Origin of the sequence: Pseudomonas cedrina subsp. cedrina (assembly GCF_001983175.1) — a bacterium.
GTDB lineage: Bacteria > Pseudomonadota > Gammaproteobacteria > Pseudomonadales > Pseudomonadaceae > Aquipseudomonas > Aquipseudomonas cedrina.
In genome coordinates, this window is record NZ_MNPW01000005.1 from 288357 (window position 1) to 403699 (window position 115343).

Sequence of the window (115343 nt, forward strand, 5' to 3'; positions counted from 1 at the left end):
GCCTGGCGGGCGCCTTGTACTACGCCACGTCGATGATGTCCTACGAATGGCGCTGGAACCGCGTCCCGCAGTATTTCGCCTATCAGGCTGAAGAAGCCCAGCGGGCGGCGGATATCTCGACCGTGATCGAGCTGGTGCGCAAAGGTGACGTGGCCGAAGTCACCCTGCGCAACGACGCGGGCGCCGAGCAAAAGGTGACGGTCGCCGACAACAGCCTGCAAGTGGCGCGCGGCGATGACGTGGCCGAAGGCGATGTGATCGGCGTCAACCGGCACTGGGCGCTGGGCCCGCTGATGTGGGGCTTGTGGACCACGCTGTGGCTGTCGGTGGTGTCCGGCATCCTTGGCCTGGCGATCGGCTTGGCGACCGGCCTGTGCCGTTTGTCGAGCAACCCGACCCTGCGCGATCTGTCGACGATCTACGTCGAACTGGTGCGGGGCACGCCGCTATTGGTGCAGATCTTCATTTTCTATTTCTTCATCGGCACGGTGCTCAACCTGTCCCGGGAGTTCGCCGGGATCGCCGCGCTGTCGCTGTTCACCGGCGCGTATGTGGCGGAGATCGTGCGCGCTGGGGTGCAATCCATCACCCGTGGCCAGGACGAGGCCGCCCGTTCCCTGGGCTTGAGCGCCAGCCAATCGATGCGCCATGTGGTGCTGCCGCAGGCGTTCAAGCGCGTGCTGCCGCCGCTGGCCGGGCAATTCATCAGCCTGGTGAAAGACACCTCGCTGGTCTCGGTGATTGCGATCACCGAACTGCTCAAAAGCGGACGCGAAGTGATCACCACCTCGTTTTCGCCGTTTGAGATCCTGTTCTGTGTGGCAGGCCTGTACCTGCTGATCAACCTGCCGCTGTCGAAAATGGCCAGCCGGCTTGAGCGGAGGCTCGCGCAAAGTGATTGAAGTCCGCGATCTGGTAAAAGTCTTCGATACCCGTGGCCATGTGGTCCGCGCGGTCGACCACGTCAGCACCAGGGTGGCGAAGGGCGAAGTGCTGGTAGTGATCGGCCCGTCCGGCTCCGGCAAATCTACGTTCCTGCGTTGCCTCAATGGGCTGGAGGAATTCGACTCAGGGTCGGTGAGCATCGACGGTCTGCAACTGGCTGACCCTAAGACCGACGTCAACGCTTATCGCCGTGAAGTCGGCATGGTGTTCCAGCATTTCAACCTGTTCCCCCACATGACCGTGCTGGAAAACCTGTGCCTGGCGCAAAAGGTCGTGCGCAAGCGCGGCAAGCAAGAGCGCGAAGCCAAGGCCCTGGCGCTGCTGGAGAAGGTCGGCATTGCGCAGAAGGCCAACGAATTTCCTTCACGCCTGTCCGGCGGCCAGCAGCAGCGTGTCGCGATTGCCCGCGCATTGGCGATGGAGCCCAAGGTGATGCTGTTTGACGAGCCCACCTCGGCGCTGGACCCGGAAATGGTCGGCGAAGTGCTGGATGTGATGAAGACCCTGGCCCTGGAAGGCATGACCATGGTCTGCGTCACCCACGAGATGGGCTTTGCCCGTGAGGTGGCCGACCGCGTGCTGTTCTTCGACCATGGCAAATTGCTGGAAGATGCGGCGCCGGCCGCGTTCTTCGCGGCACCGAAAGACCCGCGGGCCCAGGCCTTCCTGCGTCAGGTCCTATAGCCTGAACTTGCCGACCAGGGCCTGCAGATCCAGGCTCAACTTCGTCAACTGAACGCTGGCGGCCGCGGTTTCCTCACTGGCGGTCGCGGTCATTTGCGACACATCCCGCACCTTCATGACGCTGCGATTGATTTCCTCGGCCACGGCACATTGCTGCTCGGCGGCCGCGGCAATCTGCGGGTTCATTTCCTGGATGATCGAGACCCTGAGGATAATCGCCGCCAATGCATCGCCCACGTCGCGGCTCAGGTCGACGCTGTAGTCGGTCAAGGCGCGGCTGCCGTCCATGATATCTGCCACCTGCTGGGTGCCGGTGTGCAGCCCGCTGATCAGTCCCTCGATTTCTTCCGCCGATTCCTGAGTGCGCTGGGCAAGGCTGCGTACTTCATCGGCGACCACGGCAAACCCTTCGCCTGCGGCCCCTGCACGCGCAGCTTCAATGGCGGCGTTCAGCGCCAGCAGGTTGGTCTGTTGGGACACCGACTTGATCACGTCCAGCACGCCGCCGATTTTTTGGCTCTCGTGTTGCAAGGCAATCATTGCCTGGCTGGCGCGCGCCATTTCGTGGGCCAGATGGCCAATTTGCTCTACGGCTTGCCCCACGACCTGGTCGCCGGCGGTGGCCTGTTGATCGGCCTCATCTGCCGCCTTTGAGGCTTCTTCGGCATGTCGCGCGACCTCCTGGGCGGTGGCGAGCATTTCGTTCATCGCGGTCGCTACCTGGTCGGTTTCATCCTTCTGGTTGCTGATGCCCGCGCGGGTCTGCTCTGTGACGCTCGACAGCTGTGTGGCGGCGCTGGCGATCTGCCGGGCGCTGTCACCGATGCCGCTGATCAGCCTGCGCAGGTTGCGGGTCATGTCGCCGATGGTTTGCTGCAATTGGCCTAGCTCGTCTTTGCGCTCAACCTGTATGTCGTGGCTGAGATCGCCCTGCGCGATACGGTTGGCCCAGGCCAGCACTTGGCGCAGCGGCATCGCGATCTGCCGGGCGATCCACCAGGCCGCCAGGGTGCCGAGCAACAGGGCTGCGGCTGTGACGCTGATCAGCAGGGTCCGGGTCTGGTGGGCTTCCCTGTCGCGCTTGAGGGTCTGGCCCTGGCTCACGGTTTCGCTGTGTTCAAGCAGTTGGTTGAGTTGCTGCTCAAACCGGTTCTGCGCGGTTTCGGTGTTGAGCTGAGCTTCCTTGAGCGTTACCAACTGTGCGCGATAGTTCGCCAAGTCGGTTTTTAGTAAGGTTGAGTCGGCGGGCAGGCTGGTCACGGCGGCCTGGGCGACGTCCAGGGCGTCGAGGGCATTGCCGACCGCTTCGGCATAGGCTTGCAACGACTCGGCGCCCCAGGCAGGGCTTTGGGCCTTATCCTCGGCTTGCTCCATGGCTTGGCGCAGGTTTTCGATGGCATCCAGTGCCTGCTGGTCTTGTTGGTCAGGCAATTCGCTGGCCAGCTGTGCAAGGGTGTCACTGGCCTGCAGTGCGGTTGCATGAAGTGGCGGGCGAATGCTGTCGCGCTGTTCGATCAACGGCGGCAACTCGACGAGCACCGCTTTGAAACCCTCGACAAGGCGTTCCGCCGCTTGAATGCGCTGCAGGTCGCCCGGGTCTTTCAGGTGGGTGGCCAGATAGCCCAGATGCTGGTCGATGGTTTCGATCTGCCGGGTCATCTTGCCCAGGCTGGCGGCGTCGGTGAGGGTGCGGTAAACGATGCGGTCGGCGCGCATAGCCTCCGCGACCGCCGTCAATTGGCCCAGGGCCGACAGGTTGCTTGAGCGAAAAATTACCTGGTTCAAGGCCTGCCAGCCGGTCACGGCAATGACCAGACTGAGGATCAGCACCTGACCGAAGCCCAAGGCGAGTTTGAGGCGGACGCTGGCGTTGGCCAGCAAGCGGGTCAGCCGAGGAAACATGGGGAACCTCCAGATCTGAAAAAGCGTGTCGACTAACGCTAAATCGATTCGGAGTGATGGCGGGCTGATAACTACGTAGGAAATTTCACAAGTTGCGGCGGCCTCGAGTGGCCGCCGCGTAGGAGGAGTCAGATACGGAAGCGCCCGACCAAGGTCTGCAGGTAGATGCCCAGGCGCGCCAGCTCAGCGCTGGAGGCGGCGGTTTCTTCACTGGCCGCCGAGGTTTGCTCCGACACATCGCGCACGTTCAGCACGCTGCGGTTGATCTCTTCGGCCACCGCGCTTTGCTGTTCGGCGGCGGTGGCGATCTGCGAGTTCATCGCCTGGATGGTCGAGACCGTGCGGGTGATGTTCGCCAGTGCGCTGCCGGCACGGCGGGTCAGCTCGACGCTGCTGTCGGTCAGGCCACGGCTGTTGTCCATGATGGTTGCGACCTGCTGGGTGCCATTTTGCAGGCCGACGATCAGCTCTGCGATCTCCTCGGTGGACTTCTGCGTACGCTGGGCCAGGCTGCGCACTTCATCGGCCACCACGGCGAAGCCACGCCCGGCTTCACCGGCACGCGCGGCTTCAATGGCGGCGTTGAGGGCCAGCAGGTTGGTTTGCTGGGCCACCGACTTGATCACGTCGAGCACGCTGCCGATCTTGTCGCTTTCGCGCTTGAGGTCGCCCATGGCAACCGTGGAGTTGCCCACTTCGGTGGCCAGGCGTTCGATCTGGGCGATGGCTTCGCCGACCACCTTGTCGCCCTCCCGAGCCTGCTGGTCGGCAGCAACGGCGGCTTCGGAGGCTTCCTCGGCATTGCGCGCCACTTCCTGCACGGTGGCGGCCATTTCGTTCATGGCGGTGGCGACCTGGTCGGTCTCGATCTTCTGGTTGTTGACCCCGGCGCTGGTCTGCTCGGTGACGGCGGATAATTGCTCGGCGGCGCTGGCGATCTGAGTGACGCCTTCGCTGATGCCGCCGATCAGCTCACGCAGGCCGACCGTCATGTTTTGCATGGCGCGTTGCAACTGGCCCAGTTCGTCCTGGCGCTCGGAGATCAGGTTGTGGCTCAGGTCGCCCGAGGCGACCCGCTCGGCCACGTTGAGCGTCTGCGCCAGCGGCACGATGATCTGCCGGGTGATGACCCAGGCGGCAACCAGGCCGAAAATCAGCGCCAGTACCGCAGCCAGGAGCAACAGTTGCTTGGCGTTTGCAGCGTCCGCGTCACGCACCACGGTTTGCGAAAGGGTCAACTTGTTACTGCGGTCCAGCAGTAGGTCGCCTTGGGTGCCCATGATTTTCAACGCTGCGGCGCTGGCCACCTGAGAGTCGCGGTATTGGCTGACCGCCGCGCGATAGGCTTGCAGCGACACGCTGGCCTGTTGCAGGTTGGTCGAATATTGTTCAGGGAGTTGACCGTTGAGGCCGGTGATTTTCTTCAGGGCGTTATCGATGGCGTCCAGCGCGGGTTGTTCGGCCTCGACCTTGCCGCTGTAGGTATAGCCGCGTACCTGGAACCGGGCTTGCTGGATCAGTTTGCTCAGGTCGACGACGCTGTTGAACTGGCTGACACTGTCGCCCTGCAGCAAAGCCTTTTCGACTTCGCCGACTTTTTGCACCGCGTTGTCGGCGGTATCGCCCAATTTGCTGCGAGCGTTTTCTCGATTGGCCCCGGCCTGGACCATGGCGTCAAACGCGCGCTTGTACTGGTCGACTGCGGCCAGTTGGTCGTCGATCAAGGCAATATCGGCGGGCTGCTCAATCAGTGTACGGGCTGTCTTCAGGCCGCTGTCCAGCTTGCCCAAGTAGTCATTGACCGCCGCTGGGCCCTGTTCGCCACGACGCATTTCGAAGTCCAGGCGCGCAATGCGCAAGTCCTTGCTCAGGTCGTTGAGGCTGGCGATATAGCCCAGCTTGTCGCCGCGACTGATCACGCCGGAGAGTCCGGTCCAGCCGGTGAAGGTGATCATCAGCGTGAGCAGCAACACCAGGCCAAAGCCTACGCCCAGCTTGGTTTTGACGCTGACATTCCCCAGCTTTTCGGCTAACCAACGATACATGCTGCAAACTCCCTTGGAACAAGGTTTGGACTTATTGAAGGGCTATCGGCACGAGCGCAGGATTCTATAGCGACACAAATCCAATGTGGGAGCTGGCTTGCCTGCGATAGCGGTGGTGAATTCACCACCGCTATCGCAGGCAAGCCAGCTCCCACAGGTGATGGGGCGTTTTTCAGATTGGGTTAGAACAGCCGGGCGAGTAGGGCGGTGACGGCGGTTTCGACCCGCAGGATGCGCGCGCCGAGTTGTACCGGTTGCAGGCCGGCCTTGGTCAGCAGGTCCACTTCGTAGGGAATCCAGCCGCCTTCCGGGCCAATCGCCAGGGTGACCGGCTCGTCCAGCCCGCGTGGGCAGGCCGGGTAATCGCCCGGATGACCGATGAGCCCCAAGGTGCCTTCGGCCAGCGCCGGCAGGCGGTCTTCGACGAACGGCTTGAAGCGCTTTTCGATGACGATCTCGGGCAGCACCGTATCCCGCGCCTGTTCCAGGCCCAGGATCAATTGCTCGCGAATCGCCGCGGGTTCCAGGAACGGGGTTTGCCAGAAGCTCTTTTCGACGCGATAGCTGTTCACCAGCACCACCTTGGGCACGCCCATGGCGGCCACCGTCTGCAACACCCGGCGCAGCATTTTCGGACGCGGCAGGGCCAGCAGCAGGGTCAGTGGCAGTTTGGCCGGCGCTGGCTGGTCGAAGCCTACTTGCAGTTCGGCTTCGCCGGCCTCCAGGCGCAGCAGTTGGGCATTGCCCATCAGCCCGCCGATACGACCGACGCGCAGGCTGTCGCCTACGGCAGCGCGGTGTACTTCCTGCATATGCACCAGGCGCCGATCACGCAGCACCACGCGGTCGGCCGCGATAAAGTCGGCCTCCTCAAGCAGCAGCAGGTTCACGGCTGGGTCGCTGGCGGCTGGTCGTCGTCGGCGGGTTGGTCATCCGGGTGCTCGCCACGCTTGCTGATCAGGCCGCTGAACAGAATGCCGATCTCGAACAGCATCCACATCGGCACCGCCAGCAGGGTCTGGGAGAAAATGTCCGGCGGCGTAAGGATCATGCCGACCACGAAGCAGCCGATGATCACGTACGGGCGGATCTTCTTCAGGTACGCCACGTTGACCACGCCGATCCACACCAGCAGCACCACGGCCACCGGGATTTCGAAGGCCACGCCAAAGGCGAAGAACAGCGTCATCACGAAGTCGAGGTAGCTGGTGATGTCGGTCATCATCTCCACGCCGGCCGGGGTGGCGGCGGCGAAGAACTTGAAGATCAGCGGGAACACCAGGAAGTAGGCGAACGCCATGCCGGTGTAGAACAGCAGAATGCTCGACACCAGCAACGGCACCGCGATGCGCTTTTCGTGCTTGTACAGGCCCGGCGCGATAAAGCCCCAGATCTGGTGCAGGATCACCGGGATCGCCAGGAACAGCGAGACCATCATGGTCAGCTTCAACGGCGTGAGGAACGGCGATGACACATCGGTGGCAATCATCGTCGCACCCGCCGGCAGGTACTGGCGCAGCGGCGTCGAGACGAAGGTGTAGATCTGCTGGGTAAAGGCGAACAACCCGGCAAAGATGATGAAGATCGCCGCTACGCAACGCAGCAGGCGGGTACGCAACTCGGTGAGGTGCGAGACCAGCGGCATATGCTGGTCGTTTTCCGGTTTATCAGCGCTCATGGGGCTCGCGGCGGCAATGTAGGGTCATGGGGCGCGGGCGACGCAACGGGCGTCGGCGCAGGCTCGGTCGGTGCGGGTGCGGCGGGCTTCGTGTCGGCGGGCGCAGGGGCGATGCTCTGCTCGGCCATGGGCTCAACGGGTTTGGCCGGCTCCTGCACCGGTGAAAGAATCTTCCGCGCTTCCTGCTCCAACGACAAAATGTGCTCGTTGTGCAGCTGCCGGCGAATCTCGTCGGCGCCGATTTCGCGTTCAACTTCCTGTTTGATCGCGTTGAAACTGCGTTTCAGGCGCCCTATCCACAGGCCGGCCGTGCGCGCGGCACCGGGCAGGCGTTCCGGCCCCAATACCAGCAAGGCTACGAGGCCGACGAGTAGCAGTTCAGAGAAGCTGATACCAAACATTAGTCAGTGCTCACGAGTCTTTGCGGGTCGGCTCTTCGACTTTCTCAGCCTGCACGTCGAAGGTGCGACGCTCGGTGATCGGCTGGGCGGCCTGCGGGTGCACCGGCTGTGCGGGCGGCACTGGATTGGCGGCCGGGTCAGCCGGTTTTTCGTCGTCATTCATGGCTTTGCGAAAGCCCTTGATCGACTCGCCGACATCGGTGCCCAGGTTCTTGAGTTTCTTGGTGCCAAACACCAATACCACCACTACCAGAATGACGATCCAGTGTTTCCAGTCAAAAATGCCCATGCTGCAAATCCTCTAGTCTTAGTTATTCAAGCGGGCGGGCGCGAAGCCTTCTCGGCATGCCCGGACAAGCCGAAGCGACGGTCCAGTTCATCGAGCACGGCCTGCGGATGCTGCCCCAGTTGGGCGAGCATGACCAGGCTGTGGAACCACAGGTCGGCGGTTTCGTAGATCACATCGCTGCAGTCGCCGCTGATTTGCGCGTCCTTGGCGGCGATGATGGTCTCGACGGACTCTTCGCCGAGTTTTTCCAGAATCTTGTTCAAGCCCTTGTGGTACAGGCTGGCGACGTAGGAGCTGTCGGCGTCCGCGCCTTTGCGGTCTTCCAGCACCTGGGCCACGCGGTTCAGGGTATCGCTCATGTCAGTGTCCTGCCGAATAGATGGCGTGCGGGTCTTTGAGCACCGGCTCCACGATCTTCCACTCGCCGTTCTCGAACACGCGATAGAAGCAGCTGTGACGGCCGGTGTGGCAAGCGATGCCGCCGATCTGTTCGACCATCAGGATCACCACGTCGGCGTCGCAGTCCAGGCGCATCTCGTGCAGGGTCTGCACATGCCCGGACTCTTCGCCCTTGCGCCACAGTTTGCCACGCGAACGTGACCAGTAAATGGCGCGCTGCTCAGTGGCGGTGAGGCTCAGGGCCTCGCGGTTCATCCAGGCCATCATCAGTACGCGCCCGGTCTTGTAGTCCTGGGCAATGGCCGGCACCAGGCCGTCACTGTCCCACTTGATCTCGTCCAGCCAGTCTTTCATGTTCGGCTCCGGCAATTTGCGACAGTGTATAACCGGATTGGCTATCGACGCACGATCAGATAAACACCCACGGCAACCATGGCGCCCGCCGGCCAGTGGCCCAGTTGGTTCAACGGGCCGCCGATGGCCAGCATCACCCCGCCCACCAGGTGCGCGGCGCCCAGCAGGCGCAGGAACCAGTCGTCCTTGCGTTTGCGCCACGGTGGCTCCGGGTCCTTGGCATGGGGCTGGGACATGCGTTCCAGCAAGTCGCGGGTCATGTTGGCCAGGTGCGGCAGCTGTTCCATCTGGCTGTGCAGGTTGCCCAGCATGGTTTTCGGGCTCATCCGTTCACGCATCCAACGTTCCAGGAACGGTTGGGCGGTGCTCCAGAGGTCGAGGTCCGGGTACAACTGGCGGCCCAGACCCTCGATGTTCAGCAGGGTTTTTTGCAACAGCACCAACTGCGGCTGCACTTCCATGTTGAAGCGCCGTGCGGTCTGGAACAGGCGCATTAGCACCTGGCCGAAGGAAATATCCTTTAACGGTTTTTCAAAGATCGGCTCGCACACCGTGCGGATCGCCGCTTCGAATTCGTTGAGTTTGGTTTCCGCCGGCACCCAGCCTGAATCGATGTGCAACTGCGCCACGCGGCGATAGTCACGCTTGAAGAAGGCGAACAGGTTGCGTGCCAGGTAGTCCTGGTCTTCCGGCGTCAGGCTGCCGACGATGCCGCAGTCGATCGCAATGTACTGCGGGCTCCACGGGTTGACGGTGCTGACGAAGATGTTGCCCGGGTGCATGTCGGCGTGGAAGAAGCTGTCACGGAACACTTGGGTGAAGAAGATCTCCACGCCACGCTCGGCCAGCATCTTCATGTCGGTGCGCTGGTCGGCGAGGGTCGCCAGGTCAGTGACCTGCACCCCGTAGATGCGCTCCATCACCAACACTTTGGGGCGGCACCAGTCCCAATACACCTGTGGCACGTACAGCAGTTGCGAGCCTTCGAAGTTGCGCTTGAGCTGGCTGGCATTGGCGGCTTCGCGCAGCAGGTCGAGTTCGTCGTAGATGGTTTTTTCGTAGTCGGCGACCACGTCCACCGGGTGCAGCAGGCGCGCATCGGCCGAGAAGCGCTCAGCGGCGCGGGCCAGGATGAACAACCACGCCAGGTCCTGGCCGATGATCGGCTTGAGGCCTGGGCGAATCACCTTCACCACCACTTCTTCGCCGGTCTTGAGCTGCGCCGCGTGCACCTGTGCGACCGAGGCCGAGGCCAGCGGCTCGACGTCGAAACGGCTGAATACGTCGCTGATCTTCTTGCCCAACTGCGCTTCGATGAGGTTCATCGATTGCTGGGAGTCGAAAGGCGGCACGCGATCCTGCAGCAGCATCAGCTCATCGGCGATGTCTTCGGGCAACAAGTCGCGGCGGGTCGAGAGGATCTGCCCGAACTTGATGAAGATCGGCCCCAGATCCTGCAAGGCCAGGCGCAGGCGCGCACCACGGCTGAGCTCGAGCTTTTTGCGCGGCAGCCAGCGCCACGGCAGCACATAACGCACCGCCAGCAGGAACCACGGCAAGGGCAGGGCGAACAGCAAGTCATCGAGGCGGTAGCGGATTACGACGCGCTGGATACGAAACAAACGGCGGACGGCGAGCAGCTTCATGCGTTATCGCTTGGATCAAGGGAACGGCTCAGGCGCTCGAAGCGGGCCTCGAGGCGTTCCAGGTCGATTTTGGCCTTGTCGAGTTCACGAAAGCGCGCTTGCGCTTCCCGTTCTCCGACCAGGGTGCGCGATTCTTCGCTCAGGTATTCGGCGAGGTTCTGGCTGAGGCTGGCGAACCCTTGCTGGTACCAGCGCGATCGACTGCGCAGGTGCCCGCTGAGCAACTGGGTGGCCACCGGGCCGATCCAGCGCGACAGCTCGTATTCCCAGTCCAGTTCCAGGTCTTGCAGCACCGCGGCCAGGTCCATCAGCACCGCGCTGTCGCCTTCCAGCTCCACCTCGGCGCTGTGCAGAATCGCGGTTTTGTTGCGGCTCAAGGCCAGGTGCACCAGGCTCGAGGCCGGCGCACGCAGGGTGCAGTCGGCGTCGGCGGCCCATTGGGTCGCCAGCGTCAGGCCTTCATCGCTGGGCAGGATAAACAGCTGCAACGCGGGGCTGCGGCAGTCGACGGCGATGATTTTGCCGTTCAGGTGCGCCAGCCGCGCCAGGGCGGTGCTGTCCAGGCGCAGCACACGGTTGAGGCCGTGTTCCGCGCTTGCGAGAAGACCTTGGAGCAACATCAGGGCTTGATGCCGCGGTGCAGGGCGACGATACCCGAGGTCATGTTGTGGTAGGTCACACGGTCGAAACCGGCCTCTACCATCATCGACTTGAGGGTTTCCTGGTCGGGGTGCATGCGGATCGATTCGGCCAGGTAGCGATAGCTTTCGGCATCATTGGTGATCAGCTTGCCCATCAGCGGCATGAAGGCGAACGAGTAGGTGTCGTAGACCTTGGACATCAGCGCGTTGGTCGGCTTGGAGAACTCCAGCACCAACAGGCGGCCGCCCGGCTTGAGCACACGCAGCATCGAGCGGATCGCGTCTTCCTTGTGGGTGACGTTGCGCAGGCCGAAGGCGATGGTCACGCAGTCGAAATGGTTGTCGGGGAACGGCAGTTTTTCCGCGTCGGCCTGCACGAATTCGATATTGCCGGCCACGCCTTTATCCAGCAGGCGGTCGCGGCCGACCTTGAGCATCGAACCGTTGATGTCCGCCAATACCACCTGGCCGGTCGGGCCTACGAGCTTGGAGAATTTGGCCGCCAGATCGCCGGTGCCGCCGGCGATGTCCAGCACGCGGTTACCGGTGCGCACGCCGGACAGCTCGATAGTGAAGCGCTTCCACAGACGGTGCATGCCGCCCGACAGCACGTCGTTCATCAGGTCGTACTTGGCGGCTACGGAGTGGAACACCTCAGCGACTTTTTCCGCTTTTTGGCTTTCCGGTACGTTCTTGAAGCCGAAGTGAGTGGTGGGTTCGGCATCGCTGCCTTTGCGCTGATCAGTCATATCGCTGTCACCAGAAGAGAATGCGGCACATGATAATCCCCAAGGCCTGCTTTGTCTTGGCAAGGCTGCAGGTAAGATAGGTCATCTCAGAGACCTTTTGCCGCACGGAAGGTTTTACCACTGGCTATAAAGAGGAGTCATGGCAATGGCCCGTATTACCGTTGAGCGCGCACATAACCTGGGTAAAGAAGCCGCACGGGCAAAGGCCGAACAGTTGGCAAGCAAACTTCAGGAACGTTATGGCCTGGAGTCGTCGTGGTCCGGTGATACGTTGAACCTCAGGCGTTCGGGGGTTAAGGGCACTGTGTTAGTCGCCGATGATTCGTTGCGCATCGATGTGGAACTGGGCCTGTTGATGTCGGCCATGAGCGGCACCATCAAATCCGAAATCGAGAAAGCCCTGGACAAGGCGTTGTCTTGATCAACCTGTTGTTAGGGTGCCGATTCTAATTATTCCTCCTACTTTGTGCCCAAGCCCGCAACCCGTGTGGGCCGTTCCTCCCCCCTATCCTGTGTGAGGCGAACCATGGCCAACGTTATCCTGAAGAAAAAAATCGACGCCCGGACCACTGCCCCAAGCGACGGCAAGTCCTACGCCCGCAGGATCTGGCTGGCGGGGCTGGGTGCCTACGCCAAGGTTGGAAGTGAGGGCGCAGAATACTTCAAGGAACTGGTTAAAACGGGTCAACATATTGAAAATAAAGGCAAAAAAGTTGCAGTTGAACAACTTGAGGCTGCCAACAGTCAGATGGACCAAGTAAAGAGTAATGTCTCAACCCTCAAAGGTCTGGTAGAAGTTCAGCTGGATAAAGTTGAAAAAGCTTTTGATACTCGTGTTGCAAGTGCCTTGAATCGAATCGGCATTGCGTCTAGACATGACGTTGAGACACTCTCTGCTAAGCTCGAAGAGCTGACGACATTGCTAGAACGTGTCGCGCGTAAACACTAAGGAGACATCCGGATGGCTGTTAAAAAGACTACTCAGAAAGAAGGCAGCTCGTGGGTCGGGGAAGTTGAAAAATATTCCCGTAAGATCTGGCTTGCTGGTTTAGGCGTGTACTCGAAGGTTAGCAGTGACGGTGGCAAATACTTCGAGACTCTGGTCAAGGACGGCGAAAAGGCCGAGAAGTTGACCAAAACCACGGTGGGTAAAAAAGTTGATGCGGCCAAGACAACTGCCGGTTCCGCCAAGTCGAGCATTTCCGACACGTGGGGCAAGTTGGAAGAAACCTTCGACAAGCGCCTCAACAGTGCCATTTCGCGACTGGGCGTGCCGAGCAAGGCAGAGCTGAAGACGCTGCACAGCAAGGTCGATACCCTGACCAAGCAAATCGAAAAACTGACCGGCGCGAAAGTGGCTCCCGTAAAAGCGGCCGCTGCCAAACCTGCAGCCAAGCCGGTGGCTAAAACCGCAGCGGCCAAACCCGTCGCGAAAACCACGGCCAAGCCTGCGGTAAAAGTCGCCGCTAAACCGACCGCGAAGCCTGCGGCCAAGGCACCGGCCAAAGCTGTCGCAAAACCTGCGGCGAAAACCGCAGCTGCCAAGCCGGCCGCCAAGCCAGCGGCAAAACCGGTTGCCGCTAAACCTGCTGCCAAACCTGCTGCCAAGTCCGCCGCGAAACCCGCCGCCAAGCCGGCAGCTAAACCTGCGGCTGCTAAACCTGCGGCTGCTAAACCTGCCGCCAAACCAGCAGCAGCCAAGCCAGCGGCAAAACCAGCCGTCGCGAAGAAGCCAGCGGTAGCGAAAAAACCCGCGTCCAAGCCCGCTGTTGCGGCCAAGCCTGCGGCGACCACCGCGTCCACCGCCAACTCGGTGTCGGCACCGACCCCTGCGGTAAACCCGACTGCAACGCCGGCAACCCCGACGCCATCCAGTCAGTCCTGATTTTTCCGGGACACAAAAAACGTCCGGCCTCTAAAGGGTCGGACGTTTTTTTTGCTCACGCCACAGGCGCGTTTCTCAGTTATAGGTGATCGACACGGTAACGGCGCTGGCCAGGCTGCCTTTGGTGATCGCTTCGCCTGTTTTTCGGTATGACGCATTCATGGGTAACACCGCTTTAGAGTTGCTGACCGTGAGCTGGCGGGTGCGCTGGTCGACCGTTCCGTTGGCAGGGATGTACGCGACATTTCGGTGGGAAAGCGAAAGCGCCGTGCCGCCCGAGGTTCCCGTATTGGCGAATAGTTCGCCGTTTCCGGCGGACGGCGTTCCCGTAAACAGGAAGAACACATTTTTAATGTCCGATTCACAGTCGGCGGTGATGTCGAAGTTCGTCGTCCCCGCTTGTGCGGATGAATCGAAATCCGACACTTTGACCGGAGGCAGTGTGATCGTGCGGTTCACATCACCGGCCGCCAGGTTGCACGTGCCTGCGTCGACTTGTCCGGTAAAACGCAAAGTGCCGGTAGTGGCGGCGTGCAGGGAGCTGGCGGCGATACAGCCGCTGATCGCCAATACTGCCGAAAGAGCGTTGAGCTTCATAAGGGGCCTGTGTGGTTTCAGTTATAGGTAATCGACACCGTGGCCGTGCTGGCGAAGGTGCCCTGGCCAACCGTACCGGTCTTGAAGTACGCCGCGCCGAGCGGCAGCACCGCGCGGTTGTTGGAGACCGTGACGGTGCGCGAGCTGTCGGTGCCGCTTGGCGTAATGGTGGTGTTATTGCTGCGCGCATACAGCCACAGGGCCAGGCCGCCCGCGCTGCCGGTGTTGGCAAAGCGCGAGGCATCGCCGGACGCGGCGGTGCCGGAAAAGCGGAAGGTCACGTTCGAGGCGTTGCTGCAATTGGCTGACAGATCGAACGGCGTGGCGCCGGCGCTGGTGGCCGTGCGAAAGTCACCCACCCGCACGGTGGGCAGCGCCACCGTGCGGTTGACGTCGCCAGCCGCCAGGTCGCAGGTGGCGGTGGGTTTGACGAAGCGCGTGGAGGTGACGAGCGACAGCGAAAAATAGCCCTGATTGGTTGCCCACCTTTCGTACAGCCAGTTGGTCGCATGCAATGTCGCGCTTTCCACAGGCGCGACTTTGTAGAAGATCGCCTCTGCGCTCACGTTGCTGTAATGCGTACTTCCGGCAGGCATCACTTGGCTGGCGCTTGCCAGCGAGTGGGGATAAACCAATCCGCTTGCATCCCTGACCATCACATTGACGGCCACGCCTGGAACATAGGTGAGATGGGCGGATATACCTGCGCCGGGAACGGCTACCAGTTCGTACCAATGCCCGGCGAATTGTCTCAAGGTTGCCGTGGGGCAGGTGATGGTAAAGCCCGGTGCAACTCCGTCGAAGGCCTTGCGCAGAATGATGCTGCCCACGGGCAGGCTATCGGGCACTTCGATGACGGACGGAAGCGAGAGGCTGTGCGTGGACATCGGATAGCGGTCGCACGCCGCTTGAGCCGTGATCGAGAGGCCACAGGCCAGGAGTGCCAATAAGAGTTGCGTGGAATATTTCATGTTCAGCTTCGCAAAAATGGATAGAGCGCCCTGTTATCGGGGCGGACGTGTTTTTGCGCACCTCCTGTGCCGGCTCCTGCGCTTGCGCGAGCCCGTTTCAATCGTAGGTAATCGACAAGGTCGCGGCACTGACCAAGGTGCCCCGGCCAACGGCTGCGTCGTTTTTGTGATAGGCCGCAGACGCATCCAGCACCGCTCTGCTGGCCGATGTGGCAACCGTACGACTGCGTTCAAGCTCGGTGCCATTGGCCGGAATCGTGGTGCCTGTGGCACCGGCCTTGAGCCAGATACCCAGGCCGGTTGCGCTGCCGGTATTGTTGAACAGCATCCCGTTGCCGCTGTCCGCCGTACCGGTGAACAGAAAGGTGACGTTGCGAATGTCCGACTCGCATTCGGCGGTGACCTGGAAGGGCGTTTCCCCGACGGACACCGCGTTGTCGAAATCCGCCACCTTGACCGTCGGCAAGGTGATGGTGCGGCTCACGTCGCCAGCGGCCAGGTTGCAGGTGCCGCTGTCGACCTGGCCGGCAAACCCCAGCGAGCCGGTCGTGGCGGCGTTTGTCGGGCCGGCCGCGATAGCGGCGCTGACGGCCAGAATGAGGGGTAACGTTTGAGTTTTCATCTAAGGGTCCTTGTGGTGTTGCAATTAAAGGTATTCGTCACGCGGGCTCGCGCCGGGGCGGTCCTGTGCAACCAGGCTGGTGTTGGCCGCGCAGGTACCGGCATCCAGGTGACGCAAGCGGTCGTGGCTTTCCCCGCCGGGCGCCGGGTTGAGCTGGTAACTCAATTGGCACGTGCTGGCGGCAGTGGCGCCCCACTTGACGATCAACAGATTCGCGTCGCGAGGCACCCGCACAAAAGCTTTGCCGCTCTGGCCGACCATGCCGACAATGGCGCCGCTCGCATCCATCACATCGGCACCGAACGGCAACGGGCTGCCGTCTTCGCGCAAAGCCGTGATCAACATGGCCTGGCCGCTGACGCTCTCGAATTCCAGCATCACTACCGAGCCTGCGCGGGGCGCGACGTTTTGCGCGGCGGTCTTGAGCTCTACGTCCACGGACAGGTCCTTGGGGTCCAGCTCGACCATGTTCTTGCGGTACGGCGTCAGGTGCGGTACCACGGCGTAGCCGCTTTTGCTCACCTGTGAACTGTGGTTGCCGTTGACCCGTGCGCCGGCTGCGCCTGCGGCCTGCACGATGCCGATGGTGTCGCCCAGCTCCGGGGCCAGCGTCAGGCCGCCGGCGTGCGCGACGACGCCCCCGGTCAAGCCCAGCGACAGTGAGCGGTAATCCGAGCTGCGGCCAACGCCGGCCGAGAGCACGCCCTGGCTGGTCTGGTATTTGATGTCGGCGCTGGCCGCGTTGCCGCTGCCTGAAGTGCGCGTCGTGCTCAGGCCGTAGCTGACCTCGTTGAGCTCGCCGAGGCTGCCGCCCAGGCTGGCGCGTTCACCGCTGCTGCGGTCGCCGCGATACACCGAGGTGGAGAGGGTCGGTTTGCGCGACCCGCTGCCCAGCGGCAGGCTCAAGGTAAAGTCGATCTGCTTGTCCACCCGGTCACTCAGCAGGTCGCGGGTGCGCTGGGCGCTGACGGTGTAGTGCAGGCCTTTCCAGGTATTGCTGTAGCCAGTGGAGAACGTCAGGTTGCGGCTCTGGCGGTTCCAGTATTGCTGCGAGGAACCGGTCAGGTAGAAGGAGCCAGTGCCCACGCTCTGGTTGAGACTGACGTCCATGCGGTCGCGCAGGCGCGAGACGCTGTCGACGTTGAGCCCGTCCATGGCCAGGCCACGCACGCGCGCCGCATCGCGCACGTTGAGGAAGCCTTCGGTGGAGTAGCGGTAGGCGCCCAGCGCGAAATGCGTTCCGGTGTCGGTGAAATTCTTGCTGTAGCGCAGTTGCACGCTTTGACCATTGCGCGAAGCGTGGCCGGGCACCCGGGCGTCGGAGTTGGTCACGTCCAGCGACAGGGCACCCAGCGGCGTGTTGAACGCCGCGCCGATGAGCTGGGAGAAGTAATCCTCGCCGACCACCGTGCCCGTATAGCCGGTCAACAGGTTGCTCAAGCCGCGCTGGTACGTGGCCTGCGCCAGGGTTGGCGCGTGCCGCACGCCAATCTCATCCAGTTGGCCGACGCTCAGCGAATAGCGGCGCGCGTCCGGGCGCAGCAAGTTGGCGTTGGCGGCGAACGGCACGATGAATTCGCGTACGCGCCCATCGGCTTCGGTGACGGTGACGTTGAGGTCGCCGCCGAATCCGGTGGGGTACAGGTCGTCAAGCATGAACGGGCCGGGCGCGACGCTGACTTCATCGAGCAGGATGCCGCGCTGGCGTACGCTGACCCGCGCGTTGGTTTCGGCGACGCCGCGCACCACCGGGGCAAACCCGGTCATGGAGTCGGGCAGCATGCGGTCATCGCTGAACACGCTGATGCCATTGATGCGCACGCTGTCGAACAATTCGCCGGGGGTAAAGATCTCGCCGAGCATCAGTTGCGATTGCAGGCCGGTCAACTCGCGTTGCAGGTAGGTGGCGCTGCTCTGGTAGCCGGAAGAACCGTCCGACTGGCTGAAGCTGCCGTTGTGCCGAAAATGCCAGTCGCCGAGGTTCAGACCGGTGTTCAAGCCCAAGTAGGTGGAGTTAAGCGAGCGCCCCGCGGTCTTGGTGGCAAAGGTGTTGAAGTTGTAGCGCGCAAAACCTGCGTTGATGCCGCTGTCCCATTGTTGCGGGCTCACGTAGCCACGCGCCTGGCGCGCCAGGTAAAGCTGCGGCACCTGCAATTGCAGCTTGTTGTCGGTCGGGTCGAAGCTGACGCTGGCGCCTGGAATGAACGCGCCGATATCGCCGCACACCGGGAATGCCGGCGCGGCTGCCTGCCCTGTCGCGCCATGGTGTTCGGCGACAGCGTCCAGGTCCACGCCGAAGGCGAGCAAGGTGTCGCGCCCCAGGCACAACTGCGCGGAGTTCTGCCCTTCAACGGCGTTGAAAGTCAGGTTTTCACGGCCGAACCATTGGCCATTGAGGTAAACGTCGGCGCGGTAGCTGCCGGGCAACACGACGTTGCCCTGGTTGAATTTGGTGATGTCGACCTGCAAGCCCGCCTTGCCCTGCGGGAAGAAGGCCGGGTTGAAAGCCACATACTCGACGCCGTGGGCGAGCATCGCATGCGTGCTGCCGAGCAGTACCAGGCTGCGGGCGGTCAGCTTGAGTCGATGGCGTGACAAGGGCCAGTTGATTGCGCTGGCAGGCGTGTTCGAACGCATGGTTACCGTTTCCAAAAAATAGGTTCTGCCCGAAAATCGGCATGGCGAGTCCCAGCCCCGGTCGAGGGGGCAAATCCGAGGGTATGTTTCAGGGCCGGCGGCGCTGGTGCGGCCGGGCCGGTGCCTAAGGTCGGGAGGTCATCGCCGGATATCCGCCGTGTGGGAAACCCGCACGCCATAGTCATCGAGGGTCTGGAACTCGACGGTCAGGGCGCTGGCCGGTGCCGACTTCAACCCTGGCAGGACGAAGCGGTTGCGACCGCCGGGGACCACCATATTGCTGTCACCCGATGCGCTGGTTTCGCGCGAATGGCGTTGGCCGCCGGTGACCAGTTCAATCGTGTCGAAGCTCACGTGGTAGGGCGTCGGGTTGAAGACTTCCAGCGCCTGGCCCTGCTCGGTCGCAAGGTATTTCCACTGCAGTTTGGCGGGGGCTTCTTCGACGTCGTAGGGCAGTGTTGCCGGGCGGTAGAACAGCTTGATCCGCGAGCGGAACGCCAATTGCAGTTGGTTGTTCTGCTCGCTGTTCAGCGCTTGGGAAGGCACTTCCAGCAGATTGAACCAGAACAGGCTTTCGCGCTCCGCCGGCAGCGGTTCGCCGGTGTGGGCCAGGCGAATGATCTGTTGCTGCTGCGGTTCCATGCGGAAAATCGGCGGCGTGGCCACAAACGGTATCCCGGACTCATCCGGGGTAGAGTGTTCGTTGCCGTCGTCCAGCCATACCTGGAGCAATGTCGGTTTCTGGTTTTTGCTATCGAGCCGTACCGTCACCTCCTTGTCTTTTTGCAGATAAACGATACGAGTGCTGCCGATGACCACGCTGGCCTGTACCGCCGTGGCGGCGAGCAGGGCAACGAGTACCAGCGTGGCCTTCGGAAGAAGGCGAGAAACCAATGACGCGTTCATGCGGTGGGTTATCCGTCGTACTTAAAAGGTTGGGCTGGCGGAATACCGCACGCGGGCGCCGAAATCGCTGACGGCGGTGAACTCGACCTGCGCCGCCCCCTTGGGCTGGGCCTTGAGCCCTGGCAGGGCAAACAGCTTGGTATCGCCGTGGGGCATCAACAGGCTGTCGGTGGCCGTCTGGTTGGCCGCTTTGCTGTAGCGTCGGCCATCGCTGGCCAGGTCGATGCTGGCGAGCGAGACGTGATAGGGCGTCGGGTTGGTGGCTTGCAGGGCATACCCCTGACCATGGGGCACCAGCTTCCATTGCACCTGTGCGGGCGCGCGTTCGGCCGGCAACGGCAGCGCCTGCGGCCTGAGGAACACCCGCAGGCGGGTACGGAACGACAGCTGGATCTGGTTTTTCTGCGCCGCATCCTGCGTGCTTGGCGGCACTTCCAATACGTTCAGCCAGTACAGGCTCTCGCGGTCCGTGGGCACGGGTTCGCCGGTGTAGCGCAAGCGCACCGCCTGTTGCTGGTTGGGCTCGATACGAAAGATCGGTGGCGACAGCGTAAACGGGGTTCGCGCCGTCGCCGGTGTCGATTGCCGATCGCCGGCATCCAGCCACACCTGCACCAGCGCCGGGCGATCGCCTTTGTTTTCCAGGCGCACGATCAACTCCTGTTGTTCGACGGGGTAAACCACACGTGTGCCATGGACGATGACGCTTGCATGGGCGAGTGGCGTCAGCAATGACATGAATACAAGCGCACAGGCGACAAGCGCGAGGCGGGCCATGCGTTTCATCGTTCGGGTTCTCTTCTCAGGCATGGGATCAAAAATGCGGCTTTCGGGCGAACTGGAATCGCTTCAGTGTGGGAGCGGGCTTGCCCGCGAATGTGGTGGGTCGGTCATGCGATACAGCGCTATCGCGAGCAAGCCCGCTCCTACAGTGGGATCGAAGCGTTCAGGCCTTACTCGGCGTACTCGACCAAAAAGCCCACGCGCGTGTTGACCGTACCTTCGGTGGCGGCACCGGTGGCATACATCTGCGCGGCCATCGGGATGATTGCCTGGTTGTCGGCGATCACCACGCCTTCGGATTTCTCGGTGTAGACGTTGAGCGGGCTGCCGTCACGGTTGGTGACTTCGACCTGTACGTTCTTGGCGGTGGTGGTGTCGGACGGATCGTCATGACCATCAATGTTCAAACGGCCGGTTGCCACGTCGATGGCCGGGCTGGTGGGATCGAACGCCACCATGGCGGTGCGTCCGTTGGTGCAGCTGCCCTGGCCCGGGCCGCCAACCCGAATGCTGAAACCGGTAAGGTTGGCGCGTTGACCGGCAGCCGCCAGGCGTGACCCGGAAACACCGCCCAGGTTCACGTCCTTGACCGCGGCGCCAGTACCCGGCGCCGCGCCTTCGACGGTGCAGGTCACGTCGGTGACCAGGCCACTGAAGTTGATAACGCCATCGTTGGCATGGGCCGATTGAGACGCTGCTGCGGCCAGGGCAAACGCGGCGGCAACGGTGGAGAGAGCGTTGGCTTTCATAAGTATTTCCAGACCTTAGTAATATATATGCCCCGTCAACATCATCGAGATCGAGTCGCCCTCGAAAGACGGGAAACATAATGTGTCCCGAAAACAGAAAGTTGCCCATAGAGGAGTCGCGAGTTTTATCTCGAAAATATTCGAAATTCCAAAAGGTCAATACAAGATTTTTCAAAGTTGAATGCGTAAGAGTTTTCTGAAGGGAATGCCTGAAAGAGTAAGTTTCGTTGTAGTCCCGCATTGAAACCTGTGGGCGGGTGAGCTATACGGTGTTTTAAAAAATCCAAGTATTTGTATTGCGCTGTTAACCTTGCGGGTTTTTTTTGATGCCTAGTTCAATGTTCAAGACCGTCACGGTGATGTTGCTGGATAACCATGCGATGGTTCGGCAAGGGATCGAGCTGGGCTTGGGCAAGGAGGCCGACCTGCATCTGGTTGGCTCCTTCGGCACGGGCAGGGAGCTACTCGATGCGCTTGCCCTGCGGACGGCGGACGTGGTGGTGATGGACTTTGCCCTGGGCCCCGACGACATCGACGGCCTCAATCTCATCCGCATCCTGGCCAGGCGTTTCAGCCGCTGCAAGCCGGTGGTCGTGTCGTCGCATTACACCCCGGCCACGGTTTCCCTGGCCTTGAAGGCCGGCAGTTGGGGGGTAGTGGGCAAAATCCAGAACCTGGCCGAATTGATAACAGCCATCCGCACCGTCGCCGAGGGCCGGATATACCTGCAACCCTGTATGGTGCCGGCGCTGCAGGTGGGGCGTTCATTGGTGGGCGCAGTAAATGCGAGGTCTGGCGTGGAGGGTTCAACACCGTTTCGCCTGAGTGACTGTCTGACACCCAAAGAACAGGAAGTGTTGCGCTGCTTTATGGATGGGATGACCGTCAATTCCATCGCTGCAAAGTTTTCGCGCAGTGCGAGTACGATCAGTACGCAAAAACAATCGGCTTATCGAAAATTGGGCATCAAGAGCGACAGTGAATTGTTTAAAGTGCGGCGGCAATTCGGTGAGTCGTAACTAAGAGGTATCTGTAAGAATTATGCCTATTGTGTGTGGCTTAGTTGGAGTCTTCCAGGTAACGCAGCGCCAATCGCTCGGTGGCCTGCCGTATCGGCAATAACAAATGGGGCGCCACCAGCATCATGATTTGATACACCACCACGCGGACCTCGCCTTCACGATCCAGAACCCGCTGATAGTCCAGGGAAAACAGCAGGGTCAGGGTGATCTGTTCCACCAGTTGCCCAAGCGCCTGGGTATCGCTGACCAATTGCCCGGCCGTCTTGAGTCGGGCGAGCAATGACGCGAGGGTGCGCTTGAGCGACGTGAGCAGGTTGCGAATGCCCTTGGCCAGCTTCGGCAGGCGCCCGGCGAGGTTCGACAGGTCCTGGAACAGGAAGCGGTAGTGGGCCATACGCTCGACGATCAGGTGCAGGAACAGCCAGTAATCCTCGGGCTTCAATTGCGCATCGGCCGGTGGGTCGAGCAGCGGTGCCAGTTCAGCTTGAAAGCGTTCGAACAGACCGAGTACCAGCGGTTCCTTGCCATGAAAATGGTAGTAGAGGTTGCCGGGGCTGATCCCCATTTCATTGGCCACCTCCATGGTCGAGACATTGGGTTCGCCCTTCTGGTTGAACAATTGCAAGGCACATTCAAGGATACGGTCGCGGGTCTTCATCCAGGCTTCTTAAGGAGAGGGTTGAACTCAACGCACGCGCACATAAGTGCCTGGCGCCGCTTCCATCGGTGGGTAATTCTGGTTGCCCAGGGCAGTGTGGGTTTCTCGTTGTACGCCCGAGCGCTGCTGGATCCATGTCAGCCACTGCGGCCACCAACTGCCTTCGACGTGGCTGGCGTCGTAGTACCAGGCGCGCGGGTCGCTGCTCAGCTTTGGGTTCTCGACGTAATTGGCCTTGGGGTTGCCCGGCGGGTTCAGGATGCTTTGGATATGCCCGCTGTTGGACAGCACGAAGCGCCGCTCGCCGCCCAGCAATTGGGTGGAGCGGTACACCGCGTCCCACGGCGTGATGTGGTCGTTGATGCCGGCCACGCTGAAGCTGTCCACGGTGACCTTCTGCAGATCGATGGGGGTGCCGCACACTTCCAGTCCACCGGGGTGGCTGAGCGGGTTGTGCTTGAAGAAGTCCAGCAGGTCGCCGTGCAGCGCGGCGGGCAAGCGCGTGTTGTCGTTGTTCCAGTACAGGATGTCGAAGGCCGGCGGCTCCTTGCCCAGCAGGTAGTTGTTGATCCAGTAGTTCCAGATCAGGTCATTGGGGCGCATCCAGGCGAACACTTTGGCCATGTCACGGCCGTCCAGCACGCCTTGCTGATAGGAACGGCGCTTGGCGGCCTCCAGGGTCTGCTCGTCGGCGAACAGTGTGGCGGGGCTGTCGATCTGGCTGTCCAGCAGGCTCACCAGGTAGCTCGCGCTGGAGATGCGGCGCAGTTGGCGCTTGGCCTGCAGGTGGCCTTGCAGCGCCGCGATGGTCAAGCCACCGGCGCAGGCGCCCATCAGGTTGACCTCGCGGGCTTTGGTGATCGCCCTGCATGCGTTGAGCGCCTCCTCCAGCGCGGCGACGTAGGTGGAAAGCCCCCATTCGCGATGGCGCACATCCGGGTTGCGCCAGCTGACCATGAACGTCTGCAGGCCGTTTTTTAACGCGTACTGCACAAAGCTGTTGCCTGGGCTCAGGTCGAAAATGTAGTACTTGTTGATTTGCGGCGGCACGATCAGCAGCGGCTTGGCGTACTGTTTTTCGCTCATGGGTTTGTACTGGATCAGCTCCAGCAGCTCATTGCGAAAGACCACCGAGCCGGGTGTGGTGGCGACCGTCTTGCCCACCTCGAACGCATGCTTGCTCACCTGGCGCGGTAGGCCGTTGTTGTGCAGCAGGTCTTCGAACAGGTGGCTCGCGCCGCGCACCACGCTGTGACCGCCGGAGTTGAGCAGTTCCTTGATCGCCAGCGGGTTGAGCAAGGTGTTGGAAGGCGAAACCGCATCATTGAGCAGCGAAAAGGCGAAGTGCGCACGGGCTCGGTCATCGGCGCCCAGGGCGCTGTCATCGATCCAGTGGCGCGTCTGCTTCTGCCAGCTCAGGTAGGCCTGCAAGCTGCGCCGGTACAGAGGGTTGAGTGTCCAGGTGGGGTCGGTGAAGCGGCTGTCATTGGGGTTGGGTTCGTGCATGGTTTCACCGAGCAGCACGCGGCCCAGTTGACCGCTCAACGCCAGGGCATGACGAGCCGTATGCAGCGGGTTGCGCAAGCCATGGGCGGCTACGCTGCGCAGGGTCGACAGCAGGTCGCGGCCGCGCAGCCCGGTGATCGCACTTTGCGCATTGATGAACGCAGCAGGGGTGGGTGCCGGGTCCGTCACGGGTCTTTCTCGCATGAGCCAACACTCCTTCGTCAAGCCATCAAACAGGCACGCCAATCCAGAACCATAGTCGGTTTCTGGCGGGTTGCGCGGCGGTGTGGTCCTTACACCGCCGGTCGCGGATGAATCACTGCACGCATGCGCTCCTCTTGCAGGAATTTCATGATGATCGGCGCCACGGCCTCGGCCCGAGTGATCAGGAACAGGTGGCCATCATCGATGATGTGCAGTTGGGCATTGGGGATGCGCCAGGCCAGCATGCGCATGTTGATCAGTGGGATCAGCGGGTCGTCGTCGCCCGCCAGCACCAGGGTGGGCTGGCGGATCTTGTGCAGCCAGTGGATGCTGGTCCAGCCCAGCCCCGCGAACAGTTGCCAGTAGTAGCCCAGCTTGCCGGCCGAGCGCACTTTGCTTGCGTGTTCGGCGGCCAGTTTTGCATCGCGGCGGAACGAGCCGCCGTAGATCATCGGCGCGATGCGCACCACATGGGACGGCTGGATGTAACGGCGTGGGCTGGCCATCAGCCATAGCACTTTGGGTTTGCCCGGCACCATCACCGCACCCGCCGCCGTGGCCGCCAGGATCAACTTTTTGCAACGCTCCGGGTAGTCGTAGGCAAATTGCTGCGCCAGCGCCCCGCCCCAGGACACGCCCACCGCGTTCACCTGGCCGTAGTCGAGGTAATCGAGCATGCGCGCGGTGAGCTTGGCCAGGCCGGGAAAACGGTAGGGCCGGTTGGGCGTCGACGAACCGCCCACGCCGGGCACATCGAAGGCGATCACTTCCAGGTCCGGGTCCAGCGCATGGACGAACGGAAACACCAGCTCAAGGTTGGCGCCGATGCCATTGAAGATCAGCAGCGGCGTCAAGTGAGGCTTGCCCGGGCGCACCGCCGTGCGGATGGCCTGGCCATCCAGGTCGATGGTACGAAAGATGAACGGTTGCGGCATGCTCAAGCCCTGTGAAGTGGCGCAATTTATCTGTAGGAACCCGGTCAATGTGGGAGCTGGCTTGCCTGCGATTGCATTCTGTCAGTCACCCTTCAACTGGCTGACCCACCGCAATCGCAGGCAAGCCAGCTCCCACATTGACCCCATTTCAACTGCATAATTTACTTATCGTTCATGCACGTAGGTACCCGGCGCAGCCTCGGCGGCGGCGTAGGTTTTATTACCCAAACTCACCGGCGCTTTTTTCAACTTGCCCGCCCGCTCCGCCTGCCACGCTTGCCAATGCAGCCACCACGAATCGGTGTGCTTGGTGGCATTTTCCTGCCACTCCAACGGTTTCGCCGCCAGGCTGTCGCTGGTCTGATACCGCGCCTTGGGGTTGCCCGGCGGGTTGAGAATGCTCTGGATGTGACCGCTGCTGGACAATACGAATTCAACCTTGCCGCCGAACAGTTGCGCCGATTTGTAGCAGGACTGCCACGGCGTGATGTGATCGTTGGTGCCGGCCAGAGAGTAAATATCGGCGGTGATTTGCTTGAGGTCGATCGGCGTACCACACACTTCCAGGGCGTTGGCGCGTACCAGCGGGTTGTTCTTGAACAGTTCGATCAGATCGCCGTGAAACGCCGCCGGCAGGCGCGTGGTGTCGTTGTTCCAGAACAGGATGTCGAATACGGGCGGCTCGTTGCCCAGCAGGTAGTTGTTGACCCAATAGTTCCAGATCAGGTCATTGGGGCGCATCCAGGCGAACACCTTGGCCATGTCGCGGCCTTCCAGCACGCCGGCCTGGTAGGAATGGCGCTTGGCCGCTTCCAGGGTCTGCTCGTCGACGAACAGCGCCACCTGGGTGTCCAGCGTGGTGTCCAGCACACTCACCAGCAGCGTCAGGGCGTTGACCTTCTTCTCCCCCAGCGCCGCATAGTGACCGAGCAGCGCGGTGCAGGTGATGCCACCGGAGCAGGCGCCGAGCATATTGATGTCCTTGCTGCCGGTAATCGCCGTGACCACATCGACCGCCTCCTTGAGCGCCTCGATATAGGTCGAAAGCCCCCACTCGCGCTGGGCCTTGGTCGGGTTGCGCCAACTGACGATGAAGGTTTGCTGGTTATTGCGCAGGCAAAAGCGCGCCAGGCTCTTTTCCGGGCTCAGGTCGAATACATAGAATTTGTTGATCTGCGGCGGCACCACCAACAGCGGTCGCTCGTGCACCTGTTCGGTAATCGGCTTGTACTGGATCAGCTCCAGCACGTCGTTGCGAAACACCACCGCGCCTTCGGTGGTGCCCAGGCTCTTGCCCACTTCAAAGGCGCCCATGTTGACCTGGCTCGGCATGCCGCCGTTGTGCACCATGTCCTTGGCCAAGTGGGACAAGCCATCGAGCAGGCTTTTGCCGCCGGTTTCAAAGAAGCGCTTGACCGCCGCCGGGTTGGCCGCGCTGTTGGTGGGGGCCATGGCTTCGGTCATCAGGTTGATCACGAAATGGCCGCGGCTGATGTCCTGTTCGGACAGGTTGCTGTCGCCGATCCAGTCGTGCAGTTCCTTGCGCCACGCCAGGTAGGTCTGCAAATAACGTTTGTAGAGCGGGTTCTGGCTCCAGGCAGGGTCATGGAAACGACGGTCGTCGCTTTCGGGCACCAACTGCGACTTGCCGAACATCACATTCTTGAGTTCCACGCCAAAATGCGCGACGTGCTTGACGCTGTGCAACGGTTGCTTGATGGCTTGGGTCAGCACCATCTTCGCCGAGGCGAGCAAGTCCTTTTTGCGTAACGCGATGATCGGGTTGAGCCCCAGGGTGTTTTCCGAGGCCTGGCGTTTCAAGTCATCGTTATTCTTGTTACTCATCTACGACGCTCCATTGTCCGAAAGACGAGTACCGGCGGTGGCGATGCATCCAGATTGCGATCCACAACACACGCCAGGTACTGCGACTCGGGTGACCGTTGATACCGCATCGTCAAATGCAGGGAACTTGCCAGCTCCATTGGTTACCCGAGTTTAATTTTTTTCGCAAGCGGACCCATCGTTGGTCCCGCGACAGGGCATTCAAGCAGATGAAATTAGAAAATGCCCTCTAAAGAGCAAGACGCCTGGGCTAGAGCATCAGCCGCACGACCGATTCACTCGGATCGCGGGTTTTGCCGGCCGCCTTGAGTTCAGCGAGGTAGTCGGCCCACAGCGCGTCCTGACGCACGGCTAACTGGTAGAGGTAGTCCCAGGTAAACAGTCCGCTGTCATGCCCGTCGTCGAAGGTCAGTTTCAGTGCGTACTGGCCGGCCGGTTCGATCTTGGTCAGCCGGACGTTGAGCTTGCCGAATTGCAGGATGGGTTTGCCGTGGCCCTGGACCTCGGCGGACGGCGAGTGCACCCGCAGGAATTCGGCGGGCAATTGGTAGGTTTCATCGGGGGCGTAGGTAAGGCCGAGGGTGTTTGAGGTTTTGTGCAGGTTTACAGCAGTGGGGAATTTCGACATTGGAGAGCCGCTCGAAGATAGTCCTGAAGGAACCGGCTTTAAACTGTGGGAGCCGGGCTTGCCCGCGATACAGGCGCCTCGGTGTTTCTCTGACACCGAGGCGATTCTATCGCAGGCAAGCCAGCTCCCACAGTAAAGCAAAGCGGTCCTGAGTGAGGCTTACAGGATATAACGCGACAGATCTTCGTTCTGCGCCAATTCGCCCAGGTGGCTGTTGACGTACTCGGCATCGATCTTGATCGCTTCGCCATTCTGCGCACCGGCCATGTCGCCGGCGCTGAAGGACACTTCCTCAAGCAAACGCTCAAGCAAGGTGTGCAGGCGACGCGCACCGATGTTCTCGGTCTTCTCGTTGACCTGCCAGGCGATTTCCGCCAGGCGCTTGATGCCATCGGCCTGGAACTCGATCCCCAGGCCTTCGGTTTTCAGCAGCTCGCGGTACTGCTCGGTGAGCGACGCGTGCGGTTCGCTGAGAATGCGTTCGAAGTCACCCGGGGTCAGCGCCTTGAGTTCCACGCGAATCGGCAGGCGGCCTTGCAGCTCCGGCACCAGGTCGCTTGGCTTGCTCAAGTGGAACGCACCAGAGGCGATAAACAGGATGTGGTCGGTCTTGACCATGCCCAGCTTGGTGTTCACGGTGCAGCCTTCGATCAGCGGCAGCAGGTCGCGCTGCACGCCTTCGCGGGATACATCGACGCCGCCGGAGTTGCCGCGCTTGGCCACTTTGTCGATTTCATCGATAAACACGATCCCGTGCTGCTCGACCGCTTCGAGGGCCTTGGCCTTGAGTTCTTCCTCGTTGACCAGGCGTCCGGCTTCTTCGTCGCGCACCAGTTTGAGCGCATCCTTGACCTTGAGCTTGCGGCTTTTCTTCTTGCCCTTGCCCATGTTGGCGAACAGGTTCTGCAACTGGCTGGTCATTTCTTCCATGCCAGGCGGCGCGGAGATGTCGATACCGGAGACTTCGGCGACTTCGATCTCGATTTCCTTGTCATCCAGCTGGCCTTCACGCAGGCGCTTGCGGAACAGCTGGCGGGTGTTGGAATCCGAAGCCGGTGCGGCGTCTTCGTTGAAACCCATGCGTGCCGGCGGCAGCAGGGCATCGAGGATGCGCTCTTCGGCGGCATCTTCGGCGCGGTGGCTGACCTTGGTCACTTCCTGTTCGCGCAGCATTTTCAGGGCGGCGTCGGCCAGGTCGCGGATGATCGACTCGACGTCGCGGCCCACGTAGCCCACTTCGGTGAACTTGGTGGCTTCAACCTTGATGAAAGGCGCATTGGCCAGTTTGGCCAGGCGCCGGGCGATCTCGGTTTTACCCACGCCCGTCGGACCGATCATCAGAATGTTCTTGGGCGTTACTTCAACGCGCAGTTCTTCGGGCAGCTGCATCCGGCGCCAGCGGTTACGCAGCGCGATCGCGACGGCGCGCTTGGCATCGTCCTGGCCGATGATATGGCGGTTGAGTTCATGGACGATTTCACGGGGAGTCATGGACATAGTGTTTGGCGGCCTCAAGCGGAATAAGCCTACGGCTTACTCGGCGAGGTCCTGCTCCTCAATGGTCTGGTTGTGGTTGGTGAACACGCAGATATCACCGGCGATGCCCAGGGCGGTCTCGACGATTTCGCGGGCCGACAGGTCGGTTTTCTTCAACAGTGCGCTGGCTGCCGCTTGGGCGTAGCCACCGCCGGAACCCATGGCAATCAGGCCATGTTCAGGCTCAACCACATCGCCGTTACCGGTGATGATCAGGGACGCGTCTTTGTTGGCGACGGCCAACATGGCTTCCAGGCGGCTGAGGGAGCGGTCGGTGCGCCATTCTTTGGCGAGTTCGACGGCGGCGCGCACCAAATGGCCCTGATGTTTCTCAAGCTGGCCTTCGAAACGCTCGAACAGGGTGAAGGCGTCGGCGGTAGCGCCGGCAAAGCCCGCGAGAACCTGGCCGTGGTACAGGCGACGCACTTTCTTGGCGTTGCCTTTCATCACGGTGTTGCCCAGGGAAACCTGGCCGTCGCCGCCCATGACAACTTTGCCGTGGCGACGTACTGAAACGATGGTGGTCAAGGGGAGAGTCTCCACGCAGCGGGGCGAAAATGCCCTGATGGAAACTGATATGGGGGTGGTGGGAGGGATTTCAACCGCAGGGCGCTGGGGCGGACGAGTGGCGTCTATCGGTCTGACACACTCCTCGGAACACCACAAAACCACTGTGGGAGCTGGCTTGCCTGCGATGGCGGTGGTTCAGTCAGTGAAATATTGACTGTTACACCGCCATCGCAGGCAAGCCAGCTCCCACATTTGAACCGTGTCGGCTGTTAGTCAGCGGCTCTGGCGCTGTTGTAACAACAGGTTGCTAAAGCCCGCGCCGGCCAGTTGTTTCTGCGCCACGGTCAACTGTTCACGGTTGCTGAACGGCCCCACCAGCACGCGATACCAGGTCGCGTCCTTCACCGTGCCCGACTCCACCGTCACCGTCTGGCCCAGCAGAATGATCTGCGCGCGCACGCGATCGGCATCCGCCTGTTTCGGGAACGAGCCCGCTTGCAGGAAGAACTTGGTGACCGGCGCGGCCTTGGTCTCGGCAACCGGCGGTGCCGGCGGCGGGGTGATCCCGGCCAGCGCGGCCTGAGCACGCGCCGTGTCGATTTTCGCCGCTTCCGCCGGGGTGACCGGGGTGGTCGGCACTTGCGGCGTCGGCAGGGTTTTCTCCGGCACGGCGTCGGGCGGCACGATCACTTCCGATTCCGGCAGCAGCGTGTAGAAGTCGTACTTGGGCTTCACGGGTGCGGTCGGGCTCGGCGCAGTCTTGTTGGCTTCGGCCATTTTCGTGGCCTTCTGCTGCTCCTGTTTGACGCGTTTGACGTCGTCGCCCTGGCCTGGGTCCAGCTTCATCAGGAACACGATAAACGCGCCGACGGTGAGGCCGATCGCCATCCACAGCCAGCCGGGGATCGGCTTCTTCGCCGGGGCCTGGTAGCGGCTGGCGCCGCGCTTGGGTGCAGGTTTTTTCTTGGCGGCCAACTTACATACGCTCCAGGGTTTCCAGGCCCAACAGTTCCAGGCCTTGCTTGAGGGTGCGTCCAGCCAGCGCGGCGAGGCGCAGGCGGCTTTGCTTCTGGGCTTCGTCGTCGGCGGTCAGGATCGGGCAGTTCTCGTAGAAGCTGGAGAACAGCCCCGCGACTTCGTACAGGTAAGTGCACAGAATGTGCGGGGTGCCTTTCTCGCCGACGCTGTTCAGCACTTCGCCGAATTGCGCCAGTTTGGCGGCCAATTCCTGTTCGTGTGGCGCTTCCAGCACGATCCGGCCTTCGACTTCGCTGAAATCCTTGCCCAGCTTGCGAAACACACCCGCCACACGGGTGTAGGCGTACAGCAGGTAGGGCGCGGTATTGCCTTCAAAGTTGAGCATCAGCTCGAAGTTGAAGCTGTAGTCGCTGGTGCGGTGCTTGGACAGGTCGGCGTATTTCACCGCGCCAATGCCCACCACGCGGGCGATGTTGCGCAGGTCGGCCTCGGCCAGTTCCGGGTTTTTTTCCTTCACCAGGTTGTAGGCACGTTCCTGGGCTTCGGTCAGCAGGTCGATCAGCTTCACGGTGCCGCCGTCGCGGGTCTTGAACGGACGGCCATCGGCGCCGTTCATGGTGCCGAAGCCCATGTGTTCCATGTGCATCGGGTGGGTGACGAAACCCGCCTTGCGCGCCACCGCGAACACTTGCTGGAAGTGCAGGGCCTGGCGCTGATCGACAAAGTACAGGGCGCGGTCGGCCTTGAGGGTGCCACTGCGGTAGCGTATGGCGGCCAGGTCGGTGGTGGCGTAGAGGTAGCCGCCATCGGCCTTGACGATAATCACCGGCAGCGGCTCGCCTTCGGCATTCTTGAATTCGTCGAGGAACACGCACTGCGCGCCGTTGCTCTCGACCAGCATGCCGGCGGCCTTCAGGTCGTTGACCACGTTGACCAGGTCATCGTTGTAGGCGCTTTCGCCCATCACGTCGGCCATGGTCAGCTTGACGTTGAGTAGCTCGTAGATCTTTTGGCAGTGCGACAGCGAGATGTCCTTGAACTTGGTCCACAGCGCCAGGCATTCGGCATCACCGGCTTGCAGCTTGACCACCAGCCCGCGGGCGCGGTCGGCGAATTCCGTGGACTCGTCAAAGCGCTTCTTGGCCGCGCGGTAGAAGTTTTCCAGGTCCGACAGTTCGTCGCTGGTGATCGGGTTTTCCTGCAGGTAGGCCATCAGCATGCCGAACTGGGTGCCCCAGTCGCCGACATGGTTCTGACGGATGACTTCATCACCCAGGAACTCCAGGACCCTCGCCACGCCGTCGCCGATGATGGTCGAGCGCAGGTGGCCGACGTGCATCTCCTTGGCCAGGTTAGGCGCCGACAGGTCGACCACGGTGCGCTGGGCCGGGCTGGCTTTGCGCGCGCCCACGTGAGCGTCGGCCAAGGCCGCGTCGAGCCGATTGGCCAGGGCCTGGGTGTTCTGGAAGAAGTTGATGAAGCCGGGGCCGGCGATTTCGGCCTTGGTGACACTCTCGTCGGCAGGCAGCGCGGCAATGATCTTCTCGGCCAGGTCGCGCGGCTTCATGCCGGCGGGCTTGGACAGCATCATCGCGATATTGCTGGCGAAATCGCCGTGGGTCTTGTCGCGGGTGTTTTCCACCTGGATCGCCGGCGACAGGCCTTCAGGCAACACACCTTCGTTGACGAGTTGGGTGATGGCTTGTTGGATCAGCTGGCGAATGGTGTCTTTCATGGTGTTCTCTTTCGACCGCAAGCGGCGGCGCGCGATGCGCAGGTGGAAAAACTCGGCATTATCCGTGGCGAGGGCGGGCTTGCCAACCGTTCAGAGTGGGTGGCGGACCTGCGGGCTCCAATCGCGGGCAAGCCCGCTCCCACATTTAACGCTGTTCACATTTCAAAATGTGGGAGCTGGCTTGCCTGCGATAGGTCCATCTATCAATACAAATCCACCGGGTCCACATCCAGCGACCATCGCACCTGACGGCCGCCGGGCATTTGCTCCAGGGCAAGTAACCAGCTGCTTAATAGCCGATGCAGCGGCGCGCGGGAGGTGGCTTGCAAGAGTAACTGCGCACGATAACGCCCGGCGCGGCGTTCCATGGGCGCGGGCACCGGGCCGAGCAGTTCGATGCCGGTCAGACCCAGTTCGCCGAGCAAACGTTCGGCGGCGCTGCACGCTTCATCCAGGAAACCTTCGGCCTGGCCCGGTTTATGGGCTTCGGCGCGCAGCAGCGCCAAGTGGGAAAAAGGCGGCAGGCCGGCGGCGCGGCGTTCGCTCAGCGCCTGCTCGGCGAAGGCAAAGTAGCCTTGTTCTGTGAGCTGGATCAGCAGCGGGTGGTCGGCCAGGTGCGTCTGGATAATCACTCTGCCTGGCTCTTCGGCACGCCCCGCGCGGCCGGCAACCTGTACGATCAACTGCGCCATGCGTTCGCTGGCGCGGAAGTCCCCGGAGAACAGCCCGCCGTCAGCATCCAGGATCGACACCAGGGTCACCCGTGGAAAGTGATGCCCTTTGGCAAGCATCTGCGTGCCGATCAAGATGCACGGCTGGCCTTTCTGGATGGTGGCGAACAACTGGTTCATCGCGTCCTTGCGCGAGGTGCTGTCGCGGTCGACCCGTAGCACCGGGAAGTCCGGGAACAGAATGCCCAGGCGCTCTTCGGCCCGCTCGGTCCCTGCGCCGACCGGGCGCAGGTCGACCTTGCCGCACTGCGGGCAGTGCCGTGGTACGCGTTCCACATGGCCGCAGTGGTGGCAGCGCAGCTCGCCGTGGCGCTGGTGCACGGTCATGCGCGCGTCACAGCGCTCGCACTCGGACATCCAGCCGCAGTCGTGGCACAGCAGGGTCGGTGCAAAGCCCCGGCGGTTGAGAAACACCAGGACCTGTTGGCCGGCGGCCAGTGTTTGGCCGATGGCTTGCTGCATCGGGCCGGAAATACCGCTGTCCAGCGGCCGGCTTTTGACGTCCAGGCGTAGGAAGCGTGGCTGCTTGGCGCCGCCGGCGCGCTCGTTGAGGCGCAGCAGGCCGTAGCGGCCGGTGTAGGCGTTGTGCAAACTCTCAAGGGACGGCGTGGCCGAGCCCAGCACTATCGGAATGTCTTCCTGGCGTGCGCGTACCAGCGCCAGGTCGCGGGCATGGTAGCGCAGGCCTTCTTGCTGTTTGTAGGACCCGTCGTGCTCCTCGTCGATGATGATCAGCCCGGGGTTTTTCATCGGCGTGAACAGCGCCGAGCGGGTGCCGATAATAATGTCGGCTTCGCCATCGCGCGCCGCCAGCCAGGATTCCAGGCGTTCACGGTCGTTGACCGCCGAGTGCACCAAAGCGATGCGCGCGTTGAAGCGTTGTTCGAAACGCGCCAGGGTTTGCGGGCCCAGGTTGATCTCGGGGATCAGCACCAGGGCCTGTTTGCCGGCCTGCAGGGTTTCGCGGATCAACTGCAAATAGACTTCGGTCTTGCCACTGCCGGTGACGCCGGCCAGCAGGAAAGCGTGGAAACTGTCGAAACCGGCGCGAATCGCTTCATACGCGGCACGTTGTTCGGGGTTCAGCGGCAATTCCGGCTGGGCCAGCCAATGTTCGTGGCGCGGGTCGGGGGCGTGCTTGCGGATTTCCACCTGCACCAGGCCTTTGGCCAGCAGCAGGTCAAGGCTGTCCTTGCTCAGCATCAGCTTGCTCAAGAGCTGATGCGCCACGCCGTGCGGGTGCTGGGCCAGGGTCGCCAGGGCTTCACGCTGGCGCGGCGCACGGGCGATGCGTGGGTCGTCGAGGCGCGCGCCGGGCACCGTCGACCAGAAGCGTTCCTGGCGCGCCTCGGCCAGCTCGCCCTGGCGCAACAGCACCGGCAGCGCCCAGCTCAAGGTGTCGCCCAGGCTGTGCTGATAATACTGCGCGGTCCACAGGCACAGCTTGAACAGTGCGGGCGGCAGCGGCGGGGTGGCATCGAGCATGGCCAGGGCGGGCTTGAGTTTGTCTGCGGGCACTTCGCTATGGTCGGCGACTTCCACCAGGATGCCGATCATTTCCCGGCGCCCGAACGGCACGCGCACGCGCATGCCTGGCTGCAACTGCGCGCGCAGCACGCCGGCCGGGGCCCGGTAATCGAACAGGCGGCGCAGGGGCGAGGGCAGGGCTAGGCGCAAAATGGCGTCGGGCACACGAAGTCTCATCTATAAAGGCAGGCGGTGTTGCAGGGGCGCGAGCCTAGCAGACCGGCGGTGGAGGTGTCCTGTCTGTGGTGTGGGAATGACACTGCCGGGATACGGCGCAGTTCCTGTGGGAGCCGGGCTTGCCCGCGATGGCGGCGCATCAGTCGCCAGAGAGGTTGATGGCCCACCGCCATCGCGGGCAAGCCCGCTCCCACAGGGACTATGGTGTGCCAAGATTTTCTGATGAAAGGATGTCTTGGGCCATCCCCGCCGCTTGCGCGTTTAAAAAGGTCTGGTAGAATCCGCGGCCTAATTACGTGCGGTATTCGACAATAGTGTCGAGTGGCGGCACGCTAGCCCGAGGAAGTGCCATGAAAGCCGATATCCATCCAGCGTACGAAACCATCGAAGTCACCTGCAGCTGCGGTAACAAGTTCGAAACCCGTTCGAACCTGTGCAAGCCACTGGGTACTGACGTATGCAACGAGTGCCACCCGTTCTACACCGGTAAGCAGAAAACTCTGGACACCGGCGGCCGTGTACAGCGCTTCGCAGATCGCTTTGGTGCTTTCGGCAAAAAGCCTGCTACTCCAGCAGAGTAAGGCTCAAAAGCCTCATGGGCTTTTGCCAGCTGTTGAAAAAGGCGTCCCTTGCGGGCGCCTTTTTTGTGCCTGGGATTTGGCTGACGACCGCCTACGCCGAGGTATTTTGCCCAGCGCCGGCGTCTGTGGCCAGCGTCGAGGTTCAGCGGGTGGTGGATGGCGACACGCTGCGCCTCAAGGATGGCCGCAGCGTGCGGATGATCGGCCTCAACGCCCCGGAGACCGGCAAGCGAGGCCGTCCTGACGAGCCCTACGCCATCGCTGCCCGCCAGCGTTTGCAAGCGTTGGTGGAGGCCAGTGACGGTCGCGTCGGCCTGGTGCCGGGGCGCGAGAGCAAGGACCGCTACGGCCGCACGCTGGCCCACCTCTACGCTGCCAACGGCGAGAACCTTGAAGCGCAACTGCTGGCCGAAGGCCTGGGCTATCAGGTGGGCGTTGCGCCCAATGTCGACCTCGTCGCCTGCCAGCGGGCCGCTGAAAACAGCGCCCGGCAGGCGCGGTTGGGCCTCTGGCGGCAATCTCCGGTGATGGGCGTGGCGCAACTCAAGCAGCCCGGCTTCGCCCTGGTCAGCGGCCGTGTGAGCAAGATCGAACGCAATCGAGGTGGGGTCTGGATCCAATTGCAGGGCTCACTGGTATTACGCATTTCACCCGAACTCACCCGCCACTTCGACTCCGCACTGCTCAATGGTCTGCCCGGCAAGACGATCGAGGCGCGCGGCTGGGTGCAGGATCGTGCCCGGCGTGGCAGCCGAAAAAACGATCAGGCGCGCTGGTTGCTCCCATTGACCGACCCCAGCATGCTCAAATCGACTTTTTAATAAAAAATTGTAGACATTTTTTTAGCTGATTGTGAACAGTTTAGCCCTTGTATCCCGTGGCCTTAGACCAAAGTACGGCGCTTTGGGGTCTTGACACCCGTGACTGCCCAGTCTTGTGGGGACTTTGCGACACGCGTATCCTCGGCGGTCCGTCGACCAACAGTAAAAGCGGAATGCCGATATGTCTGATTTGAAAACTGCCGCTCTCGAATATCATGCCCATCCTCGTCCAGGAAAGCTGAGTGTAGAGCTCACCAAGGCCACTGCCACCGCCCGCGACCTGTCGCTGGCCTACAGCCCTGGTGTTGCCGAGCCCGTACGTGAAATCGCCCGCGACCCCGAACTGGCGTACAAGTACACCGGCAAAGGCAACCTGGTTGCAGTGATTTCCGATGGCACCGCGATTCTGGGCCTGGGTAACCTCGGCCCATTGGCTTCCAAGCCGGTCATGGAAGGTAAAGGCGTGCTGTTCAAGCGCTTCGCCGGCATCGACGTTTTCGACATCGAAGTCGACTCCGAAAGCCCGCAGGCCTTCATCGACACGGTCAAACGCATTTCCATCACCTTCGGTGGCATCAACCTGGAAGACATCAAGGCACCTGAGTGCTTCGAGATCGAAAAGGCCCTGATCGAACAGTGCGACATTCCGGTATTCCACGATGACCAGCACGGCACCGCGATCGTTACCGCGGCCGGCATGATCAACGCCCTGGAAATCGCCGGCAAGACCCTGGCTGACGCCAAGATCGTCTGCCTGGGCGCCGGTGCCGCGGCTATCTCCTGCATGAAGCTGATCGTGAGCATGGGCGCCAAGCTGGAAAATATCTACATGGTCGACAGCAAGGGCGTCATCCAGTCCGAGCGTACCGACCTGAACCAGTACAAGGCGATGTTTGCCCACCCTTCGTCCAAGCGCACCCTGGCTGATGCCCTTGACGGTGCAGACGTATTCGTCGGCCTGTCCGGCCCGAACCTGCTGAGCGCCGAAGGCCTCAAGTCCATGGCGGCCAACCCGATCGTCTTCGCCTGCTCCAACCCGGACCCGGAGATCTCGCCGGAACTGGCGCACGCCACGCGCAACGACGTGATCATGGCCACTGGCCGTTCGGACTACCCTAACCAGGTCAACAACGTATTGGGCTTCCCGTTCATCTTCCGTGGCGCCCTGGACGTTCGCGCCAAGCGCATCAACGAAGAGATGAAAGTCGCTGCCGCCAACGCCCTGCGTGAACTGGCCAAGCTGCCGGTGCCTCAGGACGTGTGCGATGCCTACGGTGGCGCCAAGCTGGAATTTGGTCGTGAGTACATCATTCCCAAGCCAATGGATAAGCGCCTGATCACCCTGATCTCCGATGCCGTGGCCAAAGCCGCCATCGAGACGGGCGTGGCGACCCTGCCGTATCCGAAGAACTACCCGCTGCAAAGCGTGGATGATGTGTTCAACGGCTAAGCCTGCGTAGCGCACCAACAAAAAGCCCCGGCTCTCGCGAGTCGGGGCTTTTTTGTGGCGATTCACTTGAGCCCTGTGGAGATCCAAGTGTGGGAGCGGGCTTGCCCGCGATAGCGATGGGTCACTCAGCTCATGTGGCGCCTGACACACTGCAATCGCGGGCAAGCCCGCTCCCACATTGGTTCTGTTTCAGGCCATAAATCTTATTAGAACAGATCGATCGGCGCCGCCTCATCCGCCGGCAGCGGGCTGCCCGGCGCAACCCCATTGCCCAACTCGTTGACCGACGGCGGCGTGTCTTCGCTCTTGAACAGCTCGAAGTACGCATTCGGCGTGCTGGGCGATGCCGCGCGGCCACTGATCGGGTCGATGCGCAGGCTGAGGATACCTTCCGGCTCCGGTTGAGTGTGCAACGGCTTGTCCTTCAAGGCAGCGCCCATGTAGCTCATCCAGATCGGCAGTGCGACGGTGCCGCCGAACTCGCGGCGGCCCAGGCTTTCCGGCTGGTCGTAGCCGGTCCATACGGTCGTCACATAGTCGGCGTTGTAACCGGAGAACCAGGCATCCTTGGATTCGTTGGTGGTACCGGTCTTGCCGGCGATATCCGCGCGGCCAAGGGCCAGGGCGCGGCGGCCGGTGCCCTTCTTGATCACGTCTTCCAGGATACTGTTGAGGATGTAGGTGGTACGGCCATCCACGATGCGCTCGGCCACGGCGGGTGCCTGTGGTTCGGTAGCGGCGGCGTTGGCGGCGGCGTTGGCGGCCGGCGCAGCGCCCGGGGTTGGCTCGATGGTGATACCGCCGTTGCTCGGTGCCGCCAGGCCATCGGTTGCCGCCACGCCGTTGACCACGTCGCCCGGCACGCGTGGCGGGTTGGCGGTGAACAGGGTGTCACCGTTGCGGCTTTCAATCTTGTCGATCAGGTACGGCGCGATCTTGTAGCCGCCGTTGGCAAAGGTGCTCCAGCCGGTGGCGATTTCCATCGGCGTGAGGGTCGCGGTGCCCAGTGCCAGGGACAGGTTGGGCGGCAGGTCCGATTTGGCAAAGCCAAAACGCGTCATGTAATCGATGGTCTTGCCCACGCCCATCGCCTGCAGCAGGCGGATCGACACCAGGTTGCGCGACTTGTACAGCGCCTCGCGGATGCGGATCGGGCCGAGGAAGGTGTTGGTGTCGTTCTTCGGACGCCAGACCTTGTCCAGGTACTCGTCGACAAACACGATCGGTGCATCGTTGACCAGGCTGGCGGCGGTGTAGCCGTTATCCAGCGCGGCGCTGTAGATGAACGGCTTGAAGCTCGAGCCGGGCTGGCGCTTGGCCTGGATGGCACGGTTGTAGTTGCTTTGCTCGAACGCGAAACCGCCGACCAGCGCGCGGATTGCACCGTTCTGCGGGTCCAGGGACACAAGCGCGCCCTGGGCCAGCGGTACCTGGCTGAACTTGAGGCTGTCATCCTTCTGGCGTTGCACGCGGATCAAGTCACCCACCTGCGCCACGTCCGCTGGCTGCTTGGGCATCGGGCCCATGCTGTTGGTGTTCAGGAAGGGGCGTGCCCATTTCATGCTGTCCCACGCCACATGGGCTTCGCCGGTGCGGGTCAGCACCTGCAGGCCGTCTTTCTTCACTTGGGTGACGATGGCCGGCTCCAGGCCGCTGATGGTGCGTTGCTTGCCCAGCTCGGTGGTCCAGGCGCTCAGGGTCTTGCCCGGCAGGCGCGATTCAGGGCCGCGGTAGCCGTGGCGCTGGTCATAGGTGATCAGGCCGGAATGCACCGCTTCGTTGGCGATTTCCTGCAGGTCGCTGGGCACGGTGGTGGTGACACGAAAGCCCTCGGTGTAGGCCTCGCTGCCGTAGCGGCCGACCATCTCGGCGCGCGCCATTTCAGCGATGTAGGGGGCGTTCACTTCCGGCGTCGGCACGTGGTAGCTGGCGTTCAGCGGTTCGGCAACGGCGCTTTCGTAAGCGGCCTGGTCGATCTTGCCCAGCTTGTACATGCGCCCCAGGATCCAGTCGCGGCGTTCTTTACTGCGTGCCGGGTTGGCCAGCGGGTTGAAGCGTGAAGGGGCCTTGGGCAGGCCGGCGATCATGGCCATTTGCGCCAGGCTGGCGTCACGAATGGACTTGCCGTAGTAGACCTGTGACGCCGCTTCGATCCCGTAGGCACGGTTGCCCAGGTAGATCTTGTTGACGTACAGCTCGAGGATTTCATCCTTGGTCAGTTGGCGCTCGATCTGCAGAGCCAGGAGGATTTCGGTGGCCTTGCGTGAAAAACTGCGCTCGCTGGTGAGGAAAAAGTTCTTCGCCACCTGCATGGTGATGGTGCTGCCGCCGGACTGAATGTGTCCGCTTTTTACCAACTGCGTGGCCGCCCGCACCAGGCTGCTGGGGTCGACGCCATAGTGGTTGGCAAAATTATCGTCTTCGGCCGAGAGCAGGGCGCTGATGAAATTGGGTGGAATGTCGGCAAAACGGATCGGTGTGCGGCGCATTTCGCCGAACTCCGCGATCAGTTTTTCATCGCTGCTGTAGACCCGCAAAGGAATCTGCAACTGGATACTTCTAAGGGCCTCTACGGAGGGCAAACCCGGACTAAGGTAGAGGTAGGCCCCGCTGAACACGAGCAGCAGCCCGCAAACGATGGCGACAATGGAGTACCCGAAAAACTTCAGCAGACGAATCAAGGCTTTTGGATTTCCAGAGAAAAGAATGGGTTAGGCGTCGGGGCGTGCATGACAAACGATGGATCGACCCGAGCTGCAGATGAAAAGCGGGAAAAAACGCTGGGCATTAAAGCATTTTTCGACTTCGGGCGTCATGGGCGCCTGCTCAACAAGTCGACCGAATGCATGGCGCGCAGCGGCAATCAGGCGGTATGACAGGCAAAGTTTTAGGGAGTTTTATGAGAAAGGGATTTTTCACCCGAAAAGTCGACACCCTGCTGGGCGTCGACATCAATGACACGACAATCCGGATGGTCGAGCTCGGCTGTTCAGGCGGCGACTACACCATTGAGGGTTACGTCACCCAGGCGTTGCCCAGCCACGCGGTGGTCGACGGCACATTCCTCGACCTCGAAGGCGTAGGGCGTGCGTTGCGCAGTGCCTTGGCGCGGTTTTCGACATCGGTCCGTGGCGCTGCCGCTGCAGTGGCCGGGCCGTCGGTGATCACGCGGATGGTCGAGATGGAGGCGGGGCTCACTGATGATGAGATGACCTGGAGGATCCAGATGGAGGCAGACCAATACATTCCTTATCCGCTTGATGACGTGGCCATCGACTTTCAAGTGCGCGGGCCGACGGCACTCGACCCAGGCCGTGTCGAGGTACTGCTCGCCGCGTGCCTGAAGGAACATGTGGAGGCACGCGAAGCGGTTCTGGCCCTGGCCGGGCTGGTGCCGAAGGTGGTCGATGTCGAAGCGTTTGCATTGGCGCGCGCTTGCGGTCAGGATTTCGCCAGCTTCACGCCGAGCCATCGAGTCGATGGTGCATAATGGGCCGTGGATGCCCAGGGGATGGGAATTGCTTGCGGGTTGGCCCTGAGGAGTTTCGCTTGAAGACACGAATCAACCTATTGCCTTGGCGCCAGGCGCTGGCAGAGCGTCGGCGCAAGTATCTACTGGCGTGTTTGCTCGCATTCGTCAGCGCGGCGCTCGCGGCTGTGTGGCTGGCGGACCAGGTGATCGACAAGGCCATCGACCGGCAGGTGACCCGCAATGACCATCTGGGCAAGGACGTCAGCGGTCTTGACGCACGCATCAGGACCATCGACGACCTGCAGGAGCAAAGCCAGCAATTGGCGCAACGCATGAAAGTCGTGCAAGACCTGCACGATGCCCGCTCGTCCGGTGCACAACTGTTGGATCAATTGGCGCGCGCCGTCCCCGACGGCGTCCACCTGCATGAAGTGGTCGCGAAGGGCGATACGGTGAGTATCAGTGGCAGCGCTGAATCCAGCCAGGATATCGCCCAGTTGATGCGCCGCCTGGAAGCCGCGCAAGGCCCCCATTCCACGCGGTTGCAACACGTGCAAGCGGAGGGCGCGCGCGGCAACAATGAGTTCCAGTTGATGGTGCGTCAGGGAGAGTCTTCCGAGGCTCAGCCATGAGCCTGTTGCCAAGGCTCAACTTTTCCGCGCTCACTCACAACGCTGCAAAATGGCCACTGCCCGGCAAAGCCCTGTTGGGCTGTGCGCTGGCTGGCCTGGTAGGGGTGGCGGGTGAGCTTGTATACCTGGGCCCGTCGCGGCAGCGCTTGCACCAGGTCGAGGCGCAGGAAGTGGCCCTGCAGCAGCAAATCGCCCGCAAGACAGCCCTGGCGGCCAGCCTTGAGGCGCGCAGCCGCCAGCTTGAGCTTATGCAGGCGAAGGCCGACGAGCTTTTACAGGCGTTGCCGGGCGAGTCCCAAATGCCTGGCTTGCTGGAAGACATCGCGCGCCTGGCGCTGGCCAATGGCCTGCTGGTCGAGAGCGTTACCCCGTTGGATGAACAACCCTTTGCGTTCTTCCACGAGCAGCCTGTGCGGGTTGGGGTGACAGGGGTCTATCACGACCTGGCGATGTTCCTCAGCAGCCTTGGCGGCCTGTCGCGAATCGCTACGGTGCATGACGTTGCCCTGCGGCGTGATGGCAAGCTGCTGCGCCTTGATCTGTTGGCCAAGACCTACTGGCATGCGCAGGCTGGCTGGCGGGGCGGACCGGTCGCGCAAGGGCAGCCTTTTGTCTACGACTCATCCGGGCTGCGCGATCCTTTTCAACTGCTTGCGGTTCAGGTCGACTACTTGCCGGGTCGCCCTTCCCGTGCGCCGGATCTCACTCGGCCGCGTGGAATCCTGGAAGGGCTTGCGCTGGATCAGTTCGAAATGGTCGGCACGCTGTCCCGCGGGCTGCAGGCGTTCGCCCTGCTGCGGGCCTCCTCCAGGGTGCATCGCCTGGCAATTGGCGATTATCTGGGGCCGGACCATGGCCGCATCACCGCCATCCATGAGCGCTCCATAGAACTGATGGAGCTGTTTCCCGATGGCCAGGGCGCGTGGCTGGAGCGTCCGCGCACACTGCTGTTAAACGTCAACTCATAACGGAATCAAACAATGAAAAGGACTTTTTCGTCCTTCGGTGTGGCGCTATGGATAGCGTTCACGGCACCGATGGCTGCTGCTGTGCCCAATCGTATGGACCTGATCCAGTTGCCGCCCCCCGGCAACGCCGCGTCAAATGCCTACACGGGCGATAGGCTCAACCTCAACTTCCAAAGCATCGAGTTGCGCACCGCGTTGCAGCAAATTGCCGATGTGGCGGGCCTCAACCTTGTTGCCAGCGACGATGTGCAGGGCTCGATCACCTTGCGCCTCAAGGATGTGCCCTGGGACCAGGCGTTGGACCTTGTGCTGCAGGCCAAAGGCTTGGACAAGCGCCTGAAGGCTGGCGTATTGCTGGTAGCCCCTGCCGAGGAACTGGCCGCGCGCGAGCTGCTCACGCTGGAGTCGCGCAAGCAAATGGCCGAACTGGCGCCGCTGCGCCGGGAACTGCTGCAAGTCAACTACGCCAAGGCGGCGGACCTGGCCAAGTTGTTCCAGTCGGTCACGGGCCTTGAAGGCGTTACCGATGAACGTGGCTCGGTGGCAGTCGATGATCGCACCAACAACATCATTGCCTACCAGACCGGGGAGCGGCTGGAGGAGCTGCGTCGCATCGTGGCACAGCTGGATATTCCGGTGCGCCAGGTAATGATCGAGGCGCGGATCGTCGAGGCCAATGTCGATTACGACAAAAGCTTGGGCGCACGCTGGGGAGGGCGGCTCAATCGCGGCAACTGGGGCGCGGGCGGCATCGCGAAACCTCAGCCTGAAGGCGCCGAGCCGCCGCCAAACCCACCCAGTTCGCCCTTTGTGGACCTTGGCTCGCTCACCGGTACCTCGGGCCTGGGGATCGCCTTTATCACCGACAACCTGCTGCTGGACCTGGAACTCACCGCCATGGAAAAAACCGGCAACGGTGAAATCGTCTCGCAACCCAAGGTGGTCACTTCCGACAAGGAAACCGCACGCATCCTCAAGGGCACCGAGATCCCCTACCAGGAATCCAGCTCCAGTGGCGCTACCTCGGTGTCGTTCAAGGAGGCCTCGCTGTCCCTGGAGGTTACCCCGCAAATCACACCCGATGACCGCGTGATCATGGAGGTCAAGGTGACCAAGGATGAGCCTGACTACCTGAACAAGCTCAACGATGTGCCGCCGATCAAGAAGAACGAGGTCAACGCCAAGGTATTGGTCAAGGACGGCGAGACCATCGTCATCGGCGGGGTTTTCTCCAATACCCAAAGCAAAGTGGTAGATAAAGTGCCATTTTTAGGCGATGTGCCGTATCTTGGCCGCCTTTTCCGGCGCGATGTGCTGGCGGAGAAAAAATCCGAGCTGCTGGTATTCCTGACTCCGCGTATTATGAATAACCAGGCGATTGCTGTGAGTCGTTGATTCTGTGCGAAATTTGATTCTTGTAGGACCGATGGGGGCTGGAAAAAGCACCATCGGCCGTTTGCTGGCCAAAGAGCTGCGCCTGCCATTCAAAGATTCCGACAAGGAAATTGAATTGCGCACGGGTGCCAATATCCCATGGATCTTCGATAAGGAAGGCGAACTGGGCTTTCGTGACCGCGAGCAGGCGATGATTGCCGAACTGTGCGGCTGCGACGGCGTGGTATTGGCCACGGGCGGCGGCGCAGTGATGCGTGACGAGAACCGCCGCGCGCTGCATGCCGGTGGTCGCGTGGTTTACCTGCATGCGTCGGTCGAGCAGCAGGTGGGCCGCACCGCCCGCGATCGCAATCGCCCGTTGCTGCGCACGGCCAACCCGGAAAAAACCTTGCGGGATCTGCTTGCGCTGCGTGATCCGCTGTACCGGGAAATTGCCGATCTGGTGGTGGAAACCGATGAGCGGCCACCTCGGATGGTGGTTCTCGACATTTTAGAGCGCCTGCAACGGCTGCAACCCCGTTAAAGCCAGGCCCGAAATGCGCTATTCTCGGCGGCGCGCTATCACCCTGTGGGGTGTGGCGTAGAGCCATCAGGCAGCGTCGTAACTCGACGTTACCGGTCGTCAATACATCTCTAACGCGGGGACACATGCAGACACTTAAGGTCGATCTAGGCGAGCGCAGCTACCCGATCCATATTGGCGAAGGTCTGCTGGACCAGCCCGAGTTGCTTGCCCCGCATATTGCCGGTCGGCAAGTGGCGATAATCTCCAACGAAACGGTCGCGCCGCTGTATCTGGAGCGTCTGAGCCGCAGCCTGGCGGCCTACTCGGTGATCTCGGTGATCCTGCCGGACGGCGAAGCCCACAAGAACTGGCAGACCCTGCAACTGATCTTTGATGGCCTGCTCACCGCACGCCACGACCGCCGCACCACCGTGATCGCCCTGGGCGGCGGTGTGATCGGCGACATGGCCGGCTTCGCCGCCGCCTGCTACCAGCGCGGCGTGGACTTTATCCAGGTGCCGACGACCTTGCTGTCCCAGGTTGATTCGTCGGTGGGCGGCAAGACCGGTATCAACCACCCGCTGGGCAAGAACATGGTCGGCGCGTTCTACCAGCCCCAAGCCGTGCTGATCGACACCGCGACCCTCAACACCTTGCCGCCGCGCGAGTTGTCGGCGGGCCTGGCGGAAGTCATCAAGTATGGGCTGATCTGCGACGAGCCGTTCCTGGCCTGGCTCGAAGAACATGTGGACGCGCTGCGCAACCTTGACCAGGTGGTACTCACCGAAGCGATTTCGCGCTCCTGCGCCGCCAAGGCGCTGGTGGTAAATGCCGACGAACGGGAGTCCGGCGTGCGGGCTACGTTGAACCTGGGTCACACCTTCGGCCATGCGATCGAAACCCATATGGGCTATGGTGTGTGGTTGCATGGGGAGGCCGTAGCGGCTGGCACGGTGATGGCATTGGAGATGTCGCAACGCCTGGGCTGGATCAGTGCCCAGGAGCGAGATCGCGGCATCCGCCTGTTCCAGCGGGCCGGGTTGCCGGTCGTCCCGCCGGAGGAGATGACTGAGGCGGACTTCCTCGAACATATGGCGATAGACAAGAAAGTGATCGACGGTCGACTGCGACTGGTGCTGCTGCGCCACATGGGCGAAGCGGTGGTAACCGACGATTATCCGAAAGAGATTCTACAGGCCACGCTGGGAGCGGATTACCGCGCCCTGGCCCAGCTTAAAGGTTAACAAGACCCCGATGACTAGTTTGCATGCCGACGAGGCGTTCCTCGGCCATTACCAGTTAAGCCACGACCCCTTTGCTCCACGGGTGCCTGGTTTCAAATTTTTCCCGGCCCAGCGCAAACCAGTGCTCGGCCAGTTGCACCACCTCGCGCGCTACAGCCAGTTGTTGCTGGTCGTGACCGGGCCGTTGGGCAGCGGCAAGACCCTGCTGCGTCAGGCGTTGGTGGCCAGTACCAACAAGCAGTCGGTGCAGAGCGTGGTGGTCTCGGCCCGTGGCGCCGGTGATGCGGCTGGCGTGTTGCGCCAGGTTGCACAGGCGTTGGACGTGGCCACTGCCGAGCCGAATGCAATCCTCAAGCAGGTTGTGCAACTGGGCCTGACCGGCCAGGAAGTCTACCTGCTGGTGGATGACGCCGAGCAGCTCGACGAGTCCGCCCTCGAAGCGCTGCTGGCGCTGGCGGCAGGCACTCCGGAAGGCCGTCCGCATGTATTCCTGTTTGGCGAGTCGTCGTTGATCGCCGAGCTGGAGCAAATCAGCGGTGACCAGGAGTTGTTCCACGTCATCGAGCTGCAGCCGTACGAAGAGGAAGAAACCCGCGAATACCTGGCTCAACGCCTGGAAGGCGCAGGGGCGGGTATCGAACTTTTCTCCGCTCAACAGATCTCTGATATTCACGAAAGCGCAGGCGGCTGGCCTGGCACCATCAATCAGGTTGCCCGCGATGCACTGATCGAAGCCATGATTGCCAGCCGCACCGCGGTCAAGCGTCCAAAGATGGGGTTCACCATGCCTAAGAAACACGTATTGGCCATTTCCGCCGTTGTGGTGGTGGCCGTCGCCGCTGCCTGGTTGATCCCCGGCCGCAGCAAGGCACCGACGACCGCCGGCGCGCCAACCGAACAGGCGCAGTTGCCACTGGGCAAGCCCACGCCAAACGTCGAATTCGCCAACTCCGGCCAGCCGACCAACCTGCCGATGGTCGGCCAGCCGGTCATGCGCGGCCCACTCGCCGAAGAAGCCGGTGGTATCTCCGAAGGCGATGACGGCGTGCCGGTGGAAGGCTCCAGCGCCACACCGCCGACCGTGACCACCACCGCGCCGCCTGCGGGCGTGCCGGCCGGTCAACCGGCTGCCAAGCCGACCCCTGCGCCGACAGTCGCCACCGCCAAGCCTGCGCCGGTGACCAAGCCGGTCGCGCCTGCCCCTGCTGCCAAGCCGACCCCGGCCCCGGCCGCCAAGCCTGCTGAAAAACCGGCCGCCACCGTGGCCAAGGCCGGCGCCGCCGGCGGCAGCTGGTACGCCAGCCAGCCAACCGGCAACTTCGTGGTACAGATCCTTGGCACCAGCTCCGAAGCCAATGCCCAGGCGTTCGTGAAAGAGCAGGGCGGCGAGTACCGCTACTTCAAGAAAGTGCTCAACGGCAAGCCTCTCTACGTGATCACCTACGGCAACTTCGCAAGCCGTGCCGCAGCCGATTCCGCCATCAAGGCCTTGCCAGCGAAGGTTCAGGCTGGTAAACCTTGGCCTCGCACTGTTGCCAGCGTTCAACAAGAACTCGCAACTGCTCGCTGAAGATCCGGCGGCCTTACCCAGGCCGCCCTCCCGGCACCTCAAAAATACAAACCGCAAGTGCGTGCAGCTTCCTGGAAGCCGCGCGCCTTGCGGTGTCTGCGTCACAGTTGCTTTTGAGTCGTAGCGGTCAGAATTAAAAAAGTTTTGACTAGCACAGCATATCGCTTTAAACCTTTCATAAATGCGACATAGATTTGCGACATTTCGTCGCTAAATTTGTGAGCGTCTGTGTCGGTGTGTACAATGACCTCCCTTTTGCCCCCGCTAAGCCGGCGTACGTTCGGCGTGGAAGGTAACCGGTTGAATTGAAAAGAAATTTGCCTCGATATAAGAGGCAGCCTGGTGAGAAAGTGTCTATGAAAGCAGGTCTGTACCAACCCGATGAATTCAAGGATAACTGTGGTTTCGGCCTGATAGCCCACATGCAGGGCGAGCCCAGTCATACCCTTTTGCAAACGGCCATCGAGGCCCTGACCTGCATGACCCACCGCGGTGGGATCAACGCCGACGGCAAGACCGGCGACGGTTGCGGCTTGCTGATTCAAAAGCCCGACCAGTTTCTGCGCGCCGTCGCCAAAGAGCACTTTGCGGTGGACCTGCCCAAGCAGTACGCCGTGGGCATGGTGTTTTTCAACCAGGACCCGGTAAAAGCCGAGGCCGCTCGCGAGCACATGAACCGCGAAATTCTGGCCGCCGGCCTGCAACTCGTCGGCTGGCGCAAAGTGCCGATCGACACCAGCGTGCTCGGCCGCCTGGCCCTGGAGCGCCTGCCGCAGATCGAACAGGTGTTCATCGCAGGCGACGGCCTGAGCGATCAGGACATGGCGATCAAGCTGTTCACCTCCCGTCGTCGTTCGTCGGTGTCCAATGCCGCCGACACCGAACACTACATCTGCAGCTTTTCCCACAAGACCATCATTTATAAAGGCCTGATGATGCCGGCGGACCTCACCGCCTTCTATCCGGACCTGAGCGATGAGCGCCTGCAAACCGCAATCTGCGTGTTCCACCAGCGCTTTTCCACCAATACCTTGCCGAAATGGCCGCTGGCCCAGCCATTCCGCTTCCTCGCCCACAACGGCGAGATCAACACCATTACCGGCAACCGCAACTGGGCCGTGGCCCGTCGCACCAAGTTCGCCAACGACCTGATGGACCTCGAAGAGCTCGGCCCGCTGGTCAACCGCGTAGGCTCCGACTCCTCAAGCATGGACAACATGCTCGAACTGATGGTCACCGGCGGTATCGACCTGTTCCGTGGCGTGCGCATGATCATTCCGCCTGCGTGGCAGAACGTCGAGACCATGGACCCGGATCTGCGTGCGTTCTACGAGTACAACTCGATGCACATGGAGCCGTGGGACGGCCCGGCCGGCGTGGTCATGACCGACGGTCGCTACGCCGTGTGCCTGCTCGACCGTAACGGCCTGCGCCCGGCGCGCTGGGTCACCACCACCAACGGTTTCATCACCCTGGCGTCGGAAATCGGCGTGTGGAACTACCAGCCTGAAAACGTCATCGCCAAAGGCCGCGTGGGCCCTGGGCAGATACTCGCCGTGGACACCGAAACCGGGCAGATCCTCGACACCGACGCCATCGACAACCGCCTGAAGTCGCGTCACCCGTACAAGCAATGGCTGCGCAAGAACGCCCTGCGCATCCAGGCGACCATGGAAGACAACGACCACGGTTCGGCTTTCTACGACGTCGACCAGCTCAAGCAGTACATGAAGATGTATCAGGTCACGTTCGAAGAGCGCGACCAGGTGCTGCGTCCGCTCGGCGAGCAAGGCTACGAGGCGGTCGGTTCCATGGGCGATGACACGCCCATGGCCGTGCTGTCCCAGCGCGTGCGCACGCCGTACGACTATTTCCGCCAGCAGTTCGCCCAGGTGACCAACCCGCCGATCGACCCGCTGCGCGAAGCCATCGTGATGTCGTTGGAAGTGTGCCTCGGTGCCGAGCGCAACATTTTCCAGGAATCGCCTGAGCACGCTTCCCGCGTGATCCTCAGCTCGCCGGTCATTTCCCCGGCCAAGTGGCGCTCGTTGATGACCCTGGAGCGTCCAGGCTTCGAACGCCAGATCATCGACCTGAACTACGACGAGAGCCTCGGCCTGGAAGCCGCCGTGCGCAACGTCGCCGACCAGGCCGAAGAAGCCGTGCGCGCCGGTCGTACCCAGATCGTGCTGACCGACCGCCACATTGCCCCCGGCAAGCTGCCGATCCACGCCTCGCTTGCCACCGGCGCGGTACACCACCGCCTGACCGAAAAAGGCCTGCGTTGCGACTCCAACATCCTCGTGGAAACCGCCACGGCCCGCGACCCGCATCACTTCGCGGTGCTGATCGGTTTCGGCGCCTCGGCGGTCTATCCGTTCCTGGCCTACGAAGTGCTGGGTGACCTGATCCGTACCGGTGAAGTCCTGGGCGACCTCTACGAGGTGTTCAAGAACTACCGTAAGGGCATCACCAAGGGCTTGCTCAAGATCCTGTCGAAGATGGGCATCTCCACCGTTACGTCGTATCGCGGCGCTCAATTGTTCGAAGCCATCGGCCTGTCCGAAGAAGTTTGCGATTTGAGCTTTCGTGGCGTGCCAAGCCGCATCAAGGGCGCGCGTTTCGTCGACATCGAAGCCGAGCAGAAAGCCCTGGCGGCCGAAGCCTGGAGCGCGCGCAAGCCGATCCAGCAAGGCGGCCTGCTCAAGTTCGTGCACGGTGGCGAATACCACGCCTACAACCCGGACGTGGTCAGCACCCTGCAAGCCGCCGTGCAGCAGGGCGATTACGCCAAGTTCAAGCTCTACACCGCGCTGGTGGACAACCGCCCGGTGTCAATGATCCGCGACCTGTTCAAGGTGAAAACCCTGGACACACCGTTGGCGATCAGCGAAATCGAGCCGCTGGAGTCGATCCTCAAGCGCTTCGACTCTGCCGGTATCTCTTTGGGCGCCTTGTCGCCCGAGGCTCACGAAGCCCTGGCCGAAGCCATGAACCGCCTGGGTGCGCGTTCCAACTCCGGCGAAGGCGGCGAAGACCCGGCGCGCTACGGCACCATCAAGAGCTCGAAGATCAAGCAGGTTGCGACGGGCCGTTTCGGTGTGACGCCGGAATACCTGGTCAACGCCGAAGTGCTGCAGATCAAGGTGGCCCAGGGCGCCAAGCCCGGCGAAGGCGGCCAGCTGCCAGGCGGCAAGGTCAACGGCCTGATCGCCAAGCTGCGTTACGCAGTGCCGGGCGTGACTCTGATTTCACCGCCGCCGCACCATGACATCTATTCGATCGAAGACTTGTCGCAGCTGATTTTCGACCTTAAACAAGTCAACCCGCAGGCCCTGGTCTCGGTGAAACTGGTCGCGGAAGCCGGCGTGGGCACCATCGCCGCCGGTGTGGCCAAGGCCTATGCCGACCTGATCACCATCTCCGGCTACGACGGTGGTACCGGTGCCTCGCCGCTGACCTCCATCAAGTACGCCGGCGCGCCGTGGGAACTGGGCCTGGCCGAAACTCACCAGACCCTGCGCGGCAACGACCTGCGCGGCAAGGTCCGGGTGCAGACCGACGGCGGCCTGAAAACCGGCCTCGACGTGATCAAGGCCGCGATCCTCGGCGCCGAAAGCTTCGGCTTCGGCACCGCGCCGATGATCGCCCTGGGCTGCAAATACTTGCGCATCTGCCACCTGAACAACTGCGCCACCGGCGTCGCTACTCAGAACGAAAAGCTGCGCAAGGATCACTACATCGGCACCGTCGACATGGTGGTGAATTTCTTCACCTACGTCGCCGAAGAGACCCGAGAGTGGCTGGCCAAGTTGGGTGTCCGTTCGTTGGAAGAGCTGATCGGGCGTACCGATCTGCTGGAAATCCTCGAAGGCCAGACCGCCAAACAGCAGCATTTGGACCTGACGCCACTGTTGGGCAGCGATCACATCCCGGCCGACAAGCCGCAGTTCTGCCAGGTGGACCGCAACCCGCCGTTCGACAAAGGCTTGCTGGCCGAGAAGATGGTGGACATCGCAGGTTCGTCGATCAACGACGCCAGCGGTGGCGAATTCGCCCTGGATATCTGCAACTGCGACCGTTCCATCGGCGCCCGCGTCTCCGGCGAAATCGCGCGCAAGCACGGCAACCAGGGCATGGCGAAAGCGCCGATCACCTTCCGCTTCAAGGGCACTGCCGGCCAGAGCTTCGGCGTGTGGAACGCCGGCGGCCTGCACATGTACCTCGAAGGCGACGCCAACGACTACGTGGGCAAGGGCATGACCGGCGGCAAGCTGGTGATCGTTCCGCCTGCCGGCAGCGTCTACAAGAGCCAGGACAGTGCCATCATCGGCAACACCTGCTTGTACGGCGCCACCGGCGGCAAGCTGTTCGCTGCAGGCACTGCCGGTGAGCGTTTCGCCGTGCGTAACTCCGGTGCCCACACCGTGGTTGAAGGCACTGGCGATCACTGCTGCGAGTACATGACCGGTGGATTTGTCGCGGTACTGGGCAAGACCGGTTACAACTTCGGCTCGGGCATGACCGGCGGTTTCGCCTACGTGCTCGACCAGGACAACACCTTCGTCGACAAGGTCAACCACGAGTTGGTCGAGATCCAGCGGATCAGCGGCGAAGCCATGGAATCCTACCGCAACCACTTGCAGCATGTGCTGGACGAGTACGTCGAGGAAACCGGCAGCGAATGGGGGCGTAACCTCGCCGAGAACCTGGATGATTACCTGCGTCGTTTCTGGCTGGTCAAGCCCAAGGCGGCCAACCTGAAATCGTTGCTTTCCAGCATCCGTGCCAACCCGCAGTGATATGCGCCTGAAGAGTTTGATGAGGTTTTAACATGGCTGAACGTCTGAATAACGACTTCCAGTTCATCGATGTCGGGCGCAAAGATCCGAAGAAGAAACTGTTGCGTCAACGCAAGAAAGAGTTCGTGGAAATCTACGAACCCTTCAAACCCCAGCACTCGGCCGACCAGGCCCACCGCTGCCTGGGGTGCGGTAACCCGTATTGCGAATGGAAGTGCCCGGTGCACAACTTCATTCCCAACTGGCTCAAGCTGGTGGCCGAGGGCAACATCCTCGCCGCCGCCGAGCTGTCGCACCAGACCAACACCCTGCCGGAAGTCTGCGGCCGGGTGTGCCCACAGGACCGTCTGTGCGAGGGTGCGTGCACCCTTAACGACGGTTTCGGCGCGGTGACCATCGGTTCGGTGGAGAAGTACATCACCGACACCGCGTTCGCCATGGGCTGGCGTCCGGACATGTCCAAGGTCAAGCCGACCGGCAAGCGCGTCGCCATCATCGGTGCGGGCCCTGCCGGCCTGGGCTGTGCCGATGTACTGGTGCGCGGCGGCGTGACCCCGGTGGTGTTCGACAAGAACCCGGAAATCGGTGGCCTGCTGACCTTCGGCATTCCTGAGTTCAAGCTGGAAAAAACCGTACTGAGCAACCGTCGCGAAGTGTTTACCGGCATGGGTATCGAGTTCCGCCTCAATACCGAAATCGGCAAAGACATCACCATGGAACAACTGCTCGCCGAATACGACGCTGTGTTCATGGGCATGGGTACCTACACGTATATGAAGGGCGGCTTTGCCGGTGAGGACCTGCCGGGTGTGTACGACGCTTTGGATTTCCTGATCGCCAACGTCAACCGCAACCTGGGCTTTGAAAAGTCGCCGGAAGATTTCGTCGACATGAAAGGCAAGAAAGTCGTGGTGCTCGGCGGTGGCGACACCGCGATGGACTGCAACCGCACGTCGATCCGCCAGGGCGCCAAGTCGGTGACCTGTGCGTACCGTCGTGACGAAGCCAACATGCCCGGCTCGCGCAAAGAGGTGAAGAACGCCAAGGAAGAAGGCGTGAAATTCCTCTACAACCGCCAGCCGATCGCCATTGTCGGTGAAGACCGTGTCGAAGGCGTGAAGGTGGTCGAGACCCGTCTCGGCGAACCGGACGCCCGTGGCCGTCGCAGCCCCGAGCCGATCCCGGGCTCCGAAGAGATCATCCCGGCCGACGCCGTGGTCATCGCCTTCGGTTTCCGCCCAAGCCCGGCGCCGTGGTTCGAGCAGTTCCAGATCCAGACCGACAGCCAGGGCCGCGTCGTCGCCCCGGAACAAGGCCAGTACAAGCACCAGACCAGCAACCCGAAGATCTTCGCCGGTGGCGATATGGTGCGCGGTTCGGACCTGGTGGTAACGGCGATCTTCGAAGGGCGCAACGCCGCTGAAGGGATCCTGGATTACCTGCAAGTCTGATTTGAAATACGGTCAACTGTGGGAGCTGGCTTGCCTGCGATAGCGGTGTAACAGTCAATGGATGTATCGACTGGACCACCGCAATCGCAGGCAAGCCAGCTCCCACATAAACCTCATTCCACATTGAGGTTTATGAGTACAGCCATTGCGACAAATTGACCCGATAGACAAAAGGCACGGCTCACTCCGTGCCTTTTGCGTCGCGCTCTGAGAAAATGCCCGCACTTTTTTTGCGGATGCCGACATGACTGCCCTCAAGAACGACCGTTTCCTGCGTGCCCTGCTCAAGCAACCCGTGGACGTCACCCCCGTGTGGATGATGCGCCAGGCCGGTCGCTACCTGCCGGAATACCGCGCCAGCCGCGCCCACGCCGGCGACTTCATGAGCCTGTGCATGAACCCGGAGTTCGCCTGCGAAGTCACCCTGCAGCCGCTGGACCGCTACCCACAACTGGACGCGGCCATCCTCTTCTCCGATATCCTCACCATTCCTGATGCCATGGGCCAAGGCCTGTACTTCGAAACCGGCGAAGGCCCGCGTTTCAAGAAAGTGGTCAGCACCCTGGCCGACATCGAAGCCCTGCCGATCCCTGATCCGCACAAAGACCTCGGTTACGTGATGGACGCCGTGAGCACCATCCGCCGCGAACTCAATGGCCGCGTGCCGCTGATCGGTTTCTCCGGCAGCCCCTGGACCCTGGCCACCTACATGGTTGAAGGCGGCTCGTCGAAAGACTTCCGCAAGACCAAGGCCATGCTCTACGACAATCCGCAAGCCATGCACCTGCTGCTCGACAAGCTGGCACAGTCGGTCACCTCGTACCTCAATGGCCAGATCATGGCCGGCGCGCAAGCGGTGCAGATCTTCGACACCTGGGGTGGCAACCTCTCGGCGGCGGCGTACCAGGAATTCTCCCTGGCCTACATGCGCAAGATCGTCAGCGGCCTGATCCGTGAACACGAAGGCCGCAAGGTCCCGGTGATCATGTTCACCAAGGGCGGCGGCCTGTGGCTGGAAAGCATCGCCGACGCCGGTGCTGACGCACTGGGCCTGGACTGGACCTGCGACATCGGCCAAGCCCGCCAGCGCGTCGGCAACCGCGTTGCACTGCAAGGCAACATGGACCCGACCGTGCTGTACGCCAAGCCGGAAGCGATCCGCACCGAAGTCGGGCGCATCCTCGCCAGCTACGGCAAGGGCACCGGGCACGTGTTCAACCTCGGCCACGGCATCACCCCGGAAGTGAACCCGGAGCATGCCGGCGCGTTCCTGCGCGCGGTGCATGAGCTGTCGGCGCAGTATCACGAGTGATCGGCGCGCAATAGAAAACGCCCGGTTTATGCCGGGCGTTTTTGTTTGATACAGCAGACATAAGGCGCTTGCAATGTCCGTTATTACGGACATACTGATGTTTTTAGTCATTAAAGTCCGTTATGGGTGACATTATGTTACTGGTCAATCCACCCGAGTTGGGTGACAGAATCCGACAGCTGCGTCGCGCCAAAGGCTATAGCCAGGCGCAACTGGCGGAGCGGGCCAAGTGCAACCGCAAGACCATAATGGATCTTGAAGCAGGTGAAAACGTCGCGATGTACACGGTGTTCCGGGTAATTTCTGCGCTGGGAATGGCCCTGGACGTTGTCGATAAACGCATTGATCTCAAATCCCTGGCCGATCTGGTGGAGCATGATGAGTAGAGTCAAATTACTCAACGTCGTCACCCCCCATGGACATTCAGGCGAACTGTCCAAGGGCTCGCAGTTCTCGTTCGCTTATTCATCCGCCGATGCCGAGCGCGAGGCGTCGCTGGTCATGCCCTACGACCCGACCCCCTCGGTCAGTAACGTACTGCATCCAATCTTTGATATGAACGTGCCGGAGGGTTTTCTGGCCGATCAGATCAAGCGCCGGATGGCTAAGCACATGCAGGTGGATGAAATGCGCTTGCTATCGGTAATCGGCGGGAACCAGATTGGGCGTCTCACTTATCAGAACCCTGTCGAGGCCTCTGTTCCGGTACACGCTCAGGTGGGGCTTCAGCAAATACTCTCGGCAGATACTTCCCAGGGCGTATTCGAATTTTTGGTGGAGACGTATTTCGAGTCGGGTATCTCCGGTGTGCAGCCCAAGGTGCTGGTGCCTGACCTGGACAAGCTGGCTGGCAATCGCAAAACCATGCTCAGTTCTGACCTGATCGTGAAATCGGGCGCCGACGAGTATGCCCACCTGGCCCAGAACGAGTTTCTTTGCATGGAGGCTGCCCGCATTGCGGGTATGCAGACGCCACCATTCTGGCTGTCCGACTCGGGTGACCTGTTCGTCATGGAACGTTTTGACCTGACCCCGTCCGGCCGGCTTGGCTTTGAAGACATGGCCGTTCTGTTGGGGCTCAACAAAGATCCCCATGACAATTACAAGTATTCCCAGAGCTATGAAACACTCGCCGCGGTTATCAATCATGTGTGCGCGCAGGGTGATCCGTTACGTGAGCTCGAAAGGTTTTTTTCTTCGGTTTGCCTGTCGGTCATGGTGCGCAATGGTGATGCTCACCTGAAGAATTTTGGGGTGATCTATACCCATCCCGGCGCCCGCGAAACGGTGCAGCTTGCCCCTGTATTCGATGTCACCACCACGACCGTGTATGAGAATTACAATCCCAAGTCCGGTCGTTCCCTGATTGATCGCACGCTGGCAATCAAACTGAACAAGACCAAGGCGTATCCGGATCGTCAGCAACTGATGGAGTTTGGCCGAAAGCACTGTGCGGTGGAAAAGCCTGGAGTGATCATCGAGGGAATCGCAGAGGCGATGTCCGCAGCGCTCACCGCGCATCAGGCTCGCATCGACGTCGAGCTGTTTTCGGCGATGCAAACGGAGTGGGACGGGGGACGCGCCATGGCGCTCCATGACTCGGTCGGCACTGGAATGAGGCGAAAGCCCGTTGCGAAAAAACCGCTTTAAAGCGGTTTTTTTGAGCCCGCATCAGGTCGCTGTTCGCCCCAACGGCGGCAACTTCGCCAACCTCAACGCCACCAGCAACGCGCCAATCAACAACGCCACGATAAACGCCCCAATCCCGTTCCACCCGCCGAAGTGCCAGAAGAACCCGCCCGCCGTCCCGGCAATGCTCGATCCTGCGTAATAGCAGAACAGGTACAACGACGACGCCTGCCCCTTGGCTTTTACGGCGCGGCGGCCGATCCAGCTGCTGGCCACCGAGTGGGCGCCGAAGAAGCCGAAGGTGAAGACCAGCATGCCTGGCACCACCAGCCAAAGTGGGGTGAACAGGGTCATGGCCATGCCGGCGAGCATCAGCGCGATAGTGGCCCAGAGCACGCGACGGCGGCCCAGGCGGTCGGCCAGGGCGCCGATTTTCGCCGAGCTGTAGATGCCCGAGAGGTACACCAGCGACAGCAGGCCGACCACGGCTTGGCTGAGGTCATAAGGGTCAGCCAGCAGGCGGTAGCCGATGTAGTTGAACAGGGTCACGAACGCACCCATCAGCAGGAAGGCTTCGAGGAACAACCACGGCAGGCCCGCGTCCTTGAAGTGCATGACAAAGCCGTCCAGCAGGCTGCGCGGCTTGAGGCTGGTGGCGCGGAAGTTGCGCGACTGGGGCAGGATTTTCCAGAACACCGTGGCGGCGACCAGCGCCAAGGCGCCGATGATCAGCATTGCGGTGTGCCAGCTGACGAAGTCGATCAGTACGCCGATGATCAGGCGTCCACTCATGCCGCCAATCGCGTTGCCACCGATGTAGAGGCCCATGGCCAGGCCGATGTGCTGCGGGTGAATTTCTTCGCTCAAGTAGGTCATGGCCACGGCGGCCAGCCCGCTCAGCGACAGGCCCACCAGCGCACGCATCAGCAGGATGCCTTCCCAATTGGGCATCAAGCCGCTGGCAATGGTCGCCAGTGCCGCGCAGAACAATGCGCAGACCATCACCGGCTTGCGTCCTAGCCGGTCGGAAATCGGCCCGGTGATCAGCAAGCCGAACGCGAGCATCGCGGTAGCCACAGACAGGATCAGGCTGCTCTGCGCCGCATTGATGGAAAATTCATGGGACAACGCCGGCATCATCGGCTGCACGCAATACAGCAGGGCGAAGGTGGCAAAACCGCCGCAGAACAGCGCCAGCACCGTGCGCATGAACATCGGCGTGCCTTTTTCGATATACGCGTCATTGAGCTGGGCCACCACTTCATCCAGTGCGGTGGGTGGGCGTTCTTGAGCGAGTGGAGCGACAGCAGCTTTCACGGGTACCTCGGGGCATAAGAGCTTGCCAGGAGCGGCAATGCAAAAAAGAATATAGCTGGCTAATGATTCTTTCCAATATATTGTTCGACCTGTTTGATAGCTTTAACGACCTAATGAGGTGTGCATGGAATTGCGTCACTTGCGGTATTTCATCGCGGTTGCCGAAGAGCTGCATTTCGGCCGCGCCGCGCAGGTGCTGGGCATCTCGCAGCCGCCGCTGAGCCAGCAGATCCAGGCGCTGGAACAGCAAGTGGGTGCGCGGTTGTTTGAGCGTACCAATCGTCGGGTCGAGCTGAGCGAAGCGGGCCGGCTATTCCTGCACGAGGCACGGCTGGTGCTGGCCCAGGTCGACAAGGCGGCGGATGTGGCGCGTCGTGCGCAGCTGGGTGAGCTGGGCGAGTTGAAGATCGGCTTCACCTCATCGGCGCCATTCAATGCCAGCATTCCCCAGGCGATCTTCGCGTTTCGCCAGGCGTTCCCGGCGGTGCACCTCAATCTTCAGGAGATGAGCAGCACGGAAGTGGCCGAGTCGCTGGTGGATGAGTCGATCCAGGTGGGGCTGATGCGACCGCTGCCGTTGCCGGACTCGCTGAGCGTGGTCGAGCTGATGCGCGAGCCGCTGGTAGCCGTGTTGAATGCCGACCACCCGCTGGCAGAGGGCAGCGAGCGTGGCGTGCACCTGGCGCAACTGGCGCAGGAACCGTTCGTGTTTTTCCCGCGCGCCTACGGCAGCGGCCTGTATGCGCAGTTGCTCAGCCTGTGCCGTGACGCCGGCTTCAGCCCCCACATCGCCCAGGAGGCGGGGGAGGCGATGACCATCATCGGTCTGGTGGCGGCGGGATTGGGCGTATCGGTATTGCCGGCGTCATACCAACGCATCCGGATCGATGGCGTGGTGTATCGCACGCTGCTGGACCCCGAGGCGGTGACAGCGGTGTGGCTGGTGCAACGCAAGGGCGCGCAGACGCCGATGGCGAAGGCGTTTGTGGAGTTGTTGACGCGTAAGGCAGTGCTGTAGCGCGGACACATATCAGGTAACGCAACCGGCTTAGTTATTCGCCGAAAAGTTACGCAGAATCGCTTTTTCTCAAGCGAGTGATATGGATGGCACTTCTCTATCAGCCCAAGGCGGGCAGCGTGTTGATGTGTGATTTTCGAGGCTATGAGGTCCCGGAAATCATAAAGATCCGACCGGTCATCGTGGTACGCAAGCACCGAACCAATAAGTTGCTGGTGACGGTTGTGCCACTGAGCACCACTGCGCCGCAGACGGTCTTGGAGCACCACTTGCAACTCGATAGCCATCTTCAAGGAGCAAGCCCTGTCTGCTGGGCAAAATGTGACATTGTGGCGACTGTCAGCCTGGGCAGGCTCGACCGGATCAAAAGCAAAGATCGTCACGGCAAACGAACTTACAAAATCGCTGAACTCACCTATGATCAATTCTTAGCAATAAAGGCGGCGGTGCGCAGTGCGCTGGGGCTGCATTGAGGGATGAACGGCATTTTGCCACGGGTTGCCGTTAAGCTGTTTTCAGGCATACTGCCCACGTTCCCGAAAGGGGCTTGTGAGACTCTGAGGATCCTGGGCAACCAGCCATCGCAGAGCCGGGCAGGACGAGGCGATGACAAGCCAACCTGTTTGTGAAGAGGGCGCCGAGAGGCGCCCTTTGTCGTTTCTGAATCCTGAGTGCCTCAGTCTTACTTGATAGTCCCGGTCTGCTCAACAACTGCGCCGCCGACCCCGCCTCACCACTCACACCATTGCTGCGCAAGCCAGCCCTGATGTCGCTATTCAGATTATTCACCCAGCGTTTGTAGTTGCGATGGTAAGGAAGACATTCCGTATTCTCCAATCGATTAAAAAGTCAGGCCAGCGGCGGAAGATCAGCGAGGTGTTGACGCCGCCAAAGACAAAGATGTTGTTCATCACGTAGTCGTGGTGCATCTCGCGAAACTCACCTCCCGATCGTTCCCACGCTCCGCGTGGTAATGCATCCCGTGACGCTCCGCGTCACCTACTCGCAGGGCATGAGCCTTGCACCCACGGCGGGACGCAGCGCGTTCCTGGCGACGTTATCGCGCGCAGCCTGGGAACGATCCACTGGACCCCGAGGCGCTGACGGCGGTGTGGCCGGTGCAACGCAAGGGCGAGCAGACTCCGATGGTTCAGGCGTTCGTGGATTTGTTGACGCGTAAGGCGGTGGAGTAGCAGAGCGGGGGCCTTTCTTTATAGCCAAGTATTCTTGATAACTGTCAGTTGTTACAGGTGTTCGAGATGGAGTCAGTGGTTACCTTATTGCAATTGCAATTCGGACTCCTTGTTAACCAGCGCGTCAGAGACAGAGAGGTTAAAGATGGTCATTACACCAAGTCCACCAAGTCCACCATTTGGGCCTGCTGGAACCACCATGGTAGATGCTTTCGATCCTCTGGCTTTCCCGCCCCTTCCTCCGTCCCCTCCAGCTCCCGCTCCTGGCTGGCCCTGGATGAGGAGCGTGGCGCCGACGCTAACGCAACCGATGGGACCAAACTACTTTGAACTGGCCTATCTTCTACCTCGGAGCACTCGAATCGACGATGTGCTGGAGTATTTACTGATTGACGTGCTTTTTCCCTTCCCCATATCGATTGCTCGCTTTGTGCTTGATGACTACACGATTTTTAACGCGCTGCGACGAAACGCAGGTGTTGTCCGGTGGGGTGAAAGAAGCGTGCGCAGCCTGGTCACCCAGGGTGTTACACCGGGCACCTATGACCTGCAATGTGTTCAGTACGGCATTCCTATGCCCTCCCCACCTTGGCCGTTTCCGCCAGGCCCACAGACGCCGCTTCAGACGGTCGCCGTCAGCTTCGTCAACACTTATGTGATTACCTGACGGGAAGAACCTGCAGAAGCGAGCGTACCCGTGAAAAACGCAAGGCAGGCAGTTGGTCTTGAGAGGGGCGCTTATGATGATCGGGAGCACCACAGAGGACCGTTCACAGACATCAGTCAGTGTGACGACTGCGTTCTACTTGGTACTGCCCGTCTGCTCAAACAACTGCGCCGCCGACCCCGCCTCTCCACTCACACCATTGCTGCGCAAGCCCGCCATGATGTCGCGATCCAGGTTGTTCACCCAGCGGTTGTAGTTGCGATGGATCTTGCCGTCCTTGTAGCCCAGCTCGCGGCTGTCGCGGTAGGTGATGGCGTAGCTGTTGCGGGTGTAGCGGATGTCGATGGCGGCGTAATACTGGTTGCGCACATTGATCTCGGCCTGCACCAGTTGCGGGCTCAACCGCTGCACCGTCCAATTGCGTGTTTGCAGGGCGTTGACGATCACCGTTTTCATTTTTTCTTCACTGACCTGAGCGTTGGCCGGCAGGTCGTGCTGGGTATTGAGGATCGGTTTGCTGGTGCAACCGGCTGTGGTCAGCAGGGCCAGGGTGATCAGGGTCGCGCGTAGCAAGGAAGACATTCCGTTTTCTCCAATCGATTAAAAAGTCAGGACCAGCGGCGGAAGATCAGCGAGGTGTTGACGCCGCCGAAGGCAAAGTTGTTGTTCATCACGTAGTCGTGGTGCATCTCGCGGAATTCACCTTGCACGTAGTCCAGTTCGCCGCATTGCGGGTCGACCGAATCCAGGTTGAAGGTGTGCACGTACTGGTTGCGGTTCATCATCTCGATGCTGAACCACGACTCCAGCGCACCGCAGGCGCCCAAGGTATGGCCCAGAAAGCTCTTCTGCGAACTGATCGGCATGCGGCTGCCGAACAGGCTGCTGGTGGCCAGCGTTTCGGCGATATCGCCCTGGTCGGTGGCGGTGCCATGACCATTCACGTAGCCGATTGCGCCAGGCTCAAGCCCGGCATCTTCCAGGGCCAGCTCCATCGCGCGGCGCATGGTTTTCTGTTCCGGACGCGTGGTGTGCTGGCCGTCGGCGTTGCTGCCGAAGCCGACCAGCTCGGCGTGGATATGCGCACCGCGCGCCAGGGCGTGTTCCAGTTCTTCGAGCACCAGCATGCCGCCGCCTTCGCCGATCACCAGGCCATCGCGGCCGCTGTCATAGGGGCGTGGGCTGGTTTGCGGGGCATCGTTCTTCAGGCTGGTGGCGTAGAGCGCGTCGAACACCATGGCTTCGGTAGGGCACAGCTCTTCGGCGCCACCGGCCAGCATCAACGGCAGGCGGCCGAACTTGATCGCTTCATAGGCATAGCCGATGCCCTGGCTGCCGCTGGTGCAGGCGCTGGACGTGGGGATCAGCCGCCCGGTGAGCCCGAAAAAGATGCTGATATTCGCCGCCGTGGTGTGCGGCATCATGCGCACATAGGAGTTGGCATTCAGCCCCTCGGCCACCGAATTGAGCAACATGTTGCCGAACGCCTTGATCTCGTCGGTGCTGCCGGTGGACGAGCCGCAGGCCACGCCCATGCGTCCGTCCTTGATCGACTCGTCGCCGAGCAGGCCGGCGTCCTGTAACGCCTGTTCAGCCGCCCACACCGCCAGGCGTGAGACGCGGCCCATGCTGCGCAGTTGCTTGCGCGTCCAATGGGCGGGCACGACAAAGTCGTCGATCGGCCCGGCCAGGCGCGTGTTCAATTCGGTAAAACGGTCCCACTCGTCCATGCGCCGGATGCCGCTGCGGTTGGCGCGGAAGTTGGCGCAAATGGTGTCCCAATCACCGCCCAGGGAGGTCATGCCGGCCATGCCGGTGACGACGACGCGCTTCATCAGCACAATCCCCCGTTCACCGCCAAGACCTGGCGCGTGATATAGCCCGCCTCGGCCGACATCAGGAAATTCACCGCGCCCGCCACTTCTTCCGGGGTGCCCATGCGTTGTGCCGGGATCATTTTCATCAACTCTTCGACCGGCACGTTTTCATCCAGCATGGCGGTGTCGATCAGGCCGGGGGCGACGCAGTTGACGGTGATCTTGCGCTTGCCCAACTCGATGGCCAGGGCCTTGGCCGCGCCGATCAGGCCGGCTTTCGAGGCGCTGTAGTTGACCTGGCCGCGATTGCCGATCAACCCGGAAACCGAGGTGATACACACGATGCGCCCGGCCGCCCTGCGACGAATCATCGGCATCATCACCGGGTGCAGCACGTTATAGAAACCGTCGAGATTGGTGCGCATCACCACGTCCCAGTCATCTTCGGACAAGGCCGGGAAGGCACCGTCACGGGTCAGGCCGGCGTTGAGCACCACGCCGTAATAGGCGCCATGTTGCTCCACATCGGCCTCAAGAATTTGCCTGCACAGCGCGCGATCCGCCACGTCGAATTGCAGTACCCGCGCCTGGCGGCCCAACGCTTGAACCTCGGCTTGCACCGCGTCAGCTTCGGCACGGCCACTGCGGCAGTGCAGCACGATGTCATGCCCGGCCTGGGCCAGGCGCAGCGCGATGGCGCGGCCGATGCCACGGCTGGAGCCGGTGACCAGTACGGATTCAGTCATGACGTTTCGTCCTTCGATTCAGCTAAATAGTTGGCCGCCTGGGGCGGTCGAAATACATTCAAGCGGGCGCTGGCCTGGATACCGTTGCCGGTCAGGTGGCATTCGAACACACCCATGCCGTTGTCGTCTTCCAGGGAACGCAGGCCGTGGATCGTCAGTTCGGCGCCGGCGGGAAAGTGCTCCACGTTGCACTCGAATTTACGTGTCCCGAGCAGGAAGCCCAGTTCCACGGCTTCGCCTTTCTGGCGCGCGCGGCAACCGGCATAGGCGGCGACGCTTTGCGCCATCAATTCGATGCCGACCCAGGCCGGCAGGCTGCCGTCCGCGCGGTTGAACAGGCCGCCGGGCTGGACGGTGGTTCGGGTATGGATCTGCTCCTCGTCAAACGACAGTACCTGGTCGATGAGGATCATGTCGCCGGCATGGGGCAGCAGTTCGGCGAGTGGCCAATTGATCATGGGGCCTCTGCGATAATCAGGCTGACATTGTTGCCGCCGAAGGCAAACGAGTTGCTCATCAGGCAGCGTTTTTCCAGGCCGGCTCCAGCCTGCGCCCACTGCAAGGCAGGCAGCAGCGGGTCGGCCTGGCCGTCCCAGACATGCGGCGGCACGCGGTTGTGAACCAGGCTCAACCAGCAGAACGCCGCTTCCAGCGCGCCGGCTGCGCCCAGGGTATGGCCGCTCATGGGTTTGGTCGACGAGCAAGCCACGCCTTGCGGGAACAGGCTGGCGACGGCCAGGCTTTCCATGGCGTCGTTATGCTGGGTGGCGGTGCCGTGCAGGTTCAGGTAGCCGATCGCTTCGGGCTGCAGCCTGGCACTGGCGAGCGCCTTGCGCATCGACTGCAACGCACCCTTGCCGGTGGGTTCAGGCGCGGAGATATGGTGCGCATCGCAACTGGCGCCGCTGCCCAGCAGGGCGATGGGCGCGGGCTCCTTGGTCATCAGGAACAGCACGGCCGCCTCGCCGATGTTAATGCCGTCGCGGTTCACCGAAAACGGGTTGCAGCGCTGGTTCGACACGGCTTCCAATGCGCTGAAGCCATTGAGGGTGAGCTTGCACAGGCTGTCGACCCCGCCGCAAATGACCGCATCGCACAGGCCCAGGTCCAACAGGCGTTGGGCGCTCATCAGCGCGCGGGCGCTGGAGGTGCAGGCCGTGGAGATTACATAGGCCGGGCCGCTCAGTTGTAGCCAGTCCGCCAGGAAGTTGGCCGGGGCGCTGAGTTCCTGTTGCTGGTAGTCGTAGTCGCCTGGGAACCGGTGTTCCCGCAGGTACTGGGCCATCCCGCGACTGGCTTCGTCGATGCCCGACGTACTGGTACCGAGCACGACGCCGACCCGTGAAGCGCCGTAAGTCTGGATGGCGCGGCGGATCTCACCCTCGATCTGCAACGCCGCTTCCAGCAGCAGTTGGTTATTGCGGCTGCGTTGCTGGCCCAATTGCGCCGGGATGGCCGCCAATTCGCCGTGCACACCGGCAACCGGCAACTCGCGCTCCGGCACCCAACCGCTCTCGGCGCGCATGCCCGAGCAGTCACCGGCAAACAGGCGGCGGCTGACTTCAGCCTGGCCACGGCCAAGGGCGCAGATGATGCCCAGGGCGTTGAGGTAGGCGGTCATCGCGCAGCACCGAGCGGCGTGACGCGGTAGCTCAACGGCTGCCCGGTCATGTTCACGCTGAAGACTTCGGAAGACTGATACACGATCTGCCAATGGCCCGGCAGGGTGCGCGTCAAGTCCCTGGCCTGGGCGCTGGGATACAGCGCGCGCACGTCATCGGCCGAGGTCAACGCAAACAGCAACGCCGCAAACAGCTCGCGCGCCTGGGGGTTGGGCGGCAGCAGGCCATCGGCCTGCCACTGGCCATCGATCAGTTTTTGCCGGGCCTGGGGGATGCCCAGCGGGTCCATCATCGACCAGCGAATGCCGCCGCCTTCGCGCTGGATCACCAGCAGCCAGTCCTGGCTTTGGCCGCCGGCCAGGCGTTGCACGTGCAGTTGCAGCGGCAACGCCAGGGCTGGGGTTTTGCCGGGCAGCGGTGGCTGGCTGGCGCAGGCGCTCAGCAGCATCAGGCAGCCGATCAACAGCATGCGCATCATGGCGCGGCACTCGCCAAAGGTTTGCGTGCCACGCAGTTGACCAGGGTCTCTTCGCGCTGGCCCACCGGTGGCGCCTTGCGCAGGCCCCAGCGTTCCAACAGGCCGAAGTCGCTGGAGCGGCTCCACCACAGATACGGGTACGAGACGTTCTGCGTGCCGAATTCAAAGCCCTGCTCGCGGAGCATCTGCAAGTATTGCTCGGCGCTTTTCTGCACGTGCATCGGGTGGCGGAACAGCCAACGGATCACCCAGGTATCGATATAGGCTTCGGTGGACTCGGCAAACAGCAAGTAACCCCCCGGCTTGAGCACACGGTAGAACTCCTTGAGTGCGCGATGCTGTTCAACCAGATGGTGGAAGGTCTGGTGGCAGAACAGGATATCGACACTGGCGTCCGGCACTTGCAACGTGGCGCAGTCGCTGCCGATCAACTCGACGGCCAGGCCCTGGCGCGCGGCTTCTTCGCGGCTCAACTCCAGGCTGTGCAGATCGGCGTCCAGGCCGATCAGCCGCCCTGGCGCGAACACTTGATGCAACAGCGTGAAGGATTTGCCCTGGCCGCAACCGGCGTCCAGCAGCACCGGCGCCTGGGGCAGCGGCTCGGTAAACAGGCTGCGCAGGTCATTGATCGCTACGCGCAACACGCGGTGCTGCCAGGTGTGGCTGCGCAGGAACCAGAAGCCGAACCGGGTTTCTTCGACGTAGTTGCTGCTCAAGCAGGTTTTTTCCAGCGGCGCGCTGCTCATACCGGCTCACTCGCACAGATTTCTGACAACATCCGCAACCGTCGCTTGGGCTCGCTCACGAACGGGTTGCGCTCATCCCATGCGTACCCGGCAAGGATCGCGCTGATCATGCGCCGAATCTCCGGCGAGCTGCCGGGATGGAAAATCACATCCTGGAAGGTTCCGGCGTACCAGCCCTCGACGTAGCAGCGGAAGGTTTCGACGCCGCGCTTCAAGGGCTCGGCGAACTCGGTTTGCCAGTCCACGGTTTCGCCTTTGAGCTGACGATGCAACACGCCGGCCGCCATGCTCGCCGAGCGCATGGCAATGGTCACGCCGGACGAAAACACCGGGTCGAGAAATTCCGCGGCGTTGCCCAGCAGCGCAAAACCCGGGCCGTGCAGGGTTTTGACATTGGCCGCGTAGCCGCCGATGGTCCGCGCCGGGGTATCCCACACGGCGTTGTCCAGCACGCCGGACAGGCTTGGGGTTTCGTCGATAAAACTGCGCAGGCAGGCGTCGAGGTCAGTGTCACGGCCTTCGAAATGCGCCTTGGCCGCGACCACGCCGACCGAGCAGCGGCCGTTACTGAACGGAATGGTCCAGAACCAGATATCGCGCTGGGTCGGGTGAGTCGTGACCAGGATCTTGGTGCGGTCGAAGCCTGGGTGTTCGATCCGGTCTTCAACGTGGGTGAACACCGCCTGGCGCACCGGGAAGTCCGACGGCACGTCCAGGTCGAGCAGGCGCGGCAGCACACGGCCGTAGCCGCTGGCGTCGAGCACGAATTTGGCCTTGAGATGGTACTCGCTGCCGTTCTCACGGCGAACGTGCAGGTAGCGGCACTCGCCCTTGAAATCGACGCCGACGATGGTTTCGCCGTAGCGAATCTCCACGCCCTGCAGCGCGGCCTGATCGGCCAGCAACTTGTCGAACTCGCCACGCTGCACCTGGAAGGTGGTGGGCTTGCCGTGGCTGAAGGTGTCGCCGAAATCAAACGCGCTGTAGCGCTCGCCCCAGGCGAACGCGGCGCCGGTTTTCAGTTGGAAACCCGCGGCCTGCACGGCCTCGAGCATGCCGGCTTCTTCGATAAAGTCGATGCAGTGGGACAGCAGGCTTTCGCCAATCGAGAACCGTGGGAAATGCTGGCGCTCGATGATCAATACATCATGCCCCTTGCGCTTGAGCAGCGCGGCGGCGATGGCCCCGGATGGACCGGCACCGATCACCACCACCTGGCGACGTTCCATTTCAACTGTGGGCACGAGGGCTCCTTGCCGTTCTGGCGATAATCACATTCATGAGGCGTGTTTCTGTTGTCCGGCCCAGGGTGCCAGCATAAAGCTGAATGCCAGGCCCAGGCTGACCGATAAGCCGAAATTACTCACCGCCGGCGTGCTGGACACCGCCAGCAGGCCAAAGGATAACCAGGTCGTCAGCGCCGCCAGCAAGGTTCCCAACAGGCTGACCGCGGGGCCGCCGATCTGCTCGCGCATCAGGATCGCATAATCGACGCTGATAGCCGTGACCAGCAGCAAGCCGAACAGGCTGAACAACGTCAGCGGCTGCCCCAGCCAGCCGAGGCTGGCCAGGCTGCACAGCGCCGCCAGCAGCGGCAGGGCGACGATGCGCAAGGCGCCGCCAAAACCGAAAGGCAGGATCAGCAGCAGTACGATCAAAACACAGGACATCAGTTTCAATTCGGCGGCGCTGATTTGCGTGTCGGCGAACACCCGGTTCAAATCGCCCAGGCGGTCCACCAACTGCACACCCGGTAAGTCCAATGCTTGCACCCGCAGCAAGGCCGGGTTGTTCAAACCTTGCAGGCTGACCATGGCCGCCACGCCGCCTTCAACCGGGCCAAGCCACAGGGTGCGCCACGGTTCGGCCAGCGGGCCTGCCAGCGCGGCATCGATGTCCTGGGTGGGCAGCGCTTGCAGTTGCGCAACTTCGGCCTGCAGCGCACTGGCGGGCACGCCGAGATCGAGCAGCGGCTGCCAGTGTTGCGGCAGTTGGTTCAGCGCATCGCGCAATTGTTGTTGCTCTGCGGGCAGGCTGACCAATTGATTGAGCGCCAGGTAGCCCTTGAGTTTGTCCATGTTCACCAGTGGGTCCAGGCGCTGCGCCAACGCAGCCTGGCGCTCCAGCAGTTGCTGCTGGGTGTCTGCGCGCACCAGGAAGAACTGGCTGGTGGGCTGGAACCCGGTAATGCGCGCCACGGCCTGGGCTTCCTGCAGCAATTGCGGCGGCGCGCCGATCCATTGGCGAATATCGTTTTTGCTATTCAAGTGCCATAAGCCACCTGCGCAAAACAGCAGCAGCGCCCCCAGCAATACCGGGCTCGGCACGCGCTTGAGCAAGGATGCGCGCGCGCGCCACATCCCTTCGGCGATGCGCAGCGGCCATTGCGCCGGGCGCAGCTCTGCGCCGTTTAGCAGTGCCGGCAGCAGGCACACGGCGCACAAGTAGGCGCCGACCAAACCCGCGGCAGAGAACACCGCGATTTGCGTCAAGGCCGGAAACGGCGTCCAGGCCAGCGCCAGATACCCGATGCAACTGGTCGCCAGGCTCAGGCTCAAGCCTGGCAGCGTGAGGCGCAACGCCGGCCAACTGCGCCAAGGCCGCAGGCTCCAACTTTTCGACAAGTAATGCAGCGGGTAGTCCACCGCCACGCCGATCAGGCTGGAGCCCAGTACCAGCGTCATCACATGCATATGGTCAAACAGCGCAACACAGGCCACCGCGCCAAACAGCATGCCCACCAGCACCGGCACAAAGGCCAGCAGCACGCGCCAGCGCCGGAACGCCAGCAACAGCAGTAACAGGATGCCGACGGTCGCGCCGCCGCCGACCCATGTGATTTCCCGGGTGGCCTGCTGCTGACCATTGGCGGCGTAGAGCAAGCCGCTGGCGGCGAGCAATTGGGCGCCGTGCCCGGCGGCCTGCTCGCGGCTGGCCTGGAGCAGATCCGCCACCTGCAGCGGCAGTTTCATATCGAAGGCATTGCCGGTGGTGCGCGCGCGCAGCAACACCCAGCTTTTGCCGTCGGCATCGGCGATCAGCGCGCCGCTGCCGATATCCAGCTGCACGGCGCCGCGCTGCGGCTGGCTGTTCTGGATGCGCCCGGTCAGGCCCAGCCAGTCGTCCTGGCTGGGCACCAGGCTGAAACCGGTAAAGGGGTCGAACAATGCCTGTACGCGCTGTTGGATAAACGCGTCAGGGTGCTCGATCAGCTGCTCACGGTCCTTGGCCGAGAGCATGGCCAGGCGCCCGCGCAGCAATTGCTCGCGCAGTGCCGGCAAGTCGGCTTGCAGGTTCCATTGCACCTTTTCAAACAACCCGCTGGCCTGCCAGCGCTCGCCCAATTGTTGGGCCACGGCCACGGCTTGCTGGCGGTCGGCATGCCCGACCAGCACCAGCATTTCGCGGTTCAGCGGTTCTTGCATGCGTTGTTCGGCCTGCTGTTCCAGCGCATCCGGCGTGCTGCCCGGCACCAGCTCCATCAGGTTGGCCGACAACGGCGCGCCGTGACGCCACTGCCAGCCGGCCAGGGCCAGCATGGCGACCAGCAGGATCAGGAACAGGCGCGGCAGCAGGCGCTCACTGGGCAAAGTCGTGTTGCTCCGCGTCAGTCAAGGGTTGGCTCGCCGTGCTGTCCTGCATGCGCAGCAGGGTGCTGTCGCCCTGGGTTTCCAGCAATTCGATTTTCTGCACCAGTTCGCCACCGTCGATATTGATTTGGGTGAAGACTTGCTTGAGCAGCAGCGAGCGCGGCACCAGGGTCAATTTCCACTGCTTGGCCTCGCCTTGCAGTTGCAGGTCGAAGTCACGCTGCAGGCCGCTGCTGTCGCCCTGGAGCACGGCGAGGAACAGGCGGTTCTGTTCGGCGCCGGCGCTCTTGTTCGGCAGCAGTTGCCAGCCATTGGCGTCACGCCGGGCGATGCCCCGGGCGCTGATGCGGTAGTCCTGTTGCAGCGGGGTTTTGAGCAGCCACAGCAGGCCATGGTCCTTGGCCAGGACGAAGGTGCCTTTGCTGACGAGGGGCTGGGGCAGGGCGCGCAGGTGTTTTTCCTGGGTGAAGTTGCCGTGGATGACGGTGGGTTTGGCTAACTGATCGCTTAGTTGCTGCAAGTCGAAAGCCTGGGCCAGGCCCGGAATACTTAATAGCAGGATTAACGCGATCCCTGTGGGAGCGGGCTTGCCCGCGAAGAACCTGAGAGCGCCGCGTAGCATCAGGCGACCCGCGTTATCGTTAACGTCCATCGCGAGCAAGCCCGCTCCCACAGGAGATCTCATTCCAGGGCCCTTTCTACGGCGTCGGTGAATATTTTTGGGGAGGCAAGCTGCATCTCGCGGGTCGCGACTTCCACCGCCACCTGCACAGTGCTGGCACGGGTCAAGCGCTCGCCGCTGGCCACATCGGTAATCAGGTAATTGACCTTCAAGCGGTTCTCCCATTCCACCAGGCTGGCGCGTACGTTGATGGTCTGGCCGAACACCGCGCCGCGCACGTAGCGCAGTTGCATGTCGATCACCGGCCAGGCATAGCCGGACTCGAGCATCGCCGTGTAGTTGTGGCCGATCTTGTCCAGTAGCGCGCAGCGCGCCACTTCCAGGTATTTCACGTAATGCCCGTGCCAGACGACGTTCATGGTGTCGACGTCAAAAAACGGCACGAGGATTTCAGTGTCGCAATGCAGCACGCCCTGGCTACGCATGCAGCCTCCAGTGTTGCTCGGCGATGCGTTGCAGGCACAGGCGCAGTTCGCCTTCCAGCGCACGGTCTTCGATGACCGGCGGGAAGTCTTTGGCGAGTGCATCGTGCATCGCCGCCAGCGCTGGTGGCAACGGCCGCGCATCCTCGGCCTGGGTACGCAGCCACACGCCCTGGTTGGCGGCAAGCAAGGTCGCGGCGGCGACTTGCTCGGTCAGCTCCAGCACGCGGATCGCATCGCGGGCAGCAATGGTGCCCATGCTGACCTTGTCCTGGTTATGGCACTCGGTGGAGCGCGAGAACACGCTGGCCGGCATGGTGTTTTTCAGCGCTTCGGCGGTCCAGGCGCTGGTGCCGATCTGCACGGCCTTGAAGCCATGGTTGATCATCGCGCGCTCCGCCGGGGCTCCGGACAGGTTGCTCGGCAGGCCATGGTTGTAGCGCACGTCCACCAGCAGTGCGAGCTGGCGGTCGAGCAGGTCGGCGACGTTGGCGACCAGGGTCTTGAGGCTGTCCATGGCAAAGGCGATGTGCCCGCCGTAGAAGTGCCCACCGTGGAGCACGCGCTCTTCTTCGGCGTCGATGATCGGGTTGTCATTGGCGCTGTTCAGCTCGATCTCGATGAAGGAACGCAGCCAGTTCAGGCTGTCGGCCAACACGCCGAGTACATGGGGCGCGCAACGCAGCGAGTAACGGTCCTGCAGGCGATGCAGCGGCGCGGCCGGCGCGTCGATCGCCAGGTCCTTGCGCAGCCACGCGGCAACTTGCATCTGCCCGGGGTGCGGCTTGGCGGCGAACAGACGCTCGTCGAAATGTTCCGGGTTGCCTTGCAGCGCCACCACGTTCATCGCGGTGATGCGCGTGGCCAGTTGCAGCAAGTAGTCGGCACGGGCGAAGGCCAGGCAGGCCAGGCCGGTCATCACGGCGGTGCCGTTCATCAGCGCCAGGGCTTCCTTGGGACGCAGCACCAGCGGCTCCCAGCCCAGTTCACGATGTACATCGGCGGCCTGGCGGCGTTCGCCACGGAACATCACCTCGCGCTCGCCGGAGAGGGTCGCGGCTACGTAGGACAGCGGCGTCAAGTCACCGCTGGCGCCTACCGAGCCTTCTTCCGGGATCAGCGGCAACACGTCGTGTTCGAGGAACGCATGCAGGCGCTCAAGCAGTTCCACGCGCACCCCGGACACGCCGTGGCACAGCGACTGCAACCGCGCGGCCAGCACTGCCCGGGTGGCTTGGGCATCGAGCAACTTGCCCAGGCCGCACCCATGAAAGGTGTACAGATGACGCGGCAAGGCCTCGACGTGCTGCAACGGCACGGCAACCACGCAGGAGTCGCCATAGCCGGTGGTCACGCCATAAATCACGCCTTCCTTGTCCAGCAGCGAATCGAGAAACTGCGCGCCCTTGGCGATGCGCTGGCGATAGGCGGCATCGCCCTGCAATTGGGTCGGCGCCTGACGGTTGGCCAAAGCCAGCACGTCTTCGATGCGCAAGGCGCGTTCGCCAAAGGTTACCGGCTCAAGATGCGTGGTCATCGGTTTTCCAGAAAGGGTAAAAGTTGAACCATTGTTGGGGCGCTTCCAGGCAGAACTGGCCCAGGCGTGCGGCATAGCGCGCGGTCCATAGGGCAATGACCTGCTCGCGGGTGCTGCGTTTCCATTCGATCAACTCGGCGAAAGGCTCGATGCTCAGGCGATAGCGCCGCCCGTGCTTGAGGCACATCAGCAGGTTCACCGGGCATTTGAGCAGGCCGGCCAGCAGCCACGGCCCCTGCGGGAAGGCGGCGTCATGGCCGAGGAAGTCTACGCGCACCGTGCGCCCGCCGTGCAGCGGCACGCGGTCGCCGGCAATCGCCAGCCACTCACCGTCGTCCAGGCGCTGGCTGAGCTGCAGCATGGTGGCCGGGTCCAGTTCGCTGACCTGGATCAGGCGCAAGTGGGTTGCCCCGGCTTCGCCCAGCAGGCGGTTGAATTGTTCGGCATGCTTGGTGTGCACCAGCACGTTCATGGTGACTTGCTCACCGATCTCGGCGAGGGCGCGGCACACTTCCAGGTTGCCCAGGTGCGCGCCCACCAGCATCTGCCCGCGGTCACCACGCAGTTGCCCGCGCAATTGCGCCGGGTCGTTGATCTCGATCTGTTCCAGGCGCAGCTTGCCGTTCCACACGTCGAGCTTGTCGAGCAGCGAGTCGGCAAAGGCCATGAACTGGCCGAAGACCTTCCAGTGCGTTGGGCGCAAGGCTTCACGCCCGCTCCAGTCGGCCAGGCGCTGTTGGTACTGCCAGGCGCTGCGGCGCGCGGTGCGGCCGAACAGGAAAAAGTACAACACGATGCCGTACAGCACCGGGCTCAGCACTCGGCGGCCGAGGACCTTGGCGGCGAACGCGGTGAATTTCATCAGCCAGTAGCTGCCGCGTTCTTCGCGGTCGGCCCAGTGTTTGGTGCTGTCGCTCATGCCTGCCACCGGCGCCACAGGATCATCGGCGCACGCACCAGCATGCCGAAGAACAGGCGGGTGTGCATCGCCGAGATGCGCACGTTGTCGTGGAACAGGCGAAAGTGCGACAGGCCGTCGGCCGGGTAATGCACCTGGGTCGGCAGCCAGCGCATCGGCTGGTTGCGCCAGGCCAGGCGCACCAGGATGTCGGAGTCAAAATCCATGCGCGTGCCGATGTAGGCCGAGTCCATCAGTGCCAGCACCGGTGCCAGCGGGTACACGCGAAAGCCGCACATCGAGTCGCGAATCTGCAGCGACAGGGTGTTGATCCACACCCACACGTGGGTCAGGTAGCGCGCGTACAGGCGGCCTTTGGGCACGCTGTCGTCGTATTCGGGGTAGCCGCAGATCACCGCGTCGGGGTGCCTGCGCGAGAGGTCGAGGAACGTCTCGACTTCGCGCAGGTCGTGCTGGCCGTCGGCGTCCACTTGCAGGGTGTGGGTGTAACCCAGGCGTGCGGCTTCGCGGAAACCAGCCATCACCGCGCCGCCTTTGCCCTGGTTGCTGGGCAGGGTCAGCAGGGTGACGTTGTCGAGCGTCGCCAGTTGCGCCAATACCGCTGCGCAGGCCGGGCTGCTGCCGTCGTCGACCAACAGGCAGGGCAAGCCATTGTTCAACAGGCGGTGGACCACGGCGGGCACGGCGGTTTCGTGGTTGTAGACCGGGATCAGGGCGCAGGGGTTATGCATGGAGGAGGGCTCCTGATACACCGCGTCGACTGCATCGCAGGCAAGCCAGCTCCCACATTTGAACGGCTGTGTACATAAGACGTGTGGCTGGCGCAGGTCCAGTGTGGGAGCTGGCTTGCCTGCGATTGAGCGCGAAGCGCTCACTTGGCTTACGCATCGACACTCTCCAGCACTATCCGGCCGCTGGAACAGGCCGCGACCCCATTGCGATAGGCGAAATACAACTTGCTGCGTTCCGGGTCAAAGCGCAGGTGCAATTCGATGTGATCACCCGGGCGCACCAATTGCTGAAACTTGAGCACTTCCATGCCGGCAAACGTCGCCGGCAAATCGAGCAGTTGCTGGCCCAGGCTGAATGCCCATTCCACCTGCACCACCCCCGGCAGCACCGGCGTGACCGGGAAGTGCCCGCTGAAGTAGGCGAGGTCCGGCGGGACGCTCAGTTGCAAGGTCCATTCGCCGTCGGCTTCGGCTTGTTCCAGTACGTCGGGCGTTTTCGGCCTGGGGGCCAGCAGCAGCGCCTCGACGTCGGCCTGAGGCAGCTTGCCTTGGCTGTTCAGCGGCAGTTGCCGCAGCAAACGCCAGCGCCGCGGCAGCGCCAGGGCTTCGCAATGTTGGCTCAAATGTTGGCGCAGCGTCTGGGTGAGTGCGCGCCGACCCTGATTGCGCAGGGCATGCAAGCCCTCGGCGCTCAGCACCACCAGGGCGCCGAGGGAGGCGCGGTTTTCCTGCACCACCCCCAGACGGGTTTCCGCGACCCATGAGTGGGCCACCAGTGCCTGCTCCAGCATGGGCAGGGAGATGCGTTTTTCTTCCAGCTTGACGATTCGGTCCAGACGCCCGAGCAGCTCGAAACGGCCATCGGCATGGATGCGCGCGGCGTCGGCGGTGTGTTCGATATGCCCGGCGGGCAAGTAGGGCGAAGCGATGCGCAGGGCGCCGTCGGCGTCCTGGCTCAGTTGCACATCGGCGAACGGCTGCCAGGGCTGCGCGCCTTGGCGCCAGGCGATGCCACCGGTTTCCGAGCTGCCGAGGATTTCGGTCGGCCATTGCTGCAAACGATCGTACAGGCTGCCGGCGGCTTCCACGGGCAACGCGCCGCCGGACGAAAACACCCGCGACACCTGGCTCAGCGCGGGCCAGTCGAGGTTGTCGCCCATGCGCTTGAGCAGCGCCGGGCTGGCGACCCAGGCAAAGCGTGCGTGCTCACGGCTGGCGCGCTGCAAATCCTCGGGGAAGGCCAGTTGCTTGCGCACAAACGTACGACCGGCGCACAGCGGCCATAGCACGCGGAACAGCAAGCCGTAGATATGCTGGGTGGCGACGCTGCCAATGATGCAGGCGTCTTTAAGGTCCGCGCCCCACAGCGTTTCCAGGGCTTCGACTTCGTTGGCCAGCTGGCGCAGGGTCTTGTCGATGCGCTTGGGTTCGCCACTGGAGCCGGAGGTGCACAGGCTCAGTTGGCAGGCATCCAGGTCGAGCACGGCAGCGCTCAGCGGTGCTTGATACAGCGCGTCCAGGTGAGCCGCTTCGGTCAGCCAGGCATCGACTACCGCGTCCCAGCGTTGGCGGGTCTGGGGTTGCAAATCGGCGGGCAGCAGCACGCTGACCCCGGCCCGCCAGGCGCCCAGCAGGGCAATCGCCAGCAGGCCCGCATCTTCCAGATGCACGGCCAGGCGCCGAATACCCCGCGCCTGCAGCCCCGCCGCCAGGCTCAGGGCCTGCTCCCACAGCTGTGCGTGGCTCATTTGAGGTGCGGTGGTCACCCAACGCTGTTGCAGCGGCTCAAGCAGCAAGTGCTCAAGTTTCAACCCATTCATACGCGGCCTCGAACCCTTTGTCGTACCAGCCATTCCACGGCAAACAACAGCCCCATCAACCCATAGGCGATCAGGCCGTTGTACAACGTCCACCAGCTCAGCGGCGCCCACAGGGTGAGGGCGGCCGCGAGCAGGCCATTACACAAAAAAAACACGCTCCACACCACGGTCACCTGGCGGGTATACACCACGGCGTGGGGCGGCAACACCGGATCGGTCATGCGCGCCAGGCGCTCGACCATCGGCGGGCCGTACCTGAGGCTCAAGCCAAACACCGCCAACATGAATGCACTGACCAGGCTCGGGTACCAGCGCAGCAGGTGCGGGCTGTCGAACCAGGCCAGCGCCAGGCAGAACACGATTACCGCCGATGCCATCCAACGGCTGCCGGGGCGTCGTGCAGCGGTCAGCGCCCGCAACAGCCACAGGCTGCCCAACAGCAGGCCGAACTGCCACGGCGCAAAGTGCTCGGTGCCGAAATACACCGCAAAGGGGTACAGCAGCCCCGCCAGCAACAGACCAAGGCCAATCAGCCGGCTCATGCGGCCGGTTGGACCAGACGGTACACCGCCTCAACCACGTCGTTCACGGTACGCACTGCCTTGAATTCTTCGGCGGCGATCTTCTTGCCGGTCTGGCGCTTGATATGGTCGATCAAGTCCACCGCGTCGATGCTGTCGATTTCCAGGTCCTGGTACAGGTTGGCGTCAAGGGTGACGCGTGCAGGCTCCAGTTCAAACAGTTCCACCAAGGCGTCGCGCAGGGTGTTGAAAATATCGTCACGAGTTTGCATGGTCCGGTCTCAAGCTGCCTGTCTGGCTGTGACGAACGCCGCAAGGCAGGCCACGTTGGTGAAGTGATTGCGGGTGTCCTTGGCGTCGGCATCGATTTTGATGCCGTACTTTTTCTGGATCGCCAGGCCCAGTTCCAGGGCGTCTACCGAATCCAGGCCGAGGCCTTCGCCGAACAGGGTTTGCTCGCTGTCGATGTCGTCGACACTGATGTCTTCCAGGCCCAGGGCCTCGATGATCAGCATCTTTATGTCGTGCTCAAGGCGGTGTTGGTCGCTCATCTTCGGCGAGCTCCTTAATAAAATAGTCATGCAGGTAATCGTTGAGCTTGCGTGAGGCCTGGGGCGCGGGTCCCCGTGTTGCGAACGCCTGTGGTTCTATATCGGCACCTACGCGCAAACTGAAGTGAAAACGGCGTTTGGGGATGCGATACCAGGGTTCGGCCTTGGTCAAGGTGGTGGGGCTGACCTTGATCACCACGGGGGTGATGATTGTCGCACCCCGCAGCGCAATGGCGGCGCCACCGCGATGAAAGGCGGGTGTGGCGCCGGGCGTGGTGCGGGTGCCTTCGGGAAAGATGATCAGGGTCTGGCCCGCGCGCAGGGCGTCGGCGGCGGCGTCGAGCATGTCCGCGCTGCCGTCATTGCTGATGTAGCCGGCATCCCGTACCGGGCCTCGGGTGAACGGGTTTTGAAACAGGCTCTGCTTGACCACGCAGTTGGTTTGACGCATCAGGCCGATCAGGAACACCACGTCGATCAACGAGGGGTGGTTGGCGACAATCATCTGGCCGGGGCGGCCGAGGTTTTCGGCGCCTTCGACACTGTAGGTCAGCACGCCGGCGCGCTGCATCAGGCGGATAAAGAACCAGAACAGTTTACTGATGGTATGACGGGCGCGGCGCTGGTGTTTTTCGGCGCTGCCCGGCAGGCAACTAAGCAACGGAAATACCAGCAGGCGCAGGCACAGCCCGCCGACGCCGAACAGCGTGAAGCTGGCGGCGGTGGCGAACAGGCGCCAGTAATAGGCGTCCCGTGGTTTGTCGGTCACGACTTGCGTTGCCAGTTCCATACGCGGTTCTTCCAGGCATGTTGGCAGGCGACCTGTTCGGTGAGCAGGGTGCGCAGCAGGTTCAGGGCGTGAGGCCACTGGGTTTGAGTGAGTTGGACCGCGCCGTCGGTTAGTTCCAGTTGCCACTCGTCGCCAGGTGTGAGCAGCAGGCCGACGGCGTAGGGGAAGGGCACATCAACGATCCAGCTGGCATAGGCGTCGGGCGCCTGTTCTTCGGTGATCACCAGCAAGACCGCCGCAGCCCCTTCGTTGAGCAGCGCGGCGGCTTCGAGCATGCCGTGTTCCAGGCCATCGCCGGCGGCCGCGAGGGCGGTCATTTCGCTGGTTTCATTGCGCAGGATCGACCACAAGCCAATCACCGCGTTGTGCACCGACAGGCTGAACTGGGTTGGCGAAAGTGGCTGGTCGTTGGCCAGGTCGCTGAGGATATCGAGGGTGCGCGGGGTTTCGCCGTGCCGGGACACAAACACCAGGGGCAGGTCCTCAAGACCTTCGGCCAACGGCCAGCCTACGCTGAACGCCATGCGCGCCAGGCGGCTCAGGCGGCGGCGCTGCATGGCCGGCAGGAACGACACGTCGGGGCATGCCTGGCTTACGGGCAGCAACACCGGGGCGTGGCACCAGGCATGCCAGTCGTCCACGCTATCGAGCCCTGGGGCCCAGGCGCGCCATTGCGCGATATTGAAAGTGATCACTGAGAAGGTATCCCGCCCCTGCGGGCTTCCATGTGCAGCCATTGGCCCCCGAGGCAGGGGCAGGGAACGATGGCCGAATGGCGCGCATTATCCCGGTGCCGTGGGGTTCTAGCAAACATTGGTAATGAATTGTGCACGGCCAATTACAAAATAGTCGGAAGAATTCACAGATTGTCCTTTACGTCGCGCTGGATGGGTTGTCGGACCGTTCTTTTTGCCTCGTCGGCTGCGTATGACACTCAGGTCGCCAATGGTTCCGTGATGCTGTAATGCATGGACGAACGAGGTAGCTAACAGTCGCTTTTGCCCTCTACACTCGGACATTCATTGATACACGGAGGTTTTTCCATGCGGCGTGTGGTGTTCAATCAGAAAGGCGGCGTCGGCAAGTCCAGCATCGCCTGCAACCTGGCGGCAGTCAGCGCCAGCGAAGGCTATCGAACCCTGTTGGTGGACCTCGATGCACAAGCCAACTCAACCCAGTACCTCACCGGGCTGACCGGCGACGATATCCCCATGGGGATCGCGGATTTTTTCAAGCAGACCCTGTCTTCCGGGCCGTTTTCGAAGAAGAACAAGGTGGATATCTACGAAACGCCGTTCGACAACCTGCATGTCATTACCGCAACCGCCGAACTGGCGGACCTGCAGCCTAAGTTGGAAGCCAAGCACAAGATCAACAAGCTGCGAAAACTGCTGGATGAGTTGAGCGAAGATTACGACCGGATCTACCTGGATACACCGCCGGCGCTGAATTTTTACGCGGTTTCAGCGTTGATCGCGGCTGATCGCGTGCTGATTCCGTTCGATTGCGACAGCTTCTCGCGCCAGGCATTGTATGGTTTGCTGGCTGAAATCGAAGAGCTCAAGGAAGACCACAACGAAGGCCTGGAAGTCGAAGGCATCGTGGTCAACCAGTTCCAGGCGCGGGCGAGTTTGCCGCAGCAGATGCTTGATGAGTTGATTGCCGAAGGCTTGCCGGTATTGCCGGTGTACCTGGCCAGTTCCGTGCGCATGCGCGAGTCGCACCAACAGAACAAACCGCTGATCCACCTCGACCCACGGCACAAGTTGACGCAACAGTTTGTGGAGTTGCATAACCTGCTGGAAAACGCGTGACCCTGCAGACGCCACAGAACCTGAATGTGAAATGCAGTCCAGTGGGAGCTGGCTTGCCTGCGATAGCATCACCTCGGTGTGCCAGGCAGACCGGGCCGCCTGCATCGCAGGCAAGCCAGCTCCCACATGTTGTTCTGCATTTTGGCAGATGGATTTGTCCCACAGAGGCTGTAGGACGGGTCTGGCAATGCGGCCTGTGCCTTGTAACGTTGCCTACAGCTAAGCCAGAATCGCCCGGCTTGTGCGTCTGGATGGGCTTCTCTTAAGGTTCACGGGCCGCTGAATGTTCAGTGGTCGGGTTTAGTAGCCCGTGGTGAGACGTACAGCAAATCGTCGGTCAGGACCTTCCTGATTTGATGGTGGCTGTACGGAGGGCGCTTCCGAGCGCGCCGGTTGCGTCTCCCCGGTCTACTAACCTGCGTACAGCTGCCACCCTCCGTTTAGTAGCGGCTGGTTGCGGCTCCTACTCGGAGACGATCCATGCCTAACCTTTATACCGTTGCACCCAACCTCCCCACCGAAACCCTCGTCCTCAAGAGCTACGAAACCTTCTCTTCCGTCCGTACCTTGCTACTCAACCTGTCCAACGACCTCACCGGCGAGCACCGCGACGTGGCTTTGGCCATCCACCAATTGAGCGAACTCGGCGTACTGCTGGTCGGCCAGATGATGGACCGCGAGGCTCCACTAACCTCACTCTGAAATGCAATCAATGTGGGAGCTGGCTTGCCTGCGATGCAGGCACCTCGGTGTATCAGGCGCACCGAGTTGGCGCCATCGCAGCGGTGCGGCGATCCGACAAGCCAGCTCCCACATTTTGACCGAGTTACACGCCTTGGCTACGCAACCAGTTCATCAACTGCGGCAGCGGGAACGCCCCGCTCTGGCGCGCCACTTCCCGGCCATTCTTGAACAGGATCAAACTGGGAATCGAGCGAATCCCCAACTGCGCCGACAACTGCTGGTTGGCCTCGCTGTCCAGCTTGGCCAGCCGGCACTTGCCCTCCAATTGCCCGGCCGCCTGCTCAAACACCGGCGCGAACGATTTGCACGGCCCGCACCAATCGGCCCACACATCCACCAGCAACGGCAGGTCGCCCTTGATCTGGCTGGCGTAGTCGCCCTGTTTCAATTCAAAGGGTTTGTTCAACAAAACCGGCTGCTTGCAACGCCCGCACTTGGGCGCGTCACCCAGGCGCTCAGCGGGGATCCGGTTGAGGCCGTTGCAATGCGGGCAGGGTATTACAAGAGGTTCGGACATCGGGGGCTCCTAAGGCGTGGCCAATGGGTTCAATCTGGAGCCGGCAATGCGGTTTATCAAGATCAGATAGAAGGACAACCTATGAACGACGATCTGAAACTCACGATTGAGCACTGGCCGTTTGTCTCATCGCTACTGACCAAGCCTCAATCCGAGGCGGACTATGACGTCCTGGCCGCGGCGCTCAATGAACTGCTGGATATCGTTGGAGAAGACGAAACTCACCCGCTTATAGGGCTGGTGGACATCATTGGTGACTGGATCGAAGCCTACGATCATGAGCATCACCCAATGCCAGTGGCCGGTAGCGTCGATGTGCTGCGCTACATGATGCGTGAACATAATCTCACTCAGAGCGACCTGCCGGGCGTTGGTGCCCAATCGGTCGTCTCTGAGGTTTTGAGCGGAAAGCGCCAACTCAATATACGGCAAATTCGGTGGCTGGCTGAACGCTTCGGTGTTTCGGTAGAGACCTTTATCTGAGGCTTACGACGAACAACTAATCTCCAAATGCTTGCCCCAATCCGGCGGCCGCTGTGCGTACTGCTCCATTCCTACCTGTTCTTCAAACGGCTTGGAAAGCACCCCATGCAACCGCCGCACCTCGCTGTAATCCCCTGATTCAGCCGCAGTGATGGCGTTCTGCGCCAAGTAGTTGCGCAAGATATACAGCGGATTCACCGCGTGCATCCGCTCACGGCGCTGTTCCTCGCTGTAATCCCCGTCCCGCGCAACGCGCGCCTTGTACAGCTCGGCCCAGGCATCAAACCCTGCCAGGTCGACAAAATCATCGCGCAGCTTCGCTACCGCCAGTGCCGCCGATTCATCCCCCAGGCGGCGGAAGAACAGCGTGTAATCCACGCCGCTGTTCTGCATCAGCTTCAGCAGCCGTTCCACCAGCTTCTGGTCGTCGTCCTCGGCGCTGGTCAACCCCAGTCGTCGGCGCATCAAATCCAGATAGTTCGCCTGATACAGTGGCAGGTACAGGCCCAGCGCTTCCGTCAGGGCTTCAACACTGATAAACGGCGTCAGCGCCTGTGCCAGCGCGCTGAGGTTCCACTGCCCGATCGGCACCTGGTTGCTGAAGGAGTAACGCCCTTCATGATCCGAGTGGTTGCAGATGAAGTGCGCGTCAAAGTCATCGAGGAACGCAAACGGCCCGAAGTCGAAGGTGATGCCCAGGATCGACATGTTGTCGGTATTCATCACGCCGTGGCAGAAACCATAGGCCTGCCACTTGGCGATCAGTTCGGCGTTGCGCTCCACGATTACACGGAACATCGCCAGGTAGGGCTCGGGCTGTTCCCGGCATTCGGGGTAGTGCAGTGAAAGCACATGCTCGGCCAGCGCCTTCTGCTGCTCGGGTTTCTTGGTGTAGTAGAAATACTCGAAATGCCCGAAGCGAATATGGCTGCGGGCCATGCGCAACACCATTGCGCCGCGTTCCTGCTTCTCGCGCCACACCGGGGTATCGGAGCCGATAACGCACAACGCGCGGCTGCTGGGGATGCCCAGCGCATGCAGCGATTCGGAGGCCAGAAACTCGCGGATCGAAGAGCGCAACACCGCGCGGCCATCGCCCATGCGCGAATAAGGCGTTTGCCCGGCGCCCTTGAGGTGCAGGTCCCAGTGTTCGCCGGCCTGGTTATACACCTCGCCCAGTAACAACCCGCGGCCGTCGCCCAGTTGCGGGGTGTAGCCGCCGAATTGATGGCCGGAATAGACCATCGCCCGCGGTTCTGCCTCGGCCCACAGCTTGTGGCCACCGAAAATGTCGGCAAACAGCGGTGTTTCGGCCACCGCCGGGTCGAGGTCGAGCAACGCCATGGCGGCGTTGCTGGCGACCACCAGGCGCGGGTTGTCGAGGGGTTCTGGCAATACGTGGGTTGAGAACGCGTCACCCAAACGGGCGAAGCGGTTGTCGAAAATCAGTTCGTCGAGGGCTTTCACCGGCCACCTCCAGCGGGATGCCCCCAGCAGTTTTGCTGGGGGTAAGTGCGTTAGTCGAGTTTGCTCGGCGGGGGTTCCGGCGCATCTTCGACTTTACCGGCAGGCGGCTCTGGCGCGTCCTGTTCGGGCGCGGGCGCGGCGACGATGGTCTTGCGCTCGTCTTCCACCGGCACCAGCTTGTACTCCTGGCCGTGCATGTTCTTGAGGTACACCTCCATCTGTCGGAACGAGATGTTGATGTGCTGCTTCTTGAACTCACGGTTGATGTAGCGGTTGACCTCGTCCAGCACCGGGTTACGGTCGCCCAGGTCGCGCACGTGCATGCGCAGTTCGTGGTCGAGGGTGCTTTCGCCGAAGTTGAGGAAATACACCAATGGCTCCGGTTCCTTCAATACCCGAGGGTTTTCCCTGGCGGCCTTGAGCAGCAATTCCTTCACCAGGTCCAGGTCGGAGCCGTAGTCCACGCCCAGTTTCAGGGTGACGCGGGTGACCGTGTCGGTCAGAGACCAGTTGATCAGTTGCCCCGTGATGAACGTCTTGTTCGGGACGATGATGTCCTTGCGATCAAAATCCGTGATCGTGGTGGCACGGATGCGGATCTTGCTCACCGTGCCCGACAGGTTGCCGATGGTGATGGTGTCGCCGATACGCACCGGGCGTTCGAACAGGATCATGATGCCGGAGATAAAGTTGGCGAAGATCTCCTGCATGCCGAAGCCCAGGCCCACCGACAGCGCCGCCACCAGCCATTGCAACTTGTCCCAGCTCACGCCGAGGGTGGACAGGGTCGAAACAAAGCCGACGCCGGCGATCACATACGACAGCAACGTGGTGGTCGCATAGGCGCTGCCCTGGGCCAGCTCCAGCTTGGACAACACCAGCACTTCGAGCAGGCCCGGCAGGTTGCGCGCCAGGGCGAAGGTGATGCCGACGATGATCAACGCACCGAGGAAATCGCCGATGCTGATCGGCACCATGCTCACGTTCGCACCGGTACCGCTGGTGTATTCGTACAGGGTGACGTTATCCAAGTAGGAAAATACCGAGATCAGGTCGGACCACACCCAGTACAGCGCCGCAATGAAGCCGCCGAGCAAGGCCAGGCGGATCAGGCGCAAGGATTGTTCGTTGACCTTTTCGATGTCCAGGGTCGGCTCTTCGACCACCGCTTCGCCTTCGCCGGCTTCCTTGGCGGCCTGGCGCTTGGCCAAGGCGCGGGCATAGGCCAGGCGCCGCGCGGCGACGCTCAGCCAGCGCACGAAGGTGGCTTCGATCACCAGCCAGAACATCAGCAGGTACAGGGTGTTGATCAGCCGGTCGCTGAGCTTGAGCGCGGTGTAGTAATAACCAAACAGCACCGCGATAAACAAGGCGACCGGCAGCGCGGTAAACAGCAGGCCTATGGCCTTGCGAAACAGCGAGGCTTTTTCGTGGGTCGGGCTGTTGAGCAGCAGGCGACCCAGCAGCCAAGCCATCAGTGCATAGCACGTGAGCACAACGCCGATGCCCAGCACATCGTCGGCCAGTGCCGCCGGCTGATGCTCGGCGATCGCCACCACCGCCACCAGGGCCAGCACCACCAACCCCAGCTTGCGCACCCAGCCTTGCAGGAATTCGACCTGGGGTTTTTCCCAGCGGAAATGCAACTCCGCCACGCCGCCCGGCGCCAGGATGCGGTAAGCGGTGTAGAACACCAGCCAGGCCTGGGCGATCTGCAGCAGGGCGGCGCCCAGGTTGGCGTTCTGCCCACGGGCGTCGATCTGCAGTGCATAGCCGCACAGCGCCAAGGCCAGGGACACCGGCATCGCCAGCAGGATATTGATCAGGATGGCCTGCGGTGTATGCCATTGGCTGTCGCGCTTGAAGTGGCCAATGTCCAGGTGGACCTTGTTCAGGCGCTGGTACAAAGCTTTGCGCCGCCACAGCAGGGCGCCGATCAACAGCAACAGCGGCAGGAACAGCAGCGGGCGCTGGGTCAGGCCGTCATACAGTTCGCTGACGCTGGAGGCCCAGGGCAGGGTGGCGATCTGCTTGCTCAGGTGCGCCGGGACCGTTTCCAGCCACTCGGTATCCAGCGGCTTGTTGCTGGGGATCCAGAACATCTGCTCGTCCAGCGTCGCGCGCAGGGTTGTGGCGGTGCTCAGCAGTTGTTTCTGGTTCAGTTGCAGGGTGATGGATTCGTTAAGCAGCGCACTCAGCTCACGGCTCAGGCGCTCCAGCAAGTCGCTACGGGTGATCGCAAGTTCCAGCAAGGTGCGGCGCAATTGCGGGGTCACGTCTTCTGGCGCCTGGTTTGCCAGCAGGTTATCCACATAGGCGCTGGGGGAGCTGATCAGCTCGCGCTGCTGGTTGACCTCGAACTGGTACAGGCGAATGTTGGCGATGTCGTCCGCCAGGTCGCGGTCCACTGTCAGGCGCGGCAAGGCCTGCTTCTGCTTGTAAAGGATCTTGGACAGCAACAGGCTGCCCTTGAGTACGTTGATTTGCTCGTCCAGGGCCGAATCGCTCTGGGTCACGGTGTCCAGTTGCTGCTTGGTCTGCAGGTTTTTCTGGGTCAGGTCATTGAGGCGGTCGGTGCTTTTGAGCAGGTAGTCGGACAGCTTCAGGTTGGCCGCGCTTTCCGTGGCCAGCAGGCTGCTGCCCCCGGCTTTCTGCGCTTCGATGGACTGCTGGGTCACGGTCTGCTGGGACTGGGCCAGGCGCTTCTGGTTGATCAGGGTTTGCAGGTCCTGGATCTCTTGTTCCAGGCGCGCGGTCTTCTCCATCACCAGGTCGTGCTGGCTGTTGCCCAGGTCTTGCAGTTGGCTGTTGCCGGCCAGTTCTTGGCGGCGCAAGGGGATCAAGGCGTTCAGGGCCGCGAGTTCGGCGTTGAGCTGGTTGCGCTGGTCGCCGCTGAGGACTTTGCCGTTGTCCTTGCCGGCCTTGAGGATCGAGTTGATCTGCAGGATGCGCGTCTGGCTGCTGCTGATTTCGGTCTGCGCCCGCTCGGGGCGGGTCTGGGCGGCGATGGACAGGCTGTTGGCGTCGGCCAGTTCTTTTTGCAGGTCGCCTTGCTGGGTGCTGCGCTGCACCAGCAGTTGCTCAAGCTGCGGCACCGGCAAGGTGGCGTAGCGCTGGGCGACCGGGATGATTTTGGTGGCTTTGAGCCGGATCAGCTCACGCTGGTTTTCGGCGGTCTTGCGCGGTGCGTCTTCCAACTGGCGCTTGAGGTCGACCAGGCGCTGCTCGTAATCCTGCTGGTTGCCCAGGTAAGTCAGGGTCTGTTGCAGGAGAGTCTGCAGCGCCTTCATGTCGGCGTCGGGCAGCTTGCGGTCGGGCAGCTTGTCCAGGGTTTGCTGGATGGCGTCGGCGCTGGGCGGGTCGGCGGCGTGAACGGTGCCGACGCAAAGGGTCAGGCCCAGCAGGGCAGTGGCGAGAAAAGTGCGCAGGGTTGGCATAGAGACCGGTCTTGCAAGGTGAAGAATCGGGGCGTCGTTGCCCCGCAGTTTAGAGGAAGAGCCCGGGGCCCGGGCGACTTCCTTCGGGGAATCTGACGCCGACTTTGCCGATCTTGTTCCCGTCCATGACCGCGACGGTCCAGATGGTGTTGTTCCATTCCACCTGGTCGCCGACGATGGGGGCGCCGCCGACTTTCTGGGTGATGAAACTGCTCAGCGGCATGTCCGGGTCGATGCCATCGAGCTTCAGGCCGTACAGGGCGGAAACCGCGCCCAGCTGGGCGTCGCCTTCCAGTACGAAGTCGCCGAAGAAGCGCAGGTCCAGGCCGCGTTGCGGCGCCTGGCTGAACAGTTTACCCAGGGCCGGCAAGTTGTGTTCGTGGCCGATCACGCAGAGCAGATCGCCGACTTCCAGCACCGTACTACCCGACGGATGGAGCAGTTGCTGGCCACGGAACAGGGCGGCGATCCGCGTGCCCTCAGGCATTTTCAACTCGCGCAGCGCGGCGCCGATGCACCATTTTTCGGCGCCCAGGCGGTAGACGAACAGCTCCCACTCACTGGTGACGTGTACTTCCAGAGCGGCGCGGGAGATGGGCGCCGGGTCCGGCGGTACGGTGACTTTGAGCAGCTTGGCCACCCACGGCAGGCTCGTGCCTTGCACCAGCAGCGAGACCAGCACGATAAAGAACGCCAGGTTGAAGTACAGCTGCGCATGGGGCAGGCCGGCCATCAGCGGGAACACCGCGAGGATGATCGGGACCGCGCCGCGCAGGCCGACCCAGGCGATAAAGGCCTTTTCGCGATCATGGAACGCCTTGAACGGCAGCAGGCCGACCATCACCGACAGCGGCCGCGCGAACAGGATCATCCACAGCGCCAGGCCCAGGGCCGGCAGCGCGATCGGCAGCAAATCATGAGGCGTGACCAGCAGGCCCAGCACCAGGAACATGCCGATCTGCGCCAGCCAGGCCATGCCATCGAGCATGTGCAAAATGCCATGGCGGCTGCGCACCGGACGGTTGCCGATCACCAGGCCGCACAGGTACACGGCGAGGAAGCCGCTGCCGTGCAGGGCGTTGGTCAGGGCGAAGACGAAGAGGCCGCCGGCGATCACCAGGATCGGGTACAGGCCGTTGGCCAGGTTGATGCGGTTGACCATCTGCAGCATCAGCCAGCCGCCGCCGAGGCCGACGATACCGCCGATGCCGAATTCGCGGATCAGATGGGTCAACAGGCTCCAGTGCAGACCGGTCTGGCCGCTGGCGAGCATGTCGATCAGGGTGACCGTGAGAAACACCGCCATCGGGTCGTTACTGCCGGATTCGATTTCCAGGCTGGCGGAGACCCGTTCGTTCAGGCCCTTGCCGCCGAGCAGCGAAAATACCGCCGCCGCGTCCGTCGAGCCGACAATCGCGCCGATCAATAAGCCCTGGATGATATTGAGGTCAAACAGCCAGGCCGCGGCCATGCCGGTGAGGCCGGTGGTGATCAACACCCCGACCGTGGCCAGCGACAACGCCGGCCACAGCGCCACGCGGAAACTGGCCACCCGTGTGCGCAACCCACCATCGAGCAGGATCACCGCCAGGGCGAGGTTGCCCACCAGGTAGGCGGTCGGGTAGTTGTCGAAGATGATGCCGCCGCCATCGACGCCGGCGATCATGCCCACGGCCAGGATGATCACCAGGATCGGAATCCCTAAGCGGGACGAAAGAGAACTCACCAGAATGCTCGCACTCACCAGCAACGCGCCGATCAAGAACAGGCTGTTGATGGTCGTCGCATTCAAAGGCAGTACTCCATGGCAAACAAGACGGGGCGCAAACTGACCATGCAGTCTGCGTGCCAGCGATTCTAACCTGTTGAATTGCTGCGCTGTCAAAAAGCTTTTTCTGATTCGCGCATAACTAAATGTGGGAGCGGGCTTGTGTGGGAGCTGGCTTGCCTGCGATGGCATCACCTCGGTTTTCCAGGTGGGCCGAGGTGATGCCATCGCAGGCAAGCCAGCTCCCACAGGGGATCGGCTTCTGCCTTGCAGGCTTTATTTCAAAGGCGGAAGCGGCCGACCATCCCGTTCAAATCCACCGCCAGGCGCGACAGTTCACTGCTCGCCGCGCTGGTCTGGCTGGCGCCGGTCGCCGATTGCACCGACAGGTCGCGGATATTCACCAGGTTGCGGTCCACTTCGCGTGCGACCTGGGCCTGCTCTTCCGCCGCGCTGGCGATCACCAGGTTGCGTTCGTTGATCTCGACAATCGCCGTGTTGATGGTATCCAGCGACATCCCCGCGCCTTTGGCGATATTCAACGTCGATTCCGCGCGTTCAGTGCTATTGCGCATCGAATCCACCGCATGTTCGGTCCCGGCCTGAATGCTGCCGATCATCCGCTCGATTTCGCTGGTCGATTGCTGGGTGCGGTGGGCCAGGGCGCGCACTTCGTCGGCGACCACTGCAAAGCCGCGGCCGGCTTCACCGGCGCGTGCCGCTTCGATCGCCGCGTTCAGGGCCAGCAGGTTGGTCTGGTCGGCCAGGCCGCGAATCACGTCCAGCACCTTGCCGATGTCACGCGACTCATTGGCCAACTCGCCAATCAGCGTGGCCGTGGCCTGCACGTCGCCGCTCATGCGCTCGATGGCGCTGACGGTTTCCTGCACCAGGTCGCGGCCATCACCGGCGGACATGGTGGCGTTGCGCGAAGCTTCGGAGGTGCTGACCGCATTGCGTGCAACTTCTTCGACGGCACTGGTCATCTCGTTGACGGCCGTGGCGGCTTGTTCGATTTCGTTGTTTTGCCGGGTCAGGCCACGCGCGCTTTCGTCGGTCACGGCGTTGAGCTCTTCGGCCGCCGATGCCAACTGGGTGGCCGAGCCGGCGATGCGCTGCAGGGTGTCGCGCAACTTGTCCTGCATCTTGGCCATGGCGGCCAGCAGGCGCCCGGCTTCGTCGTTGCCGTCGACCTTGATCGGCCGCGTCAGATTGCCTTCGGCCACTTCTTCGGCGGCTTCCAGTGCCTGGGAAATCGGCAAGGTGATGCTGCGGGTCAGCAGCCAGGCAAACAACAGGGTCAGCAGCGTGGCGATCACCAGAAGGCTCACGACCATGTTGAAGGCCATGTCGTATTGGTCCTCGGCCTCCTGGTTGGTGGCCAGGGCCATCTCGTTGTTGATGTCCAGCAGGCGCGTGAGCACGGCGTTGACTTGTTCGGAGTTGCTGAGCAAGTCGGTGTTGAGCAGGCGGCGCAGTTCTTCCACTTGGTTGGCCCGCGACAGGCTCTTCATGCGCTCTTCGATCTGGTGGTACTGGCCGAGCAGGCGCACGTATTCGTCGTAGGCCGCGCGTTCTTCGCGGCTCTCGATCAGTTTTTCGTAGATGCCCTGCGCCGTACGAATCTGTTGGTTGCGCAGTTCAAAGGCTTCCAGGGTTTTTTGCTGGACTTCCGGCTCACGGTTGGTCAGCAGGCGGTACGACAGCACCCGCAGGCGCAGGGTCAGTTGGGTGAATTCATCGAGGGCGCGGATGCTCGGCACGCTGGACAACGTGATGTCTTCGGTGGCGCCACGGATCTTGCTCATCTGGTTCAGGGCGAACACGCCGAGAAACAACATCAACGCGCCGATAAACGCGAAGCCGAGGAAGGCCCTCGGAGCGATATTCATATTACGAAGCGACATGCGGGAAATCCTGAGGGGAAGCGCAATCCATGCGGCCATGAAACAGGGTGTGCTTCTCTATCGGGCCTGCGACTAAAGTCTAAAGGGAGGTGTGCGTTTTTGTCGCATCTGACGAGGGGTTTGGCCGATTCAGGAACCAGATCGGGTAAATGCAGTCACTAAGGCTCGAAAGTGCGGCCCGGCCCTTAAAAAACGGGCTGCGCGCCGGGGATAACCCTGGCATCCGAGGTGAATTTTCTTTATCGTCACCGCCCTTTGAAAAAGCCCGAGAAATCAAAATGTTAGAAGCATCCCTCAGCCAACTGGAACAACTGGTCAGCGACCTGGTACAGCAAAACCAGGCTCTACTGGGCACCAACGAATCCCTCAAGGCAGAACTGGCCCGCGTCAAGGATGAGAACGACAGCCTGCAACTGAACCTGATGGAACAGGAAGAAAAGCACGGCGCCACCGCCGCCCGTATCCAGGCGCTGGTTGAGCGCGTGAGTGCAGGTCCTGTCAGCGCATGAGCGAAGGGATAAAGGTCGTTTCGATTCTCGGAGAGGATTACTCGATCAAGGCACCGGCCGGGGAAGACAAGACCCTGATGCACGCCGTGACAATGCTCAAGGCGTCCCTTGCCACCACCAAGAAAAAGTACCCGACCCTGATCGGTGACAAATTACTGGTGCTGGCGGCGCTGAACCTGTGCGCCGAGCAGATCGAAATGCAGCAGGCTCACCAGCAGGAACTCGACCGTTACCAAGAGCAAGTCAGCGCCACGGTCGATGTCATCTCCAAGGCGATTGGCCAGCCCTGAGGGCTTAGAACCACTCGTCCTGCATACCGAGGCACGTATCATCGCGTGCCTCGAGAATGGCCAGTTCATGATGGCAGCTCGGGACTTCCCAGGTCAGGAAGTACCGGGCCGCCTGGAGCTTGCCTTTATAGAAGGCCACATCCGCCGCATTGCCCCGGGCCAGCCCTTCTTCGGCGCGAATCGCCTGTTCCAGCCAGCGCCAGCCAATCACCGTATGCCCGAACACCTTCAGGTACAGCGCCGAATTCGCCAGGCTGCTGTTGACCTTGCCTTGGGCGAGGTCCGTCAACAGTCCGATAGTCACGCTTTGCAGGCGGTTGACCAACTGCTCCAGCGGCTCCCTTAGCAGGGTGAGGCTTGGGTATGCCTGCGCACGGGCACCGGTTTCGGCCATCAGTCTTATTAATTGCTTCAAGCCCGCACCACCGTTCTGCCCCAGTTTGCGCCCCAGCAAATCCAGGGACTGGATGCCATGGGTGCCTTCATGGATCGGGTTCAGGCGGTTATCGCGGTAATACTGCTCTACCGGGTATTCGCGGGTGTAGCCGTGGCCGCCGAGAATCTGGATCGCCAGTTCGTTGGCCTTGAGGCAGAACTCCGAGGGCCAGGATTTGACGATAGGCGTGAGCAGGTCCAGCAGTTCGTGGGCGTTCTTGCGCTCGGCGTCGGTCTGCAGGGTGGTGGTGTCGTCGAACAGCCGCGCGGCGTAGAGGCCGAGGTCGAAGGCGCCTTCGACGTAGGCTTTTTGCGTCAGCAGCATGCGCTTGATGTCAGCGTGCTGGATGATCGAGACCGGCGCCGTTGCCGGGTCTTTGCTGTCAGGCAAGCGGCCCTGCGGGCGTTCGCGCGCATATTCCAGCGAGTAGAGGTAGCCCGCGTAACCGAGCATCACCGCGCCCATGCCCACGCCGATGCGCGCCTCGTTCATCATCTGGAACATGCAGCTCAACCCCTGGTGCGGCTTGCCCACCAAGTAGCCGACGCAGTGGCCGTTATCGCCAAAGTTGAGCGCGGTGGATGTGGTGCCGCGCCAGCCCATCTTGTGAAACAGTCCGGCCAGCAGCACGTCGTTGCGCTCGCCCAGGCTGCCATCGTCGTTGACCAGGAACTTGGGCACGATAAACAGCGAAATGCCCTTCACCCCAGCCGGCGCATCCGGCAGCTTGGCCAGCACCATGTGCACGATGTTTTCCGACAGCGGGTGGTCGCCGCCGGAGATGAAGATTTTATTGCCCTTGAGTCGATAGCTGCCATCGGCCGCTGGCTCTGCGCGGGTACGAATATCCGACAGCGAGGAGCCGGCATGGGGTTCGGTCAGGGCCATGGTGCCGAAGAAGCGGCCGTCGATCATCGGTTGCAGGAAGCGTTGTTTCTGCTCCTGCGTGCCGAAACTTTCAATGAGGTTGGCGGCGCCCATGGTCAGGAACGGGTAGGACGTGGAAGCGGCGTTGGCGGATTGGAAGTGGGCGAAGCAGGCCTGGGACAATAATGTCGGGAGCTGCATGCCGCCGGCTTCAAAACTGCGGGACGCGTTGAGGAAGCCGGCCTCGAGGAAGGCATCCACTGCCGGTTTCACTTCCGGAATCAGGATGGCTTGGCCGTCTTCGTAGCGCGGTTCGTTTTCGTCGTTTTTGCGGTTATGCGGCGCGAAGTACTTTTCGGCGATGCTGCGTGCGGTGCTGATCGCGGCATCGAAGGTCTCGCGGTTGTGTTCGGCAAACCGCTCGCGCTGGGTCAGGCCCTCGGCATCGAGGACTTCGTACAGCTCGAAAGCCAGATTGCGGGAACTGAGCAGCGTCTCGGACATGGCGGCTTACCTATGTGGGAATAGGGCCGAGTCTAAGTGCGCAAATGAAGGGTGGATAGCAAGATTGATCTGGGTGATGGAGAGGCAGAACGAACACGGTCCATGTGGGAGCTGGCTTGCCTGCGATGAGGCAGTGTCAGTCGACATCTCTGTCGCTGACCCACCGCTATCGCAGGCAAGCCAGCTCCCACAGGGTTTACCGCGTTTTGCCAGTTAACCGATGGTCATCAGGCTGGCGTTACCACCCGCCGCTGCGGTGTTGACACTCAACGCACGCTCTATCACCAGGCGCTCCAGCGCAATCGCCGTTTCACCCTGCGACAAACCATGCACCCCGACAATCGCGCCGCCACGCTGGGCCACTTGCTGGCACACCGCACGCAGTTGGTCGGAATCACCGTGATGCAGGACCGCGTCGAACACCACCTCGTCCTTGGTCCAGTCGGCCACGCGCTTGACCTTCGCCTGAATCTCCTTCGGCAAGCGTGGGAACAGCGCCTTGGTCAGCTCGGTTTCCGGCCATACCGCCGAGCCACCCACCGCCAATACCGCCGCCAGTTGCGTCAGCAGATCGCCTTCCACGTCCGCCAGGCATAGCACGTGCTCGCGGGGCAGGATGGCGTAGCTGTTGCGCTCGCCGGTCGGGCCGGCCAGTTGGCGGGTGATACCGCTTTGGGACTGCGCGGCGAACTGGCTGCACAGGGCGCTCAGTTCGCTGAACTGATTGCTGTCGGCCCAGGCTTTCAGGGAGGTGAGCGGTTGGCTCATGGCGTCGCGCAGACGTACGTCCGGTGCGGCCAATGCGTCGCCGCGTACGAAGGATTGCTCGATTGCATCGGTAGGACGAGTCGACAGCAGGCGGTACAGGTACAGCGGGCCACCGGCTTTCGGGCCGGTGCCCGACAGGCCTTCGCCGCCGAACGGTTGTACGCCGACCACGGCGCCGACAATGTTGCGGTTCACATACACGTTACCGGCATTGACGTTGTCGATCACCTTGGCGATGGTCTCGTCGATGCGGGTGTGTACGCCCAGGGTCAGGCCGTAGCCGGACGCATTGATCTGGCCGATCAGTTGGTCGATCTCTTTGCGCTTGTAACGCACCACGTGCAGCACCGGGCCAAAGATTTCGCGTTGCAGTTCGTCGAAGCTTTCCAGTTCGATCAGGGTTGGCATCACGAAGGTGCCGCGCTTGATCTCTTCGCCATCAGCGATAGCCACCTGGTACACAGTGCGGCCTTTGTCGCGCATGGCCTGGATGTGTTTCTCGATGCCGGCCTTGGCTTCGGCGTCGATTACCGGGCCGATGTCGACGGACAGGCGCTCCGGGTTGCCCAGGCGGCATTCGGCCATGGCGCCCTTGAGCATTTCGATTACGCGGTCGGCCGAATCTTCCTGCAGGCACAGTACGCGCAGTGCGGAGCAGCGCTGGCCGGCACTGTCGAAGGCCGAGGACACTACGTCGATGACCACTTGTTCGGTCAGTGCCGAGGAGTCGACGATCATCGCGTTCTGGCCGCCGGTTTCGGCGATCAGCGGGATCGGACGGCCCTGGGCGTCCAGGCGGCCGGCGACATTGCGCTGCAGCAGGCGCGCCACTTCGGTGGAGCCGGTGAACATCACGCCCTTGACGCGATCATCACCCACCAGGCGCGCGCCGACGGTTTCACCTTGGCCCGGCAGCAGTTGCAGCACGCCTTCGGGAATGCCGGCTTCGAGCAGGATGCGCACGGCTTGCGCGGCGACCAGCGGGGTCTGCTCGGCAGGCTTGGCCAATACCGGGTTACCGGCGGCCAGCGCAGCGGCGACTTGACCGCTGAAGATCGCCAGCGGGAAGTTCCACGGGCTGATGCACACTACCGGGCCCAGTGGGCGGTGGGCGTCATTGGTGAAATCGTTGCGCGCCTGTACGGCGTAGTAACGCAGGAAGTCCACGGCCTCGCGCACTTCGGCGATGGCGTTGGCGAACGTCTTGCCGGCCTCGCGAGCCAGCAGGCCCATCAGCGGCTGGATCTCGCCTTCCATCAGGTCGGCGGCGCGCTCCAGGATCGCGGCGCGTTCGGCGGGCGGGGTGGCCTGCCAGATCGGACCGGCGCTGATGGCGCACTGAATGGCGTTGTCGACGTCTTCGACAGTGGCTTCCTGCACATGACCGACCACATCACGCAGGTCGGACGGGTTCAGTACCGGTGCCGCCACTTCATTGCTGGAGGCGCAACCGAGCATCGGCGCCGCTTTCCAGTGGTTGTGCGCGGTGGCCAGCAGAGCGCAGGACAGCGACGCCAGGCGGTGTTCGTTGGCCAGGTCGATACCCGCCGAGTTGGCGCGGTCGCTGCCATACAGGTCGCGCGGCAATGGAATACGCGGGTGCGGCAAGCCGAAGCCGCCTTCCTGCGTCGCCATTTGCTCGATGTTGGCCACTGGATCGGCCACCAGTTCCTGAATCGAGATGGTGTGGTCGGCGATGCGGTTGACGAACGAGGTGTTCGCGCCGTTCTCCAGCAGGCGACGCACCAGGTAAGCCAGCAATGTCTCGTGGGTGCCGACCGGCGCGTACACACGGCACGGACGGTTCAGCTTGCCCTCGGAAACCTTGCCGACAACCTGCTCGTACAAGGGCTCGCCCATGCCGTGCAGGCACTGGAACTCGTACTGGCCGGGGTAATAGTTCTGACCGGCGATATGGTAGATGGCCGACAGCGTGTGGGCGTTGTGCGTGGCGAACTGCGGGTAGATGACTTCCGGCACCGACAGCAGTTTGCGTGCACAGGCAATGTAGGAAACGTCGGTGTACACCTTGCGGGTGTACACCGGGTAGCCTTCCAGTCCCTCGACCTGGGCGCGCTTGATTTCGCTGTCCCAGTACGCGCCTTTTACCAGGCGGATCATCAGGCGATGGCGGCTGCGGCGTGCCAGGTCGATTACGTAGTCGATCACGTAAGGACAACGCTTCTGGTATGCCTGGATCACGAAACCGATACCGTTCCAGCCGGTCAGTTGCGGCTCGAAGCACAGGCGTTCGAGCAGGTCCAGTGACAGCTCCAGGCGGTCGGCTTCTTCGGCATCGATATTCAGGCCGATGTCGTATTGCTTGGCCAGCAGGGTCAAGGACAGCAGGCGCGGATACAGCTCATCCATCACCCGCTCGTACTGCGCCCGGCTGTAACGCGGGTGCAATGCCGACAGCTTGATGGAGATGCCCGGGCCTTCATAAATCCCACGGCCGTTGGAGGCTTTGCCGATCGAATGAATGGCTTGTTCGTACGAGGCCAGGTACTTCTGCGCATCGTGTTCAGTCAGCGCCGCTTCACCGAGCATGTCGTAGGAGTAGCGGAAACCCTTGGCTTCGAACTTGCTCGCATTGGCCAGGGCTTCGGCGATGGTTTCGCCGGTGACGAACTGCTCGCCCATCAGGCGCATGGCCATGTCGACGCCCTTGCGGATCATCGGCTCGCCGCTTTTGCCGATGATGCGGCTCAGGGACGAGGTCAAGCCCGCTTCGTTGTGCGTGGCGACCAGCTTGCCGGTCAGCAGCAGGCCCCAGGTGGCCGCATTGACGAACAACGACGGGCTGTTGCCCAGGTGCGGGTGCCAGTTGCCGGTGCTGATCTTGTCGCGGATCAGCGCGTCGCGGGTGCCTTTGTCCGGGATGCGCAGCAGCGCTTCGGCCAGGCACATCAGCGCCACGCCTTCCTGGGACGACAGGGAAAATTCCTGCAGCAGGCCCTGAACGATACCGGCACGGCCACCGGCACTTTTCTGGTTACGCAGTTTTTCGGCAATCGAGGCCGCCAGCTTGTTGGTGGCTTCGGCCATCGCTGCCGGCAGGCGCGCCTGTTCGATCAGCATCGGCACCACTTCCGGCTCTGGGCGGCGGTAGGCGGCGGTGATGGAGGCGCGCAAAACGGACTGCGGCAGGATGCTTTCGGCGAATTCGAGGAAGCACTGGTGGGCGTGGTCGGCCTGGACTTCGCCAGCGTCTTCAGCGCTGCTGCTGCTCAGGCCATTGAGTTCGGTCAGGGTTGCACCACCCTCCAGTTTCTCCAGGTAATTGAAGATCGCTTGTTTGATCAGCCAGTGTGGCGTGCGATCAATGGAGGTCGCGGCGGCCTTGAGGCGCTCGCGGGTCGGGTCGTCAAGTTTGACCCCAAGGGTGGTCGTAGCCATTTTCTTATCCTCATGGGTGCCACTACCGAGTGGCATCAGCTGGCGCCAAGATTAGCTTTGCGCATGCGCAGGTGCAACCGGGTGCAACCCATTTTCTTCAGGAATTTTTTGCTCGTGGTCGGGAAAAAAACACATCGCCGACCGATTGCGCTTCTGCTTGGTGCGTTTGCTTCTGAGTCGGGCTGTTCTTGCTCCGAAAAGGAGCAAAAACGAGGTGTTTTCCGAGTTTTACATCAAGGTGCAACTTATTCTCGCGAAACTGGTTGCACCTTATTTGCTTTGTTGAATAGCATTCGCGCCCAAGGTGCAACCACTCAGCGAGTCGGTTCATCGGCTGGCGGCTTTCCTGGGGAAACGCCAGTCATAAATGCGCGGCACGCAGCTACGTCTTCCTACTTGCAGTAGGTGGCCGTCTGACAGACCGCCGCTACATAAAAACAAAGCCAGGGCGTCACTCTTATGAGCGTTAGTAATCCAACCCTGATCACCTTCGTGATCTACATCGCAGCAATGGTGCTGATCGGCTTCATGGCCTATCGCTCCACCAACAACCTTTCCGATTACATCCTTGGCGGTCGCAGCCTCGGTAGCGTGGTGACAGCCTTGTCCGCCGGCGCCTCCGATATGAGTGGCTGGTTGCTGATGGGCCTGCCCGGCGCGATCTACATGTCTGGCTTGTCGGAAAGCTGGATTGCCATCGGCCTGATCGTCGGTGCCTACCTCAACTGGCTGTTCGTCGCCGGTCGCCTGCGGGTACAAACCGAGCACAACGGTGACGCGCTGACGCTGCCGGATTACTTCTCCAGCCGTTTCGAAGATAAAAGCGGCCTGCTGCGGATCATCTCCGCGGTCGTGATCCTGGTGTTCTTCACCATCTACTGCGCTTCCGGCATCGTGGCCGGTGCCCGCCTGTTCGAAAGCACCTTCGGCATGTCCTACGAGACGGCACTGTGGGCCGGTGCCGCAGCGACCATTGCCTACACCTTCGTCGGTGGATTCCTGGCGGTGAGCTGGACAGACACCGTACAAGCCACGCTGATGATCTTCGCGCTTATCCTTACGCCGATCATCGTGCTGCTGGCCACCGGTGGTGTCGACACCACTTTCCTGGCCATTGAAGCCAAGGACCCGACCAACTTCGACATGCTCAAGAACACCACCTTCATCGGCATCATCTCGCTGATGGGCTGGGGCCTGGGTTACTTCGGCCAGCCGCACATCCTCGCGCGTTTCATGGCCGCCGATTCGGTGAAGTCGATCGCCAAGGCGCGTCGCATCTCCATGACCTGGATGATCCTGTGCCTGGGCGGCACCGTGGCGGTGGGCTTCTTTGGGATCGCCTACTTCTCGGCGCATCCTGAAGTGGCAGGTGCAGTGACCGAAAACCCTGAGCGTGTGTTTATCGAACTGGCAAAACTCCTGTTCAACCCATGGATTGCCGGTATCTTGCTGTCGGCCATTCTCGCCGCCGTCATGAGCACCCTGAGCTGCCAACTGCTGGTGTGCTCCAGCGCGCTGACCGAAGACTTCTACAAGACCTTCCTGCGCAAAAACGCCTCCCAGCTCGAGCTGGTGTGGGTCGGTCGCCTGATGGTGCTGCTGGTCGCCTTGATCGCCATCGCCATGGCCGCCAACCCGGAAAACCGCGTACTGGGCCTGGTGAGCTACGCCTGGGCCGGCTTCGGCGCTGCGTTCGGCCCTGTGGTGCTGATCTCGGTGATCTGGAAACAGATGACCCGCAACGGCGCACTGGCCGGCATCCTGGTCGGCGCGGTCACGGTGATCGTGTGGAAACACTTCGAGCTGCTGGGCCTGTACGAGATCATCCCAGGCTTCATCTTCGCCAGCCTGGCGATCTACTTCGTGAGCAAGATGGGCGCACCGACCGCGGGTATGGTCGAACGCTTTGATGCGGCAGAAAAAGACTACAACCTCAATAAGTAATTCGGCGGGCGTTAAGCGCCCTACGAATTGAAAAAAAGGCTCGCGTCCTACGGATTGCGGGCCTTTTTTGCGTGTGTGCTTTGCGCCGGTCCGAAGAAAAATCGGACGTGTGCGTGTAGGGCTTTACTGTTTTTCCAGAGGTGTGCTCGGCAGAGCGCAGCGCTGATGCAGAATCCGCTACCCACCCCTCGCAGAGAAACACCGGATGTTCGCTCCTGCCAATCAAAGTGCCTTTACCCTGACCCTCGACGGGGAGCCCAGTGAACTCAAGGTGTTCGAGTTCAGTGGAGTTGAAGCCATCAGCCAGCCCTACCGTTTTGATCTGGAACTGGTCGCCGAGCGGCCCGATCTCGATTTGGAAAGCCTGCTGCATCACCCGGTGTACCTCGGGTTTGATGATCAGGGCCATGGCGTGCATGGTCTGGTCTACCGGGTGGCGCAGGGCGATTCCGGGCGGCGGCTGACGCGTTACCAGATCAGCCTGGTGCCACAGCTGGCGTATCTGGCGCACAGCCGCCACCAGAGGATCTTTCAACATCAGACGGTGCCGCAGATTATCGCCCGGGTTCTGGAAGGGCAGGGCATTCACAGCGACCGTTTCGAGTTCCGGCTGAGCGGCACCTACCCCGAGCGCGAGTACTGCGTGCAGTTTGGCGAGACGGACCTGGCTTTCATCCAGCGGCTTTGCGCAGAGTTGGGCATTCATTATCACTTCCAGCATTCGGCCGAAGGGCATGGGCTGGTATTCGGCGACGACCAGACGGTCTTTGCTCAGGCGGATCAGCCGACGCCCTACACCCCAGGCTCCGGGATGGTGGCGCAAACCCCGGCGATCAAGCGGTTTGCGCTGCAGGTGCAAGCCCGCACCACGGCGGTGAACCTGCGTGATTACGACTTTTGCAAGCCACGCCTGTCGCTGGAAAGCGCGGTGTCCGGCGAGCAGCTGCCCAAGCTCGACGTGCAGGATTACCCCGGCCGCTTCAGCGATCGCGCCCATGGCAAATACCTCGCGCAGCGCAGCCTGGAGCGCCACCGCAGTGACTATCGCATCGCTCACGGCAGCGGGGATGAGCCCGCTTTGGCCAGCGGCCGGTTCCTCAAGCTGGCCGGCCACCCACGCGACGACTGGAACGGCCTGTGGCTGGTCACGCAAGTGACCCATGCAGGCAAGCAGCCCCAGGTGCTGGAAGAACTCGTCACCGAAGTGGCAGGCGGGGATATGCGCCAGGGGTATCGCAACGAATTTACCGCCACACCCTGGGATGCGGTCTTTCGTCCAGCCTTGCCTGAGCAGCCTAGGCCGACCATTGCCGGCTACCAGAGCGCAGTGGTCACCGGCCCCGCCGACAGCGAAATCCATTGTGATGAATATGGCCGGGTCAAAGTGCAGCTGGCGTGGGATCGCGCCGGGGAGCATAACGAACATTCCAGCTGCTGGCTGCGGGTGGCCAGTGCCTGGGCGCATGATCGCTATGGTTCGGTATTGATTCCACGGGTTGGCATGGAAGTGCTGGTGGGTTTCGTCAATGGCGACATGGACATGCCGCTGGTGATGGGCTGCCTGGCCAACGCGGCCACGCAGGTGCCGCTCGATTTGCCGGCGGACAAGACCCGCAGCATCTTGCGCAGCCAGAGCAGCCCCGGTGGGGGCGGCTATAGCGAGCTGCGCATCGAAGATCGCAAGGGTGCCGAAGAAATCTACCTGCGTGCACAGCGGGATTGGACGCAGCATGTGCTGCATGACCACCGCGTGACAGTGGGCGGTGAGTCGCACCACGAACTGCAAGGCGAAGAACAGCGCATCACTCACGGCAACCGCCTGACCGATCTCAAGCAGGATGACCACTTGGTGGTCGGCGGTTCGCAACAGGTGCGTGCAGGGCAATCCATCCGGATTGGGGCAGGGCAAAGCGTCGTCATCGATGCGGGCGCGACTGTCACGATTCAGGCTGGCGGGCAGTCGATCACGCTGTCTGCGGGCGGAATTTTCAGCAGTGTGCCGATCCAGCTCGGTAGCGCGCCCGTTGCCGCGTCCGCGCCGTTGGTCCCAGGAGCGAAGGCGACGCTGCTGGCCGTGCTTGCAGCACCGCTGAGCCGCGTGCAAGTCGCCAGCCTGAAGCGCAGTGCGCCATTTTGTGAAGAGTGTGAGCGGTGCAAGAACGGCCAGTGCGATCTTCCCCGGCACAGCCATGGGATCCAACCTTGAAGGAGCTTTATGTCGATGCATCCACCTATGCCTGGTGAACAGATCTTTGCGGTATTGGGCGCCGCCAGCGACGCCAAGCCCTTGGAGGCTTGGCGGGCACTTGCCGCCGCGGCCGCGCCGCGACCTGTCTGGGCAGGCACGCCTTATGCGGCATGGGATGAGGTGATGCCCTATGTGGGCATCGTCGAACCGGGCAGCCCTTTCCTTGAATGGGCCGCCTCCACTGAAGCAACGGACTGGGGTTGGCTGGGCATGTCTACCAGCTCGTTGGAGGTGGTGGTCGCACACCTGCAAAGCCTGACCAAGGTGATCTTGCCCGATGGCCAGGAAGTGTTTCTGCGTTTCTGGGACGGCGCACAGATGTTGCCGATCCTGCAGCAGCTGGGTGATGACATGGGCGAGGTGTTGCCGGTATTCCAGCGTTATGTGATCAATGGCCAGGCGCTGACCGTTGCGCCCCGCCCGGTCACTCCCGCCAAGGCAAGCCCATGGTGGCGCGTGCCTGCAGCGTTACTGGAACACCTGGCCGAGCAATCGCCACAGACCCTTGTCGGCAACCTGTTGCAATGGCTCGAAGAACAGCGCCCCGACCTGTATACCGCCTTCCCGTCGGCGACCTTGCGGCACAAGGTCGCCTACTTCGTGGTTAGCCGGGAAATCAGCCATCAGGCGCTGGCCGACTACCTGGGCCCGGAGTTGGGGTGAGCCACGTGAGCACCGCCCGGCACGCCGGCCTGCACCTTTGCTCGCGCAGCAGGTAAACTTCGCCCCCTGCGCAGGAGCAACCATGAATTATCGTCACGCCTTTCACGCCGGCAACCACGCCGATGTCTTCAAACACCTGACCTTGACCCGCCTCATCGCCTTGATGTCGCGCAAGGAGCAGCCGTTCGCCTACCTGGACACCCACGCCGGCATCGGCCTGTATGACTTGCAGGGCGACCAGGCCAACCGCACCGGTGAATACCTGGAAGGCATCGCGCGGCTGTGGGGCCAAAGCGACCTGCCTCCGCTGACCGCCGATTACATGCGTGTGCTGCATGAGATGAACCCGGATGGCGAGTTGCGCTACTACCCCGGCTCGCCGGAATTGGCGCGACGCCTTACCCGCCCGCAGGATCGTGTGCTGCTCAATGAAAAGCACCCGGAAGACGGTGTGCTGCTCAAGGACAACATGAAGGGCGATCGTCGCGTCAAAGTGCACCTGGGCGAAGGCTGGCATGTGCCGCGTGCCTTGCTGCCGGTGCCGGAAAAGCGCGCGCTGATGCTGATCGATCCACCGTTCGAAAAGCTCGACGAGATGCAACGCTGCGCGGCGTCTCTCAAAGAGGCGGTTAGCCGGATGCGCCAGACCGTCGCGGCCATCTGGTACCCGGTAAAGGATCAGCGCCTGTTGCGCCGTTTCTACCAGGACCTGGCCGGCACCGGTGCGCCTAAGTTGCTGCGTGTGGAATTGCTGGTACACCCGCTGGACACGCCCAACACCCTGACCGGCTCGGGCCTGGCGATCGCCAACCCGCCGTGGGGCCTGGAAGAGGAATTGCGCGAGCTGCTGCCGTGGTTGTCCAAGAAGCTTGGCCAGACCCAGGGTGGCTGGCAGATGGATTGGCTTATAGCTGAATAGTTAGATAGCGAGCCATACACAAAACCAAATGTGGGAGCGGGCTTGCCCGCGATGCAGGCACCTCGGTGTGTCAGTCACACCTCGGTGATGCTATCGCAGGCAAGCCAGCTCCCACACAAGCCAACTCCCACATTACTGATTCCTGTCGGCCTTCAGATCGGGCAGGTCACGCCCGTGCCGCCGATCCCGCAATACCCCTGCGGATTCTTCGCCAGGTACTGCTGGTGATACGTCTCGGCGAAGTACACCGTCGGCGCTTCGTCGATTTCGGTGGTGATCTGGCCCAGGCCGGCCTTGGACAGTTGCGCCTGATAGGCGTCGGCGCTGGCTTTGGCGGCTTCCAGTTGCTCCGGCGTGGTCGCGTAGATCACCGAGCGGTACTGGCTGCCAATATCGTTGCCCTGGCGCATGCCCTGGGTCGGGTTGTGCAGTTCCCAGAACATCTTCAGCAAATCTTCGTATTTCACCTTGGCCTGGTCGTACACCACCAGCACCACTTCGCTATGGCCGGTCAGGCCCGAGCAGACTTCTTCATAGGTCGGGTTTGGCGTGTAGCCGCCGGCATAACCCACCACGGTGCTGACCACGCCGTCGCGTTCCCAGAACTTGCGTTCCGCGCCCCAGAAGCAACCCAGGCCGAAGATGGCGAAGCCGACGTCGTCGATAAAAGGGCCCAGCAACGGGTTGCCGTTGACGAAGTGAGTCTCTGGCAACGCCATTGGTGTTTCACGGCCAGGCAACGCTTGTTCTTGAGTAGGCAGCACGTTTTTGTTCACCAGAATTTCCGAGCGCAAGACCATGATCAGTCCTCCCAGTCAGAGTTGAGTTAGGTATGGAATCCGACCGCCAGTGTGCCCGAGTGTTGCCGCGCTGTCAGGCGATTGGCCCGCGCGGGTAGCGTTTAAGCTTCTCGAGCAGCTCCGCGCCGGGGATTGGCCGGTCGAACAGGTAGCCCTGGCCCACGTCGCAACGGTGCCGGCGCAGAAAGGCCAGTTGCTCGGCGGTCTCGATGCCTTCGGCCACGACCTTGAGCTTGAGGTTGTGGGCCATGGCGATCACGGCCGAGGTGATTTCCATGTCGTCCTGGTTATCCGGGATTTCGTGGATGAAGCTGCGGTCGATCTTGATGATGTCGATGGGAAATTTTTTCAAATAGCTCAGCGACGAGTAACCGGTGCCGAAGTCATCCATGGCCAGGGTCAGGCCAAAGCTCTTCAGTTGATCCAGTTGCAGGCGCGTGTCCTCGGTGGCTTCCAGCAGCAAGCCTTCGGTCAGTTCCAGCTCCAGCAGGTTGGCCGGCAGTTGTTCTTCCTTGAGGATGGTGGCAATCGAGGCCACCAGGTCCGGGTCGGAGAACTGTTTGGGTGACAGGTTGATCGCCACCTGCAAGTTGCCCATGCCGCCGGCGCTCAGTCGCTTGCTCATACGGCAGGCCTGGCGCGCGATCCATTTGCCGATGGGGATGATCAGGCCGGTTTCTTCAGCCACGCTGATGAACTGGTCGGGACGGATCATGCCCTTTTCCGGGTGGTTCCAGCGCAGCAGCGCTTCCATGCCCAGCAGGCGGCCGCTGCGCAGGCACAGCTTGGGCTGGTAGAACACGTCCAGCTCGTTCTGGGTGAGGGCGCGGCGCAGGTTGTTCTCGACGAACAGCTTGTAGCTGGCCTCGGCATTCAGCGCCTCGGTAAACACTTGTACCTGGTGTTTGCCGTTGGCCTTGGCCTTGTGCAGGGCCAGTCCGGCGTTGCGCATCAGGGTCTGCGGGTCGCGGCCATGCAGCGGCGCGCAGGCAAGGCCCACGGAGCCGGTGACGCTGATCAACTGGTTGTCGACGAACATCGGTTTGTCGAGGGTCGCCAGCAACTGGCTGGCCACCTGCTGGCCGCTTTCCAGGTCGGTGTCATCAAGCAATACCGCGAATTCGTTACTGGCGAACCGCGCCAGGCTGCCACCGGTGCTCAGGCTGTTACGCAGGCGGCGGGCCAGGCTGATCAGCAGCTTGTCGCCGGTCTGGTGGCCCAGGCTGTCGTTGATGCGCTTGAAGTTGTCGATGTCCACCAGCAACAAACTGATAGGGCTGTCGCTGTCACGGGCAAAGCGCTCATCGAGGTTGCGGATGAAGGCCGGGCGGTTGCCCAGGTTGGTCAGGTTGTCGGTATAGGCCAGGCGCTCGATGCGCTGCTGGGCCAGCTTGGCCTGGGTGATGTCTTCGTAGATGCCGATGTAGTGCGTCAGCTCACGGTTGTCGCCATACACCTTGGAAATCGACAACTGGCCCCAGTAGGGTTCCAGGTTTTTGCGTCGACTCTTGAATTCGCCTTGCCAGCTGTTGCTCTTGGCCAGTGCCGACGGCGCGTCGAACAGCAACTCGCTGAGGTTCTCCAGGGCCGGCAGTTGCGCCAGGCGGTGGCCGTGGACTTCTTCGGCGCTGTACTGGGTGATGGCGGTAAAGCTCGGGTTGACGTACTCCACCACGCCGTCACAGTTGACCAGCAGAAAGGCGTTGGCGCTTTGTTCCACGGCCCGCTGGAACAGGTGCAAGGCGCTGGTGGCGGTGCGCCGGTTGTGGTTGTTGATAACCTGCGCGAACTGGTCGGCCAGCTCGCCGGCAAAGGCGATTTCGTCGGCCTGCCAGGCGCGCGTACTGCCGCTTTGCTCCAGGCACAGCACACCGACGACCTGGCCGTCGACGCGGATGCTCGCGTCGAGTATGGCGTGGATGTCTTTGTTCTCGGCCATTTCGCGGGTGCGCGGGTCGCGCAAGGCGTTGGTGGCGTCGATGGCCCGGCTGGTGTGCAAGGCTTCCAGGTAATCGGGAAAGCAGCTGGCGTCAATGGGCTCGGGCATGTGGTGTTGCTGATCGTCACGGTGATAGGCCGAGATCGGCACCAGGCGCTGACCCTCAAGGTTCCAGATGCTCGCGCAATCGATCTGGTAGACATCGCAGGCGCTGCGGGTGATCAGCTCGGCGGCTTCCTGCAGCGAATTGTTGATGGTGTAGCGCTGGCGGGCCAGCAGCAGGATCAACTCCTGCTGGGCGCGCACCCGCTCCAGGTGCTGCAATTGTTCCTGCTGTGCGCGCTGGTTGAGTTCCAGGGCGATTTGCAGGCGGCTGTTCTGGTTTTCCAGGTCTTGCGTGGGCACGGCCGCGGGAATTTCGCTGAACAGGCCATCGACCACCATCAGGTAGCCGCGCAGCAGGTGGCGATTGTGCTGTTTGTAGGCTTCGCCCATTTCCAGCAGGCTCAGCGGGCCGTCGTTGGTGTGCAACGTGTAGCGCACCAGGTAATGGGGGCTCAGGGCCAGTTGCTGCTGGATGGTGTCGTGCAGTTGATAACGCGCCTGGGGTTCCATCAGGCTGGCGTAGGGCGTACCTAGCAGGGCGCACAGCTCGACCGCCGGCAGGCCGAATTGGCGCTCGCAATTGGGGTCAAGGTAGAGGAGGGCCCAGCTTGCCTCATTAAGCCGCTCGAAACGCAGCATACCGAGGCGCGAAGGCACCGGTAACTGCGTCACTACCTCGGCCGCCATTCGGGCGACATCGGGTTGGCTTTTCATGGGTCGGACTCACTTGAAATTACGCGCACGGCGCCGGGCTCACGCCCTCTTTTCTGTTGCCTGCGGCAAGGTTGCATCATGCGGCGCGGGCTGACAAGAGAGGATGAAGGCTAAGTGCTATAAGGGGTGTATCGGCCGCGAAAGGAATTTCTACAGTCGAGAGGTGGAAGGTGTACAAACCTGTCCTGTATGTCCAGCTTTGTGCCCGAAAACCGGCAAAAAAAAGCCCGGCCAAGTGGCCGGGTTGAGGTACGAGCGTGGCGCTCGGAAATCGGTGCAACCAGGCCTCCCCGGTCAAAAGGAGGCCTGTTGGTGCTTACAGCAGGATGGTGCGGATGTCGTTCAGCAGCTGGCTCAGACGCTGGGTGAAGCGAGCGGCAGCGGCACCGTTGATCACGCGGTGATCGTAGGACAACGACAGCGGCAGCATCAGCTTCGGTTGGAACGCTTTACCGTCCCACACAGGCTGGATGGTTGCCTTGGATACGCCCAGGATCGCCACTTCCGGCGCGTTGACGATTGGCGTAAAGCCAGTGCCGCCAATGTGGCCGAGGCTGGAGATGGTGAAGCACGCACCTTGCATATCGTCTGCGGTGAGCTTCTTGTCACGGGCCTTGGCAGCCAATGCAGCCGCTTCGGCAGCAAGTTGCAGCAGGCTTTTCTGGTCGACGTTCTTGATGACCGGTACCAGCAGGCCATCCGGAGTGTCGACGGCAAAGCCGATGTGTACGTATTTCTTGCGGATGATCGCCTTGCCGCTCGGCGCCAGCGAACTGTTGAAGTCCGGCAGTTCCTTGAGCAGGTGCGCACAGGCCTTGAGCAACAGTGGCAGCACGGTCAGTTTCACGCCGGCCTTCTCGGCCACGGCTTTCTGCGCAACGCGGAAAGCTTCCAGGTCGGTAATGTCGGCCTGGTCGAACTGGGTCACGTGCGGAATGTTCAGCCAGCTGCGGTGCAGGCTCGACGCGCCGATTTGCATCAGGCGGGTCATCGGCACTTCTTCGGTTTCGCCGAAGCGGCTGAAGTCCACGACCGGGATCGGCGGAATGCCCGAACCACCGGTAGCCGCGCCGCCAGCCGGTGCTTCCTTGGCCTTCTGCATCATGGCTTTGACGTAGACCTGCACGTCTTCCTTCAGCACCCGACCGTGCGGGCCGGTGGCCGACACAGCGTTGAGCTCGACACCAAATTCACGGGCCAGCTGGCGTACGGCCGGGCCTGCGTGAACCTTGGCACCGCTTGGCGCTGGCGCGGCAGCCGCCGGGGCCGGTGCGGCCTCGGTTTTTGCAGCAGCAGGTGCAGGGGCGGCAGCGGCCGGAGCGGCTTCAGCCTTGGCGGCAGGGGCAGTAGTCGGAGCTGGCGCAGCGGCCGGTGCAGCGCCTTGTACTTTCAGCTTGAGGATGAAGTCACCGGTGCCGACTTCGTCTTCCAGCTTGACCGCGATGCTCTCCACCACGCCGGCAGCCGGCGACGGGATTTCCATGGAGGCCTTGTCGGACTCCAGGGTAATCAGCGACTGGTCGGCTTCGACGGTGTCGCCGACCTTGACCAGCAACTCGATGATCTTGGCCTTGCCCGACGAGCCGATGTCCGGGACGTGAATGTCCTGGACCGTGGCGGCGGCAGGTGCGGCAGCCGGGGCTGGAGCAGCCTCGGCAGCAGCAGGCTTTTCAGCAGCCGGCGCCGGTGCGTCAGCGGCGGCAGGAGCCGCCTTTGGTGCCGCATCGGCGGCACCTTCGATTTCCAGCTCAAGCAGTTCGTCGCCTTCTTTCAGACGGTCGCCCAGCTTTACTTTCAGGCTCTTGACCACGCCGGCCTTGGGAGCAGGGATTTCCATGCTCGCCTTGTCCGACTCAAGGGTCAGGATGCTCTGGTCGGCTTCGACGGTGTCGCCGACCTTCACAAACAGCTCGATTACTTCACCTTCACCGCTGCCGATGTCAGGTACGCGAATGAGTTCGCTCACAAAAAGTCTCCTCAGCAGTCCAGTGGGTTGCGTTTTTCCGGGTTGATCCCGAACTTGACGATGGCATCGGCCACCACCTTGGGTTCGATCTCACCACGGTCAGCCAAGGCTTCCAGGGCTGCCAACACCACGAAGTGACGGTCGACTTCGAAGAAGTGACGCAGCTTCTTGCGGCTGTCACTGCGGCCGAAACCGTCGGTGCCCAGGACTTTGAATTCCTTGGACGGGACCCACTGGCGAATTTGTTCAGCAAACAGCTTCATGTAGTCGGTGGAGGCAATGACCGGACCTTTACGGCCGTTCAGGCACTCTTCGACATAGCTCAGTTGTGGCTTCTGGCCTGGGTGCAGGCGGTTGTTGCGCTCTACGGCCAGGCCGTCGCGACGCAGTTCGTTGAAGCTGGTGACGCTCCACACGTCGGCGCCGACGTTGAACTCGTCACGCAGGATCTTCGCCGCTTCACGCACTTCGCGCAGGATGGTGCCGGAGCCCATCAGCTGTACGTGGTGCGCCGCTTCCTTGGTGTCTTCTTCGAGCAGGTACATGCCCTTGATGATGCCTTCTTCCACGCCGGCCGGCATGGCTGGCTGCTGGTAGGACTCGTTCATCACGGTGATGTAGTAGAAAACGTCCTGCTGCTCTTCGGTCATCTTCTTCATGCCGTCCTGGATGATCACCGCCAGCTCGTAGCCGTAGGTTGGATCAAAGGTGCGGCAGTTCGGGATGGTGGCAGCCAGGATGTGGCTGTGACCGTCTTCGTGTTGCAGGCCTTCGCCGTTCAGCGTGGTGCGCCCGGCGGTACCGCCGATCAGGAAACCACGGGTACGGCTGTCGCCGGCGGCCCATGCCAGGTCGCCAATGCGCTGGAAGCCGAACATCGAGTAGAAGATGTAGAACGGCAGCATCGGCTGGTTGTGGCTGGAGTACGACGTACCGGCAGCGATGAAGGAGCTCATGGCGCCCGCTTCGTTGATGCCTTCTTCGAGGATCTGGCCTTTCTTGTCTTCCTTGTAGAACATCACCTGGTCTTTATCGACTGGCTCGTAGAGCTGGCCGACGGAGGAGTAGATGCCCAACTGACGGAACATGCCTTCCATACCGAAGGTACGGGCTTCGTCCGGGATGATCGGTACGATGCGCGAACCGATTTCCTTGTCCTTGACCAGCTGCGCGAGGATCCGCACGAAGGCCATGGTGGTGGAGATTTCACGGTCGCCCGAGCCGTCCAGGATAGCCTTGAGGGTATCGAGTGGCGGGGTCGGGATGCTCACGCTCTTGGCGCGGCGCTGCGGCACGAAACCGCCCAGTGCGGTGCGACGCTCGCTGAGGTAGCGGGCTTCGGCGCTGTTCGGCTCCGGCTTGAAGAACGGCAGGTTCTCCAGCTCTTCGTCCTTGACCGGGATGTCGAAGCGGTCGCGGAACAACTTCAGGCTGTCGACATCGACTTTCTTGGTGTTGTGCGCGGTGTTTTTCGCTTCGCCGGCACCGGTGCCATAACCCTTGATGGTCTTGGCCAGGATGACGGTCGGCTGTTCCTTGTGGTTGACCGCTTCGTGGTACGCCGCGTAGACCTTGTACGGGTCGTGGCCGCCACGGTTGAGCTTCCAGATCTCGTCGTCGGACAGGTCGGCAACCATCGCCTTGAGTTCAGGCGTGTTGAAGAAGTGCTCACGCACGAATGCGCCGTCCTTGGCCTTGTAGTTCTGGTACTCGCCGTCGATGACTGCGTCCATGCGACGTTGCAGGATACCGTCGACGTCCTTGGCCAGCAGTGGGTCCCAGAAGCGGCCCCAGATGACCTTGGTCACGTTCCAGTGAGCGCCGCGGAACACGCCTTCGAGTTCCTGGATGATCTTGCCGTTGCCGCGAACCGGGCCGTCGAGGCGCTGCAGGTTGCAGTTGATGACGAAGATCAGGTTGTCCAGCTTCTCGCGGCCGGCCAGGGAGATGGCGCCCAGGGATTCCGGCTCGTCACACTCGCCGTCGCCCAGGAAACACCAGACTTTCTGCTTGCCTTCAGGGATGAAGCCGCGGGCTTCCAGGTACTTCATGAAGCGTGCCTGGTAGATCGCTTGAATAGGGCCCAGACCCATGGAAACGGTCGGGAACTGCCAGAAATCAGGCATCAGCCAAGGGTGCGGGTAGGACGAGAGGCCCTGACCGTCGACTTCCTGACGGAAGTTGTTCATTTGCTCTTCGGTGATGCGGCCTTCCATGAACGCACGGGCGTAGACGCCTGGCGAGGTGTGGCCCTGGAAGTAGATCAGGTCGCCGCCGTGTTCGTCGGTCGGGGCCTGGAAGAAGTAGTTGAAGCCGATGTCATACAGGGTTGCGCTGGAAGCGAAGCTGGAGATGTGACCGCCCAGGTCAGAATCTTTCAAGTTCGTGCGCATTACCATCGCCATGGCGTTCCAACGTACCAGCGAGCGAATGCGGCGTTCCATGAACAGGTCGCCAGGCATGCGTGCTTCGTGGGTAACGGGGATGGTGTTGCGGTATGGCGTAGTGATGGCGTAGGGCAGTTGCGAGCCGCTGCGGGTCGCGAGTTCGCCCATACGGGTCATCAGGTAGTGAGCACGGTCTTCGCCTTCTTTGTCGAGAACCGATTCCAGGGCGTCCAGCCATTCCTGGGTTTCGACGGGATCGAGGTCTTGCATGGCTTGCTCCAGGGCGGAAAGGCTACCAGAATCGGTTGCCTGAAGTTTGCGACTGGCCTTGTGGGCAGACGACATAAATTCTTGGATGGCCGAAGGTTGCTTCGGCGTCCTGTAGTTTTACTACAAATCGTCGGCCATTTCAGCCTTTCGAATGTATATACGAGTAGTAAAACTACACAAGACTGAGCGTATGGCTCGGTCTGGCTGGTGAGCATAATCGTTATTGTTGATCTTTTGCGAACAAGAAAAGGTAGATGTTTAATGTTCCCTGCCAACAACTTTGATTTTTCAGCTATTTATAACCTTTGTTCGACAGTCCTGCATGTAGCGTCGGTATCACGTCCACGGCAACAAGCCATTTACGCGCCGATCAAGGATAGACCATGAGCCTGCCAACATTGGCCGAATTGCCAGCCATTCTCTTGCCAAAAGCCCAGCGGGCCGAGCAGTCATTTCGTGACGCCGTGGCCGCGCTGGAAGACGATCATGGACTTTCTGCGTGGACGTCGCAACGGTGGGCCGACTTTGCCCGTGTGTGCGCCGCCAGTGATTTCGTCATTGAACAGAGCCTTCGTGACCCTTTGATGTTGCTTGAGCTGGTGGCCTCGGGCGAGCTGGACCGGGGTTTCGCGCCTGGTGAGCTGTGCGGGCAGCTGGCTGGCGCCGTGCAACAAGCCGAAACAGAAGACGAACTGGGCCGTGCGCTGCGTCGCCAGCGTACCCGCCAGCAAGTGCGCATTATCTGGCGCGACCTGACCCGCCAGGCGGACCTGGTGCAAACCTGCCGCGATCTGTCCGACATGGCCGACGCCAGCATCGACCAGGCCTACCAGTGGCTGTACCAGCGCCACTGCGCGCAGTTCGGCACGCCTACCGGCCGACGCAGCGGCGAGCCGCAGCACATGGTGATCCTCGGCATGGGCAAGCTCGGTGCGGTGGAGCTGAACCTATCGTCGGATATCGACCTGATCTTCGCCTACCCCGAAGGCGGCGAGACGGTCGGCGTGAAACGGTCCCTGGACAACCAAGAGTTTTTTATCCGCCTTGGTCAAAAACTGATCAAGGCTCTTGACCCGATGACCGTCGACGGCTTCGTGTTCCGCGTCGACATGCGCCTGCGCCCCTACGGTTCGGCCGGTGCGCTGGTGCTCAGCTTCAACGCGCTGGAGCAGTATTACCAGGACCAGGGCCGTGACTGGGAACGCTACGCCATGATCAAGGCGCGGGTGGTGGCGGGCGACCAGGTGGCGGGCGCGCAGTTGCTCGACATGCTGCGACCGTTCGTCTACCGCCGCTACCTGGACTTCTCCGCCATTGAAGCGCTGCGCACCATGAAGCAGTTGATCCAGCAGGAAGTGCGGCGCAAGGGCATGGCCGACAATATCAAGCTGGGTTCGGGCGGCATCCGCGAAGTGGAATTTATCGCCCAGGCATTCCAGCTGATCCACGGCGGCCGCGACCTGAGCCTGCAGCAGCGGCCGCTGCTCAAGGTGCTCGGCACCCTGGAAGGCCAGGGCTACCTGCCGCCGGCGGTGATTGCCGAACTGCGCAATGGTTATGAATTCCTGCGCTACACCGAACACGCGATCCAGGCGATTGCCGACCGCCAGACGCAAATGCTCCCGGACAGCCCGGAAGACCAGGCGCGCATTGCCTTTATGCTCGGTTTTGCCGACTGGGCCGCGTTCCATGAGCGCCTGATGCACTGGCGCGGCCGGGTGGATTGGCACTTCCGCCAGGTGATCGCCGATCCGGATGAAGAAGAAGGCGAAGAAAGCGAATTGGTCGTAGGCGGTGAATGGTTACCGCTGTGGGAAGAATCCCAAGATGACGAGGCGGCCTGCCGCCAACTGGCCGAAGGGGGCTTCACCGACGCAACCAAGGCCCTCAAGGCGTTGGCCGGCCTGCGCAACAGCCCGCAACTGCGTGCCATGCAGCGCCTGGGCCGCGAACGCCTGGACGCGTTTATCCCGCGTCTGCTCGCCCAGGCGGTCGAACACGCAAACCCCGACCTGGTGCTGGAGCGCGTGTTGCCGCTGGTTGAAGCCGTCGCCCGACGGTCCGCCTACCTGGTACTGCTCACGGAAAACCCCGACGCCCTGCGCCGGCTGTTGACCCTGTGCGCTGCCAGCCCGTGGATCGCCGAGCAGATCACGCGCTTTCCACTGTTGCTCGACGAACTGCTCAACGAAGGCCGCCTGTTCAAGCCACCCTTGGCGCCTGAGCTGGCGGCCGAGCTACGCGAGCGCCTGACACGCATTCCCGAGGACGACCTTGAGCAGCAGATGGAAGCCTTGCGTCATTTCAAGCTGGCCCACCGCCTGCGCGTGGCGGCTTCGGAAATCGCCGGCAGCCTGCCGTTGATGAAAGTCAGCGACTACCTTACCTGGCTCGCTGAAGCGATTCTCGAACAGGTGCTGGCCCTGGCCTGGCGCCAGACCGTAGCGCGGCATGGCTCGCCACAACGCCTGGACGGCACCCTGTGCGATCCCGGGTTCATCATTGTCGGCTACGGAAAGGTCGGCGGGATCGAACTGGGGCATGGTTCGGACCTGGACCTGGTGTTTATCCACGACGGCGACCCGCAGGCCGAAACCGACGGCGCCAAGCCGATCGATGGCGCGCAGTTCTTCACGCGTCTGGGCCAGCGCATCATCCACCTGCTGACCACCCAGACCAACTCCGGCCAGCTGTACGAAGTCGACATGCGCCTGCGGCCTTCCGGCGCCTCCGGGCTGCTGGTCAGTTCGCTCGGGGCGTTCGACCGCTATCAAAAAAATGAAGCCTGGACCTGGGAACATCAGGCCTTGGTTCGCGCCCGGGTGCTGGTGGGCAGCCAGGATGTGGGCCAGGCGTTCGAGCAAGTGCGCGCCAACGTGCTGGGGCAGGAACGGGACCTGGCGAAGCTGCGCCAGGAAGTCAGCGAGATGCGCGCCAAGATGCGTGACAACCTGGGTACCAAGGGCACGGCGGCCGGTACCGGCGCCAATGCCTTCGAAGCCACGGCGGCGTTCGACCTCAAGCAGGACGCCGGAGGTATCGTCGATATTGAATTTATGGTGCAATACGCAGCTTTGGCGTGGTCTGCACAACATCCATCGTTGCTGCGCTACACCGACAATATCCGCATTCTTGAAGGCCTGGAGCAGGTGGGGTTGATGCCCGCCGCCGATGCTCATCTGCTGCGCGAGGTGTACAAGGCCTATCGATCCGCCGCGCACCGCCAGGCCCTGCAGAACGAGGCCGGTACGGTGACGGGGGATCAGTTTGCCGACGAGCGGCGGCAGGTGATGCGAATCTGGAAGGAACTGGGTTTAAGCTGAAACTTGATTGCAAGGGAAGTGGGCTTGTGTGGGAGCCGGGCTTGCCCGCGATGCAGACGCCTCGGCATTCAGTCGTACCGAGGTGATGCCATCGCAGGCAAGCCAGCTCCCTCACAAGCCTGCTCCCACATAGCCGGTATTCAAATAAGCCCGCTCCTACAGTAATCATCGAGGCGGGGAGGCATAAGCCTCCCCGCATCGTTTGTGGAAACTACATGAATATTCTGATCGTTGGGCCCAGTTGGGTCGGTGACATGGTAATGGCGCAAACACTGTTTCAGTGCCTGCGCATGCGCCACCCAGACTGCCAGATCGACGTGCTCGCCCCCGAGTGGAGCCGACCGATCCTTGAACGCATGCCCGAAGTTCGCCAGGCCTTGAGCTTCCCGCTCGGCCACGGTGCCCTCGAGCTGGCGACCCGCCGGCGCATCGGCAAATCCCTGGCCGGCCAGTACGACCAGGCGATCCTGTTGCCCAACTCGCTCAAGTCAGCGCTGGTGCCGTATTTTGCCGGCATCCCCAAGCGCACCGGCTGGCGTGGCGAGTTCCGCTACGTGCTGCTCAATGACGTGCGCACCCTGGACAAGGCCCGCTATCGGCTGATGATCGAGCGTTTCATGGCCCTGGCCTATGAGCCGGGCGCCGAGCTGCCCAAGCCATATCCACGCCCGAGCCTGCGGATCGACCCGGTCAGCCGCGACGCCGCGCTGGCCAAGTTTGGCCTGGCGCTCGACCGCCCGGTCCTGGCGCTGTGCCCGGGGGCTGAGTTCGGCGAGTCCAAGCGTTGGCCGGCGGAGCACTATGCCCAGGTGGCCGAGGCCAGGATCCGCGAAGGCTGGCAGGTGTGGTTGTTTGGTTCGAAGAAGGACCATCCGGTGGGTGAAGATATTCGTCAGCGCCTGATTCCCGGCCTGCGCGAAGAAGCGGTCAACCTCAGCGGCGATACGTCGCTTGCCGAGGCCATCGACCTGCTGTCCTGTGCCGATTCGGTGGTCTCCAACGACTCCGGCCTGATGCACGTCGCCGCTGCCCTGAACCGTCCATTGGTGGCGGTGTACGGCTCGACGTCGCCTGGGTTCACGCCGCCATTGGCCGACCAGGTCGAAGTGGTGCGCCTGGGCCTGGACTGCAGCCCGTGTTTCGATCGCACCTGCCGGTTCGGTCACTACAACTGCATGCGCCAGTTGCTGCCGCAGCCGGTGAACGAAGCCTTGCAGCGGTTGCAAGGCTCCGTGGTCGAGGTCCGTTAGTTTGCGCGTCCTGGTAATCAAGACCTCATCC

General features: G+C 62.0%; 96 protein-coding genes and 3 pseudogenes (2 of these 99 cut by a window edge). 37 read left to right on the forward strand and 62 right to left on the reverse strand.

Features of this window, described 5'->3' with window-relative positions; translation table 11 throughout:
- Together BLL36_RS12330 and BLL36_RS12335 are read left to right on the forward strand one after the other, a co-directional pair.
- Window positions 1–902: the 3' portion of an amino acid ABC transporter permease gene (locus tag BLL36_RS12330; RefSeq protein WP_076951705.1), read on the forward strand. The gene continues 58 nt to the left of window position 1, outside the view; the window shows 902 of its 960 coding nt (coding positions 59–960); its start codon lies beyond the left edge, outside the window; the stop codon is at window positions 900–902.
- Window positions 895–1629, forward strand: a complete 735-nt coding sequence (locus BLL36_RS12335) for an amino acid ABC transporter ATP-binding protein (protein WP_076951707.1) — start codon at window positions 895–897, stop codon at window positions 1627–1629. Before BLL36_RS12330 ends, BLL36_RS12335 begins: the two co-directional genes overlap by 8 nt.
- On the opposite strand, the gene BLL36_RS12340 is transcribed toward BLL36_RS12335, so the two are convergent.
- The 11 genes from BLL36_RS12340 to ubiE form a co-directional block, all read right to left on the reverse strand.
- Window positions 1624–3531: a methyl-accepting chemotaxis protein gene (locus BLL36_RS12340; protein ID WP_076951709.1), complete on the reverse strand. Its 1908-nt coding sequence runs from the start codon at window positions 3529–3531 to the stop codon at window positions 1624–1626. The two genes, BLL36_RS12335 and BLL36_RS12340, sit on opposite strands and share 6 nt — an antisense overlap.
- Before the next feature lie 128 nt (window positions 3532–3659).
- Window positions 3660–5576 (reverse strand): methyl-accepting chemotaxis protein, encoded by a 1917-nt coding sequence (locus BLL36_RS31970; RefSeq protein ID WP_076951711.1) that lies wholly within the window; start codon window positions 5574–5576, stop codon window positions 3660–3662.
- Between the two features lie 182 nt (window positions 5577–5758).
- Window positions 5759–6466: a 16S rRNA (uracil(1498)-N(3))-methyltransferase gene (locus BLL36_RS12350; RefSeq protein ID WP_076951713.1), complete on the reverse strand. Its 708-nt coding sequence runs from the start codon at window positions 6464–6466 to the stop codon at window positions 5759–5761.
- Window positions 6463–7254, reverse strand: coding sequence for a twin-arginine translocase subunit TatC (gene tatC / locus BLL36_RS12355; protein ID WP_049710428.1), 792 nt, complete (start codon window positions 7252–7254; stop codon window positions 6463–6465). Before tatC ends, BLL36_RS12350 begins: the two co-directional genes overlap by 4 nt.
- Window positions 7251–7655, reverse strand: coding sequence for a Sec-independent protein translocase protein TatB (gene tatB, locus BLL36_RS12360; RefSeq protein WP_076951714.1), 405 nt, complete (start codon window positions 7653–7655; stop codon window positions 7251–7253). Before tatB ends, tatC begins: the two co-directional genes overlap by 4 nt.
- Window positions 7656–7665: 10 nt before the next feature.
- Window positions 7666–7944, reverse strand: a complete 279-nt coding sequence (locus BLL36_RS12365; RefSeq protein ID WP_017738835.1) for a twin-arginine translocase TatA/TatE family subunit — start codon at window positions 7942–7944, stop codon at window positions 7666–7668.
- 26 nt (window positions 7945–7970) lie between these two features.
- Window positions 7971–8303 (reverse strand): phosphoribosyl-ATP diphosphatase, encoded by a 333-nt coding sequence (locus tag BLL36_RS12370; protein ID WP_076951716.1) that lies wholly within the window; start codon window positions 8301–8303, stop codon window positions 7971–7973.
- 1 nt (window position 8304) lies between these two features.
- A complete protein-coding gene (hisI, locus tag BLL36_RS12375; RefSeq protein WP_076951718.1) occupies window positions 8305–8697 on the reverse strand; it encodes a phosphoribosyl-AMP cyclohydrolase in 393 nt (130 codons plus the stop codon).
- Window positions 8698–8738: 41 nt separating this feature from the next.
- Window positions 8739–10343, reverse strand: a complete 1605-nt coding sequence (gene ubiB, locus BLL36_RS12380) for a ubiquinone biosynthesis regulatory protein kinase UbiB (protein WP_076951720.1) — start codon at window positions 10341–10343, stop codon at window positions 8739–8741.
- Window positions 10340–10963 (reverse strand): ubiquinone biosynthesis accessory factor UbiJ, encoded by a 624-nt coding sequence (locus tag BLL36_RS12385; protein WP_076951721.1) that lies wholly within the window; start codon window positions 10961–10963, stop codon window positions 10340–10342. Before BLL36_RS12385 ends, ubiB begins: the two co-directional genes overlap by 4 nt.
- A complete protein-coding gene (gene ubiE / locus BLL36_RS12390; RefSeq protein WP_003171186.1) occupies window positions 10963–11733 on the reverse strand; it encodes a bifunctional demethylmenaquinone methyltransferase/2-methoxy-6-polyprenyl-1,4-benzoquinol methylase UbiE in 771 nt (256 codons plus the stop codon). The genes BLL36_RS12385 and ubiE overlap by 1 nt, the downstream gene beginning before the upstream one ends.
- 145 nt (window positions 11734–11878) lie before the next feature.
- Here ubiE and BLL36_RS12395 point away from each other — a divergent pair, with 145 nt between their 5' ends.
- From BLL36_RS12395 to BLL36_RS12405, 3 genes are all read left to right on the forward strand, one after another.
- Window positions 11879–12154, forward strand: coding sequence for a polyhydroxyalkanoic acid system family protein (locus tag BLL36_RS12395; protein ID WP_076951722.1), 276 nt, complete (start codon window positions 11879–11881; stop codon window positions 12152–12154).
- 105 nt (window positions 12155–12259) lie between these two features.
- Window positions 12260–12682 carry a phasin family protein gene (locus BLL36_RS12400; RefSeq protein ID WP_076951723.1) on the forward strand — a complete coding sequence of 141 codons (423 nt, stop codon included), beginning with the start codon at window positions 12260–12262 and terminating at the stop codon, window positions 12680–12682.
- Between the two features lie 12 nt (window positions 12683–12694).
- Window positions 12695–13618, forward strand: a complete 924-nt coding sequence (locus BLL36_RS12405; RefSeq protein ID WP_076951725.1) for a phasin family protein — start codon at window positions 12695–12697, stop codon at window positions 13616–13618.
- Between the two features lie 75 nt (window positions 13619–13693).
- Here BLL36_RS12405 and BLL36_RS12410 read toward each other — a convergent pair whose 3' ends face one another.
- From BLL36_RS12410 to BLL36_RS12440, 7 genes are all read right to left on the reverse strand, one after another.
- Complete coding sequence (locus BLL36_RS12410) at window positions 13694–14215, reverse strand: fimbrial protein (protein ID WP_076951727.1); 522 nt, start codon at window positions 14213–14215, stop codon at window positions 13694–13696.
- A gap of 17 nt (window positions 14216–14232) precedes the next feature.
- A complete protein-coding gene (locus tag BLL36_RS12415) occupies window positions 14233–15186 on the reverse strand; it encodes a fimbrial protein (protein WP_076951728.1) in 954 nt (317 codons plus the stop codon).
- A gap of 97 nt (window positions 15187–15283) precedes the next feature.
- Window positions 15284–15808 (reverse strand): fimbrial protein, encoded by a 525-nt coding sequence (locus BLL36_RS12420; protein WP_076951729.1) that lies wholly within the window; start codon window positions 15806–15808, stop codon window positions 15284–15286.
- A gap of 24 nt (window positions 15809–15832) precedes the next feature.
- Window positions 15833–18445 (reverse strand): fimbria/pilus outer membrane usher protein, encoded by a 2613-nt coding sequence (locus tag BLL36_RS12425; protein WP_076951731.1) that lies wholly within the window; start codon window positions 18443–18445, stop codon window positions 15833–15835.
- 138 nt (window positions 18446–18583) lie between these two features.
- Window positions 18584–19351, reverse strand: a complete 768-nt coding sequence (locus BLL36_RS12430; RefSeq protein ID WP_076951733.1) for a fimbrial biogenesis chaperone — start codon at window positions 19349–19351, stop codon at window positions 18584–18586.
- Between the two features lie 21 nt (window positions 19352–19372).
- On the reverse strand, window positions 19373–20137 hold the full coding sequence (locus tag BLL36_RS12435; RefSeq protein ID WP_076951734.1) for a fimbrial biogenesis chaperone: 765 nt from the start codon (window positions 20135–20137) through the stop codon (window positions 19373–19375).
- Between the two features lie 167 nt (window positions 20138–20304).
- The gene (locus BLL36_RS12440; RefSeq protein WP_076951735.1) at window positions 20305–20883 is read right to left on the reverse strand and encodes a fimbrial protein; all 579 of its coding nucleotides are present in this window, start codon (window positions 20881–20883) and stop codon (window positions 20305–20307) included.
- Between the two features lie 359 nt (window positions 20884–21242).
- On the opposite strand from BLL36_RS12440, the gene BLL36_RS12445 reads away from it, so the two are divergent.
- Window positions 21243–21902, forward strand: a complete 660-nt coding sequence (locus BLL36_RS12445) for a response regulator transcription factor (protein ID WP_076951893.1) — start codon at window positions 21243–21245, stop codon at window positions 21900–21902.
- 40 nt (window positions 21903–21942) lie between these two features.
- Here the strand turns inward: BLL36_RS12445 and BLL36_RS12450 are convergent, their stop codons facing one another.
- The 10 genes from BLL36_RS12450 to BLL36_RS12495 all read right to left on the reverse strand — a co-directional run bounded on the left by BLL36_RS12450 (window position 21943) and on the right by BLL36_RS12495 (window position 34863).
- On the reverse strand, window positions 21943–22563 hold the full coding sequence (locus BLL36_RS12450; protein WP_076951736.1) for a TetR/AcrR family transcriptional regulator: 621 nt from the start codon (window positions 22561–22563) through the stop codon (window positions 21943–21945).
- A gap of 27 nt (window positions 22564–22590) precedes the next feature.
- A complete protein-coding gene (gene phaC / locus BLL36_RS12455; protein WP_076951737.1) occupies window positions 22591–24273 on the reverse strand; it encodes a class II poly(R)-hydroxyalkanoic acid synthase in 1683 nt (560 codons plus the stop codon).
- Window positions 24274–24362: 89 nt separating this feature from the next.
- Window positions 24363–25208 carry a poly(3-hydroxyalkanoate) depolymerase gene (gene phaZ / locus BLL36_RS12460; RefSeq protein WP_076951738.1) on the reverse strand — a complete coding sequence of 282 codons (846 nt, stop codon included), beginning with the start codon at window positions 25206–25208 and terminating at the stop codon, window positions 24363–24365.
- Between the two features lie 165 nt (window positions 25209–25373).
- Complete coding sequence (gene phaC / locus BLL36_RS12465; RefSeq protein ID WP_076951739.1) at window positions 25374–27053, reverse strand: class II poly(R)-hydroxyalkanoic acid synthase; 1680 nt, start codon at window positions 27051–27053, stop codon at window positions 25374–25376.
- A 250-nt stretch (window positions 27054–27303) separates the two neighbouring features.
- A complete protein-coding gene (locus BLL36_RS12470) occupies window positions 27304–27681 on the reverse strand; it encodes a gamma-butyrobetaine hydroxylase-like domain-containing protein (RefSeq protein ID WP_076951740.1) in 378 nt (125 codons plus the stop codon).
- A 159-nt stretch (window positions 27682–27840) separates the two neighbouring features.
- A complete protein-coding gene (gene hslU / locus BLL36_RS12475) occupies window positions 27841–29178 on the reverse strand; it encodes an ATP-dependent protease ATPase subunit HslU (RefSeq protein WP_076951741.1) in 1338 nt (445 codons plus the stop codon).
- A gap of 36 nt (window positions 29179–29214) precedes the next feature.
- Window positions 29215–29745 (reverse strand): ATP-dependent protease subunit HslV, encoded by a 531-nt coding sequence (gene hslV / locus BLL36_RS12480; RefSeq protein WP_003171209.1) that lies wholly within the window; start codon window positions 29743–29745, stop codon window positions 29215–29217.
- A 255-nt stretch (window positions 29746–30000) separates the two neighbouring features.
- The gene (locus BLL36_RS12485; RefSeq protein ID WP_027605014.1) at window positions 30001–30702 is read right to left on the reverse strand and encodes an SPOR domain-containing protein; all 702 of its coding nucleotides are present in this window, start codon (window positions 30700–30702) and stop codon (window positions 30001–30003) included.
- A 1-nt stretch (window position 30703) separates the two neighbouring features.
- The gene (gene argS, locus BLL36_RS12490; RefSeq protein WP_076951742.1) at window positions 30704–32440 is read right to left on the reverse strand and encodes an arginine--tRNA ligase; all 1737 of its coding nucleotides are present in this window, start codon (window positions 32438–32440) and stop codon (window positions 30704–30706) included.
- A 203-nt stretch (window positions 32441–32643) separates the two neighbouring features.
- The gene (locus BLL36_RS12495) at window positions 32644–34863 is read right to left on the reverse strand and encodes a primosomal protein N' (RefSeq protein ID WP_076951743.1); all 2220 of its coding nucleotides are present in this window, start codon (window positions 34861–34863) and stop codon (window positions 32644–32646) included.
- Window positions 34864–35225: 362 nt separating this feature from the next.
- Here BLL36_RS12495 and rpmE point away from each other — a divergent pair, with 362 nt between their 5' ends.
- The 3 genes from rpmE to BLL36_RS12510 all read left to right on the forward strand — a co-directional run bounded on the left by rpmE (window position 35226) and on the right by BLL36_RS12510 (window position 37727).
- On the forward strand, window positions 35226–35456 hold the full coding sequence (rpmE, locus tag BLL36_RS12500) for a 50S ribosomal protein L31 (protein WP_049710411.1): 231 nt from the start codon (window positions 35226–35228) through the stop codon (window positions 35454–35456).
- Window positions 35457–35470: 14 nt separating this feature from the next.
- The gene (locus BLL36_RS12505) at window positions 35471–36277 is read left to right on the forward strand and encodes a thermonuclease family protein (protein ID WP_076951744.1); all 807 of its coding nucleotides are present in this window, start codon (window positions 35471–35473) and stop codon (window positions 36275–36277) included.
- A 181-nt stretch (window positions 36278–36458) separates the two neighbouring features.
- Window positions 36459–37727 carry a malic enzyme-like NAD(P)-binding protein gene (locus BLL36_RS12510; RefSeq protein WP_049710409.1) on the forward strand — a complete coding sequence of 423 codons (1269 nt, stop codon included), beginning with the start codon at window positions 36459–36461 and terminating at the stop codon, window positions 37725–37727.
- A 206-nt stretch (window positions 37728–37933) separates the two neighbouring features.
- Here BLL36_RS12510 and BLL36_RS12515 read toward each other — a convergent pair whose 3' ends face one another.
- Window positions 37934–40405, reverse strand: a complete 2472-nt coding sequence (locus BLL36_RS12515; RefSeq protein ID WP_394329486.1) for a penicillin-binding protein 1A — start codon at window positions 40403–40405, stop codon at window positions 37934–37936.
- Window positions 40406–40456: 51 nt separating this feature from the next.
- Here BLL36_RS12515 and BLL36_RS31020 point away from each other — a divergent pair, with 51 nt between their 5' ends.
- The 13 genes and pseudogenes from BLL36_RS31020 to BLL36_RS12580 all read left to right on the forward strand — a co-directional run bounded on the left by BLL36_RS31020 (window position 40457) and on the right by BLL36_RS12580 (window position 56728).
- Entirely contained in the window at window positions 40457–40603 is a 147-nt protein-coding gene (locus BLL36_RS31020; RefSeq protein ID WP_157697320.1) for a hypothetical protein, read from the forward strand.
- Between the two features lie 23 nt (window positions 40604–40626).
- Window positions 40627–41280: pseudogene (gene pilM / locus BLL36_RS12520) on the forward strand (type IV pilus assembly protein PilM).
- Complete coding sequence (locus BLL36_RS12525) at window positions 41277–41831, forward strand: PilN domain-containing protein (protein ID WP_076951746.1); 555 nt, start codon at window positions 41277–41279, stop codon at window positions 41829–41831. The pseudogene pilM and the gene BLL36_RS12525 overlap by 4 nt, the downstream one beginning before the upstream one ends.
- Entirely contained in the window at window positions 41828–42799 is a 972-nt protein-coding gene (locus BLL36_RS12530; RefSeq protein WP_076951747.1) for a pilus assembly protein PilP, read from the forward strand. The genes BLL36_RS12525 and BLL36_RS12530 overlap by 4 nt, the downstream gene beginning before the upstream one ends.
- A gap of 138 nt (window positions 42800–42937) precedes the next feature.
- Window positions 42938–44194 (forward strand): annotated as a pseudogene (locus BLL36_RS12535) (type IV pilus secretin PilQ); the annotation flags it as partial.
- Window positions 44195–44198: 4 nt separating this feature from the next.
- Window positions 44199–44717: a shikimate kinase AroK gene (gene aroK, locus BLL36_RS12540; protein ID WP_076951749.1), complete on the forward strand. Its 519-nt coding sequence runs from the start codon at window positions 44199–44201 to the stop codon at window positions 44715–44717.
- Window positions 44718–44842: 125 nt separating this feature from the next.
- Window positions 44843–45943: a 3-dehydroquinate synthase gene (gene aroB, locus BLL36_RS12545; RefSeq protein ID WP_076951750.1), complete on the forward strand. Its 1101-nt coding sequence runs from the start codon at window positions 44843–44845 to the stop codon at window positions 45941–45943.
- 10 nt (window positions 45944–45953) lie between these two features.
- Window positions 45954–47513 carry an SPOR domain-containing protein gene (locus BLL36_RS12550; protein WP_076951751.1) on the forward strand — a complete coding sequence of 520 codons (1560 nt, stop codon included), beginning with the start codon at window positions 45954–45956 and terminating at the stop codon, window positions 47511–47513.
- 356 nt (window positions 47514–47869) lie between these two features.
- Complete coding sequence (gltB, locus tag BLL36_RS12560) at window positions 47870–52315, forward strand: glutamate synthase large subunit (RefSeq protein ID WP_076951752.1); 4446 nt, start codon at window positions 47870–47872, stop codon at window positions 52313–52315.
- Window positions 52316–52347: 32 nt separating this feature from the next.
- A complete protein-coding gene (locus BLL36_RS12565; RefSeq protein ID WP_057724416.1) occupies window positions 52348–53766 on the forward strand; it encodes an FAD-dependent oxidoreductase in 1419 nt (472 codons plus the stop codon).
- A gap of 244 nt (window positions 53767–54010) precedes the next feature.
- On the forward strand, window positions 54011–55078 hold the full coding sequence (gene hemE / locus BLL36_RS12570; RefSeq protein WP_076951753.1) for a uroporphyrinogen decarboxylase: 1068 nt from the start codon (window positions 54011–54013) through the stop codon (window positions 55076–55078).
- 134 nt (window positions 55079–55212) lie between these two features.
- On the forward strand, window positions 55213–55464 hold the full coding sequence (locus BLL36_RS12575) for a helix-turn-helix transcriptional regulator (protein WP_076951894.1): 252 nt from the start codon (window positions 55213–55215) through the stop codon (window positions 55462–55464).
- Window positions 55457–56728: a type II toxin-antitoxin system HipA family toxin gene (locus BLL36_RS12580; protein WP_076951754.1), complete on the forward strand. Its 1272-nt coding sequence runs from the start codon at window positions 55457–55459 to the stop codon at window positions 56726–56728. Before BLL36_RS12575 ends, BLL36_RS12580 begins: the two co-directional genes overlap by 8 nt.
- Before the next feature lie 21 nt (window positions 56729–56749).
- Here the strand turns inward: BLL36_RS12580 and BLL36_RS12585 are convergent, their stop codons facing one another.
- Window positions 56750–57976 (reverse strand): MFS transporter, encoded by a 1227-nt coding sequence (locus BLL36_RS12585; RefSeq protein WP_394329487.1) that lies wholly within the window; start codon window positions 57974–57976, stop codon window positions 56750–56752.
- A gap of 172 nt (window positions 57977–58148) precedes the next feature.
- On the opposite strand from BLL36_RS12585, the gene BLL36_RS12590 reads away from it, so the two are divergent.
- From BLL36_RS12590 to BLL36_RS12600, 3 genes are all read left to right on the forward strand, one after another.
- Window positions 58149–59042 carry a LysR family transcriptional regulator gene (locus tag BLL36_RS12590; protein ID WP_076951756.1) on the forward strand — a complete coding sequence of 298 codons (894 nt, stop codon included), beginning with the start codon at window positions 58149–58151 and terminating at the stop codon, window positions 59040–59042.
- An 86-nt stretch (window positions 59043–59128) separates the two neighbouring features.
- Window positions 59129–59515 (forward strand): type II toxin-antitoxin system PemK/MazF family toxin, encoded by a 387-nt coding sequence (locus BLL36_RS12595; RefSeq protein WP_076951757.1) that lies wholly within the window; start codon window positions 59129–59131, stop codon window positions 59513–59515.
- Between the two features lie 1006 nt (window positions 59516–60521).
- Window positions 60522–60902: a hypothetical protein gene (locus BLL36_RS12600; protein ID WP_130925917.1), complete on the forward strand. Its 381-nt coding sequence runs from the start codon at window positions 60522–60524 to the stop codon at window positions 60900–60902.
- Between the two features lie 135 nt (window positions 60903–61037).
- Here BLL36_RS12600 and BLL36_RS12605 read toward each other — a convergent pair whose 3' ends face one another.
- The 20 genes from BLL36_RS12605 to BLL36_RS12700 all read right to left on the reverse strand — a co-directional run bounded on the left by BLL36_RS12605 (window position 61038) and on the right by BLL36_RS12700 (window position 78569).
- Window positions 61038–61484: a hypothetical protein gene (locus BLL36_RS12605; protein ID WP_076951759.1), complete on the reverse strand. Its 447-nt coding sequence runs from the start codon at window positions 61482–61484 to the stop codon at window positions 61038–61040.
- A 26-nt stretch (window positions 61485–61510) separates the two neighbouring features.
- The gene (locus BLL36_RS12610; protein ID WP_076951760.1) at window positions 61511–62737 is read right to left on the reverse strand and encodes a beta-ketoacyl-ACP synthase; all 1227 of its coding nucleotides are present in this window, start codon (window positions 62735–62737) and stop codon (window positions 61511–61513) included.
- Window positions 62737–63465: a 3-ketoacyl-ACP reductase FabG2 gene (locus tag BLL36_RS12615; RefSeq protein ID WP_076951761.1), complete on the reverse strand. Its 729-nt coding sequence runs from the start codon at window positions 63463–63465 to the stop codon at window positions 62737–62739. Before BLL36_RS12615 ends, BLL36_RS12610 begins: the two co-directional genes overlap by 1 nt.
- Entirely contained in the window at window positions 63462–63923 is a 462-nt protein-coding gene (locus tag BLL36_RS12620) for a hotdog family protein (protein ID WP_076951762.1), read from the reverse strand. The genes BLL36_RS12615 and BLL36_RS12620 overlap by 4 nt, the downstream gene beginning before the upstream one ends.
- Window positions 63920–65086, reverse strand: coding sequence for a beta-ketoacyl-[acyl-carrier-protein] synthase family protein (locus tag BLL36_RS12625; protein ID WP_076951763.1), 1167 nt, complete (start codon window positions 65084–65086; stop codon window positions 63920–63922). Before BLL36_RS12625 ends, BLL36_RS12620 begins: the two co-directional genes overlap by 4 nt.
- Complete coding sequence (locus tag BLL36_RS12630) at window positions 65083–65565, reverse strand: hypothetical protein (RefSeq protein WP_076951764.1); 483 nt, start codon at window positions 65563–65565, stop codon at window positions 65083–65085. The genes BLL36_RS12625 and BLL36_RS12630 overlap by 4 nt, the downstream gene beginning before the upstream one ends.
- Window positions 65562–66311, reverse strand: coding sequence for a class I SAM-dependent methyltransferase (locus tag BLL36_RS12635; protein ID WP_076951765.1), 750 nt, complete (start codon window positions 66309–66311; stop codon window positions 65562–65564). Before BLL36_RS12635 ends, BLL36_RS12630 begins: the two co-directional genes overlap by 4 nt.
- On the reverse strand, window positions 66308–67555 hold the full coding sequence (locus BLL36_RS12640; RefSeq protein ID WP_076951766.1) for an NAD(P)/FAD-dependent oxidoreductase: 1248 nt from the start codon (window positions 67553–67555) through the stop codon (window positions 66308–66310). The genes BLL36_RS12635 and BLL36_RS12640 overlap by 4 nt, the downstream gene beginning before the upstream one ends.
- Window positions 67556–67588: 33 nt before the next feature.
- A complete protein-coding gene (locus BLL36_RS12645; RefSeq protein WP_076951767.1) occupies window positions 67589–69901 on the reverse strand; it encodes an MMPL family transporter in 2313 nt (770 codons plus the stop codon).
- A complete protein-coding gene (locus BLL36_RS12650) occupies window positions 69891–70553 on the reverse strand; it encodes an outer membrane lipoprotein carrier protein LolA (protein ID WP_076951768.1) in 663 nt (220 codons plus the stop codon). Before BLL36_RS12650 ends, BLL36_RS12645 begins: the two co-directional genes overlap by 11 nt.
- Before the next feature lie 29 nt (window positions 70554–70582).
- Window positions 70583–71008: an acyl-CoA thioesterase gene (locus tag BLL36_RS12655; RefSeq protein WP_076951769.1), complete on the reverse strand. Its 426-nt coding sequence runs from the start codon at window positions 71006–71008 to the stop codon at window positions 70583–70585.
- Window positions 71001–72542, reverse strand: coding sequence for an HAL/PAL/TAL family ammonia-lyase (locus BLL36_RS12660; RefSeq protein ID WP_076951770.1), 1542 nt, complete (start codon window positions 72540–72542; stop codon window positions 71001–71003). Before BLL36_RS12660 ends, BLL36_RS12655 begins: the two co-directional genes overlap by 8 nt.
- Complete coding sequence (locus BLL36_RS12665; RefSeq protein ID WP_076951771.1) at window positions 72526–73461, reverse strand: LpxL/LpxP family acyltransferase; 936 nt, start codon at window positions 73459–73461, stop codon at window positions 72526–72528. Before BLL36_RS12665 ends, BLL36_RS12660 begins: the two co-directional genes overlap by 17 nt.
- Complete coding sequence (locus BLL36_RS12670) at window positions 73458–74192, reverse strand: glycosyltransferase family 2 protein (protein WP_076951772.1); 735 nt, start codon at window positions 74190–74192, stop codon at window positions 73458–73460. Before BLL36_RS12670 ends, BLL36_RS12665 begins: the two co-directional genes overlap by 4 nt.
- Before the next feature lie 149 nt (window positions 74193–74341).
- Window positions 74342–76012 carry an acyl-CoA synthetase family protein gene (locus BLL36_RS12675; protein ID WP_076951773.1) on the reverse strand — a complete coding sequence of 557 codons (1671 nt, stop codon included), beginning with the start codon at window positions 76010–76012 and terminating at the stop codon, window positions 74342–74344.
- Window positions 76009–76554, reverse strand: coding sequence for a COG4648 family protein (locus BLL36_RS12680; protein WP_076951774.1), 546 nt, complete (start codon window positions 76552–76554; stop codon window positions 76009–76011). Before BLL36_RS12680 ends, BLL36_RS12675 begins: the two co-directional genes overlap by 4 nt.
- A complete protein-coding gene (locus BLL36_RS12685; RefSeq protein ID WP_005784088.1) occupies window positions 76551–76805 on the reverse strand; it encodes an acyl carrier protein in 255 nt (84 codons plus the stop codon). Before BLL36_RS12685 ends, BLL36_RS12680 begins: the two co-directional genes overlap by 4 nt.
- A gap of 9 nt (window positions 76806–76814) precedes the next feature.
- Window positions 76815–77084, reverse strand: coding sequence for a phosphopantetheine-binding protein (locus BLL36_RS12690; protein WP_076951775.1), 270 nt, complete (start codon window positions 77082–77084; stop codon window positions 76815–76817).
- The gene (locus BLL36_RS12695; RefSeq protein ID WP_076951776.1) at window positions 77062–77874 is read right to left on the reverse strand and encodes a lysophospholipid acyltransferase family protein; all 813 of its coding nucleotides are present in this window, start codon (window positions 77872–77874) and stop codon (window positions 77062–77064) included. The genes BLL36_RS12690 and BLL36_RS12695 overlap by 23 nt, the downstream gene beginning before the upstream one ends.
- Window positions 77850–78569: a beta-ketoacyl synthase chain length factor gene (locus tag BLL36_RS12700; RefSeq protein WP_076951777.1), complete on the reverse strand. Its 720-nt coding sequence runs from the start codon at window positions 78567–78569 to the stop codon at window positions 77850–77852. The genes BLL36_RS12695 and BLL36_RS12700 overlap by 25 nt, the downstream gene beginning before the upstream one ends.
- Window positions 78570–78917: 348 nt before the next feature.
- Here BLL36_RS12700 and BLL36_RS12705 point away from each other — a divergent pair, with 348 nt between their 5' ends.
- Both BLL36_RS12705 and BLL36_RS12710 read left to right on the forward strand, forming a co-directional pair.
- Entirely contained in the window at window positions 78918–79688 is a 771-nt protein-coding gene (locus BLL36_RS12705; protein ID WP_076951778.1) for a ParA family protein, read from the forward strand.
- 480 nt (window positions 79689–80168) lie between these two features.
- The gene (locus BLL36_RS12710) at window positions 80169–80390 is read left to right on the forward strand and encodes a DUF6124 family protein (protein ID WP_076951779.1); all 222 of its coding nucleotides are present in this window, start codon (window positions 80169–80171) and stop codon (window positions 80388–80390) included.
- Between the two features lie 124 nt (window positions 80391–80514).
- Here the strand turns inward: BLL36_RS12710 and trxC are convergent, their stop codons facing one another.
- On the reverse strand, window positions 80515–80949 hold the full coding sequence (gene trxC, locus BLL36_RS12715; protein ID WP_076951780.1) for a thioredoxin TrxC: 435 nt from the start codon (window positions 80947–80949) through the stop codon (window positions 80515–80517).
- 81 nt (window positions 80950–81030) lie between these two features.
- Between trxC and BLL36_RS12720 the strand changes: the two genes are divergently transcribed.
- Window positions 81031–81432, forward strand: coding sequence for a helix-turn-helix domain-containing protein (locus BLL36_RS12720; protein ID WP_076951781.1), 402 nt, complete (start codon window positions 81031–81033; stop codon window positions 81430–81432).
- Window positions 81433–81435: 3 nt separating this feature from the next.
- Here the strand turns inward: BLL36_RS12720 and selO are convergent, their stop codons facing one another.
- From selO to BLL36_RS31670, 5 genes and pseudogenes are all read right to left on the reverse strand, one after another.
- Window positions 81436–82899: a protein adenylyltransferase SelO gene (gene selO / locus BLL36_RS12725; RefSeq protein ID WP_076951782.1), complete on the reverse strand. Its 1464-nt coding sequence runs from the start codon at window positions 82897–82899 to the stop codon at window positions 81436–81438.
- Window positions 82900–82949: 50 nt separating this feature from the next.
- On the reverse strand, window positions 82950–86336 hold the full coding sequence (gene mscK, locus BLL36_RS12730; RefSeq protein ID WP_076951783.1) for a mechanosensitive channel MscK: 3387 nt from the start codon (window positions 86334–86336) through the stop codon (window positions 82950–82952).
- A gap of 49 nt (window positions 86337–86385) precedes the next feature.
- Window positions 86386–88128, reverse strand: coding sequence for a potassium/proton antiporter (locus tag BLL36_RS12735; RefSeq protein WP_076951784.1), 1743 nt, complete (start codon window positions 88126–88128; stop codon window positions 86386–86388).
- 257 nt (window positions 88129–88385) lie between these two features.
- Window positions 88386–89258 (reverse strand): methyl-accepting chemotaxis protein, encoded by an 873-nt coding sequence (locus BLL36_RS31665; RefSeq protein ID WP_394329488.1) that lies wholly within the window; start codon window positions 89256–89258, stop codon window positions 88386–88388.
- Window positions 89241–90050: pseudogene (locus BLL36_RS31670) on the reverse strand (MCP four helix bundle domain-containing protein); the annotation flags it as partial. The gene BLL36_RS31665 and the pseudogene BLL36_RS31670, both read right to left, overlap by 18 nt.
- 239 nt (window positions 90051–90289) lie before the next feature.
- Here BLL36_RS31670 and BLL36_RS12745 point away from each other — a divergent pair.
- Together BLL36_RS12745 and BLL36_RS12750 are read left to right on the forward strand one after the other, a co-directional pair.
- Complete coding sequence (locus BLL36_RS12745; protein WP_076951786.1) at window positions 90290–90520, forward strand: hypothetical protein; 231 nt, start codon at window positions 90290–90292, stop codon at window positions 90518–90520.
- Window positions 90517–90810, forward strand: a complete 294-nt coding sequence (locus tag BLL36_RS12750; RefSeq protein ID WP_076951787.1) for a cell division protein ZapA — start codon at window positions 90517–90519, stop codon at window positions 90808–90810. Before BLL36_RS12745 ends, BLL36_RS12750 begins: the two co-directional genes overlap by 4 nt.
- Window positions 90811–90814: 4 nt before the next feature.
- Here BLL36_RS12750 and BLL36_RS12755 read toward each other — a convergent pair whose 3' ends face one another.
- Together BLL36_RS12755 and putA are read right to left on the reverse strand one after the other, a co-directional pair.
- Window positions 90815–92617: an acyl-CoA dehydrogenase gene (locus tag BLL36_RS12755; RefSeq protein WP_076951788.1), complete on the reverse strand. Its 1803-nt coding sequence runs from the start codon at window positions 92615–92617 to the stop codon at window positions 90815–90817.
- Window positions 92618–92830: 213 nt separating this feature from the next.
- Complete coding sequence (gene putA, locus BLL36_RS12760) at window positions 92831–96784, reverse strand: trifunctional transcriptional regulator/proline dehydrogenase/L-glutamate gamma-semialdehyde dehydrogenase (protein WP_076951789.1); 3954 nt, start codon at window positions 96782–96784, stop codon at window positions 92831–92833.
- A gap of 459 nt (window positions 96785–97243) precedes the next feature.
- Here putA and putP point away from each other — a divergent pair, with 459 nt between their 5' ends.
- The 4 genes from putP to BLL36_RS12785 all read left to right on the forward strand — a co-directional run bounded on the left by putP (window position 97244) and on the right by BLL36_RS12785 (window position 102558).
- Window positions 97244–98728: a sodium/proline symporter PutP gene (gene putP / locus BLL36_RS12770; RefSeq protein ID WP_076951791.1), complete on the forward strand. Its 1485-nt coding sequence runs from the start codon at window positions 97244–97246 to the stop codon at window positions 98726–98728.
- Between the two features lie 205 nt (window positions 98729–98933).
- Window positions 98934–100934: a type VI secretion system Vgr family protein gene (locus BLL36_RS12775; RefSeq protein WP_076951792.1), complete on the forward strand. Its 2001-nt coding sequence runs from the start codon at window positions 98934–98936 to the stop codon at window positions 100932–100934.
- A gap of 15 nt (window positions 100935–100949) precedes the next feature.
- On the forward strand, window positions 100950–101639 hold the full coding sequence (locus BLL36_RS12780) for a DUF4123 domain-containing protein (protein WP_076951895.1): 690 nt from the start codon (window positions 100950–100952) through the stop codon (window positions 101637–101639).
- Between the two features lie 82 nt (window positions 101640–101721).
- Complete coding sequence (locus BLL36_RS12785; protein ID WP_076951793.1) at window positions 101722–102558, forward strand: 23S rRNA (adenine(2030)-N(6))-methyltransferase RlmJ; 837 nt, start codon at window positions 101722–101724, stop codon at window positions 102556–102558.
- Window positions 102559–102710: 152 nt separating this feature from the next.
- Here the strand turns inward: BLL36_RS12785 and msrA are convergent, their stop codons facing one another.
- The 4 genes from msrA to aceE all read right to left on the reverse strand — a co-directional run bounded on the left by msrA (window position 102711) and on the right by aceE (window position 110739).
- On the reverse strand, window positions 102711–103358 hold the full coding sequence (gene msrA / locus BLL36_RS12790; RefSeq protein ID WP_076951794.1) for a peptide-methionine (S)-S-oxide reductase MsrA: 648 nt from the start codon (window positions 103356–103358) through the stop codon (window positions 102711–102713).
- Between the two features lie 73 nt (window positions 103359–103431).
- Window positions 103432–106116, reverse strand: a complete 2685-nt coding sequence (locus tag BLL36_RS12795; protein WP_076951795.1) for a putative bifunctional diguanylate cyclase/phosphodiesterase — start codon at window positions 106114–106116, stop codon at window positions 103432–103434.
- 316 nt (window positions 106117–106432) lie between these two features.
- Window positions 106433–108082 carry a dihydrolipoyllysine-residue acetyltransferase gene (aceF, locus tag BLL36_RS12800; protein WP_076951796.1) on the reverse strand — a complete coding sequence of 550 codons (1650 nt, stop codon included), beginning with the start codon at window positions 108080–108082 and terminating at the stop codon, window positions 106433–106435.
- Between the two features lie 11 nt (window positions 108083–108093).
- Entirely contained in the window at window positions 108094–110739 is a 2646-nt protein-coding gene (aceE, locus tag BLL36_RS12805) for a pyruvate dehydrogenase (acetyl-transferring), homodimeric type (protein WP_076951797.1), read from the reverse strand.
- A 383-nt stretch (window positions 110740–111122) separates the two neighbouring features.
- Between aceE and glnE the strand changes: the two genes are divergently transcribed.
- The 3 genes from glnE to waaC form a co-directional block, all read left to right on the forward strand.
- Window positions 111123–114062 (forward strand): bifunctional [glutamate--ammonia ligase]-adenylyl-L-tyrosine phosphorylase/[glutamate--ammonia-ligase] adenylyltransferase, encoded by a 2940-nt coding sequence (glnE, locus tag BLL36_RS12810; RefSeq protein ID WP_076951798.1) that lies wholly within the window; start codon window positions 111123–111125, stop codon window positions 114060–114062.
- A gap of 215 nt (window positions 114063–114277) precedes the next feature.
- On the forward strand, window positions 114278–115312 hold the full coding sequence (waaF, locus tag BLL36_RS12815) for a lipopolysaccharide heptosyltransferase II (RefSeq protein WP_076951799.1): 1035 nt from the start codon (window positions 114278–114280) through the stop codon (window positions 115310–115312).
- Between the two features lies 1 nt (window position 115313).
- Window positions 115314–115343 carry the 5' end (the start) of a lipopolysaccharide heptosyltransferase I gene (gene waaC / locus BLL36_RS12820; RefSeq protein ID WP_076951800.1) on the forward strand. Its footprint extends 1032 nt past the window's final position, so 30 of the gene's 1062 nt are visible here — the first part of the coding sequence; it begins with the start codon at window positions 115314–115316; its stop codon lies beyond the right edge, outside the window.

Bases quoted from the DNA above. Each gene is read 5' to 3' on its own strand.
- BLL36_RS12340 (WP_076951709.1), bottom strand. From the start codon at position 3,531: ATGTTTCCTCGGCTGACCCGCTTGCTGGCCAACGCCAGCGTCCGCCTC.
- BLL36_RS31970 (WP_076951711.1), bottom strand. From the start codon at position 5,576: ATGTATCGTTGGTTAGCCGAAAAGCTGGGGAATGTCAGCGTCAAAACC.
- tatC (WP_049710428.1), bottom strand. From the start codon at position 7,254: ATGAGCGCTGATAAACCGGAAAACGACCAGCATATGCCGCTGGTCTCG.
- tatB (WP_076951714.1), bottom strand. From the start codon at position 7,655: ATGTTTGGTATCAGCTTCTCTGAACTGCTACTCGTCGGCCTCGTAGCC.
- BLL36_RS12365 (WP_017738835.1), bottom strand. From the start codon at position 7,944: ATGGGCATTTTTGACTGGAAACACTGGATCGTCATTCTGGTAGTGGTG.
- BLL36_RS12370 (WP_076951716.1), bottom strand. From the start codon at position 8,303: ATGAGCGATACCCTGAACCGCGTGGCCCAGGTGCTGGAAGACCGCAAA.
- hisI (WP_076951718.1), bottom strand. From the start codon at position 8,697: ATGAAAGACTGGCTGGACGAGATCAAGTGGGACAGTGACGGCCTGGTG.
- ubiB (WP_076951720.1), bottom strand. From the start codon at position 10,343: ATGAAGCTGCTCGCCGTCCGCCGTTTGTTTCGTATCCAGCGCGTCGTA.
- BLL36_RS12385 (WP_076951721.1), bottom strand. From the start codon at position 10,963: ATGTTGCTCCAAGGTCTTCTCGCAAGCGCGGAACACGGCCTCAACCGT.
- ubiE (WP_003171186.1), bottom strand. From the start codon at position 11,733: ATGACTGATCAGCGCAAAGGCAGCGATGCCGAACCCACCACTCACTTC.
- BLL36_RS12395 (WP_076951722.1), top strand. From the start codon at position 11,879: ATGGCCCGTATTACCGTTGAGCGCGCACATAACCTGGGTAAAGAAGCC.
- BLL36_RS12400 (WP_076951723.1), top strand. From the start codon at position 12,260: ATGGCCAACGTTATCCTGAAGAAAAAAATCGACGCCCGGACCACTGCC.
- BLL36_RS12405 (WP_076951725.1), top strand. From the start codon at position 12,695: ATGGCTGTTAAAAAGACTACTCAGAAAGAAGGCAGCTCGTGGGTCGGG.
- BLL36_RS12410 (WP_076951727.1), bottom strand. From the start codon at position 14,215: ATGAAGCTCAACGCTCTTTCGGCAGTATTGGCGATCAGCGGCTGTATC.
- BLL36_RS12415 (WP_076951728.1), bottom strand. From the start codon at position 15,186: ATGAAATATTCCACGCAACTCTTATTGGCACTCCTGGCCTGTGGCCTC.
- BLL36_RS12420 (WP_076951729.1), bottom strand. From the start codon at position 15,808: ATGAAAACTCAAACGTTACCCCTCATTCTGGCCGTCAGCGCCGCTATC.
- BLL36_RS12425 (WP_076951731.1), bottom strand. From the start codon at position 18,445: ATGCGTTCGAACACGCCTGCCAGCGCAATCAACTGGCCCTTGTCACGC.
- BLL36_RS12430 (WP_076951733.1), bottom strand. From the start codon at position 19,351: ATGAACGCGTCATTGGTTTCTCGCCTTCTTCCGAAGGCCACGCTGGTA.
- BLL36_RS12435 (WP_076951734.1), bottom strand. From the start codon at position 20,137: ATGAAACGCATGGCCCGCCTCGCGCTTGTCGCCTGTGCGCTTGTATTC.
- BLL36_RS12440 (WP_076951735.1), bottom strand. From the start codon at position 20,883: ATGAAAGCCAACGCTCTCTCCACCGTTGCCGCCGCGTTTGCCCTGGCC.
- BLL36_RS12445 (WP_076951893.1), top strand. From the start codon at position 21,243: ATGTTGCTGGATAACCATGCGATGGTTCGGCAAGGGATCGAGCTGGGC.
- BLL36_RS12450 (WP_076951736.1), bottom strand. From the start codon at position 22,563: ATGAAGACCCGCGACCGTATCCTTGAATGTGCCTTGCAATTGTTCAAC.
- phaC (WP_076951737.1), bottom strand. From the start codon at position 24,273: ATGCGAGAAAGACCCGTGACGGACCCGGCACCCACCCCTGCTGCGTTC.
- phaZ (WP_076951738.1), bottom strand. From the start codon at position 25,208: ATGCCGCAACCGTTCATCTTTCGTACCATCGACCTGGATGGCCAGGCC.
- phaC (WP_076951739.1), bottom strand. From the start codon at position 27,053: ATGAGTAACAAGAATAACGATGACTTGAAACGCCAGGCCTCGGAAAAC.
- BLL36_RS12470 (WP_076951740.1), bottom strand. From the start codon at position 27,681: ATGTCGAAATTCCCCACTGCTGTAAACCTGCACAAAACCTCAAACACC.
- hslU (WP_076951741.1), bottom strand. From the start codon at position 29,178: ATGTCCATGACTCCCCGTGAAATCGTCCATGAACTCAACCGCCATATC.
- argS (WP_076951742.1), bottom strand. From the start codon at position 32,440: ATGAAAGACACCATTCGCCAGCTGATCCAACAAGCCATCACCCAACTC.
- rpmE (WP_049710411.1), top strand. From the start codon at position 35,226: ATGAAAGCCGATATCCATCCAGCGTACGAAACCATCGAAGTCACCTGC.
- BLL36_RS12505 (WP_076951744.1), top strand. From the start codon at position 35,471: ATGGGCTTTTGCCAGCTGTTGAAAAAGGCGTCCCTTGCGGGCGCCTTT.
- BLL36_RS12510 (WP_049710409.1), top strand. From the start codon at position 36,459: ATGTCTGATTTGAAAACTGCCGCTCTCGAATATCATGCCCATCCTCGT.
- BLL36_RS31020 (WP_157697320.1), top strand. From the start codon at position 40,457: ATGACAAACGATGGATCGACCCGAGCTGCAGATGAAAAGCGGGAAAAA.
- BLL36_RS12530 (WP_076951747.1), top strand. From the start codon at position 41,828: ATGAGCCTGTTGCCAAGGCTCAACTTTTCCGCGCTCACTCACAACGCT.
- aroB (WP_076951750.1), top strand. From the start codon at position 44,843: ATGCAGACACTTAAGGTCGATCTAGGCGAGCGCAGCTACCCGATCCAT.
- BLL36_RS12550 (WP_076951751.1), top strand. From the start codon at position 45,954: ATGACTAGTTTGCATGCCGACGAGGCGTTCCTCGGCCATTACCAGTTA.
- gltB (WP_076951752.1), top strand. From the start codon at position 47,870: ATGAAAGCAGGTCTGTACCAACCCGATGAATTCAAGGATAACTGTGGT.
- BLL36_RS12565 (WP_057724416.1), top strand. From the start codon at position 52,348: ATGGCTGAACGTCTGAATAACGACTTCCAGTTCATCGATGTCGGGCGC.
- hemE (WP_076951753.1), top strand. From the start codon at position 54,011: ATGACTGCCCTCAAGAACGACCGTTTCCTGCGTGCCCTGCTCAAGCAA.
- BLL36_RS12575 (WP_076951894.1), top strand. From the start codon at position 55,213: ATGTTACTGGTCAATCCACCCGAGTTGGGTGACAGAATCCGACAGCTG.
- BLL36_RS12580 (WP_076951754.1), top strand. From the start codon at position 55,457: ATGAGTAGAGTCAAATTACTCAACGTCGTCACCCCCCATGGACATTCA.
- BLL36_RS12590 (WP_076951756.1), top strand. From the start codon at position 58,149: ATGGAATTGCGTCACTTGCGGTATTTCATCGCGGTTGCCGAAGAGCTG.
- BLL36_RS12595 (WP_076951757.1), top strand. From the start codon at position 59,129: ATGGCACTTCTCTATCAGCCCAAGGCGGGCAGCGTGTTGATGTGTGAT.
- BLL36_RS12605 (WP_076951759.1), bottom strand. From the start codon at position 61,484: ATGTCTTCCTTGCTACGCGCGACCCTGATCACCCTGGCCCTGCTGACC.
- BLL36_RS12610 (WP_076951760.1), bottom strand. From the start codon at position 62,737: ATGAAGCGCGTCGTCGTCACCGGCATGGCCGGCATGACCTCCCTGGGC.
- BLL36_RS12615 (WP_076951761.1), bottom strand. From the start codon at position 63,465: ATGACTGAATCCGTACTGGTCACCGGCTCCAGCCGTGGCATCGGCCGC.
- BLL36_RS12620 (WP_076951762.1), bottom strand. From the start codon at position 63,923: ATGATCAATTGGCCACTCGCCGAACTGCTGCCCCATGCCGGCGACATG.
- BLL36_RS12625 (WP_076951763.1), bottom strand. From the start codon at position 65,086: ATGACCGCCTACCTCAACGCCCTGGGCATCATCTGCGCCCTTGGCCGT.
- BLL36_RS12630 (WP_076951764.1), bottom strand. From the start codon at position 65,565: ATGATGCGCATGCTGTTGATCGGCTGCCTGATGCTGCTGAGCGCCTGC.
- BLL36_RS12635 (WP_076951765.1), bottom strand. From the start codon at position 66,311: ATGAGCAGCGCGCCGCTGGAAAAAACCTGCTTGAGCAGCAACTACGTC.
- BLL36_RS12650 (WP_076951768.1), bottom strand. From the start codon at position 70,553: ATGGACGTTAACGATAACGCGGGTCGCCTGATGCTACGCGGCGCTCTC.
- BLL36_RS12655 (WP_076951769.1), bottom strand. From the start codon at position 71,008: ATGCGTAGCCAGGGCGTGCTGCATTGCGACACTGAAATCCTCGTGCCG.
- BLL36_RS12660 (WP_076951770.1), bottom strand. From the start codon at position 72,542: ATGACCACGCATCTTGAGCCGGTAACCTTTGGCGAACGCGCCTTGCGC.
- BLL36_RS12665 (WP_076951771.1), bottom strand. From the start codon at position 73,461: ATGAGCGACAGCACCAAACACTGGGCCGACCGCGAAGAACGCGGCAGC.
- BLL36_RS12670 (WP_076951772.1), bottom strand. From the start codon at position 74,192: ATGCATAACCCCTGCGCCCTGATCCCGGTCTACAACCACGAAACCGCC.
- BLL36_RS12675 (WP_076951773.1), bottom strand. From the start codon at position 76,012: ATGAATGGGTTGAAACTTGAGCACTTGCTGCTTGAGCCGCTGCAACAG.
- BLL36_RS12680 (WP_076951774.1), bottom strand. From the start codon at position 76,554: ATGAGCCGGCTGATTGGCCTTGGTCTGTTGCTGGCGGGGCTGCTGTAC.
- BLL36_RS12685 (WP_005784088.1), bottom strand. From the start codon at position 76,805: ATGCAAACTCGTGACGATATTTTCAACACCCTGCGCGACGCCTTGGTG.
- BLL36_RS12690 (WP_076951775.1), bottom strand. From the start codon at position 77,084: ATGAGCGACCAACACCGCCTTGAGCACGACATAAAGATGCTGATCATC.
- BLL36_RS12695 (WP_076951776.1), bottom strand. From the start codon at position 77,874: ATGGAACTGGCAACGCAAGTCGTGACCGACAAACCACGGGACGCCTAT.
- BLL36_RS12705 (WP_076951778.1), top strand. From the start codon at position 78,918: ATGCGGCGTGTGGTGTTCAATCAGAAAGGCGGCGTCGGCAAGTCCAGC.
- BLL36_RS12710 (WP_076951779.1), top strand. From the start codon at position 80,169: ATGCCTAACCTTTATACCGTTGCACCCAACCTCCCCACCGAAACCCTC.
- trxC (WP_076951780.1), bottom strand. From the start codon at position 80,949: ATGTCCGAACCTCTTGTAATACCCTGCCCGCATTGCAACGGCCTCAAC.
- BLL36_RS12720 (WP_076951781.1), top strand. From the start codon at position 81,031: ATGAACGACGATCTGAAACTCACGATTGAGCACTGGCCGTTTGTCTCA.
- mscK (WP_076951783.1), bottom strand. From the start codon at position 86,336: ATGCCAACCCTGCGCACTTTTCTCGCCACTGCCCTGCTGGGCCTGACC.
- BLL36_RS31665 (WP_394329488.1), bottom strand. From the start codon at position 89,258: ATGGCCAAGATGCAGGACAAGTTGCGCGACACCCTGCAGCGCATCGCC.
- BLL36_RS12745 (WP_076951786.1), top strand. From the start codon at position 90,290: ATGTTAGAAGCATCCCTCAGCCAACTGGAACAACTGGTCAGCGACCTG.
- BLL36_RS12750 (WP_076951787.1), top strand. From the start codon at position 90,517: ATGAGCGAAGGGATAAAGGTCGTTTCGATTCTCGGAGAGGATTACTCG.
- BLL36_RS12755 (WP_076951788.1), bottom strand. From the start codon at position 92,617: ATGTCCGAGACGCTGCTCAGTTCCCGCAATCTGGCTTTCGAGCTGTAC.
- putA (WP_076951789.1), bottom strand. From the start codon at position 96,784: ATGGCTACGACCACCCTTGGGGTCAAACTTGACGACCCGACCCGCGAG.
- putP (WP_076951791.1), top strand. From the start codon at position 97,244: ATGAGCGTTAGTAATCCAACCCTGATCACCTTCGTGATCTACATCGCA.
- BLL36_RS12775 (WP_076951792.1), top strand. From the start codon at position 98,934: ATGTTCGCTCCTGCCAATCAAAGTGCCTTTACCCTGACCCTCGACGGG.
- BLL36_RS12780 (WP_076951895.1), top strand. From the start codon at position 100,950: ATGCATCCACCTATGCCTGGTGAACAGATCTTTGCGGTATTGGGCGCC.
- BLL36_RS12785 (WP_076951793.1), top strand. From the start codon at position 101,722: ATGAATTATCGTCACGCCTTTCACGCCGGCAACCACGCCGATGTCTTC.
- msrA (WP_076951794.1), bottom strand. From the start codon at position 103,358: ATGGTCTTGCGCTCGGAAATTCTGGTGAACAAAAACGTGCTGCCTACT.
- BLL36_RS12795 (WP_076951795.1), bottom strand. From the start codon at position 106,116: ATGAAAAGCCAACCCGATGTCGCCCGAATGGCGGCCGAGGTAGTGACG.
- aceE (WP_076951797.1), bottom strand. From the start codon at position 110,739: ATGCAAGACCTCGATCCCGTCGAAACCCAGGAATGGCTGGACGCCCTG.
- glnE (WP_076951798.1), top strand. From the start codon at position 111,123: ATGAGCCTGCCAACATTGGCCGAATTGCCAGCCATTCTCTTGCCAAAA.
- waaF (WP_076951799.1), top strand. From the start codon at position 114,278: ATGAATATTCTGATCGTTGGGCCCAGTTGGGTCGGTGACATGGTAATG.